Source organism: Metabacillus flavus (assembly GCF_018283675.1).
GTDB classification, from domain to species: Bacteria; Bacillota; Bacilli; order Bacillales; family Bacillaceae; genus Metabacillus_B; species Metabacillus_B flavus.
Map to the genome: position 1 here is coordinate 1 of NZ_JAGVRK010000001.1, position 115,343 is coordinate 115,343.

The window sequence follows — 115,343 nt, forward strand, 5'->3', positions numbered from 1 at the left end:
ATGCTGAACCCGAAATACACGTTTGACACCTTTGTTATCGGATCCGGCAACCGGTTTGCCCACGCTGCATCGCTTGCCGTAGCGGAAGCGCCGGCCAAAGCCTATAACCCGCTCTTTATATATGGGGGAGTAGGACTTGGGAAAACCCACTTAATGCATGCGATCGGACACTATGTTATTGACCATAACCCATCAGCAAAGGTTGTTTACTTGAGTTCTGAGAAGTTCACCAATGAATTCATCAACTCGATTCGTGACAACAAAGCGGTCGATTTCCGCAATAAATATCGAAGCGTGGACGTGCTTCTTATAGATGATATTCAGTTTTTGGCAGGCAAAGAACAGACTCAGGAAGAATTTTTCCATACGTTCAATACGCTTCATGAAGAAAGCAAGCAGATAGTCATTTCGAGTGACAGGCCGCCAAAAGAAATTCCAACACTTGAGGACAGGCTTAGAAGCCGGTTCGAATGGGGTTTGATTACTGATATTACGCCGCCGGACCTTGAAACGAGAATCGCCATTCTTCGTAAAAAAGCGAAAGCAGAAGGACTCGATATTCCGAATGAGGTGATGCTGTACATAGCGAACCAGATCGATTCGAATATTCGGGAGCTTGAGGGTGCACTGATTCGAGTAGTAGCCTATTCCTCGCTGATTAATAAGGACATCAACGCGGATCTCGCTGCAGAAGCGTTAAAGGATATTATTCCAAGCTCGAAGCCGCGGATGGTGACCATTACGGATATTCAGAAAACAGTCGGTCAGCATTATCAAGTCCGCCTTGAAGATTTTAAAGCGAAAAAACGGACAAAATCCGTCGCGTTTCCAAGACAAATCGCGATGTATCTTTCCAGAGAGCTGACAGATTCTTCGCTGCCTAAGATTGGAGAAGAGTTTGGAGGACGGGATCATACAACCGTAATTCATGCTCATGAAAAAATCAGCAAAATGCTTCAGGTGGATGATCAGCTGCAGCGCCAGGTGAAAGAAATTAAAGAATCTCTTAAAAATTAGGATATGTTAAAGCATGATGTTGATTTTAAACACCTGTTGATTGGAGTGGAAGGCGCGAGACTCCGAGCTTTAGAGCAGCGGGACAGGTGAGACCCCGCAGGCGCAAAGCGGCGAGGAGGCTCAAGCAGCCCGCCCAAGGATAAGCGAACGTCTGCTAACTGCAATCAACAGCCAAGTTTAACAGAGCTAAAAACTTAACCGTGAATAATGTGCATAACTTTCTCTCATTCATACACAGTCTATCCACATGTTGATAGACTGTGTTTCCTTGTCTTTTTGAAGTTATCCACATAATCACAGGCCCTACTAGTACTTCTACTAGTTTTTAAAACATTATTTAATATATTTGGACGCTAGAACAGGAGGGAATCGAATGAAATTTGTCATTCAAAAAGATAAACTAGCACAAGGCGTGCAAGACGTAATGAAAGCCGTATCTTCCCGAACTACAATTCCCATTCTTACAGGAATAAAAATTGTGGCTAACAGTGAAGGAGTTACTTTAACAGGGAGCGATTCCGATATTTCCATTGAATCCTTTATCCCGATTGAAGAAAAAGGAAAGATCAATGTTGAAGTTCAGACTCCAGGGAGCATTGTGCTGCAAGCCCGCTTCTTTAGCGAAATTGTAAAAAAGCTTCCTAAAGATACGGTTGAGATGGAAGTTCAAAATCACTTTTCAACAATTATCCGTTCCGGGAAAGCTGAGTTCAACCTAAACGGACAGGATGCACAGGAATACCCGCATCTTCCGAATGTAGAAGAAGAAAATGTGTTCCGTATTCCGACAGATCTATTAAAAACTCTCATACGACAAACAGGCTTTGCCGTATCAACCTCTGAAACAAGACCGATTCTGACAGGAGTCAATTGGCGTATCGAAAATGGGGAGCTTACTTGCATCGCCACGGACAGCCATCGTCTTGCATTGAGAAAAACGAGCATTGATGCGGGCCATGAAGGAAAATACAATGTGGTCATTCCGGGGAAAAGTTTATCTGAGCTCAGTAAAATTCTTGATGATTCGAATGATTTGACGGAAATGGTCTTTACAGATAACCAGGTTTTGTTTAAAGCAAAAAATATTTTGTTTTTCTCTAGACTGCTGGATGGCAACTACCCGGATACTTCCCGTTTGATACCGGATGAAAGCAAAACCGATGTGCTTGTTCAGACAAAAGAATTTCTTCAATCCATCGACCGTGCTTCACTTCTTGCAAAGGAAGGCCGGAATAATGTCGTAAAACTATCGACTTTAGAAGGCGGAATGCTCGAAATCTCATCTAACTCTCCTGAAATTGGAAAAGTTATAGAAGAAGTTCAAACAGAGGAAATTTCCGGAGAAGAATTAAAAATCTCTTTTAGTGCAAAATATATGATGGATGCATTAAAAGCGCTCGAAAGCAGTGAAATCAAAGTAAGCTTTACAGGTGCAATGAGACCGTTCCTTATCCGCACACCAGAAGATGATACGATTCTCCAGCTGATACTTCCGGTTCGAACCTATTAATTTTCATAAACAACCAGGCTGGCATGAACGTGTCAGCCTTCTTTTTTGTACACATGGAATGGACACTGTTCGTTTTAAAGAAAACTTCAATTGGTATCTGTTGTAGGACAGAGGGCTGTCCCCTTTCCTTTTCTTAAGAAAATAGGTAAAATAGAGGGTACGCCGAATTGCAGCGATTAGATTTTGAATGATTGGGAGGTAAGAGCATGAGTGAGCAGCAGCACATTCAAATCGATACAGAATTCATTACGTTAGGGCAATTTCTGAAGCTTGCGGATGTGATCCAGTCTGGCGGAATGGTGAAATGGTTTTTAAGCGAGCATGAGGTCTTTGTGAACGGGGAACCTGAAAACCGCCGCGGCAAGAAGCTGAGACATCAGGATACTGTCGATGTCCCTGATGCTGGTTCGTTTGTTGTAATCAGCACGCATGAATAGAGCAAAGTTGGTGGGAAGATGCATATACAAGAGCTGAAGCTAAGAAATTATCGTAACTACCCGGAACTGACGGTTTCTTTTGAGAATAAAGTGAACGTTATTATCGGGGAAAATGCTCAAGGAAAAACAAACATGATGGAAGCGATTTATGTCCTGGCTATGGCAAAATCCCACCGTACCTCCAATGATAAAGATCTTATCCGCTGGGATGAAGAATATGCTAAAATAGAGGGAAGGGTCGTAAAAGCCAACGGATCTATTCCGATGCAGCTTGTCCTTTCCAAAAAAGGCAAAAAAGCGAAAATTAATCATCTGGAACAGCAGAAGCTAAGCCAGTATATTGGGGCAGTCAATGTTATTATGTTCGCTCCCGAAGATCTGAACCTCGTAAAGGGAAGCCCCCAGGTGAGGAGAAGATTTGTCGATATGGAGATCGGGCAGGTTTCGGCTGTCTATTTGCATGACCTAAGCCACTATCAGAAAATTCTTCAGCAGCGAAATCATTACTTAAAGCAGCTTCAAATCAGAAAGCAGCACGACCGGACTATGCTGGAAGTTCTGACGGAGCAGCTGAGCGAGGCGGCTGCCAAGCTGTACCGAAGACGGAGATTGTTTATTGATCAGCTGGAGAAATGGGCCCAGCCCATCCATTCAGGCATCTCAAGAGGTCTAGAAACGCTGACTATCCAATATAAATCCTCCACAGAGGTATCAGAAGATGCGGATTTGTCGAAAATGATAGAAGCATACTTGGAAAAGTTTGATAAAATAAAAGAAAGAGAAATCGAGCGTGGAACGACACTTGCCGGACCGCATCGGGACGACCTGCTGTTCTTCGTAAACGGACGGGACGTTCAAACATTTGGCTCGCAAGGCCAGCAGCGGACGACGGCTCTTTCTTTAAAGCTTGCAGAAATTGAATTGATACACGAAGAAATTGGAGAGTATCCGATTTTACTTTTGGATGATGTGCTTTCTGAACTGGATGATTACCGGCAATCCCACCTTTTGAACACGATTCAGGGAAGGGTCCAGACATTCGTAACGACGACGAGTGTGGAAGGAATTGATCATCAGACATTAAAAGAAGCAGCTTCCTACCGGGTATCTTCTGGTGAGCTGGATTCAGACGAATCGAGGTGAGCAGCATGTATATCCATTTAGGAGATGACTTTGTCGTGCCATCTAAAGATGTCATTTTTATTATGGATTACCCCTCATCCAAGACATCTGATATTGTTTCCGAGTTTTTGGAAAAGCAAAAGGAGAAAGTGATCCAGCTTTCCGAGGGTGATGCGAAATCAATTGTTGTGACAGAGAAGCATATTTATTTTTCTCCTCTTGCATCAAGTACACTCAAAAAAAGAGCGCATATCGCGTTTGATATAGATTCCACCCGAAAAATCAGCATAATGGCACCATAAGTCGTAAAGAGTAGGTGAACATAATTGGCCATGGAACAAAAACAAATGGAAGAACAAGCATATGATGAAAACCAGATACAGGTACTCGAAGGCCTTGAGGCGGTTCGTAAGCGTCCCGGAATGTACATCGGTTCGACAAGCGCCAGAGGATTGCACCATTTAGTCTGGGAAATTGTTGATAATAGTATTGATGAAGCACTTGCTGGTTATTGTGATGAAATTAACGTCATTATTGAAGAGGACAACAGCATTACCGTAACCGATAACGGGCGCGGAATTCCAGTTGGAATCCATGAAAAAATGGGCCGGCCGGCTGTAGAAGTCATCATGACCGTACTTCATGCCGGAGGGAAATTCGGCGGCGGAGGCTATAAGGTTTCCGGAGGTCTTCACGGTGTGGGTGCATCTGTTGTAAATGCCCTTTCCACTTTGCTTGAAGTGAAAGTCCACCGTGATGGAAAAATTCACTACCAGCGCTTCGAGCGCGGCGTACCTCAAGGCGATCTTGAGATTATCGGCGAAACCGAAAAAACAGGAACGATTATTCATTTTGTGCCTGATACTGAAATATTCACTGAAACGATTGAATATGACTATGACACACTTGCGAACCGTTTAAGAGAGCTTGCTTTCCTTAACCGCGGCATCAACATCGTGATTGAAGACAAGCGCGAAAACAAACGCAAAAATGCCTATCATTACGAGGGCGGAATTAAATCCTATGTAGAGCATTTAAACCGTACAAAAGAAGTGATTCATGAAGAGCCTGTTTATCTCGAAGGAGAAAAAGACGGGATTACCATTGAAATTGCCCTTCAGTACAACGAAGGCTATACAAGCAGCATTTATTCCTTTGCTAATAACATTCATACGTATGAGGGCGGAACCCATGAAGCAGGGTTTAAGACAGCCCTTACCCGTGTCATTAATGAGTATGCCCGCAAACAAAATGTGTTCAAGGACAATGATGCGAACCTGAGCGGTGAAGATGTTCGGGAAGGAATTACCGCAATCGTCAGCATTAAGCATCCTGATCCGCAATTTGAAGGACAGACAAAAACGAAGCTTGGAAATTCCGAAGCGCGTACCGTAACGGATTCTCTTTTTGACCAGGGCTTCGAAACCTTCCTGCTTGAAAATCCGCAGGTTGCCAAAAAAATCGTTGAAAAAGGGCTGATGGCTGCCCGTGCCAGAATGGCTGCAAAAAAAGCGAGAGAGCTGACACGTCGCAAAAGTGCGCTTGAAATCTCAAATCTTCCGGGAAAACTGGCGGATTGTTCTTCTAAAGACCCATCCATCAGCGAACTGTATGTCGTTGAGGGAGATTCTGCCGGAGGCTCCGCGAAACAAGGACGAAGCCGTCATTTCCAGGCAATCCTGCCGCTCCGCGGAAAAATCATCAACGTGGAAAAAGCGCGTCTTGATAAAATTCTATCCAACAATGAGATCCGCACAATCATCACCGCTCTTGGAACAGGAATCGGCGAGGATTTTGATATTGCGAAAGCAAGATATCATAAAATTGTCATCATGACAGATGCAGATGTCGATGGAGCGCATATCCGCACATTGCTTCTGACTTTCTTCTACCGGTATATGCGTGAAATTATTGAATGTGGCTACATCTACATTGCCCAGCCGCCGCTTTATAAAATTCAACAGGGCAAGCGGATTGAGTATGCGTACAACGACCGTGAGCTGGAGCGCATTCTCGGAGAATTGCCGCAAAATCCGAAACCAGGCATTCAGCGCTACAAAGGTCTTGGAGAGATGAATCCTGAGCAGCTATGGGAAACAACGATGGATCCTGATACAAGAACCCTCTTGCAGGTCAATCTCCAGGATGCTATTGAAGCGGATGAAACGTTCGACATCCTTATGGGTGACAAGGTAGAGCCGCGCCGTAACTTTATTGAAGAAAATGCACGGTATGTTAAAAATCTTGATATTTAATGACGGGTCCGCTTGAATGAGCGGGCTTTTTTTTATGCGGAAAAGAAAAGTAATGTAAGAGTTTACAACCAGCCGGGCTCTTGGTATGATGAATTTATCATTGAACGTAAACGTTTACATGAATATTTTTTTACTTGTTTACGTAAACGTTTACCATACAAAGGGGGAGTGCTCATCATGTTTAGAAAACGATTTGCGTTTAGTGTTTTTCTGCTCTTCGGTATGGTCCTGCTTTCCTCATGCCAGTCAGAAAACACTTCGTCTGACGGCAGAGTGAAGCTTGAGCTGTTTTCCAATAAATCCGAAAATGTCAAAACCTTCGAAGGGCTCATAGCAGAATTTGAAGAGAAAAATCCAAAAATCGATATTCAGCTTAACGCACCTCCTGAAGCAGACACGGTCCTTAAAACCAGACTGGTGAAAGAGGACATGCCGGACATGCTTGCCATTGGAGGAAACGGTTCATATGGGGAATTGGCCAACGCCGGCATTTTTTATGATTTTTCCAAAACAGACCTCCTCGATCAAGTGAAGCCTTCCTATGTAGAAATGATTAATACTCTTTCCAATGAACAGAGCGGTACATACGGTATTCCTTATGCAACCAATGCCAACGTGGTGATTTACAACAAAGCAAAATTTAAAAAGTACGGATTTGATGCTCCAAGGACATGGAGTGAATTTACAGAGCAGCTGGAGAAAGTGAAGGAGGCCGGCGATGTGCCGATCTACTTCACTCTCAAGGATGCATGGACAGGGATGATTCCGTGGAATTCAGTTGCAGGAAATCTGCAAGGCGACAATTTTGCGGAGAAAAAAAGAAACGGTGAAGCAAGCTTTGAGAAAAATTATTCAGAAGTAGCGGATAAAATGCTGACTCTGCTGGAATACGGCCATAAAAACAACTATGGATACGGCTATGCAGACGGGAACAAGGCATTTGCGAATGGAAACGGTGTATTTTATCTGCAAGGTAACTGGGCGATTCCGGAAATACAGAAAATCAATCCGGAACTGGAGCTTGGCGTCTTTCCGCTCCCTGTCACAGATCAGCCTGATCAAAACAATCTTGTATCAGGGGTCGACGTACTTTTGACGATGAATAAAGACATTGAACATCCGGAAGAAGCAAAGAAATTCTTAAACTTTATGCTGGAGGAGGAACAATCTAAACGGTATATCGAAGAACAAAAAGCCTTTTCTGCACTTGAAGGAGTTATTCAGGAGGATCCCGTGATGGAGGGAATCCAGGAAAGCCTTAAAAACGAGCAGTTAACCGGCTTCCCTGACCATGCTTATCCGAGAGCGATACGGGCAGAGGGAATCATTCAGGAATTTTTAATCAGTAAAAACAAAGAGGCCTTTTTGCGCAAAATGGACCGGGAATGGGATAAGGTTCAAAATCGCTACTAATTTCGCCTTAAGGGGGACCAGACGGATGAAATCAAGACAACGGGCTTTCATGCTCATGACCGTTCCTGCGCTTATTCTCTTTTTCATTTTTCATACATATCCAGCGCTGCAGGGGATCTATTACAGCTTTACCGACTATAAAGGCTACGGGGAATGGAATTTTGTCGGACTGAAAAACTACTTTAATGTTTTTCAGGATGAGCGGGCACTTCAGGCCTATGGATTTACGTTCAAGTTTGCGATTATCGCGACAATATTGGTGAACATTTTCAGTTTGGTTATCGCCATAGGACTGAATTCCAAAATCAAATTTTCAAAAACACTGAGGGCCGTCTATTTTCTTCCAAATATCCTCAGTATTTTGATAGTGGGGTATATCTTTAACTTCATTTTCACTTTTTTTATTCCGGATATTGCCCAAGCGCTTGGCATCAATGCCCTCGCAGAAAATATCCTTGGAAAGCCGGATCTAGCCTGGATTGGAATTATCGTGGTGTCCGTATGGCAAGCCGTTGCTTTTAACACCATTCTTTATCTGGCCGGTCTCGTCACCATCCCAGAGGAAATGTATGAAGCAGCAAGCATTGATGGAGCGGGAACCTGGAAAAAATTCTGGAACATTACGTTTCCTCTGATTGCACCATTCTTCACAATCAACATGGTGCTTGCGATGAAAAACTTCCTGATGGTGTTTGACCACATTATAGCGATGACAGGCGGAGGTCCGGGCACATCAACAGAATCGATTTCCCTGCTGATTTTCCGCGGAGGCTTTGAGGGCGGAGAATTCGCCTATCAGTCTGCCAACGCCGTAATCTATTTCTTGGTGATTGTGATTATTTCGGTAGTTCAGCTGCGATATCTTCAAAGAAGAGAGGTGGAACTGTGATGAAAAAAGGCAAAACAAACTGGCTTATTACAGGTCTTTTAATCGCGGGTTCCCTGCTGATTCTTTTTCCGCTTTATCTCGCTGTTACGATCTCATTTAAAACACCGGAAGAGATGGGGAAATCCCTTCTTGCCTTGCCAGAGCAATGGAGCTTCTCCAATTATGCCCAGGCAATCGAGTTAACAAACTTTTTCCAGGCAATGGGCAACAGCCTGTTTATTACATTTTTCGTTGTGGTTCTGACGCTGCTCACGAACTCCATGGTTGCGTATGCCATTGCGCGCAACATGCATAAGAAGTTCTATAAGTTTATTTTCTACTACTTGGTAAGTGCCATGTTTATTCCCTTTCCAATCATCATGCTGCCGATTGTCAAGCAGACAGCGCAATGGAATCTTGATAACCTGGTTGGTTTGATTTTTCTCTACGTTGTATACGGTTTAGCCTTTAATGTGTTCTTGTATGTAGGTTATATCAAGTCCATACCGGCAGAATTGGAAGAAGCAGCGATTGTGGATGGAGCGAGTACATGGGTGGTATTTTGGAAGGTCATTTTCCCTTTGCTTATGCCAATGAACGCAACAGTCGGCATATTAACCACATTGTGGGCCTGGAACGACTTTATGCTGCCGCTCGTCATCATCAGCGACAGGGAACTTTCCACCCTGCCGCTCGTGCAATTCGTATTCCAAGGGCAGTTCAGCACCGATTATAATTTAGCCTTTTCTTCTTACTTGATGGCATTAGCGCCGATGATTCTTGTCTATATCATTGCGCAAAAATGGATCATCAGCGGTGTTACGAAGGGTGCTATAAAATAAATATGTCCTAAAGGTGTGATCCATTTTTCATCCCCCTCCGTTTACTTAGTAAATAAAGCGTTTGAGGAGAGATGAAAATGAAGAATCATATGAAAATGAAAAGAACATGGTTGGCTGTACCTCTAAGCGTCGCACTATTAGTACCAGCAGCGGGTGTTGCTTCCGCCAATGAAGGACATTCAATGAATCATTCCGGCAATATGAAAATGCCAACCGAAGTCTCTAATCCTGCGATCGACTTACGAGCACAGCTTGATGCTATTCTTTCCGAACATGCATACTTGGCTGTCGTAGCGATGCAAAAAGGCATTGACGGAAAAGAAGATTTTGATGCGGCAGCTGCCCAGCTGAATGAAAATACGGATGCCCTATCAGCGGCAGTCGGTTCTGTATACGGGGAAGAAGCGGGCAACGCATTTAAAGAAATCTGGGGCAGCCATATCGGCTACTTCGTAGATTATGTCAAAGCAACCGCTGCAAAAGATGAAGATGGCAAAATGAAAGCGAAAAAAGATCTTGATGAATATCGTTCTGAACAAGCCCAATTTTTAGATAAAGCAACAGGAGGCCGTTTAAAAGCGAAAGATCTTGAAGAGGGCCTGAAAATGCACGTAAACGAATTAATTACAGCATTTGATAGCTATACAGAAAAAGACTATGATACAACCTACAGTACAGTTAGAGAATCCATTAAGCATATGTATGGAGTAGGAAAAGGCCTTTCTTGGGCGATTACAGATCAATTCCCTGACAAATTCGAGAAAAAATCTGCTGATACTCCTGCAGCCAATCTCAGAGCTGATTTAAACTACCTCTTCTCTGAGCATGCCGCTCTTGCAGCCTTAGCGATGCAAAAAGGGATTGACGGGACAGAAGACTTTGATGAGGCTGCCGCTGCCCTTAACGAAAATACAAATGATCTGTCAGCTGCCGTTGCATCCGTATACGGAAAAGAAGGCGGAGAGCAGTATAAAAAAATCTGGAACAGCCACATCGGCTATCTTGTAGACTATGTGAAGGCTACAGGTGCGAAGGATGAAAAAGCAAAAGAAATGGCGTTAAAGGAACTGGATGAATATCGTGCAGAACAAGCAAAATTCCTGGATGCAGCAACAGAAGGCAGATTGAAAGCCGCGGATCTGGAAAAAGGTTTGGAAGTGCATATTGATCAATTGCTGAACGCTTTTAACAGCTACAATGAAAAAGACTACGAGATGGCTTATGACAGCATCCATGAAGCCTATAATCATATGTTCGGTGTAGGCCTTGGTGTTTCAGGAGCAATCGCAGATCAATACCCTGATAAGTTTATGAGCAGCATGCCTGCTGAAATGCCAAAAACAGGGATGGGCGGAACATCCGATGCAGGAAATTCTTCATTGATTTGGATGAGTGTTTCCGGATTCATTCTGGCCCTTGCTGCTATAGCAGCAATCGTTCGAAAAAGAAGACTGAACTAATTGAAATAAGTTTTTTAGAGAAGAACCTCCAGTTTATGGCTGGAGGTTCTTTTTTTGATCAAAAATTCACATTCAAAGGAGTTTTTCGCCAATAGACGTGTAATATAAAGGGATTATTGATATAATGGAGAATATGGCCTGATTTCAAACTACATAAATCTTTGAAATGATTTTCATATAAACGGAGATAGTTTTTTCTAACTCCCAAACTAAAGTTCTGGGGAGGTTTAAACATGGCTGAAGATAAAACACCTCAAGTGAAAGAGATAAATATTAGCCAGGAGATGCGTTCTTCTTTCCTGGATTACGCAATGAGCGTCATCGTATCACGTGCACTTCCTGACGTGCGCGACGGATTGAAACCGGTGCACCGCAGAATTTTGTATGCGATGAATGATCTCGGCATGACGAGTGACAAGCCTTTCAAAAAGTCTGCACGTATCGTCGGTGAAGTAATCGGTAAGTATCACCCGCATGGTGATTCCGCTGTTTACGACACAATGGTCAGGATGGCGCAGGACTTCAACTTCCGGTACATGCTTGTAGACGGACACGGTAACTTCGGTTCAGTGGACGGCGATGCAGCTGCTGCGATGCGTTATACAGAAGCGCGCATGTCTAAAATTTCAATGGAAATCCTTCGGGATATTAATAAAGATACAATTGACTACCAGGATAACTACGACGGCTCAGAAAAAGAACCAGTCGTTCTTCCGGCAAGATTCCCGAACCTGCTAGTTAATGGTGCGGCTGGAATCGCAGTCGGAATGGCTACAAACATACCTCCTCATCAGCTGGGCGAGGTAATTGACGGCGTTCTTGCCGTAAGTAAAAACCCGGATGTAACCATTGCTGAACTGATGGAGATCATTCCGGGTCCGGACTTCCCGACTGCCGGCCAGATCCTTGGACGCAGCGGAATCCGCAAAGCGTATGAAACGGGCAGGGGTTCCATCATTGTCCGCGCAAAAGTTGAAATTGAAGAGAAGCCATCAGGCAAGCAAGTCATTCTTGTCCATGAGCTTCCTTATCAGGTTAATAAAGCGAGACTAATCGAAAAAATCGCAGATCTTGTCCGCGATAAAAAAATAGATGGTATTTCCGATCTTCGTGATGAGTCCGACCGAAACGGTATGAGGATTGTCATTGAGGTTCGCAAAGATGCCAATGCGAATGTTCTTCTGAACAATCTTTACAAGCAGACTGCTCTGCAGACGAGCTTTGGTATTAACATGCTTGCTCTAGCAAACGGCCAGCCGCAGGTATTAAACCTTAAGCAGTTCCTTGAGCATTATCTGGATCACCAAAAAGTGGTCATTAAGCGCCGTACCGCTTTTGAACTGAGAAAAGCAGAAGCGCGTGCTCATATTTTAGAGGGTCTGCGAATTGCTCTTGATCATTTAGATGCCGTCATCGCTTTGATCCGCGGCTCGCAGACGACTGAGATTGCCCGTCAAGGCTTAATGGAGCAGTTTTCACTAAGCGAAAAGCAGGCACAGGCGATTCTTGATATGCGTCTTCAGCGCCTGACAGGTCTGGAAAGAGAAAAGATTGAGGAAGAGTACCAGGGTCTTGTGCAGCTGATTGCCGAATTGAAGGCCATCCTTGCTGACGAAGAAAAAGTGCTCGAAATCATCAGGGAAGAGCTTCTTGAAATTAAAGAACGCTTCAACGATGTGCGCCGCACAGAACTGATTGCCGGCGGAGCAGAGGTATTTGAAGATGAAGATCTCATCCCGGTAGAAAACATTGTGCTTACTCTTACTCATAATGGATACATTAAACGTCTTCCAATTTCAACCTACCGCAGCCAGAAGCGCGGAGGCAGAGGAATTCAGGGGATGGGAACAAATGAAGATGATTTCGTCGATCAGCTTCTGACAACTTCCACCCATGACACAATCCTTTACTTCACCAATAAAGGAAAGGTATACCGTACAAAAGGCTACGAAGTACCTGAATACGGCCGTACGGCTAAAGGCCTTCCGATCGTGAACCTTCTTGGTGTGGAGCGGGATGAGTGGGTAAAAGCCATTATTCCGGTTTCTGAATTCGTGGATGACTGGTATCTGTTCTTTACAACTAAAGAGGGGATTTCCAAACGGACTCCGCTTTCCCAATTCGCCAATATCCGTACAAACGGTCTGATCGCTCTTGGACTGCGTGAAGAGGATGAACTTATTTCTGTCCGCCTGACGGATGGATCAAAAGACATTATTATTGGAACGAAGGACGGAATGATGATCCGTTTCCCTGAGACTGACGTCCGTCAGATGGGAAGAACCGCTACTGGAGTGAAGGGGATTAACCTTAGCAACGGTGATGAAGTCGTCGGCATGGAGATTTTGGAAGAGAACACAGATATCCTGATTGTAACGCGGAACGGTTTTGGGAAAAGGACTCCTGCTGGGGAGTACCGGATTCAGAGCCGCGGCGGTAAAGGTCTGAAAACATGCAACATAACTGAGAAAAACGGTTCTGTTGTTTCCTTTAAAGCCTCGACCGGCGAAGAAGATCTGATGCTCATTACTGCAAATGGAGTTCTTATCCGAATGGATGTTAACGATATTTCCACAATGGGACGGAATACACAGGGTGTCCGTTTAATCCGCTTAGCTGAAAATCATCATGTTTCAACAGTTGCTCTTGTAGAAAAAGAAGAGCCTGAAACAGAAGAAGAATTGCTTGAAGAAGGTCATAATGATCCTGAATCTTCAGCTGAATAAAAAATAGTAAAAAAAGGGACAACCATTAAAGGTTGTCCCTTTTTTTGCCGATAAAAGGAATATATAGGACAAATGACTCATAGGAAGATAGGGGGGTGTTTCGAAAATGCGGACAGGATTAGAACAAATAATTGACGGTTGCGTTCTCTCAGAAGATATTAATGGCAAGTCTAAAGAACCATTAATGAAGAAAGAAACGGTCCTGGATGAGGAAAAGCTGGAAGTTCTCCGAGCCTTCATGGTGAAAGAAGTAGAGGTCGAGCCCTATTTGATAAGCGGAGAACTTTTTAAACCGGGCTATAAGATCAAAAAGAAGAATGAAGCGGACGGACGAATTGAAATGGAAACTACGGATATTTCGATTCAATTCAAAAAACAAGCCGAGCAGTTTGAGCGGATGTTTAACTCGTGGCAGTCAGGCGTATCCATCGATATTCCAAAAGTAAGGGAAATTGTGCTGCCCCTAATCGATTTGTTTAAAGATCAGCCAAAAGAGCTGCTGAATATTCCAAACTTCTATACAGGGAAAGACTACATAGCGCAGCATTGCCTTGCCGTCTCCCTCATGAGCTCATATATTGCGAATCAATTAAACTTTCCGAGCGGAGAGATTAATCAGATTGCGCTCGCCGGAGCGCTGAGCGACTGCGGTATGTCTAAAATACAGCCGTCTGTCCTGCTTAAAAGTCTTGCTTTAACAGATAAAGAGTTTGCGGAAATTAAACAGCACTCAATCAGCGGCTATAAAATGATAAAGGATATTGCCATGATTAAAGAAGGAGTTAAGGTTGGGGTGCTGCAGCATCATGAGAGGATGGACGGAAGCGGATATCCTTTAGGGGTAAAAGGCGATCAGCTTCATCCGTACGGAAAAATTGTTGCCCTGGCAGATACATTTATGGCAATGATTTGCCCCCGTCCATACCGAAGCGGACTTTCACCTTTCAAGGTGTTTGAAGAAATAAAACATGACAGCTTCGGAAAATTTGATCTAACCGCCGTAAACGTTCTTTCTAAAATGCTGGCTCGCATCCTGCACGGTTCACACGTGAAATTATCGGATGGAACAATCGGAGAAGTTATTTTTACTTATTCGGAGAAACCGGTAAGACCGATCATCCGGTTAGATTCAAATCAAATCATCCAGCTTGAAAAACGAATGGATCTTTATATAGTAGAAACTCTTCTGTGAGCCGGTTTTACCGGCTCTTTTTTCTTTATTCATCCGCATTTAGCAGCAAAAACATAAATGATTGAAAAACTTTAAGAAAAACCTTGACTATTGGTAGTCCGCGGTGGTATATTAAGATAGTTCCTTCGGGAGCAACAGCAAAAAAGTTCTTTGAAAACTAAACAAATCGAAGTGCCAACGTTAATTCTAAAGCAACAAACAAGAGCTAGTCAAACTACTTTTTGGAGAGTTTGATCCTGGCTCAGGACGAACGCTGGCGGCGTGCCTAATACATGCAAGTCGAGCGGACCTCTTCGGAGGTCAGCGGCGGACGGGTGAGTAACACGTGGGCAACCTGCCTGTAAGACTGGGATAACTCCGGGAAACCGGAGCTAATACCGGATAACTTTTCGAACCGCATGGTTCGAAGATAAAAGACGGTTATGCTGTCACTTACAGATGGGCCCGCGGCGCATTAGCTAGTTGGTGAGGTAATGGCTCACCAAGGCGACGATGCGTAGCCGACCTGAGAGGGTGATCGGCCACACTGGGACTGAGACACGGCCCAGACTCCTACGGGAGGCAGCAGTAGGGAATCTTCCGCAATGGACGAAAGTCTGACGGAGCAACGCCGCGTGAGTGATGAAGGTTTTCGGATCGTAAAGCTCTGTTGTTAGGGAAGAACAAGTGCGGGAGTCACTGCCCGCGCCTTGACGGTACCTAACCAGAAAGCCACGGCTAACTACGTGCCAGCAGCCGCGGTAATACGTAGGTGGCAAGCGTTGTCCGGAATTATTGGGCGTAAAGCGCGCGCAGGCGGTCTTTTAAGTCTGATGTGAAAGCCCCCGGCTCAACCGGGGAGGGTCATTGGAAACTGGAGGACTTGAGTACAGAAGAGGAGAGTGGAATTCCACGTGTAGCGGTGAAATGCGTAGAGATGTGGAGGAACACCAGTGGCGAAGGCGACTCTCTGGTCTGTAACTGACGCTGAGGCGCGAAAGCGTGGGGAGCGAACAGGATTAGATACCCTGGTAGTCCACGCCGTAAACGATGAGTGCTAAGTGTTAGAGGGTTTCCGCCCTTTAGTGCTGCAGCTAACGCATTAAGCACTCCGCCTGGGGAGTACGGTCGCAAGACTGAAACTCAAAGGAATTGACGGGGGCCCGCACAAGCGGTGGAGCATGTGGTTTAATTCGAAGCAACGCGAAGAACCTTACCAGGTCTTGACATCCTCTGCCACTTCTAGAGATAGAAGGTTCCCCTTCGGGGGACAGAGTGACAGGTGGTGCATGGTTGTCGTCAGCTCGTGTCGTGAGATGTTGGGTTAAGTCCCGCAACGAGCGCAACCCTTGATCTTAGTTGCCAGCATTCAGTTGGGCACTCTAAGGTGACTGCCGGTGACAAACCGGAGGAAGGTGGGGATGACGTCAAATCATCATGCCCCTTATGACCTGGGCTACACACGTGCTACAATGGATGGTACAAAGGGCTGCAAAACCGCGAGGTTAAGCGAATCCCATAAAACCATTCTCAGTTCGGATTGCAGGCTGCAACTCGCCTGCATGAAGCCGGAATCGCTAGTAATCGCGGATCAGCATGCCGCGGTGAATACGTTCCCGGGCCTTGTACACACCGCCCGTCACACCACGAGAGTTTGCAACACCCGAAGTCGGTGGGGTAACCCGTAAGGGAGCCAGCCGCCTAAGGTGGGGCAGATGATTGGGGTGAAGTCGTAACAAGGTAGCCGTATCGGAAGGTGCGGCTGGATCACCTCCTTTCTAAGGAAGAATTATCAGCACCCATGTGGTGCAGCAATTAACGGACGCACTTCGATTTTGTTTAGTTTTGAGAGAACTTGCTTCTCTTTTTGATGGGCCTATAGCTCAGCTGGTTAGAGCGCACGCCTGATAAGCGTGAGGTCGATGGTTCGAGTCCATTTAGGCCCACCATCTTTATACATTAAAATTCGTTGGGGCCTTAGCTCAGCTGGGAGAGCGCCTGCCTTGCACGCAGGAGGTCAGCGGTTCGATCCCGCTAGGCTCCACCAACGAGACTTTTTTTGTCTCTAAAACTTGTTCTTTGAAAACTAGATAACGATATGAATGTCAAACATTCACACGAGTAAGCAAGTAACCTTACGATTTTCTTCTGCGCTTGCGTATGAAGAGAACATCAAGTCTGAAAACATCTGTTTTCAGCTCTAACGAAGATAACTTCCGTTATCAGGTTAAGTTAGAAAGGGCGCACGGTGGATGCCTTGGCACTAGGAGCCGATGAAGGACGGTACGAACACCGATATGCTTCGGGGAGCTGTAAGTAAGCGTTGATCCGGAGATTTCCGAATGGGGAAACCCGCTGCTCGTAATGGAGCAGCATCCTGATCTGAATACATAGGATCTGGAAGGCAGACCCGGGGAACTGAAACATCTAAGTACCCGGAGGAAGAGAAAGCAATAGCGATTCCCTGAGTAGCGGCGAGCGAAACGGGATTAGCCCAAACCAGAAGGCTTGCCTTCTGGGGTTGTAGGACACTCAACACGGAGTTACAAAGGAACGGGGTAGAAGAAGCGGTCTGGAAAGGCCCGCCAAAGAAGGTAACAGCCCTGTAGTCGAAACTTCGTTCCCTCCTGAGTGGATCCTGAGTACGGCGGGACACGAGAAATCCCGTCGGAAGCAGGGAGGACCATCTCCCAAGGCTAAATACTCCCTAGTGACCGATAGTGAACCAGTACCGTGAGGGAAAGGTGAAAAGCACCCCGGAAGGGGAGTGAAACAGATCCTGAAACCGTGTGCCTACAAGTAGTCAGAGCCCGTTAACGGGTGATGGCGTGCCTTTTGTAGAATGAACCGGCGAGTTACGATTACGTGCAAGGTTAAGTTGAAAAGACGGAGCCGCAGCGAAAGCGAGTCTGAATAGGGCGATTGAGTACGTGGTCGTAGACCCGAAACCAGGTGATCTACCCATGTCCAGGGTGAAGTTCAGGTAACACTGAATGGAGGCCCGAACCCACGCACGTTGAAAAGTGCGGGGATGAGGTGTGGGTAGCGGAGAAATTCCAATCGAACCTGGAGATAGCTGGTTCTCTCCGAAATAGCTTTAGGGCTAGCCTCATAGTAAGAGTCTTGGAGGTAGAGCACTGATTGGACTAGGGGCCCTCATCGGGTTACCGAATTCAGTCAAACTCCGAATGCCAAAGACTTATCTATGGGAGTCAGACTGCGAGTGATAAGATCCGTAGTCGAAAGGGAAACAGCCCAGACCACCAGCTAAGGTCCCCAAGTATCCGTTAAGTGGAAAAGGATGTGGGGTTGCTTAGACAACCAGGATGTTGGCTTAGAAGCAGCCACCATTTAAAGAGTGCGTAATAGCTCACTGGTCGAGTGACCCTGCGCCGAAAATGTACCGGGGCTAAACGGATCACCGAAGCTGTGGACTGTTCTTACGAACAGTGGTAGGAGAGCGTTCTAAGGGCTGAGAAGCCAGACCGGAAGGACTGGTGGAGCGCTTAGAAGTGAGAATGCCGGTATGAGTAGCGAAAGAGGGGTGAGAATCCCCTCCACCGAATGCCTAAGGTTTCCTGAGGAAGGCTCGTCCGCTCAGGGTTAGTCGGGACCTAAGCCGAGGCCGAAAGGCGTAGGCGATGGACAACAGGTTGAGATTCCTGTACCACCTCTTTTCCGTTTGAGCAATGGAGGGACGCAGGAGGATAGGGTAAGCGCGCTGTTGGATATGCGCGTCCAAGCAGGTAGGCTCAAGGGATAGGCAAATCCGTCCCTTGGTTAAGGCTGAGCTGTGATGGCGAGGGAAATTAAGTACCGAAGTTCCTGATTCCACACTGCCTAGAAAAGCTTCTAGCGAGGAAAATGGTGCCCGTACCGCAAACCGACACAGGTAGGCGAGGAGAGAATCCTAAGGTGATCGAGAGAACTCTCGTTAAGGAACTCGGCAAAATGACCCCGTAACTTCGGGAGAAGGGGTGCTCTTTAGGGTGAATAGCCTTGAAGAGCCGCAGTGAATAGGCCCAGGCGACTGTTTAGCAAAAACACAGGTCTCTGCGAAGCCGCAAGGCGAAGTATAGGGGCTGACGCCTGCCCGGTGCTGGAAGGTTAAGAGGAGAGGTTAGCGCAAGCGAAGCTTTGAATTGAAGCCCCAGTAAACGGCGGCCGTAACTATAACGGTCCTAAGGTAGCGAAATTCCTTGTCGGGTAAGTTCCGACCCGCACGAAAGGCGTAACGATCTGGGCACTGTCTCAACGAGAGACTCGGTGAAATTATAGTACCTGTGAAGATGCAGGTTACCCGCGACAGGACGGAAAGACCCCGTGGAGCTTTACTGCAGCCTGATATTGAATTTTGGCACAGCTTGTACAGGATAGGTAGGAGCCTTGGAAACCGGAGCGCCAGCTTCGGTGGAGGCATTGGTGGGATACTACCCTGGCTGTGTTGAACTTCTAACCCGCGGCCCTGATCGGGCCGGGAGACAGTGTCAGGCGGGCAGTTTGACTGGGGCGGTCGCCTCCTAAAATGTAACGGAGGCGCCCAAAGGTTCCCTCAGAATGGTTGGAAATCATTCGCAGAGTGTAAAGGCACAAGGGAGCTTGACTGCGAGACCTACAAGTCGAGCAGGGACGAAAGTCGGGCTTAGTGATCCGGTGGTTCCGCATGGAAGGGCCATCGCTCAACGGATAAAAGCTACCCCGGGGATAACAGGCTTATCTCCCCCAAGAGTCCACATCGACGGGGAGGTTTGGCACCTCGATGTCGGCTCATCGCATCCTGGGGCTGTAGTCGGTCCCAAGGGTTGGGCTGTTCGCCCATTAAAGCGGTACGCGAGCTGGGTTCAGAACGTCGTGAGACAGTTCGGTCCCTATCCGTCGCGGGCGCAGGAAATTTGAGAGGAGCTGTCCTTAGTACGAGAGGACCGGGATGGACGCACCGCTGGTGTACCAGTTGTCTTGCCAAAGGCATCGCTGGGTAGCTATGTGCGGACGGGATAAGTGCTGAAAGCATCTAAGCATGAAGCCCCCCTCAAGATGAGATTTCCCATCGCAAGAGTAAGACCCCTGAAAGATGATCAGGTTGATAGGTTCGAGGTGGAAGCGTGGTGACACGTGCAGCTGACGAATACTAATCGGTCGAGGACTTAACCTTTATTCAAGTAAGGCTGCTTCACTCGTGCAGCACATCGTTATCTAGTTTTGAAAGAGCAATCTTTCAACAAAATATCTGGTAATTATGGCAGAGAGGTCACACCCGTTCCCATACCGAACACGGAAGTTAAGCTCTTTAGCGCCGATGGTAGTTGGGGGTTTCCCCCTGTGAGAGTAGGACGTTGCCAGGTACATGAGAAAAAGGCTTGCCCCTTGGGGTGAGCCTTTTTTGTTTGGGTTTGGGGATGCGGGATACGCTTGGGATAGAGGGAGATAGAAGGGTTGGGGGATACGTGATTCGGGATCCGCCATGGGTGGAGGGAAGGAGAAGGAGGGGGGAATACTCGATTCGGTTGAACTTAGTGTTTACTAGCTTATCGTTTGGCTGGACTTTGTTTTGGCCGGGGGAACTGGCGAACATTCAAGTTAAGGTAAGAATAGGCGCATATATGCTCGATTCTAGGGCTGTACTGGATCGTGTGGGCTGCGGAAGAGGATTCCGAAGCATGGAAGGCGGCTGCGATCTCTGTCGAACCCTCCCGAAAAGTCGATATCAGCTCATTTTAGTCGATATATCGAAATAATCGTCGATATATTGAAATTTCGGTCGATATATCGAAATAATCGCCGATATATTAAAATTTCGGTCGATATCCGCTCAAAAATAGCCGATATCTCCTTAGCTGCCCCCAAATGCGTACCGAAATAACCTAATTCATCCCGATTCTCGCACCAAATATTCTTATCTGAGCCTCGTTGACAAACCATTTGAACAGTTTCAAACCAATATAGGTGAGTTTTGATCAAAAATCCGTCATGTTAATCGTCCTCTTCTCAAAAATCCAGTCTCCCGTCCTCACTAATCTGCTTGCGATTACGCCTCCCATCTAAGTGAAAACCCCACCAGATCACCGATTCCCCCACCCCATCCCTAAATCCGCTCACTCAAAAACATCCAAATCAGCTCGGGAATCTTCCAGGCGGTGATTTCCATAAAAGCCGTAATATAAATATAGTCATTTGATGAACGATTTTGTATCAGGTCGTACCACCATTCTGTTTCATATCTTGAGATCATGCTGAGGTTGTAGAGCAGCAGGTAATGAGTCAGCAGCTCCGGCATGATGAACAGCTGTTCTTTTTCCGCAGGCAGCGAGTATTCTTTTTTTTCGAGGCTGTAGGAGAGTATGGCCGTTGAAAATGGAGAGAAGCTTTCTTTTTTCATGATTTTGTTTTCTCCAACTGAAACGGCGGCTTCCATGCCTGTAAGGTGTTCAATTGTTTCCGCCAGTCTTTTCTCAGTGATGTGATAGGCGACTGCTGCTTCGGAGGGGAGGAAGATGGAATGCTTGTCATCCTTTAAAGGGAAAGCCGGTTTCCCATTCCGGAGTACCTTGAAGCAATGCCCCATCTCGGGGATTCTCCGCAGGAGCATTTCCATAGTATAGCGCTCTTTATCCAATTCCTTGAGCTTAAAGAGAGTTCGGGCGGTATGGTGAAACAAACCGTTTTTCTGCAGGCGGACTTCATCTTTAAGAAACAAGTAATCCTGTTTCTTCTTTTTACGGGTTGTGACGCCGTGGGCAAGCACGGAGGTGGTTTCGGGATAATCAGGGTCCTGGGTAAGGATGCTTGCTTTCACGAGCTGGGTGAGGCCATAGAAGCAGAGCATTGGTTTGATGGAAAGAGGAGCTTCCTCTGCTTGCTTGTAGAAGCTCTCTGCATGCATGAGGTAATACATGAAGGTGCAGGAGTTCCGATAAGACAATTCGGATGCGTGGGTCTCGAACCGCTTTGTGTAAATTTTTTCCAGTGTTTTTTGCGAGCTTTCGGTGGAATGCAGATATATGTAGGGGTTCCATGGATTAGTTGGTTTCATTGTATGCCTCTCCAGTTTTCTTAATATTTAAACTCTTTGCAGTCGCCTTGACATTATCTAGAACCTATTGATACTCTACTAATAATATTTTGCGGAATCGAGGGGATTTATATAATGTGGAATGATAAGTTTGCTAAAGAAGGTTTGACGTTTGACGATGTTCTTTTGGTCCCGGCTAAGTCGGAAATCTTGCCAAGAGATGTAGACCTTAAGGTTGAATTAACCCCCACCCTTAAATTAAATCTCCCTATTATCAGTGCGGGTATGGATACTGTTACGGAAGCAGAAATGGCGATTGCTATGGCTCGCCAGGGCGGACTTGGTGTGATTCACAAGAATATGTCCATTGAGCAGCAGGCCGAGCAGGTTGATAAAGTGAAGCGTTCAGAACGCGGAGTTATCACAGATCCTTTCTTTCTAACTCCAGATCATCAGGTATTTGATGCCGAGCATTTGATGGGAAAATACCGAATTTCCGGTGTTCCGGTCGTGAATACGCTGGAAGAGCAAAAGCTTGTTGGAATTATTACGAACCGCGATTTACGCTTCATCCAGGATTACTCCATTAAAATTTCCGATGTTATGACAAAAGAGCATTTGGTTACGGCCGCTGTTGGAACGACACTTCAAGAAGCAGAAAGCATTTTGCAGAAATATAAAATTGAAAAACTCCCTCTTGTGGATGATGAAGGCGTGCTGAAAGGCCTGATCACCATTAAGGATATTGAAAAAGTGATTGAATTTCCGCATTCCGCTAAAGATGCGCATGGCCGCTTGCTAGTTGGCGGAGCAGTAGGAGTTACAGCTGATACAATGCTTCGGGTAGAAAAACTTGTTGAAGCGAGCGTTGATGTTATTGTGCTCGATACAGCGCATGGTCATTCAAAAGGCGTACTTGATGCAGTAAGAAAAATCAGGGACACATATCCTGAACTGAATATCATTGCCGGAAATGTAGCTACTCCTGAAGCGACAAGAGATTTAATTGAAGCAGGAGCGAATGTAGTGAAGGTTGGAATCGGGCCTGGATCCATTTGTACAACCCGTGTTGTGGCTGGAGTAGGTGTTCCTCAAATCACAGCGATTTACGATTGTGCGACAGAAGCAAGAAATCACGGTGCATCCATCATTGCTGATGGCGGCATCAAATATTCCGGCGATATCGTAAAAGCACTTGCTGCAGGGGGACACGCTGTTATGCTTGGAAGCCTGCTTGCCGGTACGACTGAAAGCCCTGGCGAAACGGAAATTTTCCAGGGAAGAAGATTTAAAGTGTACCGCGGAATGGGTTCAGTAGGTGCGATGGAAAAAGGAAGCAAAGACCGTTATTTCCAAGAGGATAACAAAAAATTCGTTCCAGAGGGTATCGAAGGAAGAATTGCCTATAAGGGGCCATTGGCTGATACAATTTATCAGCTTACCGGCGGGGTCCGTTCCGGAATGGGCTATTGCGGAACGAAAAATCTTTTCGAACTTCGGGAAAACAGCAAATTTATCCGCATGACCGGGGCTGGTCTGATTGAAAGCCATCCTCACGATGTAAACATTACAAAAGAATCGCCGAATTATTCAAGGTAATATCGCTAATCTATAAAAAGTGTACAAAAAGCAAACATTTAGACAGAGACTATTTCTCTGTCTATTTTTTTTATCATCCCTATGATAGAATTAATTTTGTGTTTCTTTTCGAAAAAAAATGACAAAGCTCCGTCCAAGCGGGACAAGCCGTTACGTATACTATAGCATCCCCATTTCAAATGTTTTTCCCACAGTCAAACCTATTACATAGATAGAAAAATAGCATGGAGGTTATTGAACAGCATGAATCAAAAACGTATTTTAGCAGTTTTCATGGCAGCAGCGATGTTCCTTACTGTGCTTGCGCCAATGAAACAGGTATCCGCAGCAGCAGCTGATCCAATCAGCATTAATGCAAAAGCATCCATTTTAGTGGAAGCATCATCCGGAAAAATTCTCTACGGAAACAACATAGATGAATCTCTCCCGATTGCAAGTATGGCAAAAATCATGACTGAGTACCTGGTAATGGAAGCGATCAAAGACGGCAAAATTACATGGGAGCAAACGTATACTCCTAATGACTATACGTACAGCATCTCGCAAATCCGCGGCCTATCTAACGTACCTCTTAGAAAAGACGGAAGCTATACAGTAAAAGAATTGTATGAAGCAATGGCGATTTATTCAGCAAACGGTGCAGCGATTGCCCTTGCGGAAGTGGTTGCCGGCTCTGAAACAAATTTCGTTAAAATGATGAATGATAAAGCGAAAGAACTTGGTTTGACCGATTATCATTTCGTTAATGCTACGGGTCTTGAAAACAAAGATTTAAACGGAAATCATCCGGAGGGTACGTCAGAGGATGACGAGAACAAAGTTTCTGCACGCGATATGGCGAAGCTTGCTTCCCGTTTAATTAAGGATTATCCAGAGATTCTGGAGACATCGAGCATTCCCAGAAAGACCTTTAAAGAAGGAACGGAAATGCCGAACTACAACTGGATGCTCAAAGGATTGATTTATGAGTATGAAGGAGTAGACGGACTCAAAACAGGATCAACAGATTCTGCCGGATCTTCCTTTACGGCTACAGCTGAGAAAAATGGGATGCGTGTGATCACGGTTGTAATGGATGCTTCTGATGGAACAGGCGATTTAAAATCTCCTCGTTTCAAAGAGACGAAAAAGCTTCTTGATTTTGCCTACAATAATTATTCTGTAGAAGAGCTTTATCCTGCAGGCTATCAAATTAAAGGCAAATCTTCTATTCCGGTAGTCAGCGGAAAAGAAAAAGAAGTTCAAATTCAAACGGATAAGCCTATGACGGTTGCCATGAAAAACGGTGAAAAAGGCAACTACAAGGCTAAATATGTGATTGATAAAAAGAAACTCAATGAAAACGGCGAGCTGGCTGCACCTTTTAAAGCAAAAGAAGCGGTTGGGAAAATGGTCGTAGATTATAAAGGCGAAGAAAAAGATTATGGTTTCCTGACTGGTGAAGCAGGCGGCGAAGTCAACGTGGTTACAAAAGAAGGCGTAGAGAAAGCCAATTGGTTTGTTCTTACAATGAGAGGCATTGGCGGATTCTTTGCCGGTCTTTGGGACAGTGTCGTTCAAACTGTATCCGGCTGGTTTTCATAATGAAGAAAAAGACACCTCGAAGAGGGTGTCTTTTTTAGCTATTGGAAGCTTTTACAGTGAACTTTTAGAATATTGAATATGTATCTGTATAATAGTATAGGATTATTCGGGGATATGAGATAAAATAGAGGATATGATTTCATAAACTACAATGTTGAGTATAGAGGGGGATTTACAATGAATACAGGTACAGATCGAGTAAAACGCGGCATGGCAGAAATGCAAAAAGGCGGCGTTATTATGGACGTTGTGAATGCAGAGCAGGCTAAAATCGCAGAGGAAGCCGGCGCAGTAGCCGTTATGGCTCTTGAGCGCGTTCCTGCCGATATCCGTGCAGCCGGCGGAGTAGCAAGGATGGCTGACCCTACGATTATCGAAGAAGTAATGAAAGCTGTCTCCATTCCGGTAATGGCAAAAGCCAGAATCGGACATATCGTAGAAGCCCGTGTATTGGAAGCTATGGGCGTTGATTACATCGATGAGAGTGAAGTTTTGACTCCTGCTGATGAAGAATACCACTTGAATAAACGTGATTATACTGTACCTTTCGTTTGCGGCTGCCGTGACCTGGGTGAAGCAGCACGACGCATCGGCGAAGGTGCATCCATGCTTCGCACAAAGGGAGAGCCTGGTACTGGAAACATTGTAGAGGCTGTCCGCCACATTCGTAAAGTGAATGCTCAGATCCGCAAGGTGGCAGGCATGAATGAAGATGAACTGATGACAGAAGCTAAACTATTAGGCGCACCATATGAGCTTCTTCTTCAAATTAAAAGAGAAGGCCGTTTGCCGGTTGTTAACTTCGCGGCTGGCGGTGTAGCAACTCCAGCAGATGCTGCTCTTATGATGCAGCTTGGATCTGACGGAGTTTTTGTAGGATCCGGGATCTTCAAATCCGAAAACCCGGCTAAATTTGCCCGTGCGATTGTTGAAGCTACGACTCATTATGAAGACTATGCGCTAATCGCTGAATTGTCTAAAGGCCTTGGAACAGCGATGAAGGGAATTGAAATTTCCACACTGCTGCCTGAAAACCGTATGCAGGAGCGCGGCTGGTAAAAAGGAGTTTTGCAAAATGTATACAATTGGAGTATTAGGACTGCAAGGAGCTTTCCGCGAGCATATTCGTTCCATTGAAGCAAGCGGAGGGAAAGCCGTTACGATTAAGCGGCCTGAGCAGCTGAATGAAATAGACGGATTGATTATTCCGGGCGGAGAGAGTACGACAATGCGCCGCCTGATTGACAAATACGGATTTATGGAACCGCTCCGCCAGTTTACATCAAGCCGCAAGCCGGTATTCGGAACGTGTGCAGGGCTGATTATTCTGGCTTCGGAGATTGTCGGCTACGAGGAAGGACATCTGGCGGTCATGGATATCAAGGTCGAGCGCAATTCGTTCGGCCGCCAGCGGGAAAGCTTTGAAGCAGACCTGACCATCACAGGAGTCGGGGATCATTTTACGGGCGTGTTTATTCGCGCTCCTCATATTGTGGAGGCTGGAGAGAATGTCGAAGTCCTCTCCAAACACAATGGGAGAATCGTCGCTGCGAGACAGGGCCACCTTCTCGGCTGCTCTTTTCATCCGGAACTGACCGATGACCACCGGATGACGCAGCTATTCCTTGAGATGGTGAAAGAATCAAAAGAAAAAGCTTCTGCATAAAAAGGTTGAAACTGGTTCAGACTTGTAGTAAATTATGAACTATCAAAGAAATCGTTAAAACATTGACAGGAAGCAGTAGCGAATGTTCCTTCTTAAGAGAGCCGGTGGGTGGTGCGAACCGGTGCTGGAAGTTTGTGAATCCGTCCTCGAGTGAAGCATTGAAATGCTTCCGGTCATGGCCGTTATCATGCAGAGCTGGAAGACTTCGGTCTTCAATTAGGGTGGCATCGCGGGTTAACTCTCGTCCCTTTATTGGGGACGGGAGTTTTTTGTTTTTTGGCTAGGTTTAAGCCGTGGAAGAAGGGAGACTCCTGAGCAGAGGGACAGGTGTGGCCCCCGCAAGCGCAAGGTACACACCGCCCGCCCCGCGGAAAGCGAACGCCTGCTAGCTGCAATCAACAGCCAAGTTTAACAGAGCTTAATTATTAAAAAAGGGAGAGATTACTGTGCTGGATATTAAATACTTGCGTCAAAATTTCGAAGAAGTTAAACAAAAGCTGTCTTTTCGAGGAGAAGATTTAACGGATTTTGAAAAATTTGAAGAGCTTGATTCTAAAAGACGCGAGCTGATTGTCGCTACTGAGGATCTGAAAAGCAAACGGAATGAAGTATCCGGTCAAATTGCTGCTCTTAAAAAAGAGAAAAAAGATGCAGATGATATGATCAAGGAAATGCGTGAGGTTGGAGACCGCATCAAAGAAATCGATGAGGAATTGCGCGGAGTGGAAGAAACGCTGGAAAAACTGCTTCTTTCTATTCCAAATATCCCGCATGAAAGTGTGCCGCAAGGGGATTCAGAGGATGATAATATTGAAATCCGCAAATGGGGAGAAATCCGCGAGTTTGCTTTTGAAGCGAAAGCACATTGGGATGTGGCAGACTATTTAGACATTGTGGACTTTGAGAGAGCTGCTAAAGTAACAGGAAGCCGCTTTGTATTCTATAAAGGCTTGGGGGCCCGCCTTGAACGTGCGCTGCTGAACTTCATGATGGATCTTCACAACGATGAGCATGGATATACAGAAATTCTGCCTCCATACATGGTGAACCGGGCAAGCATGACGGGAACAGGCCAGCTGCCTAAATTTGAAGAGGATGCATTTAAGATCAGAGAAGAGGACTACTTCCTGATTCCGACTGCTGAAGTGCCAGTCACGAACATGCACCGCGATGAAATCCTCGAGGCGTCTCAGCTCCCGATCAGCTACACAGCGTTCAGTGCATGCTTCCGTTCTGAAGCAGGATCTGCAGGCAGAGATACACGCGGACTCATCCGTCAGCACCAATTTAACAAAGTAGAGCTTGTGAAGTTTGTTAAGCCGGAGAACTCTTACCAGGAGCTTGAAAACCTGACAGGTCATGCTGAGAAGGTTCTTCAGCTTCTAAACCTTCCTTACCGGGTAATGAGTATGTGTACAGCGGACCTTGGATTTACGGCTGCGAAAAAATACGATTTGGAAGTATGGATTCCAAGCTACGGTTCTTATCGTGAGATTTCTTCTTGCAGTAATTTTGAATCTTTCCAGGCGCGCCGTGCGAATATCCGTTTCCGTCCGGAGCCGAAGGCAAAACCGGAGCCGGTTCATACACTGAATGGATCTGGTTTGGCGCTTGGACGCACAGTGGCAGCCATTCTTGAGAACTATCAGCAGGAGGACGGCAGCGTCATTATTCCTGAAGTCCTTCGCCCATATATGGGAAATAAAGAAGTTATTAAGCCTGCAGGCAAATAAATTAAACTTTTCTTAAATAGTGTGTTGACAAGGATTTTATGATTTGATATATTTATTCTTGTCGACACGGAGGAATACCCAAGTCCGGCTGAAGGGATCGGTCTTGAAAACCGACAGGAGGGTCAAACCTCGCGGGGGTTCGAATCCCCCTTCCTCCTCCATTTAATTATTATGTTACGCGCATATAAATTGGAGATTGTCTGGTCCGCTGCACATTTTGTGCAGCGGATTTTTTATTGTTTAGGAAATTATAAAATGAGTGGCTAAGTATTACTAGCTGTATCTCCGTCCAGCTTCTGCACTTTTGTTCTATGGTGAAAGTAAAAGGATGCCCGAGAAGGCATCCTTTTTGTTTGTTTAAATACTAACATCCTTCCTTTGAAAGAAGAAGAAGGTGATGGCCATAAAAATAATATAGTAAACGAGAAGCACCGCCAATGAAAACATAAGCGTCACACCTGGGAGGATTTCCTCCGCCGCTGAGAATTGCATCAGCTCAAGATGAGGGAACAGCAGCAGCTTAGCCCATTCCTGTTTTAAGCCGATCAGGAGCTGAACACCTATGTTTAATGCACTGTTCATGAAAAGAACGAAAATTCCAAAGCCCACTGCCATGGATTGGCTCTTGAAGAGAGTGGACAGCATAAAGGAAATCGTAACCACCATAATCAGATTTGGAATGAATAGCAGAATCTTTTCGATATACATATTTCCCACGGCTGCAATTACAGGTTCTCCGCCGCTGAAGGTCATGGGGGTTTCAGCAATTTTTGCACCGAAATCTCCTGCCCCGTATAGGAAGGTTCCCGCAATAACGTTTGCTGCCGCTAGGAATAGCAGAAGCAGAAAAGAGTACGCGACGACCGAAATGTATTTGGACAAAAGAATTTTCCACCTGCGATGCGGGCGGATCAGGAGCTGCTTAATGGTCCCATCCGAAAACTCTGAAGCTACACTCGTACTCGCGATGATGACACAGAATAAGGCGACGGTTGAGAAGAGAGCAACCCCGTCAGCATTTGCATATTGCCAGTTGCTTTTTAAAGCAGGGTTCACGTTCTTATCCAAGTAGAACTGTTTTTCAGCCGCTTGCTGGGCGAGATCTTCTTTCTCACCAGCATCAAGCTTTGGATCCTTTTGCTGCTGATTTAAATCAGCGATCTCCTGCTCAACACCGGGACGCCAGTTCGATTCTGTTTTCTCTTGATCGATATAGGCTGTTGCGACAGTCATGATAATGAGAAATACAGCCAGCAGAATAAAATAAATCCAAGATGATTTCTTTGCAAAGATCTTAATCCATTCATTTTTTACTAAATTCATCATGAGAGGGCCTCCTCCTTTTCTCTTGTCAGCTCAAGGAAACGGTCTTCCAATGATTTTTTGACAGGAGTCATCTCATAAACGAGAATTCCGTTCTCCGTTAATTCTTTAATGATTAATGGAAGAGACTCGTATTTTGCTGAAAATTTTAGCGTTCCATCACCGGTAATCGCTAAGTTTTCAGAAAGGGAGCTTAATCCGGGCAGGGCTGCTGCTTCTGCCGCTGAGCTGACGGTAAGCAGCACTTCCCTCATTTCTTCTGCTGCGGCAAGATTCGTGTCTTCCATGGATGACACATGTGTCAGAACACCCTTTTCAATGATGGCAAAACGATCGCACATCAGCTGCATTTCCCCTAAGATATGCGAGGATACGAGAACCGATGTCCCGCTCTGGGCCAGCGTTTTTAAATAGTCTCTTAGTTCTTTCATGCCTTGCGGATCCAATCCATTTGTCGGTTCATCCAAAATCAGCAAGGAAGGATTGTGCAAAAGAGCCTGGGCAACTCCAAGCCGCTGCCTCATTCCCAGTGAATAGGTTCTCACTTTTTGATGAATGGCACCATCAAGCATTACCAGCTGGATCACTTCTTTTATTCTTTCTTCTGAAATAGGCTCCAAAGCCATTCTTGCGTAGTGCTTTAAGTTGGCGTACCCGGACATAAACTTATAGAATTCGGGATTTTCTACAATCGCCCCCAGCTCCTTCATGGATTCCTTAAAGCTCGTATCTACACTCTTGCCTCTGATTAGCACGTTCCCGTCTGTCCGGTTAATCAGACCGGTAATCATTCGGATGATTGTTGTTTTTCCTGCGCCGTTCGGCCCGAGCAGACCGAATATTTCTCCCTCTTCCACTCTGAAGTTCACATCATTCACTATGTATCGCTTGCCGATTTTCTTTTTCAATCCTTGGACTTCCAGTACATATGACAAGTCATTTCCTCCTTTTTCGTCCGGGATAGCTTTAATACGGACAACAGCTGGAAAAAGTTCCAAAAAAAGACCCGGCGATTTAAAATCGTCAGGTCTTTTTGTTTTTAGCTCTGTTAAATTCGGCTGTTGATTGCAGCTAGCGGGCGATCGCTTTCCGCCTGCGGGGTCTCACCTGTCCCGGTTCTCTAAGCAGGAGTCTCACGTCCTCCGCTCCAATCAACAGGTGTTAACAAATCAACATCATGCTTTAACTTATCCTTGTTTTTTATCTTTTTAGCTTGCGGGATTGCTTCATAAAGTAGCTGATCTTCTCTAAAATAGGCTCAACGGAACCTCCGTTAGCCATAATGTCATAATCGCTGATATTTAAGCGCATAACAGGACATGTATTGAAGCTGTTAATCCAGTTTTCATAGCGCGCATGCATTTCCTCCCAATAGGAAATGGGAGTTTGCTGTTCCATAGGTCTTCCGCGCTTTTCGATTCTTCCTAAAATATCCTCAAGGCTTCCTTCCAGGTAGATGAGAAGATCCGGGTGAGGGAAATAAGGAGTCATGACCATGGCTTCGAAGAGATTCGTGTAGGTTTCGTAATCGACTTCAGTCATTGTTCCTTTTTCATAATGCATTTTGGCAAAAATGCCTGTGTCTTCATAAATGGAACGATCCTGAACAAATCCGCCGCCGTATTCAAAGATTCTCTTTTGTTCTTTGAAACGCTCGGCAAGGAAGTAAATTTGCAGGTGAAAGCTCCATCGCTCAAAGTCTGCGTAAAATTTATCAAGGTAAGGATTGGTATCAACTTTTTCAAAGGATGTGCGGAAATTCAAAGCTTCGGCAAGGGCGTTCGTCATTGTTGATTTTCCGACTCCAACCGTTCCGGCTATCGTTATAACCGCATCCTTTGGTATTTGGTACTGATCACGTAGATTCATGAATGGCTTACTCCTTTTAGCAAATAATCATCGAGGCGTTTAAGGATATACGTTAAATCCTCAGGACGGTGGACAAAATCAAGCTCGTCCCCATTAAAACGGAGGATTGGAATCTCGGGATTAATTTGTTCCCATTGAGACATCGCAGTCTCATAGTCGGCTGAGAGCTGCTCCAGGTAGCTTGGGTCAATGTTCTTTTCAATATCTCTTCCGCGCAAAGAAATTCTTTCAAGAAGAGTATCAAGGCTCGCACTCAAATACAGAATGATATTCGGTTTAGGCATGTCGCTTGTCAAAATATCATAAATTTGAATGTATTTCTTATACTGCTCGTCCTTCAGTGTGCGTTTAGCGAAGATCAGATTTTTGTATATATGATAATCTGCTACAACCGCCTGGGCCCGCTGGAGGTAATCAGAATTGATTTCCTCCAGCTGTTTATACCGGTTGCATAGGAAAAACATCTCTGTCTGGAAACTCCACTCGTCAATGTTTTCATAAAACTTCCCCAAAAATGGATTTTCATCCACAATTTCTTTCAAAAGCTGATAGCGATAATGGTCCGAAATCGCTTTGGCGAGAGAGGTTTTGCCCACGCCAATAGGACCTTCAACGGTAATGAAGGGTACTCCTTTCATGCCGGTTCCTCCTTTGCTGCAATTCAATCAGAAACACGTATACTGGTATGATGAGCCTGCATGGTGCAGACAGAATAGATGGATGTGTGCAATATTCGACAACTTTTTTAAAAAAGACAAACTTTATTTTATCACAGCGGTTTCCATTTTGGGGGAATTGTTTTTTTATGAGGAAGGAACCGAAAAAAAAGAAAGACAGTTCAGCGGGACGGAACTGTCTTTTTTTCAACTTCGAACTGATCCTGAATCAGAAGCCAATTTTGAGGAAAAGAAAGACCGAGCTTCCAGTAGCTCACCCCTCTCAGTTTCAGCTGCCTCACAAGATTAAATTTTGCCTGAATGGAGCGTGCATCTTCAAACCAAACCTCATGATCTTTCCCGTTTTCATCACGATAGCTGAAGTGGGGGGCTTGATCCTTCTGGCTGTATTGAATAGCGGCATTATACTTTGCGGCGAGTTTTATTCCCTGCTGGGGACTGATGGCTTTTGCAAATTCTCCTCCAGGTTTAAAGGGGAGCGTCCAATCATAGCCATACAAGTTCTGTCCCATCATAATCTTGGAGCCGGGCATTTCAGTTAACGCATAATCCAGCACTTCTTTCACTTGATTGATTGGCGATACAGCCATCGGAGGGCCTCCGCTATATCCCCATTCGTATGTCATCAGCACAACGAAGTCCGCAATCTGGCCATGGGCTTTGTAGTCATGCGCCTCATACCATTTGCCCTTTTGATCGGCTTTTGTTTTTGGGGCCAGAGCAGTAGATAGGAGCCAGCCTTCTTTCTGGAACCGCTGCTTCGCTTTTCTAAGGAAAGCATTGTAAGCCTCTTTATCTTGAGGCCTCAAATATTCCATATCAAAATGGATGTCGCGGAATCCGTATTTTTTCGCCTTAACGGTTATATCCTCCAGCAGCTTGTTTTGAACTTGCTGATCATTTAAGACAATTCTTCCAATTTCATCACTGAAGCCTTCATCTGTCAAATTAGTCACAATCATCATTAAGGTAACGCTGTTGGCGGATGCGATTTCCGGAAGACTATCCAGAGGGGGCTCCTTCAAAGAACCGTCCTTTTGAATCCGGAAACTAAACGGTCCTAGATAGGTTAAGTAGGGGGCTGCCTCTCTGGCGCTTTGCTTTTGCTCTTCGGTTACCTGATCCTGGGCAGGCTCAAGGTAGGCATTAAATTCAGCTTTGCTTTTTGGCGGTTCCGGGATATAAAGCCTGAAACCGATCTGCAAAGGACTATTGGGATTCAGCCGGTTAATGCTGGCGAGCTGCACTGGATTGATGGAAAAGAGCCTTGAGACCGTCCATAGCGTATCGCCCCGTTTAATCGTATAAAATCGGCCTACGATCGGAATGACAAGCGCCTGCCCAACCACGAGCTGATCTGGATTGGGCAGCTGATTGGCTTCCTCTATATCTTTGGCGGCTGTTCCATAGCGAAAGGCAATGTTTGTAATGGTGTCTCCCTGTTTAACAACATAGATCTGCATATGATGCCCTCCTCACACTGCTTCTATCTATAGAAGAATATGAGCACGGCTTGCTGACTATGCTAGAGCTTAATCTGATCGCTTGGCTCAAGCTTCGCTTTCAATACGTTCTCCATCATCCGGAGTGCGTATTGTTCATCCTCTTCACTGACGGATGCCATCGTGTCCGGCGGGACGATCAGGCTGTACCCGCGCATATAAGCATCATTTGCTGTAAAAAGGACGCATATGTTTCCGGCAAGACCGGTTAAAATGAGGGTATCGACTTTTAAATGGTACAAAAGAGTGTTCAGCGCTGTTCCATAGAAGGCCGAATGCTTCGGCTTGATCAAAAAATAATCATCATCACCGGGTGCAATGGCTTCCATAACAGGCGCACTCAGCGGGTTGCGGCACTTCTTCATGATTTTTTCCAAATTGGCCTGCCACAGCTCATAATGGTCATTAATATAAATGACGGGAATGCCTCTTGAAACGGCCTTCTTTTTTAATTTAGAGAGAGGCTTTGCAATAGCCGCTGCTTTTTCTGCAAGCTCTGGACCGTATCCGAATTGAAAGTCATTAATCATGTCGATAATGAGTAATGCGGCTTTATGGTTTTGACTCATCTTGTCCTCTCCTTTAAAGTTAGGGTATGCAGGTTTAATTTGTTCTATAAGTAAGGAGCGGAACATGAAATCAGATGAATGGTTTATGAAGCTGGCAATTGAAGAGGCCAAAAAGGCAGAGGCTGTCCAGGAGGTTCCAATCGGAGCAGTGATCGTCCGTGAAGGAGAAGTTGTTTCAGCTGCCCACAATTTAAGAGAAACCGAGCAGCGCGCCATTGCTCACGCAGAAATTCTGGCAATTGATGAAGCATGCAGGAAGCTTGGAACGTGGAGACTGGAGGGGGCGACGCTGTACGTCACTCTTGAACCTTGCCCGATGTGTGCAGGGGCAATCGTGCTGTCAAGAGTGGAGCGGGTGGTGTTTGGTGCTCCTGATCCGAAAGGCGGCTGTGCAGGAACCCTGATGAATCTTCTTCAGGAGGAGCGCTTTAATCACCAGGTTGAAGTGGAAGAGGGAGTGCTCAGGGAAGAGTGCGGCAAGCTGCTTTCCAATTTTTTCAGGCAGCTTCGGGAACGGAAGAAATCCGAAAAATCTATTTCAAAAAATTTACATCTGCCTTGAATTGATTTTTTTTCGGAATCAGAGTATACTAAATTATGCGTCCGATAAGACGCACTTCTAATAGGTATCAATTTTGCCGTGCTAAGCGGGGAGGTAGCGGTGCCCTGTACTCGCAATCCGCTCTAGCGAGGCCGAATCCCTTTCCGAGGTTAGTTGACTGCAGGGTCTGCCCTCAAGTAAGTGGTGTTGACGTCTGGGTCCTGCGCAATGGAAATCCATGAACCATGTCAGGTCCGGAAGGAAGCAGCATTAAGTGGAAGCTTTCATGTGCCGCGGGACAGCCTGGGCCGAGCTAACTGCTTGAGTAACGCTTGTGGCCGCTAATCGACGAAAGGTGCACGGCAGTTATAATAATAATAGAACACTCACCCTTATAGGGTGAGTTTTTCTGTATAATGATAGAAAAAGGACCCGGCTTTTCTGTGTGCCTGCAGTGGGTTATAATACATATTGGATTTCCACTACGAATAAAAAGGAGGGGGCTTTTGTGGGCTATCAAGCATTATATCGTGTATTCAGACCGCAGTTCTTTCAGGATGTTGCCGGCCAGAATCATATTACCCGCACATTGCAAAATGCCCTGCTTCACAGCAAATTCTCCCATGCTTATTTGTTTTCAGGCCCTCGGGGAACTGGGAAAACAAGCGCGGCCAAAATTTTTGCCAAAGCAGTCAACTGCGAGAAAGCACCTGTAGCCGAGCCGTGCGGAGAATGTCCGTCATGCGCAGGAATTGCTGATGGTTCCATTTCGGATGTGCTCGAAATTGATGCGGCATCCAATAATGGCGTGGATGAGATTCGCGACATCCGGGACAAAGTAAAATATGCTCCTTCTGCGGTTAAATATAAAGTATACATAGTAGATGAGGTTCACATGCTTTCCATGGGCGCCTTTAATGCGCTGCTTAAAACACTTGAAGAGCCGCCAAAACATGTCATCTTTATTCTCGCTACAACTGAGCCTCATAAAATCCCCTTAACCATTATCTCGCGCTGTCAGCGATTTGATTTTAAGAGAATTACCTCTCAAGATATTGTGGACCGCATGAAAACGGTTATGGAAGAGCAGGAGGCTGAAGCGGAGGAAGAAGCGCTTCACGTGATTGCGCGGGCAGCCGACGGCGGTATGCGTGATGCACTCAGTCTTCTTGATCAGGCTATTTCATTCAGCGATGAACGCGTTACTCTGGAAGATTCCCTGCTCATAACCGGCTCCGTCTCACAAAATTTGCTGACCGGACTCGTACAATCCATTCACAAAAAAGAGGTTTCCGGGGCCCTTCAAATATTGAGCCAGTTAATGGATCAGGGGAAAGACGCCGCAAGGTTTATCGAAGACCTGATTTATTATTACCGGGATCTGCTTCTTTATAAGACCGCGCCGAGTCTGGAAGAAGCCTTGGAGCGGGTCGTTGTAGACGATGCGTTTAAAGACCTGGCGAAGGATGCTGAAGCTGAAAAACTATACGCGGTCATTGACATCCTGAATAAAAGCCAGCAGGAAATGAAATGGACAAACCATCCAAGAATTTTCCTTGAAGTGGCGATTGTGAAGCTATGTGAAACAGAGCAAGCGAAAACGGTTCAAACCGGAACAGCCGATCCGCACCTGCTGGAGAGGATTTCCCAGCTTGAAGCAGAGCTGAAAGAACTGAGAAAGAACGGAGTGGCAGCAGGCCAGCCTGCCCAAGCCCCTAGTGATCAAAAGGCAGCTAAAATGGTAAGAAGCAATTTCAAAGTTCCTGCCGGGAGGATTCATGAGATTCTTAAGGAAGCAACAAGGCAGGATCTTGATACGCTCAAGAAAAGCTGGAGCGGGATGATTGACCAGCTTCGCACCCAGAATAAAGCCTCGCACGCAGCTCTTATCGGAGAAAGCGAACCTGTTGCGGCATCGTCCAAATCATTTGTGCTAAAATTCAAGTATGAGATTCATTGCAAGATGGTTGCTGAGAACAACAATGATGTCAGAACCAACATTGAAGCCATTCTCGCAAATTTACTTGGCAAACCAGTCGAAATGGTTGGCGTCCCTGAGAGGGATTGGGGTAAAATAAGAGAAGAATTCATTCGGGATCAGAAGGATGAAGATCCAAGTGCGAATGAAGAGGAAGAAGATCCCTTCATAGCAGAAGCGAAGAAATTAGTTGGCGATGATTTAATTGAAATAAAAGACTAACTTTAAGGAGATGTTACAATGCGCGGCGGAATGGGAAATATGCAAAAAATGATGAAACAAATGCAAAAAATGCAAAAAGACATGGAGAAGGCTCAAGAAGAGCTTGCTGAAAAGCAAGTTGAAGGGTCAGCCGGCGGCGGAATGGTAGTCGTAATCGCAAACGGCAACCGCGAAATCATCGACGTGAAGATTAAGGAAGAGGTTGTTGACCCGGAAGATATCGATATGCTTCAGGATCTAATCCTCGCTGCTACGAACGATGCTTTGAAAAAGGTAGAAGAAATGACCTCCCAAACTATGGGTCAATTTACAAAAGGAATGAATATGCCAGGTTTATTCTAGGAGGAAGGCTTTATGCATTATCCTGAACCTATATCCAAATTGATTGACAGCTTTATGAAGTTGCCAGGCATAGGACCGAAAACGGCCGTACGTCTGGCCTTTTTTGTCCTCGGCATGAAGGAAGACACCGTCCTGGATTTTGCCAAGGCGCTTGTTAACGCTAAAAGAAACCTGACGTATTGCTCCGTATGCGGCCATATCACCGATCAGGACCCATGCTATATATGTGAGGATAAAAGAAGGGACCGTTCCGTTGTATGCGTTGTCCAGGATCCAAAGGATGTCATAGCAATGGAAAAAATGAAGGAATACAGCGGTCTTTACCATGTACTCCATGGTGCCATTTCCCCAATTGAAGGAATCGGTCCGGAAGATATTAAAGTGCCGGAATTGCTGAAAAGACTTCAGGACGATTCGATCCAGGAAGTAATTCTTGCCACGAATCCGAACATTGAAGGAGAAGCAACAGCCATGTACATATCCCGCCTGCTAAAACCTTCAGGCATTAAAATTACGAGAATTGCTCACGGTCTTCCTGTAGGGGGAGACTTGGAATATGCGGATGAGGTGACTTTGTCCAAAGCGCTCGAAGGAAGAAGAGAACTATAATAGGAGGGTTTTTGTTGCTTTTCAAAAGAAAAGGACGGTTAAGGCAGGATTTTAACCAACAGCTAATCGATCTTCTTATGAAAAATAAATCTGAATGGAATCGTCAAAAGCAGCTTGTAGAAAAAAGCGTAGAACCTTCTGAAGAAGTTCTTTTTGATTTGAAAGTGGCGGAGTCGAAATACTTCTTTCTATTAAGAGAAGCAAAACAAAGGAAGATCCGAATCAATCTGTAGACGGGAAGTTCTAATAATCGGTCAGGTTTCATATGCTTGTACAAAACAGGTAGTGTGAAGGTGAGTGATTATTTGAATCCGATTACCGTATTTGCTATAGCCGGCGGAGCCATTGTGCTTCTGCTTATGAACGGCTCATTCCGAAACCCGATAAAATGGGTTGGAAGACTCGCAGTGAAGGTTGTAGCGGGAGCCTTGTTCCTTTTTGTATTAAATGCATTAGGATCAGGAATCGGGATTCACATCCCGATTAACGCCGGGACTTCAGCAGTTTCCGGGCTGCTCGGCATACCGGGCATTGCGGCTTTGTACGTGATTAAAACGTATATTCTTGTATAAAAGCAAATGGTTCGCCATTTGCTTTTATTTTTTGTTGACATACAAGATTAATAGATGGTATATTATTATACGTCGCTGATACATAAGCTATTTCGAAAAAACAAAAGTAAAAATAACTGTTGACACGGCGATGAATTAAATGGTATGATAATCAAGTCGCTTCAATAAGAAGTGAATGAAAAAAGTTCTTTGAAAACTAAACAAATCGAAGTGCCAACGTTAATTCTAAAGCAACAAACAAGAGCTAGTCAAACTACTTTTTGGAGAGTTTGATCCTGGCTCAGGACGAACGCTGGCGGCGTGCCTAATACATGCAAGTCGAGCGGACCTCTTCGGAGGTCAGCGGCGGACGGGTGAGTAACACGTGGGCAACCTGCCTGTAAGACTGGGATAACTCCGGGAAACCGGAGCTAATACCGGATAACTTTTCGAACCGCATGGTTCGAAGATAAAAGACGGTTATGCTGTCACTTACAGATGGGCCCGCGGCGCATTAGCTAGTTGGTGAGGTAATGGCTCACCAAGGCGACGATGCGTAGCCGACCTGAGAGGGTGATCGGCCACACTGGGACTGAGACACGGCCCAGACTCCTACGGGAGGCAGCAGTAGGGAATCTTCCGCAATGGACGAAAGTCTGACGGAGCAACGCCGCGTGAGTGATGAAGGTTTTCGGATCGTAAAGCTCTGTTGTTAGGGAAGAACAAGTGCGGGAGTCACTGCCCGCGCCTTGACGGTACCTAACCAGAAAGCCACGGCTAACTACGTGCCAGCAGCCGCGGTAATACGTAGGTGGCAAGCGTTGTCCGGAATTATTGGGCGTAAAGCGCGCGCAGGCGGTCTTTTAAGTCTGATGTGAAAGCCCCCGGCTCAACCGGGGAGGGTCATTGGAAACTGGAGGACTTGAGTACAGAAGAGGAGAGTGGAATTCCACGTGTAGCGGTGAAATGCGTAGAGATGTGGAGGAACACCAGTGGCGAAGGCGACTCTCTGGTCTGTAACTGACGCTGAGGCGCGAAAGCGTGGGGAGCGAACAGGATTAGATACCCTGGTAGTCCACGCCGTAAACGATGAGTGCTAAGTGTTAGAGGGTTTCCGCCCTTTAGTGCTGCAGCTAACGCATTAAGCACTCCGCCTGGGGAGTACGGTCGCAAGACTGAAACTCAAAGGAATTGACGGGGGCCCGCACAAGCGGTGGAGCATGTGGTTTAATTCGAAGCAACGCGAAGAACCTTACCAGGTCTTGACATCCTCTGCCACTTCTAGAGATAGAAGGTTCCCCTTCGGGGGACAGAGTGACAGGTGGTGCATGGTTGTCGTCAGCTCGTGTCGTGAGATGTTGGGTTAAGTCCCGCAACGAGCGCAACCCTTGATCTTAGTTGCCAGCATTCAGTTGGGCACTCTAAGGTGACTGCCGGTGACAAACCGGAGGAAGGTGGGGATGACGTCAAATCATCATGCCCCTTATGACCTGGGCTACACACGTGCTACAATGGATGGTACAAAGGGCTGCAAAACCGCGAGGTTAAGCGAATCCCATAAAACCATTCTCAGTTCGGATTGCAGGCTGCAACTCGCCTGCATGAAGCCGGAATCGCTAGTAATCGCGGATCAGCATGCCGCGGTGAATACGTTCCCGGGCCTTGTACACACCGCCCGTCACACCACGAGAGTTTGCAACACCCGAAGTCGGTGGGGTAACCCGTAAGGGAGCCAGCCTCCTAAGGTGGGGCAGATGATTGGGGTGAAGTCGTAACAAGGTAGCCGTATCGGAAGGTGCGGCTGGATCACCTCCTTTCTAAGGAAGAATTATCAGCACCCATGTGGTGCAGCAATTAACGGACGCACTTCGATTTTGTTTAGTTTTGAGAGAACTTGCTTCTCTTTTTGATGGGCCTATAGCTCAGCTGGTTAGAGCGCACGCCTGATAAGCGTGAGGTCGATGGTTCGAGTCCATTTAGGCCCACCATCTTTATACATTAAAATTCGTTGGGGCCTTAGCTCAGCTGGGAGAGCGCCTGCCTTGCACGCAGGAGGTCAGCGGTTCGATCCCGCTAGGCTCCACCAACGAGACTTTTTTTGTCTCTAAAACTTGTTCTTTGAAAACTAGATAACGATATGAATGTCAAACATTCACACGAGTAAGCAAGTAACCTTACGATTTTCTTCTGCGCTTGCGTATGAAGAGAACATCAAGTCTGAAAACATCTGTTTTCAGCTCTAACGAAGATAACTTCCGTTATCAGGTTAAGTTAGAAAGGGCGCACGGTGGATGCCTTGGCACTAGGAGCCGATGAAGGACGGTACGAACACCGATATGCTTCGGGGAGCTGTAAGTAAGCGTTGATCCGGAGATTTCCGAATGGGGAAACCCGCTGCTCGTAATGGAGCAGCATCCTGATCTGAATACATAGGATCTGGAAGGCAGACCCGGGGAACTGAAACATCTAAGTACCCGGAGGAAGAGAAAGCAATAGCGATTCCCTGAGTAGCGGCGAGCGAAACGGGATTAGCCCAAACCAGAAGGCTTGCCTTCTGGGGTTGTAGGACACTCAACACGGAGTTACAAAGGAACGGGGTAGAAGAAGCGGTCTGGAAAGGCCCGCCAAAGAAGGTAACAGCCCTGTAGTCGAAACTTCGTTCCCTCCTGAGTGGATCCTGAGTACGGCGGGACACGAGAAATCCCGTCGGAAGCAGGGAGGACCATCTCCCAAGGCTAAATACTCCCTAGTGACCGATAGTGAACCAGTACCGTGAGGGAAAGGTGAAAAGCACCCCGGAAGGGGAGTGAAACAGATCCTGAAACCGTGTGCCTACAAGTAGTCAGAGCCCGTTAACGGGTGATGGCGTGCCTTTTGTAGAATGAACCGGCGAGTTACGATTACGTGCAAGGTTAAGTTGAAAAGACGGAGCCGCAGCGAAAGCGAGTCTGAATAGGGCGATTGAGTACGTGGTCGTAGACCCGAAACCAGGTGATCTACCCATGTCCAGGGTGAAGTTCAGGTAACACTGAATGGAGGCCCGAACCCACGCACGTTGAAAAGTGCGGGGATGAGGTGTGGGTAGCGGAGAAATTCCAATCGAACCTGGAGATAGCTGGTTCTCTCCGAAATAGCTTTAGGGCTAGCCTCATGGTTTAGAGTCTTGGAGGTAGAGCACTGATTGGACTAGGGGCCCTCATCGGGTTACCGAATTCAGTCAAACTCCGAATGCCAAAGACTTATCCATGGGAGTCAGACTGCGAGTGATAAGATCCGTAGTCGAAAGGGAAACAGCCCAGACCACCAGCTAAGGTCCCCAAGTATCCGTTAAGTGGAAAAGGATGTGGGGTTGCTTAGACAACCAGGATGTTGGCTTAGAAGCAGCCACCATTTAAAGAGTGCGTAATAGCTCACTGGTCGAGTGACCCTGCGCCGAAAATGTACCGGGGCTAAACGGATCACCGAAGCTGTGGACTGTTCTTACGAACAGTGGTAGGAGAGCGTTCTAAGGGCTGAGAAGCCAGACCGGAAGGACTGGTGGAGCGCTTAGAAGTGAGAATGCCGGTATGAGTAGCGAAAGAGGGGTGAGAATCCCCTCCACCGAATGCCTAAGGTTTCCTGAGGAAGGCTCGTCCGCTCAGGGTTAGTCGGGACCTAAGCCGAGGCCGAAAGGCGTAGGCGATGGACAACAGGTTGAGATTCCTGTACCACCTCTTTTCCGTTTGAGCAATGGAGGGACGCAGGAGGATAGGGTAAGCGCGCTGTTGGATATGCGCGTCCAAGCAGGTAGGCTCAAGGGATAGGCAAATCCGTCCCTTGGTTAAGGCTGAGCTGTGATGGCGAGGGAAATTAAGTACCGAAGTTCCTGATTCCACACTGCCTAGAAAAGCTTCTAGCGAGGAAAATGGTGCCCGTACCGCAAACCGACACAGGTAGGCGAGGAGAGAATCCTAAGGTGATCGAGAGAACTCTCGTTAAGGAACTCGGCAAAATGACCCCGTAACTTCGGGAGAAGGGGTGCTCTTTAGGGTGAATAGCCTTGAAGAGCCGCAGTGAATAGGCCCAGGCGACTGTTTAGCAAAAACACAGGTCTCTGCGAAGCCGCAAGGCGAAGTATAGGGGCTGACGCCTGCCCGGTGCTGGAAGGTTAAGAGGAGAGGTTAGCGCAAGCGAAGCTTTGAATTGAAGCCCCAGTAAACGGCGGCCGTAACTATAACGGTCCTAAGGTAGCGAAATTCCTTGTCGGGTAAGTTCCGACCCGCACGAAAGGCGTAACGATCTGGGCACTGTCTCAACGAGAGACTCGGTGAAATTATAGTACCTGTGAAGATGCAGGTTACCCGCGACAGGACGGAAAGACCCCGTGGAGCTTTACTGCAGCCTGATATTGAATTTTGGCACAGCTTGTACAGGATAGGTAGGAGCCTTGGAAACCGGAGCGCCAGCTTCGGTGGAGGCATTGGTGGGATACTACCCTGGCTGTGTTGAACTTCTAACCCGCGGCCCTGATCGGGCCGGGAGACAGTGTCAGGCGGGCAGTTTGACTGGGGCGGTCGCCTCCTAAAATGTAACGGAGGCGCCCAAAGGTTCCCTCAGAATGGTTGGAAATCATTCGCAGAGTGTAAAGGCACAAGGGAGCTTGACTGCGAGACCTACAAGTCGAGCAGGGACGAAAGTCGGGCTTAGTGATCCGGTGGTTCCGCATGGAAGGGCCATCGCTCAACGGATAAAAGCTACCCCGGGGATAACAGGCTTATCTCCCCCAAGAGTCCACATCGACGGGGAGGTTTGGCACCTCGATGTCGGCTCATCGCATCCTGGGGCTGTAGTCGGTCCCAAGGGTTGGGCTGTTCGCCCATTAAAGCGGTACGCGAGCTGGGTTCAGAACGTCGTGAGACAGTTCGGTCCCTATCCGTCGCGGGCGCAGGAAATTTGAGAGGAGCTGTCCTTAGTACGAGAGGACCGGGATGGACGCACCGCTGGTGTACCAGTTGTCTTGCCAAAGGCATCGCTGGGTAGCTATGTGCGGACGGGATAAGTGCTGAAAGCATCTAAGCATGAAGCCCCCCTCAAGATGAGATTTCCCATCGCAAGAGTAAGACCCCTGAAAGATGATCAGGTTGATAGGTTCGAGGTGGAAGCGTGGTGACACGTGCAGCTGACGAATACTAATCGGTCGAGGACTTAACCTTTATTCAAGTAAGGCTGCTTCACTCGTGCAGCACATCGTTATCTAGTTTTGAAAGAGCAATCTTTCAACAAAATATCTGGTAATTATGGCAGAGAGGTCACACCCGTTCCCATACCGAACACGGAAGTTAAGCTCTTTAGCGCCGATGGTAGTTGGGGGTTTCCCCCTGTGAGAGTAGGACGTTGCCGTACATGAGAAAAAGGCTTGCCCCTTGGGGTGAGCCTTTTTTGTTTGGGTTTGGGGATGCGGGATACGCTTGGGATAGAGGGAGATAGAAGGGGTGGGGGATACGTGATTCGGGATCCGCCATGGGTGGAGGGAAGGAGAAGGAGGGGGGAATACTCGATTCGGTTGAACTTAGTGTTTACTAGCTTATCGTTTGGCTGGACTTTGTTTTGGCCGGGGGAACTGGCGAACATTCAAGTTAAAGTAAGAATAGGCGCATATATGCTCGATTCTAGGGCTGTACTGGATCGTGTGGGCTGCGGAAGAGGATTCCGAAGCATGGAAGGCGGCTGCGATCTCTGTCGAACCCTCCCGAAAAGTCGATATCCGCTCATTTTAGTCGATAAATCGAAATAATCGCCGATATATTAAAATTTCGGTCGATATCCGCTCAGGAATAGCCGATATCTTGCCACATCCCCCACTGCCATACCTAAAACAAGCGTATTCCTCTCCATTCTCGCCGCTAATTTCCTCCCTCTGCGTCGTAATGCTACCCATTTCATCAATTTTGAACAAAAACAGGCGAGTTTTAATAAAAAAAATCCACTAGCTTTATCCTCTACTCTCCAAAAGATGCTTCTGCTAACATCAATCTCCCGAGAAATCGATATAAACCTTCAAAAATCCCTCATCTGACATCTAAGTATAGCCAGCCTCCCCACCGCATACAGCTAATCTAGTTCAAATGCAATGATAAAGTTTTCCTGTGAAAAACCTCCGATCTGCCCTCTCCCCAACAAAAACAGCAAGATTAACTTTTATAGACATACACAGTTGGGCTGAAGCCTTCATACATTAAGGGCAGAGGGCAAAGGTGAACCAGTAAAATTCTGAAAGTTGTATACAAATCGCCGCCGCTGGCCAAAATAGCAGTATGGAGGTGGAGAAATGATCGGAAAACTGTCTGGAATTTCAAAGGAGGAAACGTGTATTATTTGCGACACGTGCAAACCTGATGGAATTCATCTCTATACAAGTTTTATATGCTCGGACTGTGAAAAGGAAATGGTGTCGACTGATGCAACGGAGCCGAAGTATGATTTTTTCGTAAAAAAACTAAAGAGTGTGAAAGCGCCGCCTATGTATTCTTAATGACCTGAAAGGGTCTTTTTTCTTTTTTGCCGATTCAGGAGATTTACCCGATGGATGGAATCGTTGCTGAAGTGAGGAACAAATATTGGTATAATGGAAGTATCGTATTTAAAGGATGGGACCTATTGCTTATGTATACTCCATTGTTTTCTTCGCTGTTGAAGCATCAAGAGAAAAAACCCGTATCTTTTCACGTGCCAGGCCATAAAAATGGTTTGCTGCTGCCGAAAGATGCGGCTCATTTTTATAGAAATGTGATGAAGCTTGATGTAACGGAATTGTCAGGACTGGATGATCTGCATGATCCGCATGGAGTAATTGATGAGGCTCAGAGCCTCGCTGCAGCCTTTTATGGTGCAGAGCAGACATTTTTTCTTGTAAATGGTTCGACCTCCGGTAATCTTGCAATGATTCTGTCTTGCTGCACAGAAGGGGATACCGTTCTAGTTCAGCGCAACAGCCATAAATCCATTATGAATGCATTGGAGCTTGCTAAAGCAGATCCGGTCTTTATCAGTCCTAAAATAGATGAAGCGCTGCATGTTCCTTCTTACGTGGAGGAAAACCGAATAGCTGAAGCGATTGAGGCCTATCCTTATGCAAAGGCGCTTATTATAACAAATCCTAATTATTATGGGGTAAGCGCGGATCTTACTCCTATTATCCGCCTTGCCCACTCGTATAACATTCCTGTTCTGGTTGATGAAGCACATGGCGCTCATTATGGAATTGGTGCTCCTTTTCCCGAATCTGCATTAAAAGCCGGAGCGGACGCGGTTGTTCAATCCGCTCACAAAACGCTGCCTGCTATGACAATGGGTTCCTTTTTGCATGTGAACAGCAGGCTGGTTTCCTTCAGGAGAATAGCGAAAATGCTTTCTATGCTGCAAACGAGCAGTCCATCGTATCCAATCATGGCCTCGCTGGATCTTGCCAGAGCTTTTGCCCAGGAAATAAAGGAATCAGGAAAAGCAGGAGAAATTGCACGTGAAGCTGCAAAAATAAAAGAGTATTTCAATTCTATCGAGGGAATTAAAACAATAGGTACAGAGGATCCGAATGCTATCCAGGACCCTATAAAGCTATCCATTGTTTCTGAAACCGGGCTTTCTGGTTTTGATCTTCAGGAACGCTTTGAGCGCCATGGAATTTACGGAGAACTTGCAGATGAACGAAATTTCCTGCTGATTGCAGGACTGGGGGAAAGCAGCGTTCACTGCCCAAGTCTTGAAAAAGAATTTTCGTCCATGACGATTCCTGCAGGGGAAAAACTTTCGATCACATTTCCGTCCCTGCCTGCGTCCAAGCTTGCCTTGACCTATGGCGAGATGGAGCAAACAGCCAGGGAAGAAGTTCATCTAAATGAGGCGGCAGGAAGAGTGATGGCAGAGGCGGTCATTCCATATCCGCCGGGGATTCCGCTCCTGTTGGCAGGGGAAAGAATAAGCGAACAGCATATAAACTGGATTCTTCAGATGAAGGATCGGGGAGCCCGGTTCCAGGGCCGCCAGAACAGGAATTTCGATACTGTAGCTGTTTATAAGAAAGGTTGAGAAGATTGACAGGCTGTTTTATTACATTTGAAGGTCCTGAAGGGGCCGGCAAGACAACCATTTTAAAAGAAATTCATAAGAAGCTGCAGGATATAGGAATTGATGCGGTCGCCACCCGGGAGCCCGGTGGGATTAAAATCGCTGAACAAATCCGCAGTGTTATTTTAGACATAGAGAATACCGAAATGGATCCGCGAACAGAAGCCCTTTTATATGCTGCTGCCAGAAGACAGCATCTGGCAGAAAAAGTGCTGCCTGCTTTAAAACAGCAAAAGGTCGTTTTATGCGACCGGTTTATTGACAGCTCTCTTGCTTATCAGGGATATGCCAGAGGACTTGGCATGGAAGAAGTTCTTTCGATTAATCTCTTTGCCATTGAGAATGTTATGCCGGACTTAACGATTTATTTCAGCATAGATGCCGAGAAAGGGCTTAAAAGGGTCTATTCGGGCGAAAATAGAGAAATCAACCGGCTTGATAATGAAGATCTGAAATTTCATGATCGCGTTCAAAAAGGGTATCATATGTTACTTGAGCAATATCCCGAGAGAATAAAATCGGTTAATGCGGACCAGACGCCTGAAGAAGTAGCAGAGGAAGTATGGCTTTTAATTCAAAATAAATTGTCTCTATAATCCAAGGAGGAATTGGAAATGAAAATGGTAATTGCTATTGTGCAGGATCAAGATACGAATCGTTTAATCAAATCTCTTACCGATCATAATTTCAGAGTTACAAAGCTTGCTACCTCCGGAGGCTTTTTGAAATCAGGCAACACCACAATCATGATCGGAACGGAAGAACTCAGAGTGCAAAAGGCTCTTCAAATTATTAAGGACAGCTCTCAGTCCCGCGAACAGCTTGTTGCCCCTGTTTCTCCAATGGGAGGAAATGCAGACTCCTATGTTCCTTATCCAGTTGAAGTAGAGGTAGGAGGAGCAACTGTATTTGTTCTTCCTGTGGAAGAATTCCACCAATTTTAAGGAGAAGCGAAAATGAAAATAAATCAGGATATTCGCCTCGCTGCCGATAAAAAGAGCATTCGTCACCAGGATGCACCCTCATCCGCAGGAAGCTTTCGGAATGCCGTTTTAAAAGAGAGCGGCCAGATGAAGGTGAGTCAGCTGAATCAAATGATTACAGAGCTTGAGGCAGCAGGTAGCCGCTTATCCCGTTCAAGGAATTTTCAGGACTTGGTGAAGGTTAAAGGCCTGGTGAAAAAAATCGTCCAGGAGGCTGTCGATTACGGCATGCAGCTAAAGGAATCTAAAAGCTGGGATTATCAAGGAAACAGCCGGTCTCTTAAATTGATTGAGCAAATTGATGACAAGCTTATTGTGTTAACGGAAGACATTGTGAATAAAGAAAAGACGGCCATCGACATCCTTGGAACCGTTGGAGAAATTAAGGGGATGCTGGTTAATTTATATATTTAGTGAGTGATCTAAATGAACAGGACGTGGACAGAGCTTGAGGCTTATCAGCCGAGAGTATTGAAGCTGTTGGAAAAAAGCATTGGCAAAAGCAGACTGGCGCATGCCTATTTATTTGAAGGGAAAAAGGGAACCGGTAAAAAAGAAACAGCTCTTCTTCTTGCCAAGAGCTTCTTTTGCAAAGAACGTATGGATGCTGAGCCCTGCGGTGAATGCAGCAGCTGCCGGAGGATTGATTCAGGGAACCATCCGGACCTGCATGTGATTGAACCGGACGGCCTTTCCATTAAGAAACAGCAGATTCAGAGTCTTCAAGAAGAATTCTCGAAAAAAGGACTGGAATCGGCAAAGAAGTTTTATATGATTTCCCATGCTGATAAAATGACCGTGAATGCGGCGAACAGTCTGCTGAAATTTTTGGAGGAACCGGGAAAGGATACCATTGCGGTTCTAACAACGGAGCAAGTTCATATGATTCTGAACACGATTCAATCAAGGTGCCAAATTCTTCCCTTCAGCCCCCTTCCATCTTCAATTATTCGTCTTGAGCTTGAAAAACAGGGTGTTATCGGGTATATGGCAGCAGCTGCTTCCCAAATGACGAATAATTTGGACGATGCTATCGAATTAAGTCGAAATGATTGGTTTGCAGAAGCGAGAGCGATAGTGATAAAATTGTATGAAGCCTTAACGGTCAGAAAAGAACAAGCAATGGTTTTCGTGCATACTCAGTGGATGCCGTTTTTTTCTGAGAAAGAGCTTCAGGATCAAGGATTGGATTTGTTATTATTTTTATATAAAGACCTTCTCTCCATTCAGTTGGGGATGGAAGATGCCGTAATTTATATAGATATGAAGGAAACCTTGAAGAAGGAGGCCCTTCAGACAGGTCAGCAACGTATAACAGAGAAGGTATTGAGCATATTGGAGACCAAGCGGAAGCTTCATTCAAATGCAAATCCGCAGCTTTTGATGGAGCAGCTGGTTTTAACGTTGCAGGAGGGATAACTTTGTATGATGTAGTAGGTGTCCGGTTTAAGAAAGCCGGCAAAATATATTATTTTGACCCGAACGGGTTTGATATAGATGAGAACGATTGTGTCATCGTTGAGACAGTTCGAGGAGTAGAGTTTGGAAAGATCGTGGTTGCCAGTAAAAAAGTGGACGAGCATGACGTGGTGCTCCCTCTTAAAAAGGTGCTCCGTGTTGCGGATCAAAGAGACCGGATGCTTGTTGAAGAAAATCATGAAGCAGCCCTGAAGGCGTACGAAACGTGCCAGCAAAAGGTAGGGGAACACGGGCTGGATATGAAGCTTGTGGATGTAGAGTACACATTTGACCGCAATAAGGTCATTTTCTATTTTACTGCTGATGGACGGGTTGATTTCAGGGAGCTGGTAAAGGATTTAGCTTCTATTTTTAAAACAAGAATTGAGCTTCGCCAAATTGGTGTCCGCGATGAGGCTAAAATGCTCGGAGGCATCGGTCCATGCGGAAGAATGCTATGCTGTTCGACATTTCTCGGAGACTTTGAGCCGGTCAGCATTAAGATGGCAAAGGATCAGAATCTTTCTCTTAATCCGACCAAGATTTCCGGTTTATGCGGCCGTCTGATGTGCTGCCTTAAATATGAGAATGATGAATATGAATCCGCAAAAGAACTTCTGCCGGATTTGGGTGAAACGATCAGGACCCCGTCCGGAACAGGCAAGGTTGTCGGATTGAATATATTAGAGCGGATCCTGCAGGTTCAGCTGAAGGAAAGAGACGGAGTGGTCGAGTTCAGCTGGGAAGAATTGCAGCAGGAAGGCGCCGTTTCGATGCAATCCACAGAATGAGGTGGAAAGATTGGAGAAAAAAGAAATCTTCGAATCTGTGACCAGTTTAGAAGAACAAATTGGTTCCCTATACAATCAGCTAGGTGATTTAAAACAGCATATAGCAGAATTGATCGAAGAAAATCAGGCCTTATCTTTGGAAAATCAGAATTTGAGAAGACGGCTTGAGCTTTCTTCTTCAGAGGATGTCAGTCTTCATTCTGATGAAAAAAAGGGACAGGTTCACCATGATGATGACAATGCGGACATAAGTGAAGGGTATGATAACCTTGCGAGGCTTTATCAGGAAGGCTTTCATATTTGCAATGTTCACTACGGAAGTCTCAGAAAAGACGGAGATTGCCTTTTCTGTTTGTCATTTCTTAATAAAAAGTAGCCTCCCTTTTATTTGGGGGCTTTTTTTATCGGTCGATTTCTGAAGAAAGGATAACGCGATGAACGTGGAATTAATAGGCGATGAGAGGCTGGATTACTTATTGGCAGAAAACCTCCGGATTATCCAAAGTCCGAGTGTTTTTGCTTTTTCGTTAGATGCCGTGCTGCTCGCCAAATTTGCATATATGCCGATCCAGAAGGGAAATGTACTGGATTTGTGCACAGGAAACGCGGTCGTTCCGCTGCTTTTAAGCACCCGCTCAAAAGCACAAATTACAGGAGTGGAAATACAGGAACGGCTTTATAACATGGGCAAAAGAAGCGTGGAGTACAATGCGCTTTCCAATCAGATTGACATGATCCACGGCGATCTAAAGGATATGCCTTCCGTACTTGGGCATCAAAAGTATGATGTCGTAACATGCAATCCGCCATATTTTAAAACCCCCCAAAAAAGGGAGCAGAATGAAAATGAACATTTGGCGATTGCCAGACATGAAATTCATTGTACACTTGAGGATGTTGTCCGCGTAAGCAGCCAGCTTGTCAGACCGGGGGGAAAGGTTGCCTTTGTACACCGGCCGGGCCGTCTGCTTGAGATTACCGAGTGGATGAAGCACTATAAGATTGAACCGAAGCGCATACAACTTGTATACCCGAAAAAGGGCAGGGAAGCGAACACTCTTTTAATAGAAGGAATAAAGAATGGACAGCCGGATTTAAAGATCCTGCCGCCTCTTTTTGTATACGAGGAAAACAATGAATATACAAAGGAAGTCAGGACCATCCTTTATGGAGAAGAATAGCCATTGCTTTTATGTATTGGAATGCCGCGATGGAAGCTTTTATGGAGGATACACGAATCACCTTGAGCAGCGTATCCAAAAGCACAATGATGGGAAGGGCGCGAAATATACGAGAGCGCGCAGGCCGGTTGTGCTTCTCTATGCAGCTTGCTTTGAAACGAAAAATGAAGCAATGAGTGCCGAATACCACTTTAAAAAATTGACAAGAAAACGCAAGGAAAAATACCTGGAAGAGCATCTTCCATTCTGGAAAAGGATGAATGAGCATGCGGACACAGCAGAGCTTCAAGGAGAATACGGACACGGGGATCCTTTATCTGGTTCCGACGCCAATCGGAAATCTTGAAGATATGACATACAGGGCCATTCGTATATTAAAGGAGGCCGATTTGATTGCTGCTGAGGACACGAGGCAATCCAAGAAACTGTGCAACCATTTTGAAATTGATACGCCGCTGACAAGCTATCATGAGCATAATAAAGAAAGCAGCGGATATAAAATTATCGACTATTTAAAAGAGGGAATAACCATTGCCCTTGTAAGCGATGCCGGTATGCCGACCATTTCGGATCCGGGAAGCGAGCTGGTGGAGGCAGCGTTGGAAGAAAATCTGACGGTTGTTCCGCTGCCGGGGGCAAACGCTGCTCTAACTGCTCTCATTGCATCCGGACTGACACCTCAGCCATTTTTCTTTTATGGGTTTTTAAATCGCCAGAAAAAAGAAAAGAAGAAAGAGCTTGAGCTGTTAAAACCGCGTCAGGAAACGATAATTTTCTACGAATCCCCGCATAGGCTGAAAGATACGCTGACTATAATGGAAGAAATCCTGGGGAATCGGAAGGTTGTTCTTTCAAGAGAGCTGACAAAGAAGTTTGAAGAGTTTGTAAGAGGCACTCTATCTGAAGCGAATGAGTGGGCAATAGCCAATGAAATCCGCGGGGAATTCTGCCTTATTCTAGAAGGGGCATCCAGTGAAGATGCAGAGGCAGAGGAAGATCTATGGTGGAACGGATTAAGTATAATTACCCATATTGAACATTATATTGAAAAAGGGATTTCTTCAAAGGAAGCTATTAAAACCGTAGCTTTAGATAGAGGGTTGCCTAAAAGGGAAGTCTATAACGAGTATCATAAGGAAGAGTAAGCTCTTTTTAGGAATAAGAAAAAAGTCCCTGTTATAGGGACTTTTTAATATTACTTAGATTGGAATTGGTTTTGGATTTCTTGGATCAGCTGCTCAGCGCCTTCTTTGCTTAGCACCAATTTGCCGTTAGCCAATGTCATGTTGTCATCAGAAACTTCACCAGTAACGTGGCAAGTCATGTTTGGCTTATATTTTTTAAGAATGATTCTTTCATCATCCACGTAGATTTCAAGAGCGTCTTTCTCTGCAATTCCTAATGTACGGCGCAATTCAATCGGAATCACCACGCGGCCTAGTTCATCAACTTTACGTACAATACCTGTAGATTTCATTGAATGTTCTCCTCCCGTTTTTGCTATATATGCTATTTTTCTCTTAACTTCGTCATTATTCGACAAAATTTATTTGCTTCATAAGCATAACAGTGTTTCCAAATTACGTCAATAATTTTGTTTCCAATAATTATTAAGCATTTTTGAAAAAGACTGCAAAGCCTGTTCTGTTAAGGTTTGTATTTAAAGAAATACCCTAAAAAATAGGAAATTAAACCTAAATCAACCAGTGAAACATTATAGCTGTAATAGCTTTGTAGTTACCTAATTATAAACATCCTTCGACAAAATTCAACAATAATTTTGTTGAATCCAGCATTTGGATGGTTTACAATATTATATAATTCCCAGCACGCCTCATTTTTTTGTCCATACCGCGGTATATTTTCTTGATATTGAAGGCTAAGATGGTATCATAAAGAGTAGATGCGAGATAGCAAACATGCTCTCGTCCTTCGGGGCGAGGGCATTTGTTCTAATTTACGGCAAGGAGTGGAAATCATGGAAAGCAAAAAGACGTTTTACATTACAACTCCGATTTATTATCCAAGCGGAAATTTACATATTGGCCATGCCTATACAACTACGGCAGGCGATGCGATGGCAAGATATAAGCGCATGCGCGGATTTGATGTGATGTATCTGACCGGAACGGATGAACACGGACAGAAAATTCAGCAAAAAGCAGCAGAAAAGGGCGTTACTCCGCAGGAATATGTGGATGGCATTGTGGATGGAATTAAAAGTCTTTGGAAGCGCATGGATATTTCCTATGACGACTTTATCCGTACCACAGAAACCCGTCACAAATTGGTTGTCGAAAAAATATTCAAACAGCTTCTCGATCAAGGTGATATTTATTTGGATGAATATGAGGGCTGGTATTCGATCCCTGATGAAACCTATTACACGGCACATCAGCTTGATGACCCGATTATGGAGGATGGCAAAATTGTCGGCGGAAAAAGCCCTGACAGCGGACATCCAGTCGAACTGGTTAAAGAGCAGTCGTACTTTTTCCGGGTAGGAAAATACTCAGAACGCCTTTTGAAGTATTACGAAGAGAATCCTGAATTTATTCAGCCGGAATCCCGCAAAAATGAAATGATTAACAACTTCATCAAACCGGGCCTTGAGGACCTGGCTGTATCAAGAACATCCTTTGACTGGGGAGTTAAGGTTCCTGGGGATCCGAAGCATGTGGTTTATGTGTGGATTGATGCACTTTCCAATTACATCACGGCTCTAGGGTATGGAACCGATCAGGATGAGAAGTACCGCACCTATTGGCCGGCAGATGTTCATTTGATGAGTAAAGAAATTGTCCGCTTCCATACGATATACTGGCCAATCATGCTAATGGCGCTTGACTTGCCGCTGCCGAAGAAGGTTTTCGCGCATGGATGGCTGCTGATGAAGGATGGAAAAATGTCTAAATCCAAAGGAAATGTAGTGGATCCGATTACACTGATTGACCGCTACGGACTGGATGCTTTGCGCTATTATCTTCTCAGGGAAGTTCCATTCGGCTCCGATGGTGTATTCACACCGGAAGGGTTCGTTGAGAGAGTGAATTACGACCTGGCGAATGACTTAGGAAACCTTCTGAACAGAACGGTAGCAATGATCGATAAATATTTCGAAGGAAATATTCCTAATTATCAAGGATCCGTTACGGAATTTGACCGGATACTTGAAGAAATGAACCGTACGACCTCAGAACGCTATGAAGAGGCTATGGAAAAAATGGAATTCTCGGTAGCTCTGGCTTCCGTTTGGCAGCTTGTAAGCCGTACAAATAAATACATTGATGAAACACAGCCTTGGGCATTGGCAAAAGACGATGCAAAAACAGACGACCTTGGCTCTGTTATGCATCATCTTGCAGAATCTTTGAGAAGAACAGCCATTCTTCTTCAGCCATTCCTGACAGAGACGCCGGCTAAAATCTTCTCCCAGCTCGGCATTAAAGACGAATCTTTAACAAAATGGGAAAGCATACACACCTTTGGCCATCTTAAAGATAGTAAAGTGGAAAAAGGTGACCCGATCTTCCCACGTCTCGATATGGCGGAAGAAGTCGAGTATATTAAGAGTCAAATGTCAGGCGGAACTCCGATCGAGGAACCTGCAGAAGAAAAAACAGAAGAAGCAGATGAAATCACGGTAGACGATTTCTTCAAAGTGGAGCTTCGGGTGGCAGAGGTCCTTCAAGCTGAGCCGGTTAAGAAAGCAGACAAGCTGCTTAAACTTCAGCTGGATCTTGGAACAGAAAAAAGACAAGTGGTTTCAGGAATTGCGAAGCATTACACACCTGCGGACCTTGTTGGAAAAAAGGTAATTTGCGTGACAAACCTTAAACCTGTGAAGCTCAGAGGTGAACTATCCCAAGGGATGATCCTGGCCGGAGATCATGAAGGTGGATTATCTCTCGCAACAGTGGATCAAACCCTTCCAAACGGTACAAAAATAAAATAATTTTGACAAGCATACAATTTGTCGAAAGAGGTGTTCCACGTGTAACATTTTGGTGGAACGCCTCTTTTTTTGGTGATAATTGTTGATTAATGAAGAGCTTTTTTGTTAAAAAAAGCAGATGAGAGTATGATAAAAAAAGCGAAACGGAAAGGGGTACCTATACATGTTATTCGATACGCATGCACACTTAAACGCTGTACAGTATGAAGAAGATCTTGAGGAAGTCATTGATCGGGCAAAAGCAGAAGGCGTTGAAAAAATTGTGGTTGTCGGTTTTGACACAGAAACCATCACGAGAGCGATGGAGCTGACGAATCAGTATGAATTTATTTATGCTGCAGTTGGATGGCATCCTGTAGATGCCATTGATATGAAGGATGAAGATCTAGCTTGGATTAAGGAGCTTGCCTCCCATCCTAAAGTGGTAGCCATCGGCGAAATGGGTTTAGACTATCATTGGGATAAATCTCCAAAAGAAGTTCAAAAAGAAGTTTTCAGGAAGCAGATTGCATTGGCAAAAGAAGTAAAACTCCCGATCATCATTCATAACCGGGATGCTACGGCAGATGTGGTTGAAATTTTAAGAGAAGAGGGAGCAGAAGAAGTAGGAGGAATCATGCACTGTTTCACAGGAAGCGCAGAAGTGGCGAAAGAGTGTATGGACATGAATTTTTATATTTCATTCGGAGGTCCTGTTACGTTTAAAAATGCAAAAAAACCGAAGGAAGTTGCTGCAGAAATTCCGCTGGACAGATTGCTGATTGAGACGGACTGTCCATATCTTACTCCTCATCCGTTCAGAGGAAAACGAAATGAGCCGGGCTATGTGAAATATGTGGCTGAACAGATTGCGGAGCTCAGAGGAATGACCTTTGAAGAAGTAGCTTTGATTACCACGGAAAATGCAAAGAAATGTTTCGGCATTTCCTGACAGAATTCCCTGTCATATGATGGGGAAGCTTGTCCTGCATGTCGTAAATTTAAAAAAGTTCTACCGTTTTGTGCCTGTGCATAGGATAACTTTGTCGACAAGTTTTCCTTTCCATTTCACTATTTTCTTAGCATAATAGGGACTGCGGCTAGAAAATATAGAAAAATGTGGTGAGGGTTGACAGTCTGAGTGATACTCTATATAATCACTCGGAGGATAAGGAGGCGTTTTTCATAGTGATAGAAAACTTGAAAAAGCTGTTTTCCGAAAAGATGAGTAAAAACAAACTCATCCTCTCCGCTACTAGTTTGCTAGTAATGGGAACAGGCACTGCTTTCGGTACATATGAGGGAACGAAAGACGAAATTACTGTTTCTGTGAACGGAAATGAGGAGACGATTAGAACGCACGCAGACACCGTAGGAAATTTATTTTCAGAATTAGATATAGATGTGCGCGATCAAGACCAGCTTTCCCATTCGGAGAACACAAAATTAAACAGCAGCATGAAAGTTGTCTACGAAGCAGCCCAACCGGTGAGGCTTTCAGACAACGGTAAAGATCAAACTCTGTGGACTACAGCTGATACTGTGGACGAAATGCTGAAAGAAGAAGGCATTAAATTATCCAGCCACGATAAGATCAGTCCGTCCCCGGACACAAAGATTACGGATCAGCTATCCCTCTCAATTAACCGAGCTTTTCAGCTGTCCATGAATGTAGGCGGCAAAGAGAAAAAGGTTTGGACCACTTCGACTACGGTCGCTGACTTTTTAAAGAACCAGAAAATTAAACTCAATCCATCAGATAAAGTTGAGCCAAGATTAGAGGACACGTTGCAGGCAAACAGCGCTGTAACTGTAAAACGCGTAGAAAAAGTCACCGATGTAGTGGAAGAACCGCTTGATTTCGCTGTTGTAAAGAAAAATGACAGCAATCTGGAACGCGGAAAGCAAAACGTAGTTGAAGAAGGCGAAAAAGGATCCAAGAAAGTCCACTTCGCAGTGGTGAAGGAAAACGGGAAGGTCATCTCCCGCAGGCTGGTGAAAGAGGAAACGGTTAAAGAGAGCAAGGACCGCATTATTGCTATTGGCACTAAAGCAAGAAAAGCATCGCCTGCAACAGTCTCTAAACCGGCTTCATCTGCACCAAGGGCAATTGCATCCAGAAACAACGACTCGGTTTCGAAGGAAATGTACGTTACGTCTACTGCATATACGGCAAGCTGCAGCGGATGTTCGGGCCGCACAGCTACAGGAGTCAATTTGAAGGCAAATCCTAATGCTAAGGTAATTGCAGTTGACCCTGATGTAATCCCGCTTGGAACTAAAGTCTATGTTGAAGGCTATGGCTATGCTGTAGCAGCCGATACAGGTTCAGCGATTAACGGAAATAAGATCGATGTATTTTTCCCAGATCAATCTTCGGCAATAAAATGGGGCAGCAAACGGGTAAAAATTAAAATCCTCAATTAACACCTACCTGCTTTTCTAGCCGTCACCAATAGATCGAACAGAGGGATGATTCCCTCTGTTTTTTTTATGCATTCATCAGCTTGCATGGGAGAAATTCAAGTGTTATTAAACGGAAGGTTTTTGGAAGGTTTATGTTTAAAAAGAAACTTGCGTTATAATAACGATATTCGGCTTTATTATTTAGACGAAATGAAATTTCTGAAAGTTTCATTAGTTGGAGGAAAAAATGAAAATAAAAGAAATTATTGTTGTGGAGGGCCGCGATGATACCGTCGCTATTAAAAGAGCCGTCACTGCAGATACAATAGAAACAAACGGATCAGCCATTGGGGAAGATGTGATCGAGCGGGTTAAGCTTGCTGCTGCAGGCAGAGGTGTGATTATTTTTACTGATCCGGATTTCCCCGGTGAAAAAATCCGCAAGACTGTGGCAGAGGCTGTTCCAGGCTGCAAGCATGCCTTTATCGAAAAATCCGATGCCAGGCCTAAAAAGGGCCGTGGAATTGGAGTGGAGCATGCTTCCCCTGAAGCAATCCGCGCAGCTTTGAGTGAAGTGAAAGAGGAAATGTCTGATCTTCCATCACAATGGACACAGGATGATCTTCTTGATTATGGACTGATTGGACATCCAATGGCCAAAGAGCGCCGGGAGAAGCTGGGAACAGAGCTGAAGATCGGATACACGAATGGGAAACAGCTTTTAAAAAGACTGCAGATGTTTCAAATACCAAAATCAGCTTATGAAAAAGCTATGAACAGGATTTTGCAGGAGGAAGAAAAACATGATTAAAGATATCGCCACTCCGGCACGAACGAAAGAGATACTAAAAAAATACGGATTTGCCTTCAAGAAAAGTCTGGGCCAAAACTTTTTAATTGATACGAACGTGCTGCACCGGATCGTGGATCACGCTGAAGTTGGCGAGGAAACCGGAGTCATTGAAATCGGTCCGGGAATTGGAGCCTTGACGGAGCAGCTTGCCAAACGGGCGAAAAAGGTGGTTGCTTTTGAAATTGACCAAAGACTTCTGCCTATTTTAAATGACACACTCAGCTCTTATCCAAACGTAAAAGTCATCCACGAAGATGTATTGAAAGCAAACGTTAAGCAAGTGATGGAAGAGGAGTTCGGAGATTGCAAGGAAGTAATGGTGGTAGCCAATCTTCCTTATTACGTGACCACTCCAATTATTATGAAGCTTCTTGAGGACCAGCTTCCACTTAAAGGCATCGTTGTTATGCTGCAAAAGGAAGTAGCAGACAGGATCGCTGCGAATGCTTCAACGAAGGAATACGGTTCCCTCTCCATTGCTATTCAATATTACACGGAAGCGAAAACCGTAATGACCGTCCCTAAAACCGTTTTTGTTCCTCAGCCAAATGTGGATTCAGCTGTTATCCGGCTGCTAAAGCGGGAAAAACCTGCTGTGGACATGAAGGATGAAGCCTTTTTCTTTGAACTGATGAGAGCTTCTTTTGCTCAGAGAAGAAAAACGATTATGAACAATATTCTGCAGCATTACCCTGCCGGCAAGGCGATAAAGGAAGAAATTGAGCTTGGGCTGAACAACGCAGGAATTGATCCAAGAAGACGCGGCGAATCGTTGACGATTGAGGAATTTGCCAAAGCCACCGATGCGCTTTATCCGCTGCTGAAAAAACAATAAAGAAGGGTGAGAGGGGCAGTCCAAAGCTGCTTTCGCTGTTTACCATTAGTTTGGTTTGGGCTGATTTCCGCGGGACGGGCGGTGAGCCTCCGCGGCACAAGCGCCTGCGGGGTCTCACCTGTTCTGCTGCTCCCGCAGGAGTCGCGCATCTTCCGCTTCAATCAGCTTTTCAAAGTACCTATTTAAAATACAAAACCCCCGGAATGCTCTAACAGCGTCTAGACTAACATAAAAAATGAGACACAACAAAACACCTTCGAAATGGTTACACTGTACCACTACTATTCGGAGGTGTTTTTGCGTTGGTAAGAACCTCTCGCGGCTAAGCAAGCGCCCTCCGCTTTTCTAATCACAATTTTTCCTTTCATACATAGGCTAAAAAAGGATCCATATGCAGGTATGTTCCAAAATCCCCCGTTTTGGAGTGAGAATATGTCATTTACTATAGGAGATGTCGTAGCGCGCAAATCATATCATTTGGATATGCTCTTTCGGGTTATTGATTTGAAGCAGGGGCAGAGCGGCGAGATAATTGCAGTTCTTTATGGAGAGGAATTCCGTCTTATTGCGGATTCTCCTTGTTCCGATCTGGTGGTTATCAGTGATCGTGAACTCAATCAGCGCCATGTCCAGCAAAAAGAGAAGCTAGATCAATCGCTATATCTTTTGGAACAGGATTATCAGCTTCTGAAAGAAAAAAGGGAATATTATGCCACGGCAAGCTATAGTCATCAGGAGGATTTTTTTCACGTGCCCGGGAAGGTTCTTCATTTAGATGGAGATCCTGTTTATCTTCAGAAATGTCTTTCTTTGTATGAAAAAATCGGTGTGCCTGTTCACGGTATTCATTGTCTGGAAAAGGAAATGCCCGAGAAGGTTACTGGCCTTCTCGCTCAATACCGCCCCGATATCCTGGTTATTACAGGCCACGATGCTTATTCAAAGCATAAAGGGAGTATGAGTGATTTGGAGGCTTACAGGCACTCAAAGCATTTTGTAGAGGCTGTTTTAAATGCGAGAAGCCGGATTCCGAACTTGGATCAGCTTGTTATTTTTGCCGGAGCCTGCCAATCGCATTTTGAATCGCTGATTCGGGCAGGAGCGAATTTTGCGAGCTCGCCATCCAGGGTTAATATTCATGCTCTTGATCCGGTTTATATTGTTGCGAAGATCAGTTTCACGCCTTTTGTGGAGAGGATTAATGTTTGGGATGTCCTCCGTAATACGCTCACACGCGAGAAGGGTCTCGGAGGCGTTGAAACAAAAGGAGTGCTCCGTACAGGAATGCCATATAAACGGATTCAAACTGTTCAGGAGTAAGAGCCGCTTTTTTAGGCGGTTTTTTTGTTTTCTTTATTTCCAGCTTGCAAGGAAGGATTTTATTTGGCTATTTGCTGATAGCAAATGAGGATGCCCATTTCCATTGACTTTTATGAAATCATAAAGTCAGAAATAATTTACATAAAAGGGGATGCTTCGGTACATAATAGGTGCGAAGGTTAGAATATATTGTAGAAATAATTTTGTTGACAATGTTGTTTAGCCTCTGTATAATTTAAATTTTATTTGACTTTAGAGCGCTAAAGAGGTATAATTGTCTACAGTGAGGTGGATGCAATGGCGAAGACTTTAACCGATATCAAAAACGTGTTGGATTTGAATCTGGGCAAAAGATTGACATTGAAGGCAAATGGAGGACGCAGAAAGACCGTAGAGCGATCTGGGGTTCTGGCTGAGACCTATCCATCCGTCTTTATCGTAGAATTGGATCAAGATGAAAATGCATTTGAAAGAGTTTCCTACAGCTATGCAGATGTTCTCACCGAAACTGTACAATTAACATTTTTTGAAGATGCATCAGGAGCATTAGCTTTAAGCGGGCAGTAGACATTTGTTTGCTGCTTTTTTTATGTCGAAAAACGGCGGAACCTTTTGGTTTTTGCCGAATTTCACCTTATTTTACATATATTCAGCTGCCTTCCTTCCTTGAGCATGTGCATACTAATAAGGTCCCGGCAATATCATCCCGGACACGTTTAGAGCACACATGAGGGGGTTCGTTTCATGGGCAGACGAAAAGGGATCATGACGGAAAGCTTCAAGTATGAGCTTGCAAAGGATTTAGGCTTTTACGATACCGTAATGAATGAAGGCTGGGGCGGAATCCGCTCGCGGGATGCAGGAAATATGACGAAAAGAGCAGTTGAACTTGCTCAAGCGCATATGGCATCTCAAATCACTTCACGCTAAAGAAAAGGGCAGTCTCTCAACGGGACTGCTCTTTTTTCGTTGTTAGGAAATTATAAAATGACTCAATATGGATAAGTATTACCGGTATATCCTCGTCCAGCTCCAGCGCCTGCCCCTCGAGGTCATAAGTCCTTTATCCTGCGGGGGCCCGCAGGACGCGGGTCAGTTCTGCGTTGCTACAGGACTCCGCGCACTTAGCAGAACTTCATAACTTCAAGGCGCTTTCGCTTTTGTTCTTATTCCCGGCACTTTTTGCTATGATACATTTATGATGATTTTTTTAGGAGGAAGAGTACGTGAATTCTTTTTTGCAGCATAATCCAACAAGGCTTTGGTTCGGAGAAGGACAAATTCGCCAATTGAGCAGCGAGCTCGGAGGCATTGGCAAGAACGTGCTGATTGTATACGGCGGGGGGAGCATTAAAAAGAATGGTGTATATGATACTGTTCTAAATGAATTACATAAAGCGGATGCACATGTATTTGAGCTGTCAGGTGTGGAACCGAATCCGCGCCTAACTACTGTAAAGGCAGGAATTGAGCTTTGCCGGAAAGAGGAAATTGATTTGCTTCTGGCTGTTGGAGGCGGAAGTGTTATTGATTGCGTAAAGGCTATTTCCATCGGTGTTTATTATGAAGGGGACGTCTGGGACGTGATTTCAAGAAAAGGTGCACCAGAGCGGGCACTTCCTTTCGGCACCGTTTTAACATTGGCGGCGACTGGATCGGAAATGAACAATATTTCCGTCATTACGGATTGGGAGAAAAATGAGAAGCGGGGCTGGGGAAGTCCGCTCGTATTTCCGCAGTTCTCTATTCTAGATCCATCCTATACATATACCGTACCGCGCGATCAAACGGTATACGGTATCGTGGATATTATGTCCCACGCGCTTGAGCAATATTTCCACCGGACAGAGAATACCCCGATGATTGACCGGTTTATTGAATCGCTGCTTATTACTGTTATGGAAGCCGGAAAGGAATTGGTTCAGGATCTTCATAACTTCAAACTGCGGGAGACGGTGATGTATGCCGGAACAACTGCATTCAATGAGACGCTATCGAACGGGACAGATGGAGGGGACTGGGGTTCACACCAAATTGAACATGCCGTGTCAGCTATCTATGATATTCCGCACGGCGGGGGACTTGCGATTCTTTTTCCAAACTGGATGAGCTATTGTTCTGAAATTGATCCTTCCAGGATGAAAAAACTGGCGGTGAATGTGTTTAAGATTTCCCCTGAAGGAAAAAGTGAATTAGAGACGGCTAAAGAAGGAATTGCAGCGCTGAGAAGCTATTGGAATTCAATTGGCGCACCAAGCAGACTGGCTGATTACGAAATTGATGATTCAAAGCTTGATCAGCTTGTTGAAAAATCATTCATGAAGGATGAAGTCGGAACCTATAAGGTACTTAATAAAGAGGACGTTAGGGAAATTCTTTTGCGAAGCATGTAAAAGCTTCCCGAGGCTTGGCCTACAAGAGGCCCATGTCGAAAAACAGCGATATTTATCTTCTTTTTGTGGTACAATGTGGATACAATTTCAGTTCGTTTTAGAAGCAGGTGAGAGTATGCGTGTTCTAGAAAAAGCGCCGGCGAAGATTAATCTGTCGCTGGACGTTTTACATAAAAGAAAAGATGGGTTTCATGAGGTGGAAATGGTGATGACGACCATTGATCTGGCAGACCGGATCGAGCTGATTGATATGGGGCCAAGAGGCGGCATATCCATTACCTCCCACAACCGGTTCGTTCCGGATGATCACCGGAACCTCGCTTATCAGGCCGCAAGCTTATTGAAAGAACGCTTTGGCATTAAGCGGGGAGTGTCAATCGGGATTACAAAGGTCATTCCTGTAGCAGCGGGGCTGGCAGGCGGAAGCAGTGATGCTGCGGCGGCTTTAAGGGGCCTGAACAGACTGTGGAATCTAGGGCTGACCCTGGATGAACTGGCTGAAATCGGAGCTGAAATCGGTTCTGACGTATCCTTTTGCGTATACGGCGGAACAGCTGTTGCAACCGGGCGCGGAGAAAAAATCCGCCACATTGAAGCTCCTCCTCACTGCTGGGTGATCCTGGCCAAGCCTACAGCAGGGGTGTCAACGGCAGATGTCTACCGCGGTTTGAAGCTTGACGGCGTTCAGCATCCGCACACCGGCAAAATGGTAGGTGCCATTCAGGAAAAAAACTATGAAGGCATTTGCGATAATCTTGGAAATGTCCTTGAGACCGTTACCCTGAAAATGCAGCCGGAAGTCGCCATGATTAAGGATCAGATGAAACGGTTTGGAGCAGATGCTGTATTGATGAGCGGAAGCGGTCCTACAGTGTTTGGTCTGGTTCAATATGAATCAAAGGTCCACCGGATTTACAATGGGCTAAGAGGATTTTGCGATCAGGTATTTGCCGTAAGAATGCTCGGCGAGCGATGCGAACTTGATTAAAGACGTATATTAAGATATATTATCTTTAACAATATTCGGATTTTGGGGGTTATTCCATGAAGCTTCGTCGAAGCGGCAGACTCGTGGACATGACGAATTATATGCTTAATCATCCGCATTCGCTTGTCCCTCTTACCTATTTTTCGGAAAGATACCAGTCTGCAAAATCATCAATCAGTGAAGATTTAACGATCATTAAACAAACTTTTGAACAGCAGGGTGTAGGTTCTCTTCAAACGGTTCCGGGCGCAGCAGGCGGAGTGAAATTCGTACCGGGTATGCACCTTGACGAAGCAAGCTCAATCATTCACTCCATTAAACAGAGAATGGCAGCGCCTGACCGTCTGCTTCCTGGCGGCTATCTTTATTTGACGGATATTCTCGGGGATCCGTCTATCGTGAATAAGGTAGGGAGAATGTTTGCCTCTGTTTTTGCAGAGCGGGATATCGATGTTGTAATGACCGTTGCGACAAAAGGGATTCCTCTTGCTTATGCAGTAGCCAACGATTTGAATGTACCGGTTATCATTGTTAGAAAAGACAGCAAGGTGACGGAGGGTTCTACCGTCAGTATTAATTATGTTTCCGGGTCCTCCAAGAGAATCCAGACAATGGTCCTTGCGAAAAGAAGTTTGAGAGAAGGATCGAACGTTCTCATTATTGATGATTTTATGAAGGCCGGGGGAACGATTAACGGTATGGTGAGCCTGCTGGATGAATTCCAGGCGAAGGTCGCTGGAATCGGTGTATTGGTTGAGACCCAAGGTGTCGAAGAGCGTTTAGTGGATGAGTATATTTCTCTTGTGAAACTGACCGGTGTTGATGTGAAGGGCAAACAGATTGAGCTTCAGGAAGGTAATTTTTTTGATGCTGCCAAGCGGCCGTAACGGTTTTTTTGGCATTTAAAAAAGGAGCTGAAGAACGATGGAAATCATTCAGACTAGTAAAGCGCCAGCTGCAATCGGACCCTATTCTCAAGGGATGGCTGTGAACAATCTCGTATTCACTTCCGGACAAATCCCTCTCCGCCCTGATGGTGAAATGATGGAAGGCGGCGTGAGGGAGCAGACTCATCAGGTGTTCGCGAATCTGCAGGCCGTTCTGGAACAGGCCGGGAGTTCACTTGAGCAGGTTGTGAAAGCAACGGTTTTCATCAAGGATATGAATGACTTTTCGGAAATCAATGATGTGTACGGGGAATATTTTCATACGCATAAGCCGGCAAGGTCCTGTGTGGAAGTGGCAAGACTGCCAAAAGACGCACTTATTGAAATAGAATGCGTTGCCCTAACTAAATAGTTTACCCAAGTCAATAAGAAAACTTTCCTACCTTTCCCTGATTTTTCAAAAAAATTTTTTCAGAATGCAGGAATTGAGAAATTTCCGTGGAATTCATACTGTAAAGTTTTTCATCCAGGGAAAAGGTGGTGAACATAATGGAAGTGACTGACGTTAGATTACGCCGCGTTAACACAGAAGGCCGCATGAGAGCGATTGCATCCATTACACTCGATCACGAATTTGTTGTACATGACATTCGTGTAATCGATGGGAACAATGGCTTATTCGTAGCAATGCCAAGCAAAAGAACTCCAGACGGAGAATTCCGTGATATTGCCCATCCAATCAATTCGGGTACACGCGGAAAAATTCAAGAAGCTGTATTGACTGAGTATCACAGGCTTGGAGAAATGGAAGAAGTCGAATTTGAAGAAGCAGGTGCTTCCTAAAATATGTTCGCCCTTGTTACCAAGTAACAAGGGTTTAATTATGTCTTAAATGTGTTCTGCCGTTTATCATCCTGTCTAACTCCTCATCTAAGCAGTCCCTGGGCTGTCCTGTCCCTCGAGCCTGCTGATAAAGTCCTATCCTGATTTTTCTACAATGAGAAATATTCGGCACTTTAGCATCCTGCCTTGAAATGAAGCCATATTTAAGATATATTTTTTAATGGATAAATAGGGATACTTGGGAGGCTTACACATGGAAAATCGTTTTGCAGTCATTCTAGCAGCTGGTCAAGGTACACGTATGAAATCCAAGCTTTATAAAGTTCTGCACCCTGTTTGCGGCAAACCAATGGTTCAGCATGTAGCAGATGAAATGTCAAAATTAAACCTTGCTAAAATGGTGACAATTATTGGACATGGCGCAGAAATGGTGAAAGCACAGCTTGGAGAAAAAAGTGAATATGCTCTGCAAAGCGAGCAGCTTGGAACCGCTCATGCGGTGATGCAAGCTTCAAGCCAGCTCCATGATCTTGATGGTACGACGATCGTAGTATGCGGAGATACGCCGCTGATTACGTCTGAAACGATGGAGAATCTTCTTTCCCATCACAGCGAAACAAACTCAAAAGCAACCATTCTGACAGTTAAAGCAGAGGATCCAGCCGGTTATGGCCGTATCGTCCGCAACAGCTCAGGACTTGTTGAGAAGATTGTCGAGCACAAAGACGCTTCAGCAGAAGAGCGGAAAATTGATGAGATCAATACCGGTACATACTGCTTTGATAACAAAATGCTGTTCGAAACGCTGAGCAAAGTTTCGAATGACAACGTACAAGGTGAATACTACTTGCCTGATGTGATTGAAATTCTTAAGAACGAAGGCCAGGTGGTTTCTGCCTATCAAACTGACTCATTTGAAGAATCACTCGGGGTAAATGACCGCGTCGCGCTTTCACAAGCAGAAAAATATATGAAGAAACGCATCAATACCTTCCATATGCGCAATGGGGTTACCCTGATCGATCCTGACCAGACTTACATTTCAGCTGATGCTGAGATTGGCAGAGATACCATGATTTATCCAGGGACGATAATTAAAGGGAATGCTAAAATCGGAGAAGACTGCGAAATTGGCCCTAACACTGAGATTAAAGACAGTGTAATAGGCGACCGCACAGTGATTCGCCAATCAGTAGTTCACGATAGTGAAATTGGTAAGCAAGTCGCAGTGGGGCCGTTTGCTCATATTCGTCCGCAGTCCTCTGTTTCGGATGAAGTGAAAATCGGCAACTTTGTGGAAATCAAGAAAACATCTATGGGCAAAGGAAGCAAAGCCTCTCACTTGAGCTACATCGGCGATGCAGAAATCGGTTCAGATGTTAACCTTGGCTGCGGTTCGATCACAGTGAACTACGATGGGAAGAATAAGGCTCTAACAAAGGTGGAAGATGGGGCATTTATCGGATGCAATTCTAACTTGATTGCACCTGTAACGGTTGGAAAAGGAGCCTATGTTGCAGCAGGCTCAACGATTACAGAAGATGTGCCGGGTCAAGCGCTATCGGTTGCACGCGCTAGACAAGTCAATAAAGAAGACTATGTCGGCCGTCTGAGCATGAATCAAAATTCTAATTCCTAATTGGAGGTTCACCACATTATGTCAAATCAGTACGGTGATGCAAATTTAAAGATTTTCTCACTGAATTCTAATCCCGGTCTTGCGGAAGAAATAGCAAATGTTGTAGGCGTTCAGCTTGGAAAATGTTCCGTTACCCGTTTCAGTGACGGCGAAATTCAAATCAACATTGAAGAAAGTATCCGCGGCTGTGACGTATACATCATTCAGTCTACAAGCGGACCTGTTAACGAACACCTGATGGAACTTTTGATTATGATTGATGCATTGAAACGTGCTTCTGCCAAAACGATTAACATTGTTATGCCTTATTACGGATACGCCCGTCAAGATCGTAAAGCGCGCGCGCGCGAGCCGATTACAGCGAAGCTTGTGGCGAATCTTCTTGAAACAGCAGGAGCGGACCGTGTTATCACTTTAGACTTGCACGCACCTCAGATTCAAGGATTCTTCGATATTCTGATTGACCACTTAATGGGTGTTCCGATCCTTGGAGATTACTTCAGCAAAAAGGATCTTAAAGATATCGTAATCGTTTCCCCGGACCACGGCGGAGTAACCCGTGCCCGTAAGCTGGCAGATCGTCTGAAAGCACCGATTGCCATCATCGACAAACGCAGACCGCGCCCTAATGTGGTTGAAGTGATGAATATCGTCGGTAACATTGAAGGAAAAACAGCGATTCTGATTGATGACATTATTGATACAGCTGGTACGATTACACTTGCAGCTAATGCACTCGTTGAAAACGGCGCATCTGAAGTGTATGCATGCTGTACACACCCTGTTCTGTCAGGCCCTGCAATCGAGAGAATCCAGAATTCCAAGATTAAGGAGCTTGTTGTAACAAACTCCATTGCGCTTACGGAAGAAAAGAAAATCGATAAGGTGATTGAACTCTCCGTAGCTCCCCTTATTGGTGAAGCAATCATCCGTATTCATGAAGAGCAATCTGTAAGTACACTGTTCGATTAATCCATCCTTATGTTTAGACCGGACGAATTGTGGGAATTGACTATAATAAGCAATTATCACGATGTTAGGAAGGTGTAGGACATGAGCACAACGATTAAAGCGAAAGAAAGAAAAGATTTAAAAAAATCCGCTACACGGGCAATTCGATTGCAAGGCCATGTGCCTGGCATCATATATGGATTTAAAACAGATAACAAAGCTGTCTCCATTGACAGCATCGAGCTATTGAAGGTTCTGCGTGATGAAGGACGCAACGCAATCATTCAGCTTGATGTAGATGGTAAAAAGCATTCAGTAATGGTTAATGATATGCAGCGCGACACCATGAAGAACGAAATTTTGCATGCTGACTTTTTAGCTGTAAATATGAATTCTGAAGTGGATGTAGAAGTCCCGCTTACCTTAACCGGTGAATCGCAGGGCGTAAAAGACGGAGGAGTGCTTCAACAGCCTCTTTACCAGATTTCCGTTACAGCGAAGCCAAACGATATCCCGCAAACGATTGAAGTGGATATTTCAAGCCTTGCTGTCAATGAAACGCTGACTGTATCCGATTTGAAGGATTCCAAAAAATATACAATCAATCATGAAGATGATGAAGTTATCGCTTCTATTCTTCCTCCTCAAGCAGAAGAAGAAATTGATTCTGGCGAAGAGCAGGAGCCTGGTGAGCCTGAAAACGCTGAAGGGCGTGAAGGGGAAGACGAGGCTGAATAAAAGAATAACTAAGCCGGGCTGGCCAAAACATACTGTTTTGTGCCAGCCTCTTTTCTATGTGCCAAAACTTTTTTATAATATAATGGAGAAATTAAGAAGAAAAATTGGCTGGGAAACATCCGCCAGTTTTTATTTATAAAGGTGGGAATCACTTGAAAGTTTTTGTTGGGCTCGGAAATCCAGGGAAACAATATGCAGAAACACGTCATAACGCTGGTTTCATGGTAATTGATGAACTGGCTCACCGTCTGTCGATCCCGCTTGACCGCTCCAAATTCAACGGGGTGTATGGCATTGGTTTTGCAGGAGGGACGAAGGTTTTACTCATTAAGCCGCTTACATATATGAATTTATCTGGAGAGTGTGTCCGTCCTCTTATGGATTTCTATGAGGTGCCAGATGAAGACATGGCGGTCATTTATGATGACCTTGATTTGCCGGCAGGAAAAATCAGGCTCCGTACAAAGGGCAGCGCAGGCGGTCATAATGGCATCAAGTCCATGATCCAGCACTTTGGCACACAGGAGTTCAATCGTGTCCGGATCGGGATCGACCGTCCGCCAAGCGGGATGAAAGTGCCGGACTATGTACTCGGTCAATTTTCAAAGGACGAGCAGCCCCTTATTAAAGAAGCTGTAATCCGATCAGCAGATGCCTGCGCAGAATGGCTGAACAAACCATTTCTTCAGGTAATGAACGAGTTTAATCAGTCCAAGTAAGTATAATGGGTTCCTCAAGCGTTTATACTATCTGTAAAAAGCTTTTGGAGGAACTATGGGTTACCACTACTATTGCCGCCATTGCGGCACAAAAGTCGGCACATTGGAAAATGAGGCTATTCATAGCGGAGAATTAGGTTTTCACTACCTAACAAGTGAAGAGAGACAGGAAATGATCCGCTACATGGCGAATGGAGATATAGAGGTAAAAACTATTTGTGAGGATTGCCAGGAAGCGCTCGATCGGAACCCTGCTTTCCACCAGGTAGAAAAATTCATACAATAAAAAGCTTTGGCTTTTAGTCCCAAAGCGTTTTTCTATTTGTCCGCCTGCATGGAGACAAATTTTGCGGAAGGAGGGAAATGCATGAAAAGTCTGCATTCGTTTTTTTATTCAAACGAAGATTTTAAAACCATTGTTACCGGTCTGAAAGAAGGATTGAGAGAGCAGCTGCTGGCTGGGCTGTCCGGTTCGGCAAGAACCCTTTTCACATCCTCTTTATATATGGAAACAGGAGAATCTGTCCTCGTTGTTACACACAACCTCTACCAGGCTCAAAAGGTATTTGAGGATTTGGCAAACTTAGCGGGCGGTAATGTTTTTCTCTATCCTGTTAATGAACTGATTGCTTCTGATATGGCGGTAGCCAGTCCGGAGCTGATGGCTCAGAGGATGGAAGTGCTGAATCATTTGGCATCTGGTAAAAAAGGCATTGTGGTTGCACCGGCTGCTGCATTGCGGAGACTGCTTCCAGCCAAAAGCATGTGGAATGCAAGCCAGAAAACACTTTCGGTCGGAGATGAACTGGATACGGATTCATTTTTCAGCTGGCTTTCCCAAATTGGCTATGAACGGGCCAACATGGTTTCGGCACCGGGGGAATTCAGTGTTCGCGGGGGTATTATTGACCTTTATCCGCTGACGGAGGAAAATCCCGTCCGGATTGAACTGTTTGATATTGAAGTGGACTCCATCCGTTCCTTTGACCTTGCGGATCAGCGTTCATTGAAAAAAATGGAGAGCATCGTGCTTGGTCCTGCCAAAGAAATTCTGCTGCAGCGTGAGCATCTTGAGCGCTGCGAAGAGCAATTAGAAGCAGGACTTTCCAAATCCTTAAAAAAACTGAAAAATGACCAGCAGAAGGAATTACTGCTCCAGAATGTCCAATATGAGCTTGAAATGCTCAGGAATGGCCAAGTTACAGAGGAAATGCATAAATATCTTTCCTTCTTCTATGAAAAGCCTGCTAGTTTACTAGATTATTTTGATGGTACTGCAACCGTTGTGATGGATGAGATCAGCCGTATTCATGAAATGATGGAGCAGCTTGAATCGGAAGAAGCGGAATGGATTACGAGCATGCTTGAAAGCGGGAAGATTGTTCATGACGTAAAAATTTCCCATGAGCAGCCTCTGGCACTTCCTTCCAACCCAATCGTATACCTTTCTTTATTTTTAAGACATGTTCCTCATACAAGTCCTCAAAATATTTTAAACGTATCGTGCAAGCAAATGCAGAATTTTCACGGCCAGATGAACGTCTTGAAGGGCGAGCTGGACCGATGGAATAAAGGGAAGTTCATCACCGTCTTTCTGGGAGCAAGCGCAGAGCGGGTGCAAAAGCTCGAGCAGGTGCTTCAAGACTATGACATGTCCGCATCAATCATAAAAGACGGGGACCTGCTTAAACCGGGAAAAGCTTATATCCTAGAAGGGGATCTGCAAACTGGCTTTGAGCTTCCATTGCAGAAGATTGCGGTCATAACAGAAGAAGAACTGTTCAAAAAGCGCGTAAAGAAGCAGCCTAGACGCCAAAAGCTATCGAATGCGGAGCGGATTAAGAGCTACTCAGAGCTTCAAACAGGTGATTATGTCGTTCACATTAATCATGGGATTGGAAAGTATTTAGGGATTGAAACCCTTGAAATCAACGGCAACCATAAGGATTATCTTCATATCCGCTACCAGGGCTCTGACAAACTTTACGTTCCGGTAGAGCAAATCGATCAGGTTCAGAAATACGTTGGATCGGAAGGGAAAGAGCCGAAAATTTACAAGCTGGGCGGAAACGACTGGCGCCGGGTGAAGAAAAAGGTAGAAACATCCGTTCAGGATATTGCGGATGATTTAATCAAGCTATATGCAGAAAGGGAAGCAAGCAGAGGCTACGCCTTTTCTCCGGATGGAGAAATGCAGCGCGATTTCGAGGCTGCGTTCCCTTATCAGGAAACAGAGGATCAGATTCGTTCCATTCATGAAATTAAAATGGATATGGAGCGGGAACGCCCGATGGACCGGCTTCTTTGCGGAGATGTTGGCTACGGGAAAACGGAGGTCGCCATCCGGGCAGCCTTCAAGGCTATTGCTGACGGAAAGCAGGTAGCACTCCTTGTTCCAACGACCATACTGGCCCAGCAGCACTACGAAACCGTTCGCGAACGGTTCCAGGACTATCCTATGACTGTCGGTCTTCTAAGCAGGTTCCGCACCCGCAAGGAAATGAATGAAACGACAAAAGGCTTGGAAAATGGAACGGTAGACCTTGTTATAGGAACGCACCGTCTTCTTTCCAAGGATGTTAAATATAAAAATCTGGGACTTCTCATTATTGATGAGGAGCAGCGCTTTGGTGTTACCCATAAAGAAAAAATCAAGCAAATGAAAGCAAATGTGGACGTGCTGACGCTTACCGCGACTCCAATTCCAAGAACACTGCACATGTCGATGCTCGGGGTCAGGGATTTGTCTGTTATAGAGACACCGCCTGAAAACCGCTATCCGGTTCAGACATATGTGGTCGAGAACAACGGAGGGCTTGTCAGAGAATCCATCGAACGGGAGCTCTCAAGAGGCGGGCAGGTATACGTTCTATACAACCGGGTGGAGGATATCAGCCGCAAAGCCGATGAAATTTCAATGCTTGTTCCGGACGCAAGGGTGACGTATGCCCATGGGAAAATGACGGAGAATGAACTGGAATCCGTCATGCTTAACTTCCTTGAAGGCCAGTCCGACGTTCTCGTCAGCACAACAATCATTGAAACAGGAGTCGACATTCCGAACGTGAACACCCTCATTGTGTATGATGCCGATAAAATGGGTCTTTCCCAGCTCTATCAGCTTAGAGGGCGTGTCGGCCGTTCAAGCAGAGTCGCATATGCTTACTTCACATACCGCAAGGACAAAGTTCTGACAGAGGTTGCAGAAAAAAGGCTGCAGGCGATAAAAGAATTTACGGAGCTTGGATCAGGATTCAAAATAGCGATGCGCGATTTATCCATTCGCGGCGCAGGAAACCTTCTTGGAGCACAGCAGCATGGCTTCATTGATTCCGTCGGATTTGATTTGTATTCCCAGATGCTTAAAGAGGCTATTGAAGAACGCAAAGGCGATGCACCGAAGGAAAAAGCATTTGAGCCGGAAATCGATCTGGATCTGGATGCTTACATTCCAGAGGCGTACATTTCAGATGGAAAACAGAAAATCGATATGTACAAACGATTCAGAGCCATTACAACAGAAGAAGATCTGGCAGAGCTGCAAGAAGAAATGACGGATCGCTTCGGCACGTATCCGTCTGAAGTAAGCTATCTCTTTAAAGTGGCTGAAGCGAAACTTCTTGCTATTCGTGAAAAAGTCGAAATCATTAAAGAAGCAAAAGACGTGATTTACATGTCCATCAATGAGGAAGCCAGCCAGCGCACAGATGGCCAAAAGCTGTTTGAATTAAGCAGCCAGTACGGCCGCAAGGTAGGTCTCGGAATGGACGCGAACAAACTGAAAATTTCTGTACAGACAAAGGGCTTAAGTGCAGAAGAGCGTTTATCCATTTTGCTCGGTCTTCTTAAAGGGCTAAAGCATGTGAAAAAGGAAGAAATTTCAGCCAGCTGATCATCTGCTTATTTTTTCATTTATTGTGTGTATATTACCTTTATTGTGAAGGATACTAACTTCAACAAATGGTGACGGCTGCAGTAACATGGAGCCATCACCTGGTATCAATTCACAAGATGAAAGTGAGGCAGCAATAGATGAAGGCAACTGGCATTGTTCGTCGAATTGATGATTTAGGACGTGTGGTTATTCCGAAAGAAATCCGCAGAACGCTTCGTATCCGCGAAGGGGATCCGCTGGAAATTTTTGTAGACCGCGACGGCGAAGTCATTCTGAAGAAATATTCACCAATAAGTGAACTTGGAGATTTTGCAAGGGAGTACGCGGACGCTCTTTACGACAGCATGGGCCACCCGGTGCTGATTTGTGACAGAGACGCTTTCATCGCAGTTTCCGGAAGTTCAAAAAAGGAATACATGAACCGCAACATCAGCGAAGACATTGAACGATCTATGGAAGAAAGAAGCTCCATTCTTAAAACTGATGCCGGAGAGCTTCAGCTTCTTGAAGGGGTCAAAGAAGAAGTCAAAGCCTATACCATTGGCCCGATTATCGCAAATGGAGATCCAATTGGCGCAGTCGTTATCTTCTCCAAAGAAGGAACACTTGGCGAAGTGGAGAAAAAAGCGGTAGAAACAGCAGCCAGCTTCCTTGCACGCCAAATGGAGAACTAGGTTTCGATCTTATTATATGTACTACGAAAAGGCAGCCTCCGGGCTGTCTTTTAATGTATGGAGAACCTATTTGAGCATCTGGATAAAAACGTTTGGATTTTGTCTAGTGCAGGACCCCGCGCTGTTAGCTGAACATCCTTAATTACAAGACGCCTCCGCTTTTCATGGTGTCCAGCTCCGGGCGCTGTGCCGCAGGGCCATTTCACCCCCTCGGTCGAGGGCCTTCACGATGAAGGCCCGTTCAGCGTTGCGACAGGACGTCGCGCTCTTAGCTGAACAACCTTACTTGAGCGCCTCTCGGTCGGGAGCTCCACCGTCTTTCACGGAGGCCTGCAGGAGGCAGGCCAGTTCTGCGTTGCGGCAGGACGCCGCGCTTTTAGCAGAACCTCCTTACTAGAAGCGCCCTCCGCATTTCAAATTGTCCAGCTGCGGCGTCTAGCCCCTCGAGGTCATAAGTGAATTATCCTGCGGAAGGAAAAACCGCCTTCCTCCGGAGAATTCTCTTATGCTTGTCGGGGCTGGACAAGACGCCTCCGCTTTTCTCGTGATATAATATCCTCGTCAGTGAATTTGGAAGGAGAATGGGGATGGCTGTGCCGTCTAGAAAGAGCGTTATTTGGCAGGGGGCTTTCGTTTTGACGATTGCCGGTTTGCTTACAAAAATAATGAGTGCCGCCTATCGCGTGCCTTATCAAAATATCGTTGGAGATATTGGATTTTACATATATCAGCAGGTTTATCCGTTTTACGGAATATCCATTATGCTTGCTACATCAGGATTTCCGATTATCGTTTCGAAGCTGTTCGCTGAATATGGTGAAGGGCACAACCCTGCTGACTTGAGAAAAATTTGGAAAGTCAGCAGTTTATTTCTTGTGTTTACCGGACTTTTTTCATTTTCTCTTTTGTATGCCGGTTCTGGATGGATCGCGGGCATTATGGGAGACATGCATCTTAAACCATTAATTGAAATTATCTCATTTTCTTTTTTGCTCGCTCCCTTCATATCTGTGCTACGGGGTTATTTTCAGGGAATGCATCATATGTTTCCTACGGCTCTTTCCCAGGTAGTTGAGCAGGCATTTCGTGTGGTTACGATCATAGGTGTTGCCTATATTCTGCTGAAAAATGGGCGCAACTTTTATGAGGCAGGGCAAGGGGCGCTTTTTGGGTCTCTTACCGGAGGAGCTGCTGCCCTGATTGTCCTGGCTGTCTACTGGTTCCGCAGGGATCACAGGGAGCTAAACGGGCCTTTGAGTCCTTCTACAATCAGGACATGGGATTTATTAAAAGACTTAATTCTATTTACATTTACAATCTGTGTCAGCAGCCTGCTGCTGATTTTAATTCAGCTCGTTGACGCTCTGCAGCTGTTTTCAATGCTGATCAATAAAGGCATGGATCCGACTGCTGCAAAAACAGCCAAGGGAATTTACGACCGGGGACAGCCCCTGATTCAGCTTGGAACCGTCGTTGCCACCTCACTATCCTTGTCTCTTGTTCCTTTGATTTCCAGTGCGAAGCGCAGAAATGATGAGAAGTTTATTAAGGATAAAATTAATTTATCGATTAAGGTGTGTTTAGCTGTTGGAGCGGGTGCTACAGCAGGGCTGATCGGCATTGTCGAGGAAACGAATATTATGCTTTTCCGGAACAATTACGGGTCAGACATTTTAGGGATTTTGAGCCTGTCCATTCTGTTTACATCCTTATCGATGACAATCGCTGCTATTCTTCAAGGATTGAATCAAACTATTTACCCTGCTATATCCGTTATTGCAGGTGTCATCATAAAAGTTGCTTTAAACATTGTGCTGATTCCCCGTTATGAAGCGGATGGAGCTGCTGTTGCGACCGTCGCGGCCTTCTTCGTTGTGACGGTGATGAATATTTATTTTCTCAGAAAAAAGCAGTACAAGCTTCACGAGTACCGGAGTATTATCAAAATCGTTCTCTCTTCTGTACTCATGCTTGCCGTTTTAAAAGGCTATATGGCAGGTTTTGAGTGGGTGCTTGGAAGAAACAGAGCACTTGCCTCCATTGAGGCCATAACAGCAGTCGCGGTTGGCGGCGCCGTCTACATGTTTGCTGTCATCAAATTAAATGTTTTTAACAGCGATGAACTGGATATTGTTCCATTCGGCACAAAAATCCGGCTGTGGTCGCAGAAGAAAAGGGATGTGAAAAAATGAACACCATTCATATAGCCGGCCTCGGCGCTGGCGACATCAACCAGCTTCCGCTTGGAATTTACCGTCTTCTCCAATCCTCAAACCGGGTTTATACAAGAACGATGGACCACCCTGTTCTGGAAGAACTGAGGAATGAAATAACGATAACCGGCTCTTTTGATGAAATGTACATGCAGCATTCGAAGTTCGAGGATGTATATGAAGAAATCGCTTCTTTCCTGATCAAAGAGGCAGCCGATGGAGATGTCGTCTACACGGTCCCGGGACATCCGATGGTCGCTGAAAAAACGGTTCAGATTTTGCTTGAGGAATCGAAGCATCATCCATTCCAAGTCCGTGTCGCAGGAGGACAAAGCTTTTTGGATGCGACCTTCGCATCGCTGAACATTGATCCAATTGAAGGTTTTCAAATGATGGATGCCCTGACTCTTAAAAGAGGAGATTTGCAATTCACCCAGCATATCATTTTATGTCAGGTATATGATCAGATGGTGGCGTCTGAGGTCAAGCTCACCCTTATGGAAGAGCTGCCTTTTGATTATGAGGTTTACATCGTTACAGCTGCAGGAAGCAAGCAGGAAGAAATTCTTAAGGTTCCGCTATTTGAACTGGACCGGGTTTCCACTGTCTCCAACCTTACCAGCCTCTATATTCCGCCTGTTCAGGATGAAAAGCTCCTTTATCACCGGTTTGATGCTTTCAGGGGAATTATTGCCTCGCTGCGGGGACCAGGAGGATGTCCTTGGGATCAGAAGCAGACCTTCCAATCGCTGAAAAAGTATTTGATTGAAGAATGCTATGAGCTCCTGGATGCGATTGAGTCAGAGGACATCGACCATATGATTGAGGAAATGGGAGACGTGCTTCTTCAAGTTGTCCTGCAGGCACAGATTGGAGAAGACGAAGGACTTTTCTCTATCGATGAAGTCATCCGGACCATTTCTGAAAAAATGGTGCGGCGTCACCCTCATGTCTTTGGCAGCATAAAAGCCGATACGGCAGAAGAGGTGCTAATAAACTGGGAAGAAATTAAGAAAGCGGAAGGAAAAGCACCTGCAGAGTCATTGCTTGATTCCGTTCCCGGGGCTTTGCCGGCCCTTTCGAAGGCGTATCAGCTTCAGAAAAAGGCTGCAAAAGCAGGCTTTGACTGGGATAAGGCCGAGGATGCATGGCTTAAGGTAAAAGAAGAGATCCTGGAGTTTGAAGAAGAGCTTAAAGAAAATCCCGGTGAAGATAATAAAGCACTTCTTAAGGAATTCGGTGATGTCTTATTTGCACTTGTAAACATCGGAAGATTCCTGAAAATCGAACCTGAAGAAGCGCTGTCCTCAACAAATCAGAAATTCACCTCGCGTTTTCAATATATTGAAAAGAAAGCGAAAGATAATGGAGAAGTCCTCGAAGAATTGACGCTTGAAAAAATGGACAGCTACTGGGATGAAGCAAAAGGATTGGAATAGACAGAAAGAAGGGGTTTGAAATGAGACTAGATAAATTTCTGAAGGTATCCAGACTGATTAAACGCCGCACGCTGGCAAAGGAAGTTGCCGATCAGGGACGTATTGAAATCAATGGAACTGCCGCAAAGGCAAGCTCCAATGTAAAAGAAGGGGATGAAATGGTCATCCGCTTTGGCCAAAAGCGTGTGACCGTCCGCATCGACCATTTAAAAGAAACAACGAAAAAAGAAGCGGCAGCCGAAATGTACACAATTATTAAAGAAGAAAAACTAGGCGAGAACTGATTCTGCTTGACTGGGCTTGTTCTTTTTCTCCCGTTTTGCTCATAGATATAAGCAAAACGATATGAGAAGCGGGGGTACAGAGGATGAATTACTATCAGCAAAATCAGCCTCAGACAAATACAGTACCGGAAAACCATGATCTTGTGATGAAAGGCAGAAAACTCCTTGAAATTACAGGTGTTAAAGAAGTAGAAAGCTTTGATAATGAAGAGTTTCTGCTGGATACGGTTATGGGAGCATTGGCGGTCCGCGGTGAAAATCTTCAGATGCAGAACCTTGATGTGGATAAAGGAATTGTGTCCATTAAGGGCCGCATACTGGACATTGTTTACCTGGACGAACAGCATGCGGAGAAAGCTAAAGGATTCTTTAGCAAATTATTTAAATGACGTTAACAGTACAGTTTTATACCATGTTTGCCATGGCAGGAATGGGAGCATGGCTTGGAGCAGCCCTGGATACATATAGAAGATTTCTTGTCCGTTCCAAAAGGGCCGGCTGGGTTGTTTTCTTTCATGATCTGGTGTTTTGGCTGCTCCAAAGTGTTCTCTTTTTTTATGTGCTGCTTCTTGTAAATGAAGGGGAACTGAGAATTTACATGTTCCTCGCCATTTTATGCGGTTTCGCTGCTTATCAAAGCCTGCTAAAGGGTATATACCTGGCAGTCTTAAATTTTTTTATCCGAACCGTCGTGCTTATCTTCAAGCTTTTCGCGGGAATCGTAAACTTTGTTCTGATTAAACCCATTAAGGGATTTATCACTTTAATTGCAGTTATCATCATCGGTTTGATGAATCTTTTTTGGAAAATATTAAAATGGGCGTTTCTTTTTATCTGGGGAGCCGTTAAAATCGTATTAGCACCTGTACGATGGGCCTTGCTTCTCATCTGGAAAATGCTTCCCGGTTTTTTGAAAACATTTTTTTCGAGAATCTTTTCAAAAGCGGAAGGAATTACGAATCAAGCCAAGAACTTATTGATTAGTGCGTGGAAATCGATCAAACGAATCACTGGAAAGTGAGGGAAAGTATAAATGTCAGCAGAAAGAAGCCATAAAGTGACGCAGCTTCAATCCCAATACATGCAGCAGCAGGAGCGCAATGATCAAATCCTAAAGCGCAGAAAAAGAGGTCTATTTCGCCGTTTAACCGTCTTTGGAGCCATCGTCGCTTTATTCGCGATTTTTATTATTACAGGAATGATCAATCAGTCAGCAGCCCTTTCAGAACAAGCCGAGCAAAAGGACAAGCTAACGGGTGAGCTGAATGATCTGAAAAAAGAACAAAGTATGCTTGAAGAAGAAATCGGCAAGCTTAACGACGATGACTATATTGCAGAACTTGCGAGAAGAGATTATTTCCTCTCTGGAGAGAATGAAATTATTTTCAGTTCACCGGACAAAAAATAGCCTTTATTGACACTATGATTTTGGTTTAGGTATAATTAAAGAAATGATGATTTTTTTATCAGTTTAAGGAGGAGCATTTTTTTTATGTCCATTGAAGTTGGCAGCAAGTTACAAGGTAAAGTAACTGGTATTACGAATTTCGGAGCTTTTGTTGAGCTTCCGGGAGGTTCCACGGGTCTAGTTCACATAAGCGAAGTAGCCGATAATTACGTGAAAGACATTAACGACCATCTTAAAGTTGGCGACATGGTTGAAGTAAAAGTCATCAACGTTGAAAAAGATGGAAAGATCGGTCTATCGATTAAGAAAGCAATCGACCGTCCAGACCGTCCTGAACGTCCTGAGCGTCCTCGTCAGGATCGCCCGCGTACAGACCGTCCGCACCGCGGTGGCGGAGGCGGAGCAGGAAGAAACGAATTCCGTCCTAAAGAGAATTTTGAACAAAAGATGAGCCGCTTCCTTAAAGACAGTGAAGACCGGTTATCTTCTCTTAAAAGAAATACAGAATCAAAACGCGGCGGACGCGGAGCAAAAAGAGGCTAACTTGCTGCTGTCAATATAGATAAAAACACTCCTTTGGGGTGTTTTTTTGTATTCCTATCGAATGACTCAGTGGAAGAAAGCCGGTCAATTTACGGTTTCTTGAAAAAATTTAAAATTAGTCTTGACTGAAAACCCAAAGCTTTGTATTATAGAACTTGTGCTTCATAGGACAGCAAGCCTGTTTGAAAGAAGCGCAGCCCGCACGGCCTTGGCAGGTCGCGCATATATTTGGCGGTGTAGCTCAGCTGGCTAGAGCGTACGGTTCATACCCGTGAGGTCGGGGGTTCGATCCCCTCCGCCGCTACCAATTTTTTAAAAAAGAATTATGAGGCCCGTTGGTCAAGCGGTTAAGACACCGCCCTTTCACGGCGGTAACACGGGTTCGAATCCCGTACGGGTCATCATTCCATTGAAAACTTCCTATAGTGGAAGTTTTTTTCGTTTAAAGAAAAGTTTTATTCAAAGACCCTCATCCTGAACACAGGCGAGCAGTCCCGTCCAATTTAGCAGGATCCTTCTTATAAATATACCTTCATCCAGTAATCCGCTTTTATTGCTCCCGTTACCCCCTATAACTCTAGTGCGGAGCCAAAATCAACAGGCAAGTTTAATAATCTCAAATTTTATTCCAAATAGTTTTCAGTCTTTTCTACATGTTCATTGAAATGACGTCAGCAATCTTCTTTTTCTTTTGTAAATGCTGGGAGATTCCCTCTAAATCATGAAGGAACAAGCTGAAACCGTCGAACGCTTTCTTGGTCAAGCACCCTTGTTTTGACAAAATCCATTTTTTCCGTCCGCTATAATTACCTCAACAAACCGATTTGGGGGTATGTATAGTGCAGAAAGCTGAAAGAAGATTAATGGAACCAATTACCGGAGCAGCGATTGAAAAAACACAGCATGCAATTCAAAGATCTACGAAAAGAGCGGGTGCCTATTTTCAATCCATTCTGTTTCATAAAGGACTTCTATATATGTTTATCGGATTTTTACTTGGACGAGCTATCATCCTAACTGAGATCCTGCCGTTTGCCCTTCCGTTCTTTGGAGTCCTCTTCTTAATGAAGAAAGACAAGGCGCTGATCGGGGCCCTGTCACTGGCGGCCGGAGGACTGACAATCTCGCTGGAAACTTCCCTCATCATTACATGCCACCTGCTGTTCTTCTTATTTTTGCAAAAGGCCGGTGCCTTTATATTTAAGGATCGGGTACGGACACTGCCTTTCATCATCCTGCTCGCCGTAGCGGGGACAAGGATAGCCTTCACCTTCGCAGTATATGGGACGATTTCCTCCTATGATGCGATGATGGCCGGAGTAGAAGCCGGTTTGGCGTTTATCCTTACTCTCATTTTTCTGCAAAGCATTCCGCTCATCTCCAGTCCGCGGTATAAGCAGTCACTGAAATCAGAGGAAATCATTTGTCTGATGATTCTCATTGCTTCGGTAATGACCGGTTTAACCGGAGTCTCTTATATGGACTTCAAAGCGGAGCACGTTTTTTCCAGATACATGGTCTTGTTATTTGCCTTTATCGGAGGATCAAGCATCGGCTGTACCGTCGGGGTAGTAACCGGTCTGATCTTAAGTCTTGCAAATGTAGGAAACCTGTACCAAATGAGTCTGCTGGCATTTTCAGGTTTGCTCGGCGGACTATTAAAAGAAGGGCAGAAGCTTGGGGCGGCAGCAGGCTTGCTCATCGGGTCAATGCTGCTGTCCCTGTACGGCGGCGGTACGTCCGATCTCATGGCCACTATGGTGGAATCCATGGCTGCAATTGTTTTGTTTTTCCTTACACCAAAAGGAATTACAGCGAGTCTTGCGAAGCACATCCCTGGAACAAATGAACATGCGATGGAACAGCAGCTGTACGCTACGAGAATAAGAGATGTCACCGCGCATCGGGTGGATCAGTTCTCTGGAGTATTTGAAGCCCTGTCCCAAAGCTTTAACGCCTTCTATGAAAAGGGAGAGGCGGACTCGGCAAGGGAAACGGATTTATTTTTAAGTACGATTACAGAAAAAACATGCCATCATTGCTATAAAAAAGAAAAGTGCTGGGTCAATAATTTTCAAGCTACCTATGATCTAATGACACAGGTGACAAATGAGACGAGTGCGGATACGTATTCAGTTAACCGAAAACTGAAGAAGGAATTTCATGCACATTGCTCTAAGGCGACTCAGGTAGAAGTGGCCATTGAACAGGAGCTCAATGAGTTTAAAGCGAATCAGAAATTGAATAAGCAAGTACAGGAGAGCCGCAGACTGGTAGCTGAACAGCTGCTTGGCGTCTCCAAGGTAATGGAGGACTTTTCCCGGGAAATCAGACGTGAGCGGGAAAATCACTTTTTACTGGAAGAGCAGATACTAGAAGCTCTCCAGAATTTCGGAGTGGAAATCGGTCATGTTGAAATATACAGCTTGGAGCAGGGGAATGTAGACATGGAAATGTCGATCCCGTTTTGCCAGGGCCATGGCGAATGCGAAAAAATCATTGCTCCAATGCTTTCAGATATATTGGAAGAGCAGGTCATAGTGAAGCACGAGGAGTGCGGCCTGTATCCAAACGGATTCTGCCACGTATCATTCGGTTCAGCCAAGAGCTTTAAAGTAGATATCGGAGCGGCGCATGCTGCAAAAGGAGGCGGGCTCGTTTCAGGAGACAGCTATTCTATGATTGATTTGGGGGTTGGAAAATATGCCATTGCCATAAGCGACGGAATGGGAAATGGAGCAAGAGCACAGTTTGAAAGCAACGAAACCATTAAGCTCCTTGAAAAAATCCTGCAATCGGGGATTGATGAAAAGGTGGCGATTAAAACCGTCAACTCGATTCTGTCTCTTCGAACGACAGATGAAGTGTACTCAACACTTGATTTGGCTATTGTAGATTTGCAGGATGCCATGTGCAAATTCCTTAAGATCGGTTCAACGCCAAGCTTTATCAAACGGGGGGATAAAGTGATAAAAATACAGGCGAGCAATTTGCCGATTGGAATTATCGAAGACTTTGATGTGGATGTGGTAGGCGAGCAGCTTAAAGCAGGGGATTTGCTTATCATGATGAGCGACGGGATTTTTGAAGGACCTAAACATGTAGAGAATCATGAAATTTGGATGAAGAGAAAAGTAACGGAGCTGGAAACAAATGATCCTCAGGAGGTGGCGGATTTAATCATGGAAGAGGTCATCAGGACCCGTTCCGGAAAAATCGATGATGATATGACGATCATCGCGGCGAAGATTGAACATAACACTCCAAAATGGGCGGCAATTTCTACAAACCGCTATTTTCAAAAGAAAAAGCAGAGTGTTTCCTAAAGGGTTGCTGTTCACCCAAAGCAGACGGGCAGCGGAACCAAGGTAAATTTCAAAGCACGTCCAATTTAATAGTATGAAAATTGTACTTCTGTGGCAAGGCTGATAGATATCAGACCTAACAGGAGGGGAAAGCAATGAATCGAGGAAGAATTAAACAGATCCTGCTCATCACTGACGGATGTTCCAATCATGGAGAGGACCCGGTCGCAATGGCAGCGTATGCCAACGAGCAAGGGATCACAGTAAACGTAATTGGGGTGGTGGATGAAAAGGTTATTGATGAGGCCGCTATGAGAGAGATTGAGAGCATTGCAGCTTCCGGAGGCGGAGTCAGCCAGACGGTCTACACTCAAGTGCTGTCTCAAACGGTACAAATGGTCACAAGAAAAGCGATGACGCAAACCATCCAGGGGGTCGTCAACAAAGAGCTTCAGCAAATTCTCGGGAAAAAGGTTTCAATGGAGGAGCTGCCGCCTGATAAGAGGGGGGAAGTTATGGAGGTAGTAGACGAGCTGGGGGAAACCATGCATTTAGAAATGGTCATCATGGTCGACGCAAGTGCGAGCATGACACCGAAGCTCCCTACTGTAAAAGAGGCGCTGCTGGACCTATCCATCAGCCTGAATTCCCGGATTGGCGAAAATGAGTTCTCTGTATGTGTATTTCCTGGGAAACGTGCGGATGTGGAGACAGTTATAGACTGGACACCTCGGCTGGAGTCCATATCCTCGGTATTTTCCCGGCTTTCGGCTGGAGGGCTGACCCCGACAGGACCCGCAATTCGCGAGGGGGCCGCTCTTTTCAGCAAAAAAAGAGGAAGCCGAAAAGACCTGCTGGATGATGAGGGGTATCGCTATGAAGGTGGCCGATAAAGTACTCCCCGGAACGAAAATCAAGGGGAAGTGGCATCAGAACGAATACACCGTGATCAAGTCTCTCGGAAAAGGAGCGAACGGAGCGGTCTATTTAGTTCAGAGAAGCAGCGGACTTGCGGCGTTAAAACTGAGTGACAACAGCATGTCCATTACATCTGAAGTGAATGTGCTGAAACACTTTTCAAAGGTCCAGGGGAAAAGCCTTGGGCCTCATTTATTTGATACGGATGATTGGGATCAGGGAGGGGGCAGCCCCGTTCCTTCTTTTTACGTAATGGAATACATAAAAGGCGTTCCTTTTTTGGATTTTGTAAAATCAAGAGGCTCTGAATGGATTCCTGTCCTCCTGCTCCAGCTTCTAGGCAGCTTATCCAATCTGCATGAAGCGGGCTGGGTTTTCGGAGATCTTAAACCGGAAAACCTTCTTGTAACGGATTCGCCCGTTACTGTTAAGATTATTGATGTAGGCGGAACGACGGCAGTAGGCAGATCCATAAAAGAGTATACAGAATTTTTTGACAGAGGGTATTGGGGAATGGGATCCCGCAAAGCGGATCCTGGCTATGATCTTTTTGCGGCAGCCATGATTGCGATCAATGCCGGATGCGGCGGAAGGTTTCTGAAAAACAGCGAGGGAGAAAAGCTTTTATTTGAGAAAATTGACAGTGTACCGCTTCTTTATCAACAGCGGAGTGTTTTAAGGAAGGCATTAAAAGGGCAATATGCCAAAGCGGAAGAGATGAAAAATGAACTGCTTCAATGCCTGGCAGAGCCGGAAACAAGGCGAACTCCTGCAAAGGCGAAGAGAAGCAGATCCGGCCAAAAACAAACGGTTGCAACGTCATCTGCGCAGCCAAAAAGACATACAGCCAAAAAGAAGCCCATTACGAAACGCAAAAGGAACAGCGGCGGCAGTCATTCGAGCAGCGGCTGGATGGATACCTTCATTGTCGTAAGCGGAGTCTTCATATTGTACGCCCTCTACATCTACCATTTTCTGCTTCCGTAAAAATGGTGATTTTGTGAACAAACAGTCTGATTTTTGCGGAAATCCGGATAAAAATGGTACGATATCCTTAGTGCAAAATTGTCAGTAAATGAGGGAGAGACGTGGTACCCTTTATTCAATTTATAAAAAAGCACCAGCTGATCGAGCCCTCTTCAACCATCTTGGCAGGCGTTTCCGGAGGCCCCGATTCGCTTAGTCTGCTGCATATGCTCCTCAGCATCCGAAAAGAATGGGATTTGAATCTCGTTGTTCTTCATGTTGATCACATGTTCAGGGGAAAAGAATCGGAAGAAGAGATGGAGTTTGTCCGGTTCTTTTGCATGGAACATGATGTACCATTTGAATGCTGCCAGATTGATGCAGGAGCATATGCCATTTCCCATCAGATGAGTGCGCAGGAAGCGGCAAGGGCATGCCGGTATCAGTTCTTTGAAAAAATGATGAAGCATTACCGGGCATCAGCCTTAGCGCTTGGCCATCACGGAGACGATCAGGTTGAAACCATATTAATGAGGCTGGTCCGCGGCGGCAAGGGAACGGCACTTGCCGGGATTCAGCCTAAACGGGAGTTTGCCGGCGGATTCATTATACGGCCCCTTCTTGGCATGACTCGGAAGGAAATCCTGGATTATTGCGATAAGGAAAGATTGGCCCCCCGATTTGATCCGAGCAATGAGAAAGAAACCTATACACGGAATAGGTTCCGAAAAAGGATCCTTCCGTTTCTGAAAGAAGAAAACCCTCAGGTGCATGAAAAGTTCCAGTCCTTCAGCGAGAACTTAACGGAAGACGAGCGGTTTTTGCAGGAATTAACGGAGCATGAGATGAATACAGTATGGAGAAGCAAAGACGGTTTTGCAGAGCTTGAAATCGATCTGCTGAAAAGGTTGCCTTTACCTTTACAAAGAAGAGGGATTCAACTAATATTAAACTATCTTTACAAAAGTGTTCCGTCTTCATTATCATCCATACATACAGAAAGCGTTCTATCTTTGCTTTCCCAATCTCACCCTTCCGGATCTCTCCACCTTCCAAATGGTTTAAAGGCCGTTAAATCCTATAACCTCTGCATGTTTACTTTTGAACAAGCAGAATCGGAGCCGTACCAGCTGGAATTGCCGATTCCGGGCGTGGCTATGCTTCCCTCGGGAGGCCGTATAGAAGCGCAGCTGGTTACAGAGAGTCCTGGTGCTGACAGGGGAAAGAACAGCCTTCTTATAAAGCGGGACAACGTCCTGCTGCCGCTTTCAATCCGTTCCAGGAAAAATGGGGACAAACTGAAAGTCAAAGGCATGAATGGCACAAAAAAAGTCAAAGATATATTTATTGACAAGAAGATCGCAATAGAAGCCAGGAATCAGTGGCCGGTTCTTGAAGACGCAAATGGAACGATTTTGTGGCTGCCGGGTCTGACGAAATCAGCCTGGGAGGAAAATGATTGGTCTGAGGGCGAATTCATTTTTTTACAATATCATCAACAAGGATCTTCTAGGGGGCAAAACACGAATGATGAAACAGGATATTGAAAAAATCTTGGTTACAGAAGAAGAAATACAGGCAAAAGTTAAAGAATTGGGAACACTGTTAACTGAAGAGTACAAAGAAACCTTTCCTTTAGCTATTGGAGTACTAAAAGGTGCACTGCCTTTTATGACCGATCTTCTTAAGCACATCGATACATATTTGGAAATGGATTTTATGGATGTTTCAAGCTACGGTTCATCAACTGTCTCCTCAGGGGAAGTAAAGATCCTAAAGGATCTGAACACTTCTGTCGAAGGCCGCGACATCCTTATCATAGAAGATATTATCGACAGTGGTTTAACATTAAGCTATCTTGTGGAATTATTCAGGTATCGGAAAGCCAAGTCCATCAAGATTGTCACTCTTTTGGATAAGCCGAGCGGAAGAAAAGCGGACATCCAGGCTGACTATGTTGGATTTGAAGTGCCGGATGCCTTTGTTGTAGGATACGGGCTCGATTATATTGAGCGCTACCGTAATCTTCCTTACGTCGGCGTTTTGAAACCCCGCGTTTACCAAAACACCAACTGAGGATTAAGGCCTGAATAAATGGCGCCATATTGTTTGTATTGGCATGATTTTCTATGATACTATTTAAACTAATTGTGTCTACTGTGGAGGAGGTAAGGAATGAAACGGATCTTCCGAAATACGATCTTTTATTTACTCATATTTTTGGTTGTGATCGGAATCGTTAGTACCTTTAACGGTCAAAATCCGAAAACAGAACCATTGACTTACACCAATTTCGTTTCGAAATTAGAAGCGGGAGACGTTAAGCAGATAACGGCAAAACCCGTACGCGGTGTTTTTGAAGTAAAAGGACAGCTTAAAGGCGCTAAGAAAGATGAATACTTTTTGACTCATGTTCCAAGCGAGTCAATCGATCAGATTACAGCAGCTGCAAAATCAAGCCAGACGGAATTTCAGCCTGCTGAAGAAACAAGCGGATGGGTGACTTTTTTCACATCCATCATTCCTTTTGTCATCATCTTCATTCTTTTCTTCTTCCTGCTTAATCAGGCTCAGGGCGGCGGAAGCCGTGTAATGAACTTCGGCAAAAGCAAAGCGAAGCTGTACAGCGAAGAAAAGAAAAAGGTTAAGTTTAAAGATGTAGCAGGAGCAGATGAAGAAAAGCAGGAGCTTGTGGAGGTCGTTGATTTCCTTAAAGATCCCCGCAAATTCTCTGAACTCGGTGCCAGAATTCCTAAAGGTGTTCTCCTTGTGGGACCTCCGGGTACAGGTAAAACGCTTCTTGCACGTGCAGTAGCGGGCGAAGCCGGCGTGCCGTTTTTCTCCATAAGCGGTTCAGACTTCGTAGAAATGTTCGTTGGGGTCGGTGCATCCCGTGTACGTGACCTATTCGAAAATGCGAAAAAGAATGCACCATGTATTATCTTTATTGATGAAATTGATGCAGTTGGACGCCAGCGCGGAGCCGGTCTTGGCGGAGGCCATGATGAGCGCGAGCAAACGCTGAACCAATTGCTTGTTGAAATGGATGGTTTCAGTGCCAATGAGGGAATCATCATTGTCGCCGCAACAAACCGTGCTGATATTCTTGACCCGGCGCTTCTTCGTCCGGGACGTTTTGACCGCCAGATTACAGTAGACCGTCCAGATGTAAAAGGACGCGAAGCGGTGCTGAAGGTTCATTCCCGCAACAAGCCTCTTGACAACTCTGTTGATTTGAAAGCTATTGCGATGAGAACACCAGGCTTCTCCGGTGCAGATCTTGAGAACCTGCTTAACGAAGCAGCACTTGTGGCTGCCCGTACAAACAAGAAGAAAATCGACATGCTTGATATTGATGAAGCAACAGACCGCGTAATCGCAGGACCAGCGAAGAAAAGCCGTGTTATTTCTGAAAAAGAGCGCAACATTGTCGCATATCATGAAGGCGGCCATACAATTATCGGCCATGTCCTTGATGAAGCTGAAATGGTACATAAAGTAACCATCGTACCGCGCGGCCAGGCAGGCGGTTATGCCGTTATGCTTCCTAAGGAAGACCGTTACTTTATGACAAAGCCAGAACTTCTTGATAAAATTACCGGCCTTCTTGGAGGACGCGTGGCAGAGGAAATCGTATTCGGCGAAGTCAGCACAGGAGCTTCAAATGACTTCCAGAGAGCGACAGGAATTGCCCGCCGTATGGTTACAGAATTCGGTATGTCTGATAAGCTTGGACCGCTTCAGTTTGGCCAGTCCCAAGGACAAGTGTTCTTAGGCCGCGATATTAACAACGAGCCAAACTATAGTGATGCCATCGCTCATGAAATCGATATAGAGATTCAAAACTTTATTAAAGTGAGTTATGAGCGTGCCAAAACCATTCTTACAGAAAACCGCGACAAGCTTGAGCTTGTAGCTAAAACTCTTCTTGAAGTAGAGACACTTGATGCGAAGCAAATCGATCACCTGATGAAGCACGGCAAGCTTCCGGAGCGAATCGAAGACCTTGAAGACACAAGTGATTCTTCAGATGTAAAAATTAACATTCAGAGAAAGACAGAAGAACCATCTCCATTGGATGATCCTGAACGTCCGGAACTGAAAAAAGACTGACCCATTTATAAGACCGCATTCTTCCGGGAATGCGGTCTTTTGTATGAAAGAAGCAGATAGAGTGGAGCACGTTGCCGTCTTGTTTTACCTGTTTTATGATATGATGGTGGCGGAATGTTTTACAAAGACTTAGAGAAACTATATAGAGTGGTGAAAATCGTTGATTTTAGTATTGGATGTCGGGAATACAAATACAGTTATCGGTGTGTATGAAAAAGAAGAGCTGAACTATCATTGGCGGATTGAAACAAGCCGTAATAAGACAGAAGATGAGTTTGGCATGCTGTTTACATCTCTTTTTGAGCATGTTGGAATTTCCTTTAAGGATTTTGAGGGAATCATCATTTCTTCTGTAGTTCCTCCTATCATGTTCTCACTTGAACGTATGTGCAAAAAGTACTTTGATATCAAACCCCAGGTTGTCGGACCGGGCATCAAAACCGGTTTGAATATTAAATATGAAAACCCGAGAGAAGTAGGGGCAGACCGGATTGTGAATGCGGTAGCGGGAATCCACCTCTACGGAAGTCCGCTGATCATTGTTGATTTCGGTACAGCGACTACTTATTGCTATATTAACGAGGATAAACAATATATGGGCGGAGCGATTGCGCCGGGAGTGAATATTTCAACAGAAGCGCTCTATTCAAGAGCAGCCAAGCTTCCAAGAATTGAAATTGCAAGGCCTGAGAATATCATTGGCAAAAATACAGTGAGCGCGATGCAATCCGGTATTTTATTTGGCTATGTCGGCCAAGTCGAGGGGATTGTAAGGAGAATGAAGGAGGAAACCGGCCAAAATCCGAAGGTTATCGGTACTGGCGGTTTAGCGGGTCTTATTGCGAATGAATCCAATACGATTGATATCGTGGATCCCTTCTTAACCTTAAAAGGGCTGCAGCTGATTTACAGCAGAAATCAATAATTCACATACAGGAGCAGGATCCTGAAGGGGGCATTTATAGAATGGACTACTTAGTAAAAGCATTGGCATATGATGGACAAGTCCGCGCATATGCTGTTAAATCCACCGATACCGTCGGAGAGGGCCAAAGAAGGCATCAAACCTGGCCAACCGCTTCAGCTGCGCTGGGCAGAACACTGACGGCCGGCTTAATGCTTGGAACGATGCTAAAAGGCAATGATAAATTGACAATTAAAGTGGAAGGGAACGGTCCGCTTGGCCCGATTCTTGTAGATGCGAATGCTAAAGGGGAAGTAAGAGGATATGTTACCCATCCGCAGACTCACTTTGATTTAAATAAATTCGGGAAGCTGGATGTGGCCCGCGCTGTTGGTACAGAAGGAATGCTGACCGTAGTTAAGGATCTTGGCATGAGAGAGCATTTTACAGGGCAGGTTCCAATTGTTTCAGGAGAACTCGGTGAGGATTTCACGTATTACCTTGTTTCATCCGAACAGGTTCCGTCTTCTGTAGGAGTCGGTGTGCTTGTCAACCCGGACAATACCATTCTTGCTTCAGGAGGATTCGTTGTCCAGCTTTTACCGGGAGCAGAAGAAGAAACAATTGCGAAAATTGAAGAGCGGCTGACAGCGATGGAGCCGATCTCTAAGCTCATTGAAAAAGGCTTGTCTCCAGAGCAAATCCTGGATGAGGTTCTAGGGGAAGGAAATGCAAAGATTCTTGAGACCTTGCCGGTATCCTTTCAATGCCAATGTTCGAAAGAGCGATTTGGTTCAGCAATCATCAGCCTTGGAACGAAAGAAATCGATGAGATGATTGAAGAAGATGGCCAGGCGGAAGCTCAGTGTCATTTCTGCAATGAAATCTATATTTTTTCTAAAGAAGAGCTTGAAGAACTGAAAGCAGAATCTAAATAATACGGAGCCAGGGAGTGGGGAAATGAACAAAAGAGCCCTGTGGTTCGTGATTATTGGACTTGCCGTTTTGAATCTCGGAACATTTCTTTATTTTATGAAAAAAGAACCAGCTCCGGCAGAATCATCCGAAACGGTAGCGAAAATCGGCCAAACAGAAGTAACGAGAGAAGAATGGCTTGCACAGCTTGAAAACCGGTTCGGAAAAGAAACGCTCGAACAAATGGTGAACAGCCGTGTTGTTGAAGAGCTTTCAAAGAAATATAAAATTAACGTCAAGGATGAAACCATCGACCGGGAGCTTGATATATTTAAGGCTTCCTCCAATGTAACGGAGAGTGAAGGCCTGGAAAATGAAAAAGAATGGCGGAAACAGATTCGCTACAGCATTTTGCTTGAGGAGCTGTTAACGAGAGATGTGAATGTTTCCGAAGAAGCGATGAAGACCTACTATAGCAAAAACAAAGCTCATTATACGTTCGAAGATGCTTATCACCTTTCGCATATTGCATTAAGAAGTGAGAAGCAGGCAGAAGAAGTAATCAACGAGCTGAAAGCAGGCTCCAGTTTTCAAGCACTTGCTGAGGAACATGCATCTGCTGCGGAACAGCAGGGAGATCTTGGTTTCATTACTGAAGGTCAGGCGTCTGTACCGAGGGCTTATATGAAAGCGGCTGGTTCTATGAAAGCCGGGGGATACAGCGGCCAGCCGGTAAAGACTGAAAAGGGGTACGCAGTTTTATTTTTAAATGAGAAAATAAACGGCCGGACCTATTCATACAATGAGGTAAAAGAGCAGATCCGCCGCCAGCTTGCACTTGAGCAGATGGAGGGGGAGGTCTCAGTAAAACCTCTGTGGGAAGAAGCAAAAGCAGAATGGTTTTATGGGCAAAAAGATTGACAATTCCGAATTGTATTGGTAGATTTTAATAAAACCAATAAAAATACTCGGATTAGAGGTGCTTTCAATGCGTGTGGCAAATTCTATTCATGAACTGATTGGGGAAACCCCCATTGTAAAGTTGAATAAACTAGTTGAAGACGACTATGCAGATGTCTATTTAAAGCTTGAATTTATGAACCCGGGCAGCAGTGTAAAAGACCGTATTGCTCTTGCTATGATTGAAGCGGCAGAAAAGAACGGCAGTCTTAAGCCCGGCGACACGATAATTGAACCGACAAGCGGGAATACAGGAATCGGTCTTGCAATGGTTGCGGCGGCAAAAGGAATCAAAGCGATTCTTGTTATGCCGGATACGATGAGCATGGAGCGCAGAAACCTGCTGCGTGCTTATGGAGCTGAGCTTGTGCTGACTCCCGGAGCAGAAGGAATGGGCGGTGCAATCCGCAAGGCAGAAGAGCTCTCCAAGGAACATGGATACTTCATGCCGCAGCAATTCAAAAACGAAGCGAACCCTGAGGTCCATCGTCTGACAACAGGCCCGGAAATTGTCCGTCAAATGGATCAGCTGGATGCGTTTATCGCAGGCATCGGGACAGGCGGAACCATCACGGGTGCTGGTGAAGTTTTAAAAGAGCATTTTCCTGGAGTTAAGATTTACGCAGTGGAGCCAGCGGATTCTCCGGTTCTAGCCGGAGGAAAACCAGGACCACACAAAATCCAGGGAATCGGAGCGGGATTTGTTCCTGATATCTTGAATACCGAGCTTTATGAAGAAATCATCCCTGTGAAAAATGAAGATGCTTTCGAATATGCGCGCCTTGCTGCGAAAACAGAGGGTGTTCTTGGAGGGATTTCCTCCGGTGCAGCCATCTATGCAGCACTGAAGGTTGCGAAGGAGCTTGGCAAGGGCAAAAAAGTTCTTGCGATCATTCCCAGTAATGGAGAGCGTTACTTAAGTACACCGCTTTATCAATTTGAATAGAATGTGTAAAAACAGTCCTCGGACTGTTTTTATTTTTGTCCGCAGGTAGCAGAATGAAGCGGACATCAAGTAAAATATCGTTATATGTCCAAATAGGAGTGTGCCTCATGCAAAAACCGGTTTACTATCCTTTTCATAAAAAAATAAAGCGAATGAATGATTTTTTTCAAACATACATGAACCTTTCAGTGAGAGAGAAGCATCACGCGCTGCTCGAAAGCGGCAGAGGAGGCCGATACAGCATAGCTGGATTGTCTCCGCGCTCTATCATTTCAGCTAAAAATCGTGAAATCATGCTGACGGAAGATGGAAAGCAGCAAAGCTTCCAAGAGGACGATGCGCTTGCTTGGCTTCAGGAGCGGATGGCTGAAATTCATGTCGAGAAGAATCCTGATCTTCCGGACTTTCAAAGCGGAGCAATTGGGTTCATCAGCTATGATGCGGTTCGGCATTTTGAAAAGCTTCCGGAAAAAGGGGAGGACGATCTCCAAACACCGGATTTTTTCTGGATGATCTTCCATGAGCTGGCGATTTTGGATCATGATGCGGATGAAGTGTACTTGGTTGTACTGGAGGACAGATCGGCACCAGAGCAGGCACAGCTTCGACTTGCCACGCTTGAGAAAATGTGGCTTAACCCGGCTCCAAACTTAGAACGGAAACATTATCCTCAGGAGGGGACCGAGGCTAAGCATCATTTCACCCCAAATCAGTTCAAGGAAGCCGTCATAAAGATAAAGGATTATATTGCAGCAGGGGATGTGTTCCAGGTCAATTTATCGACAAGACAAGCTGCCAGGCTTCATGACCATCCCATCCGCATCTATGAAAAACTAAGGGAGATTAACCCGTCTCCTTATATGAGCTACCTGGAGACACCGGATTTCCAGATTGTCTCTGCCTCGCCTGAGCTTTTAGTGAAAAAAAGCGGAACACTTCTTAGTACAAGGCCGATCGCAGGAACGAGATCGCGCGGGAAGGATCATGAAGAGGATCTAAAGCTTGCTGCGGAGCTCATTGATAACGAAAAGGAACGGGCGGAACACGTTATGCTAGTTGACCTGGAACGAAACGATCTCGGCCGGGTGTGCAAATATGGAACAGTGGAAGTCGATGAGTTTATGGCCATTGAAAGATACTCCCATGTGATGCACATTGTTTCAAATGTGCAGGGAGAAATAGCAGATGGAAAAAATTTTTCCGATATCATCCGCGCCGTATTCCCGGGCGGCACAATAACAGGCGCCCCAAAGGTTCGGACGATGGAAATCATTGAGGAGCTTGAACCGAAACGGCGGGGAATTTATACAGGATCTATCGGATGGATTGATTTTAATGGCGATTTGGAGTTGAATATAATTATCAGAACTCTTTTTGCCCAAAATGGAACGGGTTATATTCAGGCAGGTGCCGGAATTGTAATTGACTCGAATCCGGACTATGAGTATAAGGAGTCTCTGAAAAAGGCGGCCGCTGTCTTAAAAGCGGCAGAGCAGAGTGGAGCTTGAGCTAATGAAAGGATGAGGTGAGCAGAGTGATTTTAATGATTGATAATTACGATTCATTTACGTACAACCTGGTACAGTATTTGGGAGAGCTTGGAGAGGAACTGATGGTGAGGCGCAATGATGAAATCACCATACAGGAAATCCGTGAGCTGAATCCGGAATTCTTAATGATTTCACCGGGACCATGCAGCCCGAATGAAGCGGGGATCAGCATGGAAGCAATTCGTGAATTTGCCGGCGAAATTCCGATTTTCGGAGTATGCCTTGGCCACCAGTCGATCGCCCAGGTATTCGGCGGGGACGTTGTAAGAGCTGAACGGCTCATGCACGGAAAAGTATCCGAAATCCAGCATGATGGGCAAACGATTTTCAGCGGGATTGAAACACCATTTCTTGCGACCCGGTATCATTCACTTATTGTGAAAAAAGAAACCCTCCCGGACTGCTTCATTGTTTCCGCAAAGACGGAGCAGGATGAAATTATGGCCATTCGCCATAAAGAGCTTCCGATTGAAGGAGTGCAGTTCCATCCGGAGTCCATTATGACGTCCGCAGGAAAGAACCTGTTGAAGAATTTTATTGAAACCTACAAGAAAGCGGAAGAGAGCGTCTTGTAATGTTTATTTTTCTTAATTCTAAAATGATAAAGGCCGAAGAGGCGAGCATCTCCCTCTTCGACCATGGATATATGTACGGCCTTGGGGTATTCGAGACATTCCGTGCCTACCAGGGCCACTCTTTTTTACTGAAGGACCATTTGACGAGGCTTCATGCCTCCTTATCAGAGCTTGGGATCAAGACGTCTCTAACTGCAGAGCAGGTCCATGGGATGGTTCAGGAACTGCTCACTGCCAATCAAATGGAAGATGGAAACGCGGCAGTAAGGCTGACTGTTTCAGCGGGTAATGGAGGTCCGGGATTTTCAAATCAGATTTATGAAGAACCGGTGATCTCCTGTTTTTTAAGGCCGATTGCTGCCCCGGCTGACCAAAAACAGGGGCAGGTGCTTACGTTAAGAAGGAATACGCCTGAGGGAGCATTCCGGATGAAGTCGAGCCATTACATGAACAATTTTCTGGCTAAAAAAGAGCTGAATGGCAGGCTGAATACAGAGGGCATTTTTTTAACTAAAGAAGAGGCCGTTTGCGAAGGCATTGTGTCCAATTTGTTTTGGGTGAAGAACGGGACAGTCTTTACTCCGGCACCAGAAACAGGTGCATTGGATGGGATTACCCGCCAATTCGTCCTCGCTCTATGCAGAAAATTGAATTTACCATATAGAGAAGGTTTTTTTCCGCTGGATGATCTGCTTTCCGCAGAAGAAGCCTTCATGACCAATTCTGTGCAGGAAATGATTCCATTCTCCAAAATCAATATCCAATCTTTTGCAGGTAAGGATGGAGCCGTTACACAGAAACTAAAAGAAGAGTATTCAAAATACCGGCATGCTCTATGGTCACGAGATGAGCTGTAAAGGATGAGGTTTGATGGGGTTAACGACATTAGCGAAGCAGTCCGGAATGGATTGCCGCGGCTACACATTAAATTACAATGAAAAGACACTGATAATGGGGATTTTAAATGTTACACCGGACTCGTTTTCCGATGGAGGGAAATACAATTCTCTGGACCAGGCAATACTGCGTGCGAAAACCCTTGTTGATGAGGGTGCAGACATCATTGATATAGGAGGGGAATCGACTAGGCCAGGAGCTGAGTATGTTCCTGAAGAGGAAGAAATGGAACGTGTGATTCCTGTTATTGAGCGATTATCTAAAGAAGTGAATGCACCCATTTCGATTGACACATACAAAGCTGCTGTGGCAAGAGAAGCGCTTAAAGCAGGAGCTCACATTGTGAATGATATATGGGGGGCAAAGGCAGAGCCTGCTATTGCAGCAGCAGCAGCGGAGTTTGATGCGCCAATCATTCTTATGCACAATAGGAAGGAACGCAATTACGATAGGCTGCTTCCCGATATGATTACGGACCTGATGGAAAGTGCAGCTATTGCAGAGCTTGCAGGTGTAAAGAATGATAAAATCATCCTTGACCCGGGAATCGGTTTTGCAAAAACCTTCAATGACAACTTGGAAGTGATGGGAAACTTGGAGGCCTTCACCAGCCTTGGATATCCGGTCCTCCTTGGGACCTCAAGAAAAACGTTTATCGGAAAGGTTTTGGACCTGCCTCCTGAAGAAAGAATGGAAGGGACGGGCGCGACCGTCTGCCTTGGTATTCAGAAAGGCTGCGCAATTGTCCGCGTCCATGATGTAAAGGAAATAGCAAGGATGGCGAAAATGATGGATGCCATGATTGGGAAGGGGAGTCATGCCCATGGATAAAATCTATGTATCCGGAATGGAGTTTTACGGATATCATGGTGTGTATAAGGAAGAAAACAAGCTTGGCCAAAGATTCCGGGCCGATCTCACGATAGAGAAGGATCTAAAAAAAGCAGGGGAAACAGATGAGCTTGAATATACAGTGAACTATGCAGATCTTTATAAGATTTGCCAGCGCGTTATAGAAGGCGAGCCCAAGAAGCTTGTGGAAACACTGGCTGAAAAAATCGCCTCTGATATTCTCGAAGCGTTTCCTGATATTCAGTCTGCAACCGTCAAGCTAATCAAGCCTGACCCTCCCATACCAGGACACTATGATTATGTTGCAGTTGAAATCACAAGGGAACGAACATGAAGGCGACTGTCTATCTTGCTCTGGGTTCCAATATGGGAGACAGGGAATCGTATTTGATGGATGCCATAAAACTCCTTAATGAAGAACGGGAGATCGAGGTAACGAAGCAATCCTCCATCTATGAAACAGATCCTGTCGGTTTTACGGAACAGAACGCTTTTTTAAATATGGCGGTGGAAATTTCAACCACATGCACTCCGCACGAATTACTTGATAAAACCCAGCATATCGAACAATCCCTGGGAAGAACCAGGAAAATCAGGTGGGGGCCGCGTACTTTAGACCTTGACATTTTATTGTATAATCATGAAAATATTGAAACAGAGCGGTTAATTGTTCCTCACCCTCGAATGACGGAACGGGCTTTTGTTTTAATACCTTTAAATGAAATGAATTCAGATGCTTATATACCGGTGATCGACAAGCCGATTTCGGCCATCATAGATCAATTATCAGATAAAGAAGGGGTCAGACTATGGAAGCTGAGAAATGGGGAAGGCGGATTCGGGCCTACCGAAAGCTGAAGGGCTATACCCAGGAAAGTTTTGCAAAGGATCTTGGCATCTCGGTTTCAGTCCTTGGCGAAGTAGAGCGGGGCAACCGGGTACCCAGCCGTGATTTTGTGAAAGAGATTGCTGATACGCTTAAAGTGACAGTTGAGGAATTATCACCGAAAGAATAAAAGAATCAATGAAAGGAGAAAGAGGTTATGTTTAAGATTGGCGATATTCAGATGAAAAATCGCGTCGTCCTTGCTCCTATGGCTGGAGTATGCAACGCCGCCTTCCGTCTGACCGTCAAAGAATTCGGTGCTGGCCTTGTTTGTGCGGAAATGGTCAGCGATAAGGCGATTCTATATAACAATGCAAAAACGATGGGCATGCTTTTCATCGATGAACGGGAAAAACCATTAAGCCTGCAAATTTTTGGCGGAGAAAAAGATACATTAGTAGAAGCTGCGAAGTTTGTTGATAAAAACACAACAGCCGATATTATTGATATTAACATGGGTTGCCCGGTGCCGAAGATTACGAAATGCGATGCAGGTGCGAGATGGCTGCTCGACCCGAATAAGATTTATGAAATGGTATCAGCGGTTGTTGATGCAGTCGATAAGCCTGTTACGGTTAAAATGAGAACAGGCTGGGACAGCGATCATATTTTTGCCATTGAGAATGCGCGCGCTGTTGAACGTGCTGGAGGACAGGCTGTGGCAGTCCACGGTCGAACACGTGTACAAATGTATGAAGGCCATGCAGACTGGGATATCATTAAACAGGTGAAAGACTCCGTAAACATACCGGTTATCGGGAATGGAGATGTTCAAACACCTCAGGATGCAAAAAGAATGCTTGAAACAACAGGGGTAGACGGAGTTATGATTGGCCGTGCTGCACTTGGAAATCCATGGATGATTTACCGTACGGTTAATTACCTCGAAACAGGTGAACTTGCAGAAGAACCATCCGCAAGAGAAAAAATGACTGTATGCAAGCTGCACCTTGACCGTCTGATTGAACTGAAGGGTGAATATGTAGCGGTCCGCGAAATGCGCAAGCACGCTGCATGGTACTTGAAAGGCATCCGCGGGAATGCAAATGTCCGAAACGGAGTCAATAAATGTGACACACGACAGGATCTAGTCACTCTGCTGGACCAATTTACAGAAGAAGTTGAAGCAAGACAAGAAAATAGCGCTAAAGCTGTTTAAGAAATAAAGGGGCCGGCTTGTTGCGGCCGCCCTTTTTAACGAAGAATAGGAGATGAGGATTCCGTGAGCGAACAAGAAATGAATCATGAAGAATTAAACGACCAGCTGCAGGTTAGACGGGAAAAACTACATACATTAAGAGAAAAAGGCCTTGATCCATTCGGTAAACGTTTTGATGCCACCCATCAAACAGCAGGTCTTCTGGCAGAATTCGAAAACACAACAAAAGAAGAGCTTGAACAGGAAGAGCGCCGCGTAACCATCGCAGGCCGGATCATGACGAAGCGAGGCAAAGGGAAAGCGGGATTTGCCCATATTCAGGACCTTCAGGGACAAATCCAAATCTATGTCCGCATGGACGCAGTAGGCGAGGAACAGTACGAACTATTTAACACAGCCGATCTTGGAGATATAGTAGGTGTTACAGGCGTAATGTTCAAAACAAAAGTAGGCGAGCTTTCCGTTAAAGCGACTTCTTTTGAGCTTTTGACAAAATCATTGCGTCCGCTTCCGGATAAGTATCATGGTCTAAAAGATATCGAGCAGCGCTACCGTCAGCGTTACCTTGATTTAATAATGAACCCTGAGAGCAAGCAAACCTTTATTGCCCGCAGCAAAATTATTCAATCCATGCGCCGTTACCTGGATGATCATGGCTATCTTGAAGTTGAAACACCAACAATGCACTCAATTCCCGGCGGAGCATCAGCCCGTCCGTTCATCACCCATCACAATGCTCTTGATATGCCTTTATATATGAGGATTGCTATTGAGCTTCACTTAAAGCGCCTGATTGTAGGCGGCCTTGAAAAGGTGTACGAAATCGGACGCGTATTCCGTAATGAAGGAATTTCTACCCGCCACAATCCTGAGTTCACAATGATTGAGCTATATGAGGCGTATGCAGATTACAAAGATATCATGAAGCTGACTGAAAACCTTATTGCACACATCGCAAAAGAAGTACTGGGATCTGCTGTCGTTCAATACGGTGAGCACGAAGTAAATCTTGAGCCTGAGTGGAAAAGAGTTCATATGGTAGATGCAATTAAAGAAGCTACCGGTGCAGACTTCTGGAAAGAAATGAACCCTGAAGAAGCGAAGGCTCTTGCAGCGGAGCATGGAGTAGAAGTAACAGAGCATATGACAGTGGGCCACATCATCAATGAATTCTTTGAGCAAAAAGTAGAAGAGACGCTTATTCAGCCAACATTCATTTACGGCCATCCGGTAGAAATCTCTCCACTGGCTAAGAAAAACGATGAAGATCCGCGTTTCACGGATCGTTTTGAGCTCTTTATCGTTGCCCGCGAGCATGCTAACGCGTTTACTGAACTTAATGACCCAATCGATCAGAAGGAGCGTTTTGAAGGCCAGCTGAAAGAACGTGAACAAGGAAACGACGAAGCTCACATGATGGATGAGGACTTTATCGAAGCGCTTGAATATGGAATGCCTCCTACAGGCGGACTTGGAATCGGAATCGACCGCATCGTTATGCTTTTGACAAACTCAGCATCGATCCGCGACGTTCTATTGTTCCCGCAAATGAGACACCGTTAAAGGTTAATAAAGAAAGCCGGATGAACTTCATCCGGCTTTCTTTTTATTTTTTTGAAAAAAACTATTGCACTGGGCTTTCCAGGGTGGTATATTAATATTCGTTGCTGCAAAACGCAGTTGCGAAACGGAAATTAAGATGAAAAAAGTTATTGACATCATAATCTCTGAATGGTATTATAATAAAGCTTCACTTTTCCAAATGATCTTTGAAAACTAAACAAATCGAAGTGCCAACGTTAATTCAAGAGCAACAAACAAGAGCTAGTCAAACTACTTTTTGGAGAGTTTGATCCTGGCTCAGGACGAACGCTGGCGGCGTGCCTAATACATGCAAGTCGAGCGGACCTCTTCGGAGGTCAGCGGCGGACGGGTGAGTAACACGTGGGCAACCTGCCTGTAAGACTGGGATAACTCCGGGAAACCGGAGCTAATACCGGATAACTTTTCGAACCGCATGGTTCGAAGATAAAAGACGGTTATGCTGTCACTTACAGATGGGCCCGCGGCGCATTAGCTAGTTGGTGAGGTAATGGCTCACCAAGGCGACGATGCGTAGCCGACCTGAGAGGGTGATCGGCCACACTGGGACTGAGACACGGCCCAGACTCCTACGGGAGGCAGCAGTAGGGAATCTTCCGCAATGGACGAAAGTCTGACGGAGCAACGCCGCGTGAGTGATGAAGGTTTTCGGATCGTAAAGCTCTGTTGTTAGGGAAGAACAAGTGCGGGAGTCACTGCCCGCGCCTTGACGGTACCTAACCAGAAAGCCACGGCTAACTACGTGCCAGCAGCCGCGGTAATACGTAGGTGGCAAGCGTTGTCCGGAATTATTGGGCGTAAAGCGCGCGCAGGCGGTCTTTTAAGTCTGATGTGAAAGCCCCCGGCTCAACCGGGGAGGGTCATTGGAAACTGGAGGACTTGAGTACAGAAGAGGAGAGTGGAATTCCACGTGTAGCGGTGAAATGCGTAGAGATGTGGAGGAACACCAGTGGCGAAGGCGACTCTCTGGTCTGTAACTGACGCTGAGGCGCGAAAGCGTGGGGAGCGAACAGGATTAGATACCCTGGTAGTCCACGCCGTAAACGATGAGTGCTAAGTGTTAGAGGGTTTCCGCCCTTTAGTGCTGCAGCTAACGCATTAAGCACTCCGCCTGGGGAGTACGGTCGCAAGACTGAAACTCAAAGGAATTGACGGGGGCCCGCACAAGCGGTGGAGCATGTGGTTTAATTCGAAGCAACGCGAAGAACCTTACCAGGTCTTGACATCCTCTGCCACTTTTAGAGATAGAAGGTTCCCCTTCGGGGGACAGAGTGACAGGTGGTGCATGGTTGTCGTCAGCTCGTGTCGTGAGATGTTGGGTTAAGTCCCGCAACGAGCGCAACCCTTGATCTTAGTTGCCAGCATTCAGTTGGGCACTCTAAGGTGACTGCCGGTGACAAACCGGAGGAAGGTGGGGATGACGTCAAATCATCATGCCCCTTATGACCTGGGCTACACACGTGCTACAATGGATGGTACAAAGGGCTGCAAAACCGCGAGGTTAAGCGAATCCCATAAAACCATTCTCAGTTCGGATTGCAGGCTGCAACTCGCCTGCATGAAGCCGGAATCGCTAGTAATCGCGGATCAGCATGCCGCGGTGAATACGTTCCCGGGCCTTGTACACACCGCCCGTCACACCACGAGAGTTTGCAACACCCGAAGTCGGTGGGGTAACCCGTAAGGGAGCCAGCCGCCTAAGGTGGGGCAGATGATTGGGGTGAAGTCGTAACAAGGTAGCCGTATCGGAAGGTGCGGCTGGATCACCTCCTTTCTAAGGAAGAATTATCAGCACCCATGCGGTGCACAATTAACGGACGCACTTCGGCTTTGTTTAGTTTTGAGAGATCATTCTCTCTATAAACTTGTTCTTTGAAAACTAGATAACGATATGAATGTCAAACATTCACACGAGTAAGCAAGTAATCTTACGATTTTCTTCTGCGCTTGCGTATGAAGAGAACATCAAGTCTGAAAACATCTGTTTTCAGCTCTAACGAAGATAACTTCCGTTATCAGGTTAAGTTAGAAAGGGCGCACGGTGGATGCCTTGGCACTAGGAGCCGATGAAGGACGGTACGAACACCGATATGCTTCGGGGAGCTGTAAGTAAGCGTTGATCCGGAGATTTCCGAATGGGGAAACCCGCTGCTCGTAATGGAGCAGCATCCTGATCTGAATACATAGGATCTGGAAGGCAGACCCGGGGAACTGAAACATCTAAGTACCCGGAGGAAGAGAAAGCAATAGCGATTCCCTGAGTAGCGGCGAGCGAAACGGGATTAGCCCAAACCAGAAGGCTTGCCTTCTGGGGTTGTAGGACACTCAACACGGAGTTACAAAGGAACGGGGTAGAAGAAGCGGTCTGGAAAGGCCCGCCAAAGAAGGTAACAGCCCTGTAGTCGAAACTTCGTTCCCTCCTGAGTGGATCCTGAGTACGGCGGGACACGAGAAATCCCGTCGGAAGCAGGGAGGACCATCTCCCAAGGCTAAATACTCCCTAGTGACCGATAGTGAACCAGTACCGTGAGGGAAAGGTGAAAAGCACCCCGGAAGGGGAGTGAAACAGATCCTGAAACCGTGTGCCTACAAGTAGTCAGAGCCCGTTAACGGGTGATGGCGTGCCTTTTGTAGAATGAACCGGCGAGTTACGATTACGTGCAAGGTTAAGTTGAAAAGACGGAGCCGCAGCGAAAGCGAGTCTGAATAGGGCGATTGAGTACGTGGTCGTAGACCCGAAACCAGGTGATCTACCCATGTCCAGGGTGAAGTTCAGGTAACACTGAATGGAGGCCCGAACCCACGCACGTTGAAAAGTGCGGGGATGAGGTGTGGGTAGCGGAGAAATTCCAATCGAACCTGGAGATAGCTGGTTCTCTCCGAAATAGCTTTAGGGCTAGCCTCATGGTAAGAGTCTTGGAGGTAGAGCACTGATTGGACTAGGGGCCCTCATCGGGTTACCGAATTCAGTCAAACTCCGAATGCCAAAGACTTATCCATGGGAGTCAGACTGCGAGTGATAAGATCCGTAGTCGAAAGGGAAACAGCCCAGACCACCAGCTAAGGTCCCCAAGTATCCGTTAAGTGGAAAAGGATGTGGGGTTGCTTAGACAACCAGGATGTTGGCTTAGAAGCAGCCACCATTTAAAGAGTGCGTAATAGCTCACTGGTCGAGTGACCCTGCGCCGAAAATGTACCGGGGCTAAACGGATCACCGAAGCTGTGGACTGTTCTTACGAACAGTGGTAGGAGAGCGTTCTAAGGGCTGAGAAGCCAGACCGGAAGGACTGGTGGAGCGCTTAGAAGTGAGAATGCCGGTATGAGTAGCGAAAGAGGGGTGAGAATCCCCTCCACCGAATGCCTAAGGTTTCCTGAGGAAGGCTCGTCCGCTCAGGGTTAGTCGGGACCTAAGCCGAGGCCGAAAGGCGTAGGCGATGGACAACAGGTTGAGATTCCTGTACCACCTCTTTTCCGTTTGAGCAATGGAGGGACGCAGGAGGATAGGGTAAGCGCGCTGTTGGATATGCGCGTCCAAGCAGGTAGGCTCAAGGGATAGGCAAATCCGTCCCTTGGTTAAGGCTGAGCTGTGATGGCGAGGGAAATTAAGTACCGAAGTTCCTGATTCCACACTGCCTAGAAAAGCTTCTAGCGAGGAAAATGGTGCCCGTACCGCAAACCGACACAGGTAGGCGAGGAGAGAATCCTAAGGTGATCGAGAGAACTCTCGTTAAGGAACTCGGCAAAATGACCCCGTAACTTCGGGAGAAGGGGTGCTCTTTAGGGTGAATAGCCTTGAAGAGCCGCAGTGAATAGGCCCAGGCGACTGTTTAGCAAAAACACAGGTCTCTGCGAAGCCGCAAGGCGAAGTATAGGGGCTGACGCCTGCCCGGTGCTGGAAGGTTAAGAGGAGAGGTTAGCGCAAGCGAAGCTTTGAATTGAAGCCCCAGTAAACGGCGGCCGTAACTATAACGGTCCTAAGGTAGCGAAATTCCTTGTCGGGTAAGTTCCGACCCGCACGAAAGGCGTAACGATCTGGGCACTGTCTCAACGAGAGACTCGGTGAAATTATAGTACCTGTGAAGATGCAGGTTACCCGCGACAGGACGGAAAGACCCCGTGGAGCTTTACTGCAGCCTGATATTGAATTTTGGCACAGCTTGTACAGGATAGGTAGGAGCCTTGGAAACCGGAGCGCCAGCTTCGGTGGAGGCATTGGTGGGATACTACCCTGGCTGTGTTGAACTTCTAACCCGCGGCCCTGATCGGGCCGGGAGACAGTGTCAGGCGGGCAGTTTGACTGGGGCGGTCGCCTCCTAAAATGTAACGGAGGCGCCCAAAGGTTCCCTCAGAATGGTTGGAAATCATTCGCAGAGTGTAAAGGCACAAGGGAGCTTGACTGCGAGACCTACAAGTCGAGCAGGGACGAAAGTCGGGCTTAGTGATCCGGTGGTTCCGCATGGAAGGGCCATCGCTCAACGGATAAAAGCTACCCCGGGGATAACAGGCTTATCTCCCCCAAGAGTCCACATCGACGGGGAGGTTTGGCACCTCGATGTCGGCTCATCGCATCCTGGGGCTGTAGTCGGTCCCAAGGGTTGGGCTGTTCGCCCATTAAAGCGGTACGCGAGCTGGGTTCAGAACGTCGTGAGACAGTTCGGTCCCTATCCGTCGCGGGCGCAGGAAATTTGAGAGGAGCTGTCCTTAGTACGAGAGGACCGGGATGGACGCACCGCTGGTGTACCAGTTGTCTTGCCAAAGGCATCGCTGGGTAGCTATGTGCGGACGGGATAAGTGCTGAAAGCATCTAAGCATGAAGCCCCCCTCAAGATGAGATTTCCCATCGCAAGAGTAAGACCCCTGAAAGATGATCAGGTTGATAGGTTCGAGGTGGAAGCGTGGTGACACGTGCAGCTGACGAATACTAATCGGTCGAGGACTTAACCTTTATTCAAGTAAGGCTGCTTTACTCGTGCAGCAATCGTTATCTAGTTTTGAAAGAGCAAAAAAGATTTAAAAAATATCTTGATTTCTTCTGAAATTATAGTATAATAAATCTTATCGCTTTTTTAAAGAACATGTCTGGTGACTATGGCAAAGAGGTCACACCCGTTCCCATACCGAACACGGAAGTTAAGCTCTTTAGCGCCGATGGTAGTTGGGGGTTTCCCCCTGTGAGAGTAGGACGCCGCCAGGCATATACATATGATGTTAAAGCTTTAACCAGCTTTAACACTTTCGGAGGATTAGCTCAGCTGGGAGAGCATCTGCCTTACAAGCAGAGGGTCGGCGGTTCGATCCCGTCATCCTCCACCATTCATTCTATCAATAGATTTATAGCCGGTGTAGCTCAATTGGCAGAGCACGATCGAATATGCATCCTGAAATTACTTCAGCGCACAGATCGAGCAGCCTCTTGACTAAACATCCTGAGATCTGGGCGACCTTATCAAGCAGGAACGGCTTTGTACCGTAAATTTTATATGCCGGTGTAGCTCAACTGGTAGAGCAACTGACTTGTAATCAGTAGGTTGGGGGTTCAAGTCCTCTTGCCGGCACCACTTTCTTGGTAGTAGCATTTATGCTCTATTAAAAGAGAGCCATTAGCTCAGTCGGTAGAGCATCTGACTTTTAATCAGAGGGTCGAAGGTTCGAGTCCTTCATGGCTCACCATTTATATTTTAATATGCGGGTGTGGCGGAATTGGCAGACGCACTAGACTTAGGATCTAGCGCCTTATGGCGTGGGGGTTCGACTCCCTTCACCCGCATCTTATATTTTGCGGAAGTAGTTCAGTGGTAGAACACCACCTTGCCAAGGTGGGGGTCGCGGGTTCGAATCCCGTCTTCCGCTCCAATCCCATGACGCCGGGGTGGCGGAATTGGCAGACGCACAGGACTTAAAATCCTGCGGTAGGTGACTACCGTACCGGTTCGATCCCGGTCCTCGGCACTTGAGAAGCATATATTGCGCCCGTAGCTCAATTGGATAGAGCATTTGACTACGAATCAAAAGGTTAGAGGTTCGAGTCCTCTCGGGCGCGCCATAATTTCATTATACTCAATTAAGGTTCGGGAAGTAGCTCAGCTTGGTAGAGCACTTGGTTTGGGACCAAGGGGTCGCAGGTTCGAATCCTGTCTTCCCGACCATCTATAATTTGGGGCCTTAGCTCAGCTGGGAGAGCGCCTGCCTTGCACGCAGGAGGTCAGCGGTTCGATCCCGCTAGGCTCCACCATTTTATGATCTTTGAAAACTAAACAAATCGAAGTGCCAACGTTAATTCAAGAGCAACAAACAAGAGCTAGTCAAACTACTTTTTGGAGAGTTTGATCCTGGCTCAGGACGAACGCTGGCGGCGTGCCTAATACATGCAAGTCGAGCGGACCTCTTCGGAGGTCAGCGGCGGACGGGTGAGTAACACGTGGGCAACCTGCCTGTAAGACCGGGATAACTCCGGGAAACCGGAGCTAATACCGGATAACTTTTCGAACCGCATGGTTCGAAGATAAAAGACGGTTATGCTGTCACTTACAGATGGGCCCGCGGCGCATTAGCTAGTTGGTGAGGTAATGGCTCACCAAGGCGACGATGCGTAGCCGACCTGAGAGGGTGATCGGCCACACTGGGACTGAGACACGGCCCAGACTCCTACGGGAGGCAGCAGTAGGGAATCTTCCGCAATGGACGAAAGTCTGACGGAGCAACGCCGCGTGAGTGATGAAGGTTTTCGGATCGTAAAGCTCTGTTGTTAGGGAAGAACAAGTGCGGGAGTCACTGCCCGCGCCTTGACGGTACCTAACCAGAAAGCCACGGCTAACTACGTGCCAGCAGCCGCGGTAATACGTAGGTGGCAAGCGTTGTCCGGAATTATTGGGCGTAAAGCGCGCGCAGGCGGTCTTTTAAGTCTGATGTGAAAGCCCCCGGCTCAACCGGGGAGGGTCATTGGAAACTGGAGGACTTGAGTACAGAAGAGGAGAGTGGAATTCCACGTGTAGCGGTGAAATGCGTAGAGATGTGGAGGAACACCAGTGGCGAAGGCGACTCTCTGGTCTGTAACTGACGCTGAGGCGCGAAAGCGTGGGGAGCGAACAGGATTAGATACCCTGGTAGTCCACGCCGTAAACGATGAGTGCTAAGTGTTAGAGGGTTTCCGCCCTTTAGTGCTGCAGCTAACGCATTAAGCACTCCGCCTGGGGAGTACGGTCGCAAGACTGAAACTCAAAGGAATTGACGGGGGCCCGCACAAGCGGTGGAGCATGTGGTTTAATTCGAAGCAACGCGAAGAACCTTACCAGGTCTTGACATCCTCTGCCACTTTTAGAGATAGAAGGTTCCCCTTCGGGGGACAGAGTGACAGGTGGTGCATGGTTGTCGTCAGCTCGTGTCGTGAGATGTTGGGTTAAGTCCCGCAACGAGCGCAACCCTTGATCTTAGTTGCCAGCATTCAGTTGGGCACTCTAAGGTGACTGCCGGTGACAAACCGGAGGAAGGTGGGGATGACGTCAAATCATCATGCCCCTTATGACCTGGGCTACACACGTGCTACAATGGATGGTACAAAGGGCTGCAAAACCGCGAGGTTAAGCGAATCCCATAAAACCATTCTCAGTTCGGATTGCAGGCTGCAACTCGCCTGCATGAAGCCGGAATCGCTAGTAATCGCGGATCAGCATGCCGCGGTGAATACGTTCCCGGGCCTTGTACACACCGCCCGTCACACCACGAGAGTTTGCAACACCCGAAGTCGGTGGGGTAACCCGTAAGGGAGCCAGCCGCCTAAGGTGGGGCAGATGATTGGGGTGAAGTCGTAACAAGGTAGCCGTATCGGAAGGTGCGGCTGGATCACCTCCTTTCTAAGGAAGAATTATCAGCACCCATGCGGTGCACAATTAACGGACGCACTTCGGCTTTGTTTAGTTTTGAGAGATCATTCTCTCTATAAACTTGTTCTTTGAAAACTAGATAACGATATGAATGTCAAACATTCACACGAGTAAGCAAGTAATCTTACGATTTTCTTCTGCGCTTGCGTATGAAGAGAACATCAAGTCTGAAAACATCTGTTTTCAGCTCTAACGAAGATAACTTCCGTTATCAGGTTAAGTTAGAAAGGGCGCACGGTGGATGCCTTGGCACTAGGAGCCGATGAAGGACGGTACGAACACCGATATGCTTCGGGGAGCTGTAAGTAAGCGTTGATCCGGAGATTTCCGAATGGGGAAACCCGCTGCTCGTAATGGAGCAGCATCCTGATCTGAATACATAGGATCTGGAAGGCAGACCCGGGGAACTGAAACATCTAAGTACCCGGAGGAAGAGAAAGCAATAGCGATTCCCTGAGTAGCGGCGAGCGAAACGGGATTAGCCCAAACCAGAAGGCTTGCCTTCTGGGGTTGTAGGACACTCAACACGGAGTTACAAAGGAACGGGGTAGAAGAAGCGGTCTGGAAAGGCCCGCCAAAGAAGGTAACAGCCCTGTAGTCGAAACTTCGTTCCCTCCTGAGTGGATCCTGAGTACGGCGGGACACGAGAAATCCCGTCGGAAGCAGGGAGGACCATCTCCCAAGGCTAAATACTCCCTAGTGACCGATAGTGAACCAGTACCGTGAGGGAAAGGTGAAAAGCACCCCGGAAGGGGAGTGAAACAGATCCTGAAACCGTGTGCCTACAAGTAGTCAGAGCCCGTTAACGGGTGATGGCGTGCCTTTTGTAGAATGAACCGGCGAGTTACGATTACGTGCAAGGTTAAGTTGAAAAGACGGAGCCGCAGCGAAAGCGAGTCTGAATAGGGCGATTGAGTACGTGGTCGTAGACCCGAAACCAGGTGATCTACCCATGTCCAGGGTGAAGTTCAGGTAACACTGAATGGAGGCCCGAACCCACGCACGTTGAAAAGTGCGGGGATGAGGTGTGGGTAGCGGAGAAATTCCAATCGAACCTGGAGATAGCTGGTTCTCTCCGAAATAGCTTTAGGGCTAGCCTCATGGTTTAGAGTCTTGGAGGTAGAGCACTGATTGGACTAGGGGCCCTCATCGGGTTACCGAATTCAGTCAAACTCCGAATGCCAAAGACTTATCTATGGGAGTCAGACTGCGAGTGATAAGATCCGTAGTCGAAAGGGAAACAGCCCAGACCACCAGCTAAGGTCCCCAAGTATCCGTTAAGTGGAAAAGGATGTGGGGTTGCTTAGACAACCAGGATGTTGGCTTAGAAGCAGCCACCATTTAAAGAGTGCGTAATAGCTCACTGGTCGAGTGACCCTGCGCCGAAAATGTACCGGGGCTAAACGGATCACCGAAGCTGTGGACTGTTCTTACGAACAGTGGTAGGAGAGCGTTCTAAGGGCTGAGAAGCCAGACCGGAAGGACTGGTGGAGCGCTTAGAAGTGAGAATGCCGGTATGAGTAGCGAAAGAGGGGTGAGAATCCCCTCCACCGAATGCCTAAGGTTTCCTGAGGAAGGCTCGTCCGCTCAGGGTTAGTCGGGACCTAAGCCGAGGCCGAAAGGCGTAGGCGATGGACAACAGGTTGAGATTCCTGTACCACCTCTTTTCCGTTTGAGCAATGGAGGGACGCAGGAGGATAGGGTAAGCGCGCTGTTGGATATGCGCGTCCAAGCAGGTAGGCTCAAGGGATAGGCAAATCCGTCCCTTGGTTAAGGCTGAGCTGTGATGGCGAGGGAAATTAAGTACCGAAGTTCCTGATTCCACACTGCCTAGAAAAGCTTCTAGCGAGGAAAATGGTGCCCGTACCGCAAACCGACACAGGTAGGCGAGGAGAGAATCCTAAGGTGATCGAGAGAACTCTCGTTAAGGAACTCGGCAAAATGACCCCGTAACTTCGGGAGAAGGGGTGCTCTTTAGGGTGAATAGCCTTGAAGAGCCGCAGTGAATAGGCCCAGGCGACTGTTTAGCAAAAACACAGGTCTCTGCGAAGCCGCAAGGCGAAGTATAGGGGCTGACGCCTGCCCGGTGCTGGAAGGTTAAGAGGAGAGGTTAGCGCAAGCGAAGCTTTGAATTGAAGCCCCAGTAAACGGCGGCCGTAACTATAACGGTCCTAAGGTAGCGAAATTCCTTGTCGGGTAAGTTCCGACCCGCACGAAAGGCGTAACGATCTGGGCACTGTCTCAACGAGAGACTCGGTGAAATTATAGTACCTGTGAAGATGCAGGTTACCCGCGACAGGACGGAAAGACCCCGTGGAGCTTTACTGCAGCCTGATATTGAATTTTGGCACAGCTTGTACAGGATAGGTAGGAGCCTTGGAAACCGGAGCGCCAGCTTCGGTGGAGGCATTGGTGGGATACTACCCTGGCTGTGTTGAACTTCTAACCCGCGGCCCTGATCGGGCCGGGAGACAGTGTCAGGCGGGCAGTTTGACTGGGGCGGTCGCCTCCTAAAATGTAACGGAGGCGCCCAAAGGTTCCCTCAGAATGGTTGGAAATCATTCGCAGAGTGTAAAGGCACAAGGGAGCTTGACTGCGAGACCTACAAGTCGAGCAGGGACGAAAGTCGGGCTTAGTGATCCGGTGGTTCCGCATGGAAGGGCCATCGCTCAACGGATAAAAGCTACCCCGGGGATAACAGGCTTATCTCCCCCAAGAGTCCACATCGACGGGGAGGTTTGGCACCTCGATGTCGGCTCATCGCATCCTGGGGCTGTAGTCGGTCCCAAGGGTTGGGCTGTTCGCCCATTAAAGCGGTACGCGAGCTGGGTTCAGAACGTCGTGAGACAGTTCGGTCCCTATCCGTCGCGGGCGCAGGAAATTTGAGAGGAGCTGTCCTTAGTACGAGAGGACCGGGATGGACGCACCGCTGGTGTACCAGTTGTCTTGCCAAAGGCATCGCTGGGTAGCTATGTGCGGACGGGATAAGTGCTGAAAGCATCTAAGCATGAAGCCCCCCTCAAGATGAGATTTCCCATCGCAAGAGTAAGACCCCTGGAAGATGACCAGGTTGATAGGTTCGAGGTGGAAGCGTGGTGACACGTGCAGCTGACGAATACTAATCGGTCGAGGACTTAACCTTTATTCAAGTAAGGCTGCTTTACTCGTGCAGCAATCGTTATCTAGTTTTGAAAGAGCAATCTTTCAACAAAATATCTGGTAATTATGGCAGAGAGGTCACACCCGTTCCCATACCGAACACGGAAGTTAAGCTCTTTAGCGCCGATGGTAGTTGGGGGTTTCCCCCTGTGAGAGTAGGACGTTGCCAGGTACATGAGAAAAAGGCTTGCCCCTTGGGGTGAGCCTTTTTTGTTTGGGTTCGAAGAGCCGGATACTAGATTCGGGTGGAATTTGTTTTAGGGGGATATGCTAGGGATGGAGAGGAAGGAGGAGCAAATACTCGATTCGGTTGAACTTTGTTTTTGCGGGGAGAGGTTTTTTGAGGAATACGCTTGGGATAGAGGAAGGAAAAGCGAAGGGGGATACTCGATCCGGCCGGCACCCGCATTCCCGCGAGGCATGTCGATTGTGGAGGAATCGATAATAAAACGGGGGTTTTCGATAACATATGAAGTTTTTCGATAATAAATAGGTTCGGCTTCGATCATCGATACAGAATCCTGATCGTAACGGTAACGCCCAAGAAGGTGGATTCAGCGCGCCGCTGAATCACTTCCGATCATGTTCAATCCTCCTGAAAAGTCGATATCCGCTCATTTTAGTCGATATAAGCTTAGAAATAGCCAATATCCTCTCCAGCTGCGTCCAATGCTGTACCTAAGCGAAGGAATGGATCTCGATTCTCGCCCCAATTCCCTCCTGATGCCTCACCATTTCAGCAGTGTCGATCAAAAATGGGCGAGGTGTAATCAAAAATCCACCATTTCAATCAATCCCTCCTAAATACGGGCGGCCCCTGGCACCCCCCCTAAGTTCCTTCCCATAACGCCAAATCCTCCCGATCGATACCCACCCCATTTGCGCCGATATATCCAAAACTTCTCCGCCCCCATACCAGAATCCCATCGTTTCCCCCCCTTCCATAAAGGGTATAAAAAAAGAATGATTTTTTAAGAATGAAAGTTTGAAGGGGAGAATTAATGGAAACCATGAAGGATATTATCATATCTAAAGAATTTACGATGATGGCCAGAATTATTTTTACGGCTTTCCTATGCGGCTTTATTGGTGCAGAACGTGAATTGAAGGGGCATCCGGCAGGTTTTAGAACTCATTTAATTGTTGGTATAGGGGCATGTTTGCTGATGCTACTTTCTCTTTACGGGTTTGAAGACTACTTGGAGGAGTACCCCAGTACTCAATTTGATCCTTCCCGGATTCCATCCTATGTGATTAGCGGAATTGGCTTCCTGGGGGCTGGGACTATTTTAGTTAAGGGAAGCAGTATCCATGGGCTGACAACCGCTGCGTCCATTTGGATTTCGGCCGGACTGGGACTGGTGATAGGAGCCGGGATGTATATGCTTGCTTGTTTTACGGCAATTGTTGTAGTGATGAGCCTTTCTTTACTGAACCGCGTGCAATGGAGTTTTAATAAAAAGAAAGAAAGGGAAAGAATGAAAATAAAGGTGCAGCCAGAGGAAAGTCTGGAGGAAGTGCTGAGGGCATTGGAGCATAATGACCTGGTTGTGTATAAAATGAGCATAAATAATTCCGGCAATGATCAAAATGAACCGGTTTATATCTTAGAGGTATCAAAAAAGGACGATTGGGATTCGTAATGGAATGCCTCCTCGAATGAAATAGTTGAAAAAAAAGCGCGGACGTCATATATTTATATTAGTCAAATATAGTCAAAGTCAAGTGAGGAGGAGGCTTGATGAGAAACATTTCGGATATTATCGAGCAGTATTTAAAGCAGGTCCTCGATATGAGTGAAGAAGAAATCGTTGAACTGAAGAGAAGCGAGATTGCCGATAAGTTCCAGTGTGTGCCCTCTCAGATTAATTATGTGATTAATACCCGCTTTACTGTCGAACGGGGATATATGGTTGAAAGCAAGCGCGGAGGCGGAGGCTACATCAGGATTATTAAAGTTCAGTCCAACGATGAGGCCCATCTTCTGGATCAGATTTTGGAGCTTGCAGGGGACAGAATTCCGCAGGCATCTGCAGAGGATATTGTTATGAGGCTGGCAGCGGAGCAGGTTATAACTCCGCGTGAAGCTAAGATTATGATAAGTGTGATGGATCGTTCAGTTCTTTATGTAGATTTGCCTTTAAGAGATGAATTACGGTCAAGAATGCTAAAGGCAATGCTGACGTCCCTTAAATATAAATAAACGTAAGGCAGGTGATCCTCATTGATTTGTCAGGAGTGCCATGAAAGACCGGCAACGTTCCATTTCACCAAAGTGGTTAATGGTGAAAAAGCAGAAGTGCATATTTGTGAACACTGTGCGAAAGAGAATAGTAATATGATGGTATTCGGAAGCGACGGCGGCTTTTCTATCAATTCCCTTTTATCAGGACTTCTAAATTTTGAAACGAAGCTTGGAAAGTCTGATGCATCCTCGATGTATCGGGCAGAGGAGGTTCGTCAATGCCCCCGCTGCAAGATGACGTTCCGTGAGTTCGGCAAGGCAGGCAGATTCGGATGTCCGGATTGCTATCGGACATTTCAAAGTGAAATTACGCCTATTTTAAGAAAGGTTCATAGCGGCAACACTGTTCATGGAGGCAAAATCCCTAAGCGCATTGGAGGAAGCATTCATCTCCAAAAGAAAATGGAAGAGCTGAAGAAGCAGATGCAGCATCACATTTCACAGGAGGAATTTGAAAAAGCAGCCGAGCTCAGGGACGAAATTAAAGGGATTGTCAGAAAAATGAATGCGGATAGAGGGGAGGAGGCTTAAGATGTCATTGCAGGATTTTATGAACAATGCAATGAGTGCGTGGATGAGCCAGGAAGGCCCGGACTCAGACATCGTATTGAGCAGCAGAGTGAGACTTGCCCGGAATATAGAGCAGTTCCGCTTTCCAACCTTAGCATCAGAAGAAGAATTCCAGAACATTCTCAAGCTTTTCGAAGAACAGTTTTCAGATCAGACGTTTCCTGATATCGGGTCCTTCGTCCTGCTAAAGATGAGTGAGCTCGAACCCGTGCAAAAGAGGGTATTGGTGGAGAAGCATTTGATTAGTCCGAGTCTGGCAGATGACTCATCCTTCTCCGGATGCCTGCTTTCTGTTAATGAAGAAGTGAGTATCATGGTGAATGAAGAGGACCACATTCGAATACAATGTTTGTTCCCGGGTCTTCAAGTAAAAGAGGCACTTGAAGTGGCAGGGAAGCTTGATGACTGGATTGAAAAAGAAGTAGATTATGCTTTTGATGAGAATAGAGGATATCTGACAAGCTGTCCGACTAACGTAGGCACTGGGATGAGAGCATCTGTAATGATGCATCTTCCTGCACTCGCCTTGACGAAGCAAATGAACCGAATTGTACCGGCAATTAACCAGCTTGGTCTGGTTGTTAGAGGAATTTACGGGGAAGGCAGCGAAGCTTTAGGTAACCTATTCCAAATTTCAAACCAGATCACGCTTGGAAAGTCGGAAGAGGATATAGCCGAGGATCTTCTCAGTGTTGTTCAGCAATTAATTGCCCAGGAACGCTCTGCAAGAGAAGCGGTGCTGCAAGCATCAAAAATTCAGCTTGAGGATCGCATTTATCGGTCGTATGGCATTTTGGCTAACAGCAGGATCATTGAATCGAAAGAAACAGCGAGATGTTTATCCGATGTTAGATTGGGAATTGATATA

Annotated in this window: 93 protein-coding genes, 16 tRNA genes, 12 rRNA genes, 1 other RNA gene and 1 other annotated feature (1 of these 123 running past the window's edge); of the genes, 113 read left to right on the forward strand and 9 right to left on the reverse strand. The window is 46.0% G+C overall.

The window, feature by feature from the left end; genetic code table 11:
* The 17 genes from dnaA to rrf (J9317_RS00085) all read left to right on the forward strand — a co-directional run.
* On the forward strand, positions 1-1,017 hold a 1,017-nt coding region (gene dnaA, locus J9317_RS00005), incomplete at its 5' end, for a chromosomal replication initiator protein DnaA (RefSeq protein WP_211555535.1).
* 373 nt (positions 1,018-1,390) lie between these two features.
* Positions 1,391-2,527, forward strand: coding sequence for a DNA polymerase III subunit beta (gene dnaN / locus J9317_RS00010; RefSeq protein WP_211555538.1), 1,137 nt, complete (start codon positions 1,391-1,393; stop codon positions 2,525-2,527).
* A gap of 206 nt (positions 2,528-2,733) precedes the next feature.
* The gene (gene yaaA / locus J9317_RS00015) at positions 2,734-2,964 is read left to right on the forward strand and encodes a S4 domain-containing protein YaaA (protein ID WP_211555540.1); all 231 of its coding nucleotides are present in this window, start codon (positions 2,734-2,736) and stop codon (positions 2,962-2,964) included.
* 18 nt (positions 2,965-2,982) lie between these two features.
* On the forward strand, positions 2,983-4,107 hold the full coding sequence (gene recF, locus J9317_RS00020; protein WP_211555542.1) for a DNA replication/repair protein RecF: 1,125 nt from the start codon (positions 2,983-2,985) through the stop codon (positions 4,105-4,107).
* A 5-nt stretch (positions 4,108-4,112) separates the two neighbouring features.
* Positions 4,113-4,388 (forward strand): extracellular matrix regulator RemB, encoded by a 276-nt coding sequence (gene remB, locus J9317_RS00025; protein ID WP_211555544.1) that lies wholly within the window; start codon positions 4,113-4,115, stop codon positions 4,386-4,388.
* A gap of 30 nt (positions 4,389-4,418) precedes the next feature.
* Positions 4,419-6,341 carry a DNA topoisomerase (ATP-hydrolyzing) subunit B gene (gyrB, locus tag J9317_RS00030; RefSeq protein ID WP_211555546.1) on the forward strand — a complete coding sequence of 641 codons (1,923 nt, stop codon included), beginning with the start codon at positions 4,419-4,421 and terminating at the stop codon, positions 6,339-6,341.
* Positions 6,342-6,518: 177 nt separating this feature from the next.
* Complete coding sequence (locus J9317_RS00035) at positions 6,519-7,754, forward strand: ABC transporter substrate-binding protein (RefSeq protein ID WP_211555548.1); 1,236 nt, start codon at positions 6,519-6,521, stop codon at positions 7,752-7,754.
* Positions 7,755-7,779: 25 nt separating this feature from the next.
* Positions 7,780-8,643, forward strand: a complete 864-nt coding sequence (locus J9317_RS00040; protein WP_211555550.1) for a carbohydrate ABC transporter permease — start codon at positions 7,780-7,782, stop codon at positions 8,641-8,643.
* Complete coding sequence (locus J9317_RS00045; RefSeq protein WP_211555552.1) at positions 8,643-9,464, forward strand: carbohydrate ABC transporter permease; 822 nt, start codon at positions 8,643-8,645, stop codon at positions 9,462-9,464. Before J9317_RS00040 ends, J9317_RS00045 begins: the two co-directional genes overlap by 1 nt.
* Positions 9,465-9,553: 89 nt before the next feature.
* The gene (locus J9317_RS00050) at positions 9,554-10,924 is read left to right on the forward strand and encodes a copper amine oxidase (protein ID WP_211562005.1); all 1,371 of its coding nucleotides are present in this window, start codon (positions 9,554-9,556) and stop codon (positions 10,922-10,924) included.
* A 233-nt stretch (positions 10,925-11,157) separates the two neighbouring features.
* Complete coding sequence (gyrA, locus tag J9317_RS00055; RefSeq protein WP_211555553.1) at positions 11,158-13,650, forward strand: DNA gyrase subunit A; 2,493 nt, start codon at positions 11,158-11,160, stop codon at positions 13,648-13,650.
* Between the two features lie 106 nt (positions 13,651-13,756).
* Positions 13,757-14,842: an HD-GYP domain-containing protein gene (locus J9317_RS00060; protein WP_211555555.1), complete on the forward strand. Its 1,086-nt coding sequence runs from the start codon at positions 13,757-13,759 to the stop codon at positions 14,840-14,842.
* Between the two features lie 218 nt (positions 14,843-15,060).
* A 16S ribosomal RNA gene (locus J9317_RS00065) occupies positions 15,061-16,599 on the forward strand.
* 94 nt (positions 16,600-16,693) lie between these two features.
* Positions 16,694-16,770: transfer RNA gene (locus tag J9317_RS00070), tRNA-Ile, on the forward strand.
* A 22-nt stretch (positions 16,771-16,792) separates the two neighbouring features.
* Positions 16,793-16,868: transfer RNA gene (locus tag J9317_RS00075), tRNA-Ala, on the forward strand.
* A gap of 178 nt (positions 16,869-17,046) precedes the next feature.
* Positions 17,047-19,973: ribosomal RNA gene (locus J9317_RS00080) — 23S ribosomal RNA — on the forward strand.
* Between the two features lie 74 nt (positions 19,974-20,047).
* Positions 20,048-20,163, forward strand: a 5S ribosomal RNA gene (gene rrf, locus J9317_RS00085).
* The 16S, 23S and 5S rRNA genes sit together here with 2 tRNA genes alongside, the layout of an rRNA operon.
* 740 nt (positions 20,164-20,903) lie before the next feature.
* On the opposite strand, the gene J9317_RS00090 is transcribed toward rrf (J9317_RS00085), so the two are convergent.
* Positions 20,904-21,851, reverse strand: a complete 948-nt coding sequence (locus J9317_RS00090; protein ID WP_211555557.1) for a YaaC family protein — start codon at positions 21,849-21,851, stop codon at positions 20,904-20,906.
* 114 nt (positions 21,852-21,965) lie between these two features.
* On the opposite strand from J9317_RS00090, the gene guaB reads away from it, so the two are divergent.
* The 6 genes from guaB (at position 21,966) to J9317_RS00120 (ending at position 28,573) form a co-directional block, all read left to right on the forward strand.
* Positions 21,966-23,429 carry an IMP dehydrogenase gene (guaB, locus tag J9317_RS00095; protein WP_211555559.1) on the forward strand — a complete coding sequence of 488 codons (1,464 nt, stop codon included), beginning with the start codon at positions 21,966-21,968 and terminating at the stop codon, positions 23,427-23,429.
* A gap of 234 nt (positions 23,430-23,663) precedes the next feature.
* The gene (locus J9317_RS00100) at positions 23,664-25,013 is read left to right on the forward strand and encodes a serine hydrolase (RefSeq protein WP_431190661.1); all 1,350 of its coding nucleotides are present in this window, start codon (positions 23,664-23,666) and stop codon (positions 25,011-25,013) included.
* 177 nt (positions 25,014-25,190) lie between these two features.
* Positions 25,191-26,072: a pyridoxal 5'-phosphate synthase lyase subunit PdxS gene (pdxS, locus tag J9317_RS00105; protein WP_211555562.1), complete on the forward strand. Its 882-nt coding sequence runs from the start codon at positions 25,191-25,193 to the stop codon at positions 26,070-26,072.
* A 16-nt stretch (positions 26,073-26,088) separates the two neighbouring features.
* Complete coding sequence (pdxT, locus tag J9317_RS00110; RefSeq protein ID WP_211555564.1) at positions 26,089-26,679, forward strand: pyridoxal 5'-phosphate synthase glutaminase subunit PdxT; 591 nt, start codon at positions 26,089-26,091, stop codon at positions 26,677-26,679.
* 53 nt (positions 26,680-26,732) lie between these two features.
* Positions 26,733-26,931: a binding site (T-box leader), on the forward strand.
* A gap of 194 nt (positions 26,932-27,125) precedes the next feature.
* Positions 27,126-28,412 carry a serine--tRNA ligase gene (gene serS / locus J9317_RS00115; protein WP_211555565.1) on the forward strand — a complete coding sequence of 429 codons (1,287 nt, stop codon included), beginning with the start codon at positions 27,126-27,128 and terminating at the stop codon, positions 28,410-28,412.
* A 68-nt stretch (positions 28,413-28,480) separates the two neighbouring features.
* Positions 28,481-28,573, forward strand: a tRNA-Ser gene (locus tag J9317_RS00120).
* Between the two features lie 196 nt (positions 28,574-28,769).
* On the opposite strand, the gene J9317_RS00125 is transcribed toward J9317_RS00120, so the two are convergent.
* From J9317_RS00125 to J9317_RS00150, 6 genes are all read right to left on the reverse strand, one after another.
* Positions 28,770-29,738, reverse strand: a complete 969-nt coding sequence (locus J9317_RS00125) for a DUF2705 family protein (protein WP_211555570.1) — start codon at positions 29,736-29,738, stop codon at positions 28,770-28,772.
* Positions 29,735-30,670: an ABC transporter ATP-binding protein gene (locus J9317_RS00130; RefSeq protein WP_211555572.1), complete on the reverse strand. Its 936-nt coding sequence runs from the start codon at positions 30,668-30,670 to the stop codon at positions 29,735-29,737. The genes J9317_RS00125 and J9317_RS00130 overlap by 4 nt, the downstream gene beginning before the upstream one ends.
* Positions 30,671-30,935: 265 nt before the next feature.
* The gene (locus J9317_RS00135; protein ID WP_211555574.1) at positions 30,936-31,604 is read right to left on the reverse strand and encodes a deoxynucleoside kinase; all 669 of its coding nucleotides are present in this window, start codon (positions 31,602-31,604) and stop codon (positions 30,936-30,938) included.
* Positions 31,601-32,242, reverse strand: a complete 642-nt coding sequence (locus tag J9317_RS00140) for a deoxynucleoside kinase (RefSeq protein WP_211555579.1) — start codon at positions 32,240-32,242, stop codon at positions 31,601-31,603. Before J9317_RS00140 ends, J9317_RS00135 begins: the two co-directional genes overlap by 4 nt.
* Positions 32,243-32,442: 200 nt before the next feature.
* Positions 32,443-33,744, reverse strand: a complete 1,302-nt coding sequence (locus tag J9317_RS00145; protein ID WP_211555582.1) for a glycoside hydrolase family 18 protein — start codon at positions 33,742-33,744, stop codon at positions 32,443-32,445.
* A 62-nt stretch (positions 33,745-33,806) separates the two neighbouring features.
* Complete coding sequence (locus J9317_RS00150) at positions 33,807-34,352, reverse strand: cysteine hydrolase family protein (RefSeq protein ID WP_211555585.1); 546 nt, start codon at positions 34,350-34,352, stop codon at positions 33,807-33,809.
* Positions 34,353-34,416: 64 nt separating this feature from the next.
* Between J9317_RS00150 and tadA the strand changes: the two genes are divergently transcribed.
* From tadA to rsmI, 23 genes are all read left to right on the forward strand, one after another.
* On the forward strand, positions 34,417-34,914 hold the full coding sequence (gene tadA, locus J9317_RS00155) for a tRNA adenosine(34) deaminase TadA (protein ID WP_211555587.1): 498 nt from the start codon (positions 34,417-34,419) through the stop codon (positions 34,912-34,914).
* A gap of 76 nt (positions 34,915-34,990) precedes the next feature.
* An RNA gene (gene ffs, locus J9317_RS00160) (signal recognition particle sRNA large type) lies at positions 34,991-35,256 on the forward strand.
* A gap of 145 nt (positions 35,257-35,401) precedes the next feature.
* Entirely contained in the window at positions 35,402-37,093 is a 1,692-nt protein-coding gene (gene dnaX / locus J9317_RS00165) for a DNA polymerase III subunit gamma/tau (RefSeq protein ID WP_211555589.1), read from the forward strand.
* 18 nt (positions 37,094-37,111) lie between these two features.
* Entirely contained in the window at positions 37,112-37,435 is a 324-nt protein-coding gene (locus J9317_RS00170; RefSeq protein ID WP_035412683.1) for a YbaB/EbfC family nucleoid-associated protein, read from the forward strand.
* Between the two features lie 12 nt (positions 37,436-37,447).
* Positions 37,448-38,044, forward strand: coding sequence for a recombination mediator RecR (recR, locus tag J9317_RS00175; protein ID WP_211555593.1), 597 nt, complete (start codon positions 37,448-37,450; stop codon positions 38,042-38,044).
* A gap of 14 nt (positions 38,045-38,058) precedes the next feature.
* Entirely contained in the window at positions 38,059-38,277 is a 219-nt protein-coding gene (locus J9317_RS00180; RefSeq protein ID WP_211555594.1) for a YaaL family protein, read from the forward strand.
* A 72-nt stretch (positions 38,278-38,349) separates the two neighbouring features.
* Positions 38,350-38,616, forward strand: coding sequence for a pro-sigmaK processing inhibitor BofA family protein (locus tag J9317_RS00185; protein ID WP_211562007.1), 267 nt, complete (start codon positions 38,350-38,352; stop codon positions 38,614-38,616).
* 257 nt (positions 38,617-38,873) lie between these two features.
* Positions 38,874-40,412 (forward strand): 16S ribosomal RNA (locus J9317_RS00190).
* A gap of 94 nt (positions 40,413-40,506) precedes the next feature.
* Positions 40,507-40,583: transfer RNA gene (locus J9317_RS00195), tRNA-Ile, on the forward strand.
* A gap of 22 nt (positions 40,584-40,605) precedes the next feature.
* A tRNA-Ala gene (locus J9317_RS00200) sits at positions 40,606-40,681 on the forward strand.
* Positions 40,682-40,859: 178 nt separating this feature from the next.
* Positions 40,860-43,787 (forward strand): 23S ribosomal RNA (locus J9317_RS00205).
* A 74-nt stretch (positions 43,788-43,861) separates the two neighbouring features.
* Positions 43,862-43,977: ribosomal RNA gene (gene rrf / locus J9317_RS00210) — 5S ribosomal RNA — on the forward strand.
* 925 nt (positions 43,978-44,902) lie between these two features.
* Positions 44,903-45,106 (forward strand): sigma factor G inhibitor Gin, encoded by a 204-nt coding sequence (locus tag J9317_RS00215; protein ID WP_211555595.1) that lies wholly within the window; start codon positions 44,903-44,905, stop codon positions 45,104-45,106.
* A gap of 131 nt (positions 45,107-45,237) precedes the next feature.
* Positions 45,238-46,659, forward strand: coding sequence for an aminotransferase class I/II-fold pyridoxal phosphate-dependent enzyme (locus J9317_RS00220; RefSeq protein ID WP_211562009.1), 1,422 nt, complete (start codon positions 45,238-45,240; stop codon positions 46,657-46,659).
* A gap of 5 nt (positions 46,660-46,664) precedes the next feature.
* Positions 46,665-47,294 (forward strand): dTMP kinase, encoded by a 630-nt coding sequence (gene tmk / locus J9317_RS00225; protein ID WP_211555596.1) that lies wholly within the window; start codon positions 46,665-46,667, stop codon positions 47,292-47,294.
* Between the two features lie 18 nt (positions 47,295-47,312).
* Positions 47,313-47,642: a cyclic di-AMP receptor DarA gene (locus J9317_RS00230; protein WP_211555598.1), complete on the forward strand. Its 330-nt coding sequence runs from the start codon at positions 47,313-47,315 to the stop codon at positions 47,640-47,642.
* 12 nt (positions 47,643-47,654) lie between these two features.
* Complete coding sequence (locus tag J9317_RS00235) at positions 47,655-48,095, forward strand: YaaR family protein (protein ID WP_211555600.1); 441 nt, start codon at positions 47,655-47,657, stop codon at positions 48,093-48,095.
* A 12-nt stretch (positions 48,096-48,107) separates the two neighbouring features.
* Complete coding sequence (holB, locus tag J9317_RS00240; RefSeq protein WP_211555602.1) at positions 48,108-49,100, forward strand: DNA polymerase III subunit delta'; 993 nt, start codon at positions 48,108-48,110, stop codon at positions 49,098-49,100.
* A 2-nt stretch (positions 49,101-49,102) separates the two neighbouring features.
* Complete coding sequence (ricT, locus tag J9317_RS00245; protein ID WP_035412601.1) at positions 49,103-49,930, forward strand: competence/sporulation regulator complex protein RicT; 828 nt, start codon at positions 49,103-49,105, stop codon at positions 49,928-49,930.
* 10 nt (positions 49,931-49,940) lie between these two features.
* A complete protein-coding gene (gene yabA / locus J9317_RS00250) occupies positions 49,941-50,306 on the forward strand; it encodes a DNA replication initiation control protein YabA (protein ID WP_211555604.1) in 366 nt (121 codons plus the stop codon).
* 58 nt (positions 50,307-50,364) lie between these two features.
* Complete coding sequence (locus J9317_RS00255) at positions 50,365-51,111, forward strand: tRNA1(Val) (adenine(37)-N6)-methyltransferase (RefSeq protein WP_211555606.1); 747 nt, start codon at positions 50,365-50,367, stop codon at positions 51,109-51,111.
* Complete coding sequence (locus J9317_RS00260) at positions 51,098-51,457, forward strand: GIY-YIG nuclease family protein (protein ID WP_211555607.1); 360 nt, start codon at positions 51,098-51,100, stop codon at positions 51,455-51,457. Before J9317_RS00255 ends, J9317_RS00260 begins: the two co-directional genes overlap by 14 nt.
* Positions 51,378-52,256 (forward strand): 16S rRNA (cytidine(1402)-2'-O)-methyltransferase, encoded by an 879-nt coding sequence (gene rsmI / locus J9317_RS00265; protein ID WP_211555609.1) that lies wholly within the window; start codon positions 51,378-51,380, stop codon positions 52,254-52,256. The genes J9317_RS00260 and rsmI overlap by 80 nt, the downstream gene beginning before the upstream one ends.
* A 50-nt stretch (positions 52,257-52,306) precedes the next feature.
* Here rsmI and abrB read toward each other — a convergent pair whose 3' ends face one another.
* The gene (gene abrB / locus J9317_RS00270; protein ID WP_035412587.1) at positions 52,307-52,588 is read right to left on the reverse strand and encodes a transition state genes transcriptional regulator AbrB; all 282 of its coding nucleotides are present in this window, start codon (positions 52,586-52,588) and stop codon (positions 52,307-52,309) included.
* A 498-nt stretch (positions 52,589-53,086) separates the two neighbouring features.
* On the opposite strand from abrB, the gene metG reads away from it, so the two are divergent.
* The 63 genes from metG (at position 53,087) to rrf (J9317_RS00585) (ending at position 111,832) form a co-directional block, all read left to right on the forward strand.
* On the forward strand, positions 53,087-55,066 hold the full coding sequence (metG, locus tag J9317_RS00275; protein WP_211562011.1) for a methionine--tRNA ligase: 1,980 nt from the start codon (positions 53,087-53,089) through the stop codon (positions 55,064-55,066).
* 163 nt (positions 55,067-55,229) lie between these two features.
* Positions 55,230-55,997 carry a TatD family hydrolase gene (locus J9317_RS00280; RefSeq protein WP_211555611.1) on the forward strand — a complete coding sequence of 256 codons (768 nt, stop codon included), beginning with the start codon at positions 55,230-55,232 and terminating at the stop codon, positions 55,995-55,997.
* A gap of 248 nt (positions 55,998-56,245) precedes the next feature.
* Complete coding sequence (locus J9317_RS00285) at positions 56,246-57,472, forward strand: G5 and 3D domain-containing protein (protein ID WP_249292276.1); 1,227 nt, start codon at positions 56,246-56,248, stop codon at positions 57,470-57,472.
* 214 nt (positions 57,473-57,686) lie between these two features.
* Positions 57,687-58,262, forward strand: coding sequence for a ribonuclease M5 (gene rnmV / locus J9317_RS00290; RefSeq protein WP_284143246.1), 576 nt, complete (start codon positions 57,687-57,689; stop codon positions 58,260-58,262).
* Positions 58,255-59,139: a 16S rRNA (adenine(1518)-N(6)/adenine(1519)-N(6))-dimethyltransferase RsmA gene (rsmA, locus tag J9317_RS00295; protein WP_211555615.1), complete on the forward strand. Its 885-nt coding sequence runs from the start codon at positions 58,255-58,257 to the stop codon at positions 59,137-59,139. The genes rnmV and rsmA overlap by 8 nt, the downstream gene beginning before the upstream one ends.
* A 432-nt stretch (positions 59,140-59,571) precedes the next feature.
* Entirely contained in the window at positions 59,572-60,459 is an 888-nt protein-coding gene (yabG, locus tag J9317_RS00300; protein ID WP_211555617.1) for a sporulation peptidase YabG, read from the forward strand.
* Positions 60,460-60,756: 297 nt separating this feature from the next.
* A complete protein-coding gene (gene veg, locus J9317_RS00305; protein ID WP_123913156.1) occupies positions 60,757-61,026 on the forward strand; it encodes a biofilm formation stimulator Veg in 270 nt (89 codons plus the stop codon).
* Positions 61,027-61,203: 177 nt separating this feature from the next.
* Positions 61,204-61,389, forward strand: coding sequence for a small, acid-soluble spore protein, alpha/beta type (locus tag J9317_RS00310; RefSeq protein WP_211555619.1), 186 nt, complete (start codon positions 61,204-61,206; stop codon positions 61,387-61,389).
* Between the two features lie 296 nt (positions 61,390-61,685).
* Complete coding sequence (locus J9317_RS00315; protein WP_211555621.1) at positions 61,686-62,852, forward strand: iron-containing alcohol dehydrogenase; 1,167 nt, start codon at positions 61,686-61,688, stop codon at positions 62,850-62,852.
* A 115-nt stretch (positions 62,853-62,967) separates the two neighbouring features.
* Positions 62,968-63,840, forward strand: coding sequence for a 4-(cytidine 5'-diphospho)-2-C-methyl-D-erythritol kinase (ispE, locus tag J9317_RS00320; protein ID WP_211555623.1), 873 nt, complete (start codon positions 62,968-62,970; stop codon positions 63,838-63,840).
* Positions 63,841-63,896: 56 nt separating this feature from the next.
* Positions 63,897-64,727: a pur operon repressor gene (gene purR / locus J9317_RS00325; protein WP_211555625.1), complete on the forward strand. Its 831-nt coding sequence runs from the start codon at positions 63,897-63,899 to the stop codon at positions 64,725-64,727.
* Positions 64,728-64,764: 37 nt separating this feature from the next.
* Positions 64,765-65,139 carry a RidA family protein gene (locus J9317_RS00330; RefSeq protein ID WP_211555627.1) on the forward strand — a complete coding sequence of 125 codons (375 nt, stop codon included), beginning with the start codon at positions 64,765-64,767 and terminating at the stop codon, positions 65,137-65,139.
* 137 nt (positions 65,140-65,276) lie between these two features.
* Positions 65,277-65,570: a septation regulator SpoVG gene (spoVG, locus tag J9317_RS00335; RefSeq protein ID WP_123913162.1), complete on the forward strand. Its 294-nt coding sequence runs from the start codon at positions 65,277-65,279 to the stop codon at positions 65,568-65,570.
* 253 nt (positions 65,571-65,823) lie between these two features.
* Positions 65,824-67,209 (forward strand): bifunctional UDP-N-acetylglucosamine diphosphorylase/glucosamine-1-phosphate N-acetyltransferase GlmU, encoded by a 1,386-nt coding sequence (gene glmU, locus J9317_RS00340; RefSeq protein ID WP_211555629.1) that lies wholly within the window; start codon positions 65,824-65,826, stop codon positions 67,207-67,209.
* A gap of 18 nt (positions 67,210-67,227) precedes the next feature.
* Positions 67,228-68,181, forward strand: coding sequence for a ribose-phosphate diphosphokinase (locus J9317_RS00345; protein WP_211555631.1), 954 nt, complete (start codon positions 67,228-67,230; stop codon positions 68,179-68,181).
* 81 nt (positions 68,182-68,262) lie between these two features.
* Positions 68,263-68,898, forward strand: a complete 636-nt coding sequence (locus J9317_RS00350) for a 50S ribosomal protein L25/general stress protein Ctc (RefSeq protein ID WP_211555634.1) — start codon at positions 68,263-68,265, stop codon at positions 68,896-68,898.
* Positions 68,899-69,050: 152 nt separating this feature from the next.
* Positions 69,051-69,617 (forward strand): aminoacyl-tRNA hydrolase, encoded by a 567-nt coding sequence (pth, locus tag J9317_RS00355; protein ID WP_211555636.1) that lies wholly within the window; start codon positions 69,051-69,053, stop codon positions 69,615-69,617.
* Between the two features lie 55 nt (positions 69,618-69,672).
* The gene (gene fin, locus J9317_RS00360) at positions 69,673-69,903 is read left to right on the forward strand and encodes an anti-sigma-F factor Fin (RefSeq protein ID WP_211555638.1); all 231 of its coding nucleotides are present in this window, start codon (positions 69,673-69,675) and stop codon (positions 69,901-69,903) included.
* Between the two features lie 81 nt (positions 69,904-69,984).
* A complete protein-coding gene (gene mfd / locus J9317_RS00365) occupies positions 69,985-73,509 on the forward strand; it encodes a transcription-repair coupling factor (protein ID WP_211555640.1) in 3,525 nt (1,174 codons plus the stop codon).
* 140 nt (positions 73,510-73,649) lie between these two features.
* Positions 73,650-74,186 carry a stage V sporulation protein T gene (gene spoVT, locus J9317_RS00370; RefSeq protein ID WP_211555642.1) on the forward strand — a complete coding sequence of 179 codons (537 nt, stop codon included), beginning with the start codon at positions 73,650-73,652 and terminating at the stop codon, positions 74,184-74,186.
* A 587-nt stretch (positions 74,187-74,773) separates the two neighbouring features.
* The gene (locus tag J9317_RS00375; RefSeq protein WP_211555644.1) at positions 74,774-76,378 is read left to right on the forward strand and encodes a putative polysaccharide biosynthesis protein; all 1,605 of its coding nucleotides are present in this window, start codon (positions 74,774-74,776) and stop codon (positions 76,376-76,378) included.
* The gene (yabN, locus tag J9317_RS00380) at positions 76,375-77,838 is read left to right on the forward strand and encodes a bifunctional methyltransferase/pyrophosphohydrolase YabN (RefSeq protein WP_211555646.1); all 1,464 of its coding nucleotides are present in this window, start codon (positions 76,375-76,377) and stop codon (positions 77,836-77,838) included. The genes J9317_RS00375 and yabN overlap by 4 nt, the downstream gene beginning before the upstream one ends.
* A gap of 20 nt (positions 77,839-77,858) precedes the next feature.
* Entirely contained in the window at positions 77,859-78,122 is a 264-nt protein-coding gene (locus tag J9317_RS00385) for an RNA-binding S4 domain-containing protein (protein WP_211555648.1), read from the forward strand.
* Positions 78,123-78,205: 83 nt separating this feature from the next.
* Positions 78,206-78,511: a sporulation protein YabP gene (gene yabP / locus J9317_RS00390; protein ID WP_035412519.1), complete on the forward strand. Its 306-nt coding sequence runs from the start codon at positions 78,206-78,208 to the stop codon at positions 78,509-78,511.
* Positions 78,508-79,143: a spore cortex biosynthesis protein YabQ gene (gene yabQ / locus J9317_RS00395; protein WP_211555650.1), complete on the forward strand. Its 636-nt coding sequence runs from the start codon at positions 78,508-78,510 to the stop codon at positions 79,141-79,143. The genes yabP and yabQ overlap by 4 nt, the downstream gene beginning before the upstream one ends.
* A 12-nt stretch (positions 79,144-79,155) precedes the next feature.
* A complete protein-coding gene (locus J9317_RS00400; RefSeq protein WP_211555652.1) occupies positions 79,156-79,530 on the forward strand; it encodes an FtsB family cell division protein in 375 nt (124 codons plus the stop codon).
* Between the two features lie 84 nt (positions 79,531-79,614).
* Positions 79,615-80,073: a S1 domain-containing RNA-binding protein gene (locus tag J9317_RS00405; protein WP_035412509.1), complete on the forward strand. Its 459-nt coding sequence runs from the start codon at positions 79,615-79,617 to the stop codon at positions 80,071-80,073.
* 230 nt (positions 80,074-80,303) lie between these two features.
* Positions 80,304-80,380: transfer RNA gene (locus J9317_RS00410), tRNA-Met, on the forward strand.
* A 22-nt stretch (positions 80,381-80,402) separates the two neighbouring features.
* Positions 80,403-80,474: transfer RNA gene (locus tag J9317_RS00415), tRNA-Glu, on the forward strand.
* Positions 80,475-80,912: 438 nt separating this feature from the next.
* Positions 80,913-83,399, forward strand: a complete 2,487-nt coding sequence (gene spoIIE, locus J9317_RS00420; RefSeq protein ID WP_211555654.1) for a stage II sporulation protein E — start codon at positions 80,913-80,915, stop codon at positions 83,397-83,399.
* A gap of 134 nt (positions 83,400-83,533) precedes the next feature.
* Positions 83,534-84,271, forward strand: coding sequence for a VWA domain-containing protein (locus J9317_RS00425; protein ID WP_211555656.1), 738 nt, complete (start codon positions 83,534-83,536; stop codon positions 84,269-84,271).
* Positions 84,255-85,283: a serine/threonine-protein kinase gene (locus tag J9317_RS00430; RefSeq protein ID WP_249291931.1), complete on the forward strand. Its 1,029-nt coding sequence runs from the start codon at positions 84,255-84,257 to the stop codon at positions 85,281-85,283. The genes J9317_RS00425 and J9317_RS00430 overlap by 17 nt, the downstream gene beginning before the upstream one ends.
* A gap of 101 nt (positions 85,284-85,384) precedes the next feature.
* Positions 85,385-86,809: a tRNA lysidine(34) synthetase TilS gene (tilS, locus tag J9317_RS00435; RefSeq protein WP_211555657.1), complete on the forward strand. Its 1,425-nt coding sequence runs from the start codon at positions 85,385-85,387 to the stop codon at positions 86,807-86,809.
* Positions 86,790-87,338 carry a hypoxanthine phosphoribosyltransferase gene (gene hpt, locus J9317_RS00440; RefSeq protein ID WP_156505819.1) on the forward strand — a complete coding sequence of 183 codons (549 nt, stop codon included), beginning with the start codon at positions 86,790-86,792 and terminating at the stop codon, positions 87,336-87,338. The genes tilS and hpt overlap by 20 nt, the downstream gene beginning before the upstream one ends.
* A 99-nt stretch (positions 87,339-87,437) precedes the next feature.
* Positions 87,438-89,375, forward strand: coding sequence for an ATP-dependent zinc metalloprotease FtsH (ftsH, locus tag J9317_RS00445; protein WP_211555659.1), 1,938 nt, complete (start codon positions 87,438-87,440; stop codon positions 89,373-89,375).
* 160 nt (positions 89,376-89,535) lie between these two features.
* Positions 89,536-90,300 (forward strand): type III pantothenate kinase, encoded by a 765-nt coding sequence (locus J9317_RS00450; RefSeq protein WP_211555661.1) that lies wholly within the window; start codon positions 89,536-89,538, stop codon positions 90,298-90,300.
* A gap of 41 nt (positions 90,301-90,341) precedes the next feature.
* Positions 90,342-91,217: an Hsp33 family molecular chaperone HslO gene (hslO, locus tag J9317_RS00455; protein WP_211555663.1), complete on the forward strand. Its 876-nt coding sequence runs from the start codon at positions 90,342-90,344 to the stop codon at positions 91,215-91,217.
* A gap of 22 nt (positions 91,218-91,239) precedes the next feature.
* Complete coding sequence (locus J9317_RS00460; protein WP_211555665.1) at positions 91,240-92,115, forward strand: peptidyl-prolyl cis-trans isomerase; 876 nt, start codon at positions 91,240-91,242, stop codon at positions 92,113-92,115.
* Between the two features lie 67 nt (positions 92,116-92,182).
* Positions 92,183-93,100 (forward strand): cysteine synthase A, encoded by a 918-nt coding sequence (gene cysK, locus J9317_RS00465; protein WP_211555667.1) that lies wholly within the window; start codon positions 92,183-92,185, stop codon positions 93,098-93,100.
* 107 nt (positions 93,101-93,207) lie between these two features.
* Entirely contained in the window at positions 93,208-94,608 is a 1,401-nt protein-coding gene (pabB, locus tag J9317_RS00470; RefSeq protein WP_211555669.1) for an aminodeoxychorismate synthase, component I, read from the forward strand.
* Positions 94,609-94,634: 26 nt separating this feature from the next.
* Positions 94,635-95,225, forward strand: a complete 591-nt coding sequence (gene pabA / locus J9317_RS00475) for an aminodeoxychorismate/anthranilate synthase component II (protein ID WP_211555671.1) — start codon at positions 94,635-94,637, stop codon at positions 95,223-95,225.
* Positions 95,225-96,082: an aminodeoxychorismate lyase gene (gene pabC, locus J9317_RS00480; RefSeq protein ID WP_211555673.1), complete on the forward strand. Its 858-nt coding sequence runs from the start codon at positions 95,225-95,227 to the stop codon at positions 96,080-96,082. Before pabA ends, pabC begins: the two co-directional genes overlap by 1 nt.
* 13 nt (positions 96,083-96,095) lie before the next feature.
* Positions 96,096-96,953: a dihydropteroate synthase gene (gene folP, locus J9317_RS00485; protein ID WP_211555676.1), complete on the forward strand. Its 858-nt coding sequence runs from the start codon at positions 96,096-96,098 to the stop codon at positions 96,951-96,953.
* Positions 96,946-97,308 carry a dihydroneopterin aldolase gene (gene folB, locus J9317_RS00490; RefSeq protein ID WP_211555678.1) on the forward strand — a complete coding sequence of 121 codons (363 nt, stop codon included), beginning with the start codon at positions 96,946-96,948 and terminating at the stop codon, positions 97,306-97,308. Before folP ends, folB begins: the two co-directional genes overlap by 8 nt.
* Positions 97,305-97,832, forward strand: coding sequence for a 2-amino-4-hydroxy-6-hydroxymethyldihydropteridine diphosphokinase (gene folK, locus J9317_RS00495; protein ID WP_211555680.1), 528 nt, complete (start codon positions 97,305-97,307; stop codon positions 97,830-97,832). The genes folB and folK overlap by 4 nt, the downstream gene beginning before the upstream one ends.
* Positions 97,784-97,990, forward strand: coding sequence for a helix-turn-helix domain-containing protein (locus J9317_RS00500; protein ID WP_211555682.1), 207 nt, complete (start codon positions 97,784-97,786; stop codon positions 97,988-97,990). Before folK ends, J9317_RS00500 begins: the two co-directional genes overlap by 49 nt.
* 27 nt (positions 97,991-98,017) lie before the next feature.
* Positions 98,018-99,019 carry a tRNA dihydrouridine synthase DusB gene (dusB, locus tag J9317_RS00505; protein ID WP_211555684.1) on the forward strand — a complete coding sequence of 334 codons (1,002 nt, stop codon included), beginning with the start codon at positions 98,018-98,020 and terminating at the stop codon, positions 99,017-99,019.
* Positions 99,020-99,082: 63 nt separating this feature from the next.
* Positions 99,083-100,582, forward strand: a complete 1,500-nt coding sequence (gene lysS, locus J9317_RS00510; RefSeq protein WP_211555686.1) for a lysine--tRNA ligase — start codon at positions 99,083-99,085, stop codon at positions 100,580-100,582.
* Positions 100,583-100,856: 274 nt separating this feature from the next.
* Positions 100,857-102,395, forward strand: a 16S ribosomal RNA gene (locus J9317_RS00515).
* 244 nt (positions 102,396-102,639) lie between these two features.
* Positions 102,640-105,566 (forward strand): 23S ribosomal RNA (locus J9317_RS00520).
* A gap of 133 nt (positions 105,567-105,699) precedes the next feature.
* Positions 105,700-105,815: ribosomal RNA gene (gene rrf, locus J9317_RS00525) — 5S ribosomal RNA — on the forward strand.
* Positions 105,816-105,858: 43 nt separating this feature from the next.
* A tRNA-Val gene (locus tag J9317_RS00530) sits at positions 105,859-105,934 on the forward strand.
* A 169-nt stretch (positions 105,935-106,103) separates the two neighbouring features.
* Positions 106,104-106,179: transfer RNA gene (locus J9317_RS00535), tRNA-Thr, on the forward strand.
* 36 nt (positions 106,180-106,215) lie between these two features.
* Positions 106,216-106,291 (forward strand) — tRNA-Lys (locus tag J9317_RS00540).
* 15 nt (positions 106,292-106,306) lie between these two features.
* Positions 106,307-106,388 (forward strand) — tRNA-Leu (locus J9317_RS00545).
* 11 nt (positions 106,389-106,399) lie between these two features.
* Positions 106,400-106,474, forward strand: a tRNA-Gly gene (locus tag J9317_RS00550).
* Positions 106,475-106,484: 10 nt separating this feature from the next.
* Positions 106,485-106,570, forward strand: a tRNA-Leu gene (locus tag J9317_RS00555).
* Between the two features lie 17 nt (positions 106,571-106,587).
* Positions 106,588-106,664 (forward strand) — tRNA-Arg (locus tag J9317_RS00560).
* A 26-nt stretch (positions 106,665-106,690) separates the two neighbouring features.
* Positions 106,691-106,767, forward strand: a tRNA-Pro gene (locus J9317_RS00565).
* Positions 106,768-106,777: 10 nt separating this feature from the next.
* Positions 106,778-106,853: transfer RNA gene (locus J9317_RS00570), tRNA-Ala, on the forward strand.
* Positions 106,854-106,932: 79 nt separating this feature from the next.
* Positions 106,933-108,471 (forward strand): 16S ribosomal RNA (locus J9317_RS00575).
* A 244-nt stretch (positions 108,472-108,715) separates the two neighbouring features.
* Positions 108,716-111,643 (forward strand): 23S ribosomal RNA (locus J9317_RS00580).
* A gap of 73 nt (positions 111,644-111,716) precedes the next feature.
* A 5S ribosomal RNA gene (gene rrf, locus J9317_RS00585) occupies positions 111,717-111,832 on the forward strand.
* Between the two features lie 614 nt (positions 111,833-112,446).
* Here rrf (J9317_RS00585) and J9317_RS00590 read toward each other — a convergent pair.
* Positions 112,447-112,587 (reverse strand): hypothetical protein, encoded by a 141-nt coding sequence (locus J9317_RS00590; RefSeq protein ID WP_211555688.1) that lies wholly within the window; start codon positions 112,585-112,587, stop codon positions 112,447-112,449.
* A 74-nt stretch (positions 112,588-112,661) separates the two neighbouring features.
* Here J9317_RS00590 and J9317_RS00595 point away from each other — a divergent pair, with 74 nt between their 5' ends.
* The 4 genes from J9317_RS00595 to mcsB form a co-directional block, all read left to right on the forward strand.
* Complete coding sequence (locus J9317_RS00595) at positions 112,662-113,303, forward strand: MgtC/SapB family protein (protein WP_249291932.1); 642 nt, start codon at positions 112,662-112,664, stop codon at positions 113,301-113,303.
* A gap of 98 nt (positions 113,304-113,401) precedes the next feature.
* On the forward strand, positions 113,402-113,863 hold the full coding sequence (locus tag J9317_RS00600) for a CtsR family transcriptional regulator (protein ID WP_211555691.1): 462 nt from the start codon (positions 113,402-113,404) through the stop codon (positions 113,861-113,863).
* A gap of 21 nt (positions 113,864-113,884) precedes the next feature.
* On the forward strand, positions 113,885-114,436 hold the full coding sequence (gene mcsA, locus J9317_RS00605) for a protein-arginine kinase activator protein McsA (protein WP_211555693.1): 552 nt from the start codon (positions 113,885-113,887) through the stop codon (positions 114,434-114,436).
* Between the two features lies 1 nt (position 114,437).
* A protein-coding gene (gene mcsB, locus J9317_RS00610) for a protein-arginine kinase McsB (RefSeq protein WP_211555695.1) crosses the window boundary here: on the forward strand, positions 114,438-115,343 show its 5' portion. It continues 168 nt past the right edge of the window; the window shows 906 of its 1,074 coding nt (coding positions 1-906); its start codon is at positions 114,438-114,440; its stop codon lies beyond the right edge, outside the window.

Bases quoted from the DNA above. Each gene is read 5' to 3' on its own strand.
- dnaN (WP_211555538.1), top strand. From the start codon at position 1,391: ATGAAATTTGTCATTCAAAAAGATAAACTAGCACAAGGCGTGCAAGAC.
- yaaA (WP_211555540.1), top strand. From the start codon at position 2,734: ATGAGTGAGCAGCAGCACATTCAAATCGATACAGAATTCATTACGTTA.
- recF (WP_211555542.1), top strand. From the start codon at position 2,983: ATGCATATACAAGAGCTGAAGCTAAGAAATTATCGTAACTACCCGGAA.
- remB (WP_211555544.1), top strand. From the start codon at position 4,113: ATGTATATCCATTTAGGAGATGACTTTGTCGTGCCATCTAAAGATGTC.
- gyrB (WP_211555546.1), top strand. From the start codon at position 4,419: ATGGAACAAAAACAAATGGAAGAACAAGCATATGATGAAAACCAGATA.
- J9317_RS00035 (WP_211555548.1), top strand. From the start codon at position 6,519: ATGTTTAGAAAACGATTTGCGTTTAGTGTTTTTCTGCTCTTCGGTATG.
- J9317_RS00040 (WP_211555550.1), top strand. From the start codon at position 7,780: ATGAAATCAAGACAACGGGCTTTCATGCTCATGACCGTTCCTGCGCTT.
- J9317_RS00045 (WP_211555552.1), top strand. From the start codon at position 8,643: ATGAAAAAAGGCAAAACAAACTGGCTTATTACAGGTCTTTTAATCGCG.
- J9317_RS00050 (WP_211562005.1), top strand. From the start codon at position 9,554: ATGAAAATGAAAAGAACATGGTTGGCTGTACCTCTAAGCGTCGCACTA.
- gyrA (WP_211555553.1), top strand. From the start codon at position 11,158: ATGGCTGAAGATAAAACACCTCAAGTGAAAGAGATAAATATTAGCCAG.
- J9317_RS00060 (WP_211555555.1), top strand. From the start codon at position 13,757: ATGCGGACAGGATTAGAACAAATAATTGACGGTTGCGTTCTCTCAGAA.
- J9317_RS00090 (WP_211555557.1), bottom strand. From the start codon at position 21,851: ATGAAACCAACTAATCCATGGAACCCCTACATATATCTGCATTCCACC.
- guaB (WP_211555559.1), top strand. From the start codon at position 21,966: ATGTGGAATGATAAGTTTGCTAAAGAAGGTTTGACGTTTGACGATGTT.
- pdxS (WP_211555562.1), top strand. From the start codon at position 25,191: ATGAATACAGGTACAGATCGAGTAAAACGCGGCATGGCAGAAATGCAA.
- pdxT (WP_211555564.1), top strand. From the start codon at position 26,089: ATGTATACAATTGGAGTATTAGGACTGCAAGGAGCTTTCCGCGAGCAT.
- J9317_RS00125 (WP_211555570.1), bottom strand. From the start codon at position 29,738: ATGATGAATTTAGTAAAAAATGAATGGATTAAGATCTTTGCAAAGAAA.
- J9317_RS00135 (WP_211555574.1), bottom strand. From the start codon at position 31,604: ATGAATCTACGTGATCAGTACCAAATACCAAAGGATGCGGTTATAACG.
- J9317_RS00140 (WP_211555579.1), bottom strand. From the start codon at position 32,242: ATGAAAGGAGTACCCTTCATTACCGTTGAAGGTCCTATTGGCGTGGGC.
- J9317_RS00145 (WP_211555582.1), bottom strand. From the start codon at position 33,744: ATGCAGATCTATGTTGTTAAACAGGGAGACACCATTACAAACATTGCC.
- J9317_RS00150 (WP_211555585.1), bottom strand. From the start codon at position 34,352: ATGAGTCAAAACCATAAAGCCGCATTACTCATTATCGACATGATTAAT.
- tadA (WP_211555587.1), top strand. From the start codon at position 34,417: ATGAAATCAGATGAATGGTTTATGAAGCTGGCAATTGAAGAGGCCAAA.
- J9317_RS00170 (WP_035412683.1), top strand. From the start codon at position 37,112: ATGCGCGGCGGAATGGGAAATATGCAAAAAATGATGAAACAAATGCAA.
- recR (WP_211555593.1), top strand. From the start codon at position 37,448: ATGCATTATCCTGAACCTATATCCAAATTGATTGACAGCTTTATGAAG.
- J9317_RS00215 (WP_211555595.1), top strand. From the start codon at position 44,903: ATGATCGGAAAACTGTCTGGAATTTCAAAGGAGGAAACGTGTATTATT.
- J9317_RS00220 (WP_211562009.1), top strand. From the start codon at position 45,238: ATGTATACTCCATTGTTTTCTTCGCTGTTGAAGCATCAAGAGAAAAAA.
- J9317_RS00230 (WP_211555598.1), top strand. From the start codon at position 47,313: ATGAAAATGGTAATTGCTATTGTGCAGGATCAAGATACGAATCGTTTA.
- J9317_RS00235 (WP_211555600.1), top strand. From the start codon at position 47,655: ATGAAAATAAATCAGGATATTCGCCTCGCTGCCGATAAAAAGAGCATT.
- holB (WP_211555602.1), top strand. From the start codon at position 48,108: ATGAACAGGACGTGGACAGAGCTTGAGGCTTATCAGCCGAGAGTATTG.
- J9317_RS00255 (WP_211555606.1), top strand. From the start codon at position 50,365: ATGAACGTGGAATTAATAGGCGATGAGAGGCTGGATTACTTATTGGCA.
- J9317_RS00260 (WP_211555607.1), top strand. From the start codon at position 51,098: ATGGAGAAGAATAGCCATTGCTTTTATGTATTGGAATGCCGCGATGGA.
- rsmI (WP_211555609.1), top strand. From the start codon at position 51,378: ATGCGGACACAGCAGAGCTTCAAGGAGAATACGGACACGGGGATCCTT.
- abrB (WP_035412587.1), bottom strand. From the start codon at position 52,588: ATGAAATCTACAGGTATTGTACGTAAAGTTGATGAACTAGGCCGCGTG.
- J9317_RS00280 (WP_211555611.1), top strand. From the start codon at position 55,230: ATGTTATTCGATACGCATGCACACTTAAACGCTGTACAGTATGAAGAA.
- rsmA (WP_211555615.1), top strand. From the start codon at position 58,255: ATGATTAAAGATATCGCCACTCCGGCACGAACGAAAGAGATACTAAAA.
- yabG (WP_211555617.1), top strand. From the start codon at position 59,572: ATGTCATTTACTATAGGAGATGTCGTAGCGCGCAAATCATATCATTTG.
- veg (WP_123913156.1), top strand. From the start codon at position 60,757: ATGGCGAAGACTTTAACCGATATCAAAAACGTGTTGGATTTGAATCTG.
- J9317_RS00310 (WP_211555619.1), top strand. From the start codon at position 61,204: ATGGGCAGACGAAAAGGGATCATGACGGAAAGCTTCAAGTATGAGCTT.
- ispE (WP_211555623.1), top strand. From the start codon at position 62,968: ATGCGTGTTCTAGAAAAAGCGCCGGCGAAGATTAATCTGTCGCTGGAC.
- purR (WP_211555625.1), top strand. From the start codon at position 63,897: ATGAAGCTTCGTCGAAGCGGCAGACTCGTGGACATGACGAATTATATG.
- J9317_RS00330 (WP_211555627.1), top strand. From the start codon at position 64,765: ATGGAAATCATTCAGACTAGTAAAGCGCCAGCTGCAATCGGACCCTAT.
- spoVG (WP_123913162.1), top strand. From the start codon at position 65,277: ATGGAAGTGACTGACGTTAGATTACGCCGCGTTAACACAGAAGGCCGC.
- glmU (WP_211555629.1), top strand. From the start codon at position 65,824: ATGGAAAATCGTTTTGCAGTCATTCTAGCAGCTGGTCAAGGTACACGT.
- J9317_RS00345 (WP_211555631.1), top strand. From the start codon at position 67,228: ATGTCAAATCAGTACGGTGATGCAAATTTAAAGATTTTCTCACTGAAT.
- J9317_RS00350 (WP_211555634.1), top strand. From the start codon at position 68,263: ATGAGCACAACGATTAAAGCGAAAGAAAGAAAAGATTTAAAAAAATCC.
- fin (WP_211555638.1), top strand. From the start codon at position 69,673: ATGGGTTACCACTACTATTGCCGCCATTGCGGCACAAAAGTCGGCACA.
- mfd (WP_211555640.1), top strand. From the start codon at position 69,985: ATGAAAAGTCTGCATTCGTTTTTTTATTCAAACGAAGATTTTAAAACC.
- spoVT (WP_211555642.1), top strand. From the start codon at position 73,650: ATGAAGGCAACTGGCATTGTTCGTCGAATTGATGATTTAGGACGTGTG.
- J9317_RS00375 (WP_211555644.1), top strand. From the start codon at position 74,774: ATGGCTGTGCCGTCTAGAAAGAGCGTTATTTGGCAGGGGGCTTTCGTT.
- yabN (WP_211555646.1), top strand. From the start codon at position 76,375: ATGAACACCATTCATATAGCCGGCCTCGGCGCTGGCGACATCAACCAG.
- J9317_RS00385 (WP_211555648.1), top strand. From the start codon at position 77,859: ATGAGACTAGATAAATTTCTGAAGGTATCCAGACTGATTAAACGCCGC.
- yabP (WP_035412519.1), top strand. From the start codon at position 78,206: ATGAATTACTATCAGCAAAATCAGCCTCAGACAAATACAGTACCGGAA.
- yabQ (WP_211555650.1), top strand. From the start codon at position 78,508: ATGACGTTAACAGTACAGTTTTATACCATGTTTGCCATGGCAGGAATG.
- J9317_RS00400 (WP_211555652.1), top strand. From the start codon at position 79,156: ATGTCAGCAGAAAGAAGCCATAAAGTGACGCAGCTTCAATCCCAATAC.
- J9317_RS00405 (WP_035412509.1), top strand. From the start codon at position 79,615: ATGTCCATTGAAGTTGGCAGCAAGTTACAAGGTAAAGTAACTGGTATT.
- J9317_RS00425 (WP_211555656.1), top strand. From the start codon at position 83,534: ATGAATCGAGGAAGAATTAAACAGATCCTGCTCATCACTGACGGATGT.
- J9317_RS00430 (WP_249291931.1), top strand. From the start codon at position 84,255: ATGAAGGTGGCCGATAAAGTACTCCCCGGAACGAAAATCAAGGGGAAG.
- hpt (WP_156505819.1), top strand. From the start codon at position 86,790: ATGATGAAACAGGATATTGAAAAAATCTTGGTTACAGAAGAAGAAATA.
- ftsH (WP_211555659.1), top strand. From the start codon at position 87,438: ATGAAACGGATCTTCCGAAATACGATCTTTTATTTACTCATATTTTTG.
- hslO (WP_211555663.1), top strand. From the start codon at position 90,342: ATGGACTACTTAGTAAAAGCATTGGCATATGATGGACAAGTCCGCGCA.
- J9317_RS00460 (WP_211555665.1), top strand. From the start codon at position 91,240: ATGAACAAAAGAGCCCTGTGGTTCGTGATTATTGGACTTGCCGTTTTG.
- cysK (WP_211555667.1), top strand. From the start codon at position 92,183: ATGCGTGTGGCAAATTCTATTCATGAACTGATTGGGGAAACCCCCATT.
- pabB (WP_211555669.1), top strand. From the start codon at position 93,208: ATGCAAAAACCGGTTTACTATCCTTTTCATAAAAAAATAAAGCGAATG.
- pabC (WP_211555673.1), top strand. From the start codon at position 95,225: ATGTTTATTTTTCTTAATTCTAAAATGATAAAGGCCGAAGAGGCGAGC.
- folP (WP_211555676.1), top strand. From the start codon at position 96,096: ATGGGGTTAACGACATTAGCGAAGCAGTCCGGAATGGATTGCCGCGGC.
- folB (WP_211555678.1), top strand. From the start codon at position 96,946: ATGGATAAAATCTATGTATCCGGAATGGAGTTTTACGGATATCATGGT.
- folK (WP_211555680.1), top strand. From the start codon at position 97,305: ATGAAGGCGACTGTCTATCTTGCTCTGGGTTCCAATATGGGAGACAGG.
- J9317_RS00500 (WP_211555682.1), top strand. From the start codon at position 97,784: ATGGAAGCTGAGAAATGGGGAAGGCGGATTCGGGCCTACCGAAAGCTG.
- dusB (WP_211555684.1), top strand. From the start codon at position 98,018: ATGTTTAAGATTGGCGATATTCAGATGAAAAATCGCGTCGTCCTTGCT.
- J9317_RS00590 (WP_211555688.1), bottom strand. From the start codon at position 112,587: ATGGGATTCTGGTATGGGGGCGGAGAAGTTTTGGATATATCGGCGCAA.
- J9317_RS00595 (WP_249291932.1), top strand. From the start codon at position 112,662: ATGGAAACCATGAAGGATATTATCATATCTAAAGAATTTACGATGATG.
- J9317_RS00600 (WP_211555691.1), top strand. From the start codon at position 113,402: ATGAGAAACATTTCGGATATTATCGAGCAGTATTTAAAGCAGGTCCTC.